The 115,343-nt window shown below is 56.7% G+C and carries 107 protein-coding genes, 1 tRNA gene, 3 pseudogenes and 1 riboswitch (1 of these 112 running past the window's edge); of the genes and pseudogenes, 68 read left to right on the top strand and 43 right to left on the bottom strand.

The window, feature by feature from the left end:
* A protein-coding gene (gene ygjG, locus M2433_RS17240) for a putrescine aminotransferase (protein WP_429055899.1) crosses the window boundary here: on the bottom strand, window positions 1-816 show its 5' portion. It extends 564 nt beyond the left edge of the window; only the first 816 of its 1,380 coding nucleotides appear in the window; its start codon is at window positions 814-816; the stop codon falls past the left edge of the window.
* 435 nt (window positions 817-1,251) lie between these two features.
* On the opposite strand from ygjG, the gene M2433_RS17235 reads away from it, so the two are divergent.
* Both M2433_RS17235 and M2433_RS17230 read left to right on the top strand, forming a co-directional pair.
* The gene (locus tag M2433_RS17235; protein ID WP_429055900.1) at window positions 1,252-2,772 is read left to right on the top strand and encodes a methyl-accepting chemotaxis protein; all 1,521 of its coding nucleotides are present in this window, start codon (window positions 1,252-1,254) and stop codon (window positions 2,770-2,772) included.
* A gap of 336 nt (window positions 2,773-3,108) precedes the next feature.
* Complete coding sequence (locus M2433_RS17230; RefSeq protein ID WP_429055902.1) at window positions 3,109-4,668, top strand: methyl-accepting chemotaxis protein; 1,560 nt, start codon at window positions 3,109-3,111, stop codon at window positions 4,666-4,668.
* Here M2433_RS17230 and M2433_RS17225 read toward each other — a convergent pair.
* On the bottom strand, window positions 4,665-5,159 hold the full coding sequence (locus M2433_RS17225) for a PadR family transcriptional regulator (protein WP_063432343.1): 495 nt from the start codon (window positions 5,157-5,159) through the stop codon (window positions 4,665-4,667). The two genes, M2433_RS17230 and M2433_RS17225, sit on opposite strands and share 4 nt — an antisense overlap.
* Window positions 5,160-5,306: 147 nt before the next feature.
* On the opposite strand from M2433_RS17225, the gene M2433_RS17220 reads away from it, so the two are divergent.
* Complete coding sequence (locus M2433_RS17220; RefSeq protein ID WP_429055904.1) at window positions 5,307-6,071, top strand: siderophore-interacting protein; 765 nt, start codon at window positions 5,307-5,309, stop codon at window positions 6,069-6,071.
* On the opposite strand, the gene M2433_RS17215 is transcribed toward M2433_RS17220, so the two are convergent.
* Window positions 6,072-7,241, bottom strand: coding sequence for a hypothetical protein (locus M2433_RS17215; RefSeq protein WP_059310539.1), 1,170 nt, complete (start codon window positions 7,239-7,241; stop codon window positions 6,072-6,074).
* A gap of 261 nt (window positions 7,242-7,502) precedes the next feature.
* Between M2433_RS17215 and M2433_RS17210 the strand changes: the two genes are divergently transcribed.
* From M2433_RS17210 to M2433_RS17200, 3 genes are read left to right on the top strand one after another with little or no spacing between them, the layout of a single operon-like run.
* Entirely contained in the window at window positions 7,503-9,179 is a 1,677-nt protein-coding gene (locus M2433_RS17210; protein ID WP_429055906.1) for a ShlB/FhaC/HecB family hemolysin secretion/activation protein, read from the top strand.
* A 12-nt stretch (window positions 9,180-9,191) separates the two neighbouring features.
* On the top strand, window positions 9,192-19,028 hold the full coding sequence (locus M2433_RS17205; protein WP_429056032.1) for a hemagglutinin repeat-containing protein: 9,837 nt from the start codon (window positions 9,192-9,194) through the stop codon (window positions 19,026-19,028).
* Window positions 19,025-19,384, top strand: coding sequence for an immunity 8 family protein (locus M2433_RS17200; protein ID WP_429055908.1), 360 nt, complete (start codon window positions 19,025-19,027; stop codon window positions 19,382-19,384). Before M2433_RS17205 ends, M2433_RS17200 begins: the two co-directional genes overlap by 4 nt.
* 45 nt (window positions 19,385-19,429) lie before the next feature.
* Here M2433_RS17200 and M2433_RS17195 read toward each other — a convergent pair.
* A pseudogene (locus M2433_RS17195) lies at window positions 19,430-19,657 on the bottom strand (SymE family type I addiction module toxin); the annotation flags it as partial.
* A 49-nt stretch (window positions 19,658-19,706) separates the two neighbouring features.
* Between M2433_RS17195 and M2433_RS17190 the strand changes: the two are divergent.
* From M2433_RS17190 to M2433_RS17165, 6 genes and pseudogenes are all read left to right on the top strand, one after another.
* Window positions 19,707-20,417, top strand: a pseudogene (locus M2433_RS17190) (VENN motif pre-toxin domain-containing protein); the annotation flags it as partial.
* A gap of 710 nt (window positions 20,418-21,127) precedes the next feature.
* The gene (locus M2433_RS17185; RefSeq protein ID WP_059310541.1) at window positions 21,128-21,493 is read left to right on the top strand and encodes a hypothetical protein; all 366 of its coding nucleotides are present in this window, start codon (window positions 21,128-21,130) and stop codon (window positions 21,491-21,493) included.
* A 607-nt stretch (window positions 21,494-22,100) separates the two neighbouring features.
* A pseudogene (locus M2433_RS17180) lies at window positions 22,101-22,321 on the top strand (hemagglutinin repeat-containing protein); the annotation flags it as partial.
* A 209-nt stretch (window positions 22,322-22,530) separates the two neighbouring features.
* Window positions 22,531-23,259 carry a hypothetical protein gene (locus M2433_RS17175; protein ID WP_429055909.1) on the top strand — a complete coding sequence of 243 codons (729 nt, stop codon included), beginning with the start codon at window positions 22,531-22,533 and terminating at the stop codon, window positions 23,257-23,259.
* Between the two features lie 321 nt (window positions 23,260-23,580).
* Window positions 23,581-23,940, top strand: coding sequence for a DUF6911 family protein (locus tag M2433_RS17170; protein ID WP_429055910.1), 360 nt, complete (start codon window positions 23,581-23,583; stop codon window positions 23,938-23,940).
* A 367-nt stretch (window positions 23,941-24,307) separates the two neighbouring features.
* On the top strand, window positions 24,308-24,991 hold the full coding sequence (locus tag M2433_RS17165) for an outer membrane protein (RefSeq protein ID WP_429055911.1): 684 nt from the start codon (window positions 24,308-24,310) through the stop codon (window positions 24,989-24,991).
* Window positions 24,992-25,092: 101 nt separating this feature from the next.
* On the opposite strand, the gene M2433_RS17160 is transcribed toward M2433_RS17165, so the two are convergent.
* The gene (locus M2433_RS17160; RefSeq protein ID WP_429055912.1) at window positions 25,093-25,668 is read right to left on the bottom strand and encodes a phage repressor protein CI; all 576 of its coding nucleotides are present in this window, start codon (window positions 25,666-25,668) and stop codon (window positions 25,093-25,095) included.
* Between the two features lie 227 nt (window positions 25,669-25,895).
* On the opposite strand from M2433_RS17160, the gene M2433_RS17155 reads away from it, so the two are divergent.
* The 25 genes from M2433_RS17155 to M2433_RS17035 all read left to right on the top strand — a co-directional run bounded on the left by M2433_RS17155 (window position 25,896) and on the right by M2433_RS17035 (window position 43,118).
* Entirely contained in the window at window positions 25,896-26,234 is a 339-nt protein-coding gene (locus M2433_RS17155) for a DUF5347 domain-containing protein (protein WP_059310548.1), read from the top strand.
* Window positions 26,235-26,302: 68 nt separating this feature from the next.
* Entirely contained in the window at window positions 26,303-26,530 is a 228-nt protein-coding gene (locus M2433_RS17150; RefSeq protein WP_063957154.1) for a DUF2732 family protein, read from the top strand.
* Complete coding sequence (locus M2433_RS17145) at window positions 26,530-26,751, top strand: TraR/DksA family transcriptional regulator (RefSeq protein ID WP_047347784.1); 222 nt, start codon at window positions 26,530-26,532, stop codon at window positions 26,749-26,751. The genes M2433_RS17150 and M2433_RS17145 overlap by 1 nt, the downstream gene beginning before the upstream one ends.
* 1 nt (window position 26,752) lies before the next feature.
* On the top strand, window positions 26,753-28,942 hold the full coding sequence (locus M2433_RS17140) for a replication endonuclease (RefSeq protein WP_429055915.1): 2,190 nt from the start codon (window positions 26,753-26,755) through the stop codon (window positions 28,940-28,942).
* Between the two features lie 109 nt (window positions 28,943-29,051).
* Window positions 29,052-29,492 (top strand): DinI-like family protein, encoded by a 441-nt coding sequence (locus M2433_RS17135; protein ID WP_059310551.1) that lies wholly within the window; start codon window positions 29,052-29,054, stop codon window positions 29,490-29,492.
* A 179-nt stretch (window positions 29,493-29,671) separates the two neighbouring features.
* Window positions 29,672-29,875, top strand: coding sequence for a tail protein X (locus M2433_RS17130; protein ID WP_042715252.1), 204 nt, complete (start codon window positions 29,672-29,674; stop codon window positions 29,873-29,875).
* Window positions 29,866-30,087 (top strand): primosomal protein, encoded by a 222-nt coding sequence (locus M2433_RS17125; RefSeq protein ID WP_429055918.1) that lies wholly within the window; start codon window positions 29,866-29,868, stop codon window positions 30,085-30,087. The genes M2433_RS17130 and M2433_RS17125 overlap by 10 nt, the downstream gene beginning before the upstream one ends.
* Window positions 30,071-30,580, top strand: coding sequence for a lysozyme (locus tag M2433_RS17120; RefSeq protein ID WP_429055920.1), 510 nt, complete (start codon window positions 30,071-30,073; stop codon window positions 30,578-30,580). Before M2433_RS17125 ends, M2433_RS17120 begins: the two co-directional genes overlap by 17 nt.
* Window positions 30,581-30,588: 8 nt before the next feature.
* Window positions 30,589-31,002 (top strand): Rz-like lysis system protein LysB, encoded by a 414-nt coding sequence (gene lysB / locus M2433_RS17115; protein WP_429055922.1) that lies wholly within the window; start codon window positions 30,589-30,591, stop codon window positions 31,000-31,002.
* Window positions 30,890-31,135, top strand: a complete 246-nt coding sequence (gene lysC / locus M2433_RS17110) for an Rz1-like lysis system protein LysC (protein WP_230122831.1) — start codon at window positions 30,890-30,892, stop codon at window positions 31,133-31,135. The genes lysB and lysC overlap by 113 nt, the downstream gene beginning before the upstream one ends.
* The gene (locus M2433_RS17105) at window positions 31,098-31,565 is read left to right on the top strand and encodes a phage tail protein (RefSeq protein ID WP_429055924.1); all 468 of its coding nucleotides are present in this window, start codon (window positions 31,098-31,100) and stop codon (window positions 31,563-31,565) included. The genes lysC and M2433_RS17105 overlap by 38 nt, the downstream gene beginning before the upstream one ends.
* 112 nt (window positions 31,566-31,677) lie before the next feature.
* Entirely contained in the window at window positions 31,678-32,319 is a 642-nt protein-coding gene (locus M2433_RS17100; protein WP_429055926.1) for a phage baseplate assembly protein V, read from the top strand.
* Window positions 32,316-32,666 (top strand): GPW/gp25 family protein, encoded by a 351-nt coding sequence (locus tag M2433_RS17095; RefSeq protein WP_429055927.1) that lies wholly within the window; start codon window positions 32,316-32,318, stop codon window positions 32,664-32,666. The genes M2433_RS17100 and M2433_RS17095 overlap by 4 nt, the downstream gene beginning before the upstream one ends.
* A gap of 5 nt (window positions 32,667-32,671) precedes the next feature.
* Window positions 32,672-33,580, top strand: a complete 909-nt coding sequence (locus tag M2433_RS17090; protein WP_047347792.1) for a baseplate assembly protein — start codon at window positions 32,672-32,674, stop codon at window positions 33,578-33,580.
* On the top strand, window positions 33,573-34,103 hold the full coding sequence (locus M2433_RS17085) for a phage tail protein I (RefSeq protein ID WP_047347793.1): 531 nt from the start codon (window positions 33,573-33,575) through the stop codon (window positions 34,101-34,103). The genes M2433_RS17090 and M2433_RS17085 overlap by 8 nt, the downstream gene beginning before the upstream one ends.
* A gap of 11 nt (window positions 34,104-34,114) precedes the next feature.
* Window positions 34,115-36,157 carry a phage tail protein gene (locus M2433_RS17080; RefSeq protein WP_429055929.1) on the top strand — a complete coding sequence of 681 codons (2,043 nt, stop codon included), beginning with the start codon at window positions 34,115-34,117 and terminating at the stop codon, window positions 36,155-36,157.
* A 1-nt stretch (window position 36,158) separates the two neighbouring features.
* Window positions 36,159-36,587, top strand: coding sequence for a tail fiber assembly protein (locus M2433_RS17075; RefSeq protein WP_429055930.1), 429 nt, complete (start codon window positions 36,159-36,161; stop codon window positions 36,585-36,587).
* Between the two features lie 123 nt (window positions 36,588-36,710).
* Window positions 36,711-37,904: a phage tail sheath protein gene (locus M2433_RS17070; protein WP_429055932.1), complete on the top strand. Its 1,194-nt coding sequence runs from the start codon at window positions 36,711-36,713 to the stop codon at window positions 37,902-37,904.
* Window positions 37,905-37,915: 11 nt separating this feature from the next.
* Window positions 37,916-38,434, top strand: coding sequence for a phage major tail tube protein (locus tag M2433_RS17065; protein WP_047347797.1), 519 nt, complete (start codon window positions 37,916-37,918; stop codon window positions 38,432-38,434).
* A 56-nt stretch (window positions 38,435-38,490) separates the two neighbouring features.
* Window positions 38,491-38,799, top strand: a complete 309-nt coding sequence (locus M2433_RS17060) for a phage tail assembly protein (protein ID WP_063432375.1) — start codon at window positions 38,491-38,493, stop codon at window positions 38,797-38,799.
* 32 nt (window positions 38,800-38,831) lie between these two features.
* Window positions 38,832-38,951: a GpE family phage tail protein gene (locus M2433_RS17055; protein WP_429055934.1), complete on the top strand. Its 120-nt coding sequence runs from the start codon at window positions 38,832-38,834 to the stop codon at window positions 38,949-38,951.
* A complete protein-coding gene (locus tag M2433_RS17050; protein ID WP_429055936.1) occupies window positions 38,944-41,223 on the top strand; it encodes a phage tail tape measure protein in 2,280 nt (759 codons plus the stop codon). The genes M2433_RS17055 and M2433_RS17050 overlap by 8 nt, the downstream gene beginning before the upstream one ends.
* A gap of 11 nt (window positions 41,224-41,234) precedes the next feature.
* Window positions 41,235-41,699 (top strand): phage tail protein, encoded by a 465-nt coding sequence (locus tag M2433_RS17045; RefSeq protein ID WP_429055938.1) that lies wholly within the window; start codon window positions 41,235-41,237, stop codon window positions 41,697-41,699.
* On the top strand, window positions 41,696-42,850 hold the full coding sequence (locus M2433_RS17040; RefSeq protein ID WP_429055939.1) for a phage late control D family protein: 1,155 nt from the start codon (window positions 41,696-41,698) through the stop codon (window positions 42,848-42,850). Before M2433_RS17045 ends, M2433_RS17040 begins: the two co-directional genes overlap by 4 nt.
* Window positions 42,851-42,917: 67 nt before the next feature.
* Window positions 42,918-43,118: an ogr/Delta-like zinc finger family protein gene (locus tag M2433_RS17035; RefSeq protein ID WP_429055941.1), complete on the top strand. Its 201-nt coding sequence runs from the start codon at window positions 42,918-42,920 to the stop codon at window positions 43,116-43,118.
* Window positions 43,119-43,178: 60 nt separating this feature from the next.
* On the opposite strand, the gene M2433_RS17030 is transcribed toward M2433_RS17035, so the two are convergent.
* A tRNA-Ile gene (locus M2433_RS17030) sits at window positions 43,179-43,254 on the bottom strand.
* Window positions 43,255-43,379: 125 nt separating this feature from the next.
* Between M2433_RS17030 and mug the strand changes: the two genes are divergently transcribed.
* Window positions 43,380-43,886: a G/U mismatch-specific DNA glycosylase gene (gene mug / locus M2433_RS17025; protein ID WP_059310567.1), complete on the top strand. Its 507-nt coding sequence runs from the start codon at window positions 43,380-43,382 to the stop codon at window positions 43,884-43,886.
* 163 nt (window positions 43,887-44,049) lie between these two features.
* Here mug and rpoD read toward each other — a convergent pair whose 3' ends face one another.
* The 3 genes from rpoD to rpsU form a co-directional block, all read right to left on the bottom strand.
* Window positions 44,050-45,897, bottom strand: a complete 1,848-nt coding sequence (gene rpoD, locus M2433_RS17020; RefSeq protein ID WP_023309228.1) for an RNA polymerase sigma factor RpoD — start codon at window positions 45,895-45,897, stop codon at window positions 44,050-44,052.
* 154 nt (window positions 45,898-46,051) lie between these two features.
* Window positions 46,052-47,797, bottom strand: coding sequence for a DNA primase (dnaG, locus tag M2433_RS17015; RefSeq protein ID WP_429055943.1), 1,746 nt, complete (start codon window positions 47,795-47,797; stop codon window positions 46,052-46,054).
* Between the two features lie 115 nt (window positions 47,798-47,912).
* Complete coding sequence (gene rpsU / locus M2433_RS17010; protein ID WP_001144069.1) at window positions 47,913-48,128, bottom strand: 30S ribosomal protein S21; 216 nt, start codon at window positions 48,126-48,128, stop codon at window positions 47,913-47,915.
* A 236-nt stretch (window positions 48,129-48,364) separates the two neighbouring features.
* Between rpsU and tsaD the strand changes: the two genes are divergently transcribed.
* Window positions 48,365-49,378: a tRNA (adenosine(37)-N6)-threonylcarbamoyltransferase complex transferase subunit TsaD gene (gene tsaD, locus M2433_RS17005; RefSeq protein ID WP_429055960.1), complete on the top strand. Its 1,014-nt coding sequence runs from the start codon at window positions 48,365-48,367 to the stop codon at window positions 49,376-49,378.
* A 43-nt stretch (window positions 49,379-49,421) separates the two neighbouring features.
* Here the strand turns inward: tsaD and ureG are convergent, their stop codons facing one another.
* From ureG to M2433_RS16960, 9 genes are all read right to left on the bottom strand, one after another.
* Entirely contained in the window at window positions 49,422-50,039 is a 618-nt protein-coding gene (ureG, locus tag M2433_RS17000) for an urease accessory protein UreG (RefSeq protein WP_014071813.1), read from the bottom strand.
* 9 nt (window positions 50,040-50,048) lie between these two features.
* The gene (locus M2433_RS16995; protein ID WP_429055962.1) at window positions 50,049-50,723 is read right to left on the bottom strand and encodes an urease accessory protein UreF; all 675 of its coding nucleotides are present in this window, start codon (window positions 50,721-50,723) and stop codon (window positions 50,049-50,051) included.
* Complete coding sequence (locus tag M2433_RS16990; protein WP_429055963.1) at window positions 50,723-51,262, bottom strand: HupE/UreJ family protein; 540 nt, start codon at window positions 51,260-51,262, stop codon at window positions 50,723-50,725. Before M2433_RS16990 ends, M2433_RS16995 begins: the two co-directional genes overlap by 1 nt.
* Window positions 51,263-51,271: 9 nt before the next feature.
* Complete coding sequence (gene ureE / locus M2433_RS16985) at window positions 51,272-51,736, bottom strand: urease accessory protein UreE (protein ID WP_429056033.1); 465 nt, start codon at window positions 51,734-51,736, stop codon at window positions 51,272-51,274.
* Between the two features lie 9 nt (window positions 51,737-51,745).
* Window positions 51,746-53,449 carry an urease subunit alpha gene (ureC, locus tag M2433_RS16980; protein ID WP_429055965.1) on the bottom strand — a complete coding sequence of 568 codons (1,704 nt, stop codon included), beginning with the start codon at window positions 53,447-53,449 and terminating at the stop codon, window positions 51,746-51,748.
* Entirely contained in the window at window positions 53,442-53,756 is a 315-nt protein-coding gene (locus M2433_RS16975; RefSeq protein ID WP_429055967.1) for an urease subunit beta, read from the bottom strand. Before M2433_RS16975 ends, ureC begins: the two co-directional genes overlap by 8 nt.
* 10 nt (window positions 53,757-53,766) lie before the next feature.
* A complete protein-coding gene (locus M2433_RS16970) occupies window positions 53,767-54,069 on the bottom strand; it encodes an urease subunit gamma (protein ID WP_429055968.1) in 303 nt (100 codons plus the stop codon).
* Window positions 54,070-54,079: 10 nt separating this feature from the next.
* A complete protein-coding gene (locus M2433_RS16965) occupies window positions 54,080-54,907 on the bottom strand; it encodes an urease accessory protein UreD (RefSeq protein WP_429055969.1) in 828 nt (275 codons plus the stop codon).
* Window positions 54,908-55,057: 150 nt separating this feature from the next.
* Complete coding sequence (locus M2433_RS16960; RefSeq protein WP_429055971.1) at window positions 55,058-56,071, bottom strand: alpha/beta hydrolase; 1,014 nt, start codon at window positions 56,069-56,071, stop codon at window positions 55,058-55,060.
* Window positions 56,072-56,220: 149 nt separating this feature from the next.
* Between M2433_RS16960 and M2433_RS16955 the strand changes: the two genes are divergently transcribed.
* On the top strand, window positions 56,221-56,643 hold the full coding sequence (locus tag M2433_RS16955) for a MarR family winged helix-turn-helix transcriptional regulator (protein WP_429055973.1): 423 nt from the start codon (window positions 56,221-56,223) through the stop codon (window positions 56,641-56,643).
* Between the two features lie 38 nt (window positions 56,644-56,681).
* On the opposite strand, the gene M2433_RS16950 is transcribed toward M2433_RS16955, so the two are convergent.
* Window positions 56,682-58,148, bottom strand: coding sequence for an MFS transporter (locus M2433_RS16950; protein WP_429055975.1), 1,467 nt, complete (start codon window positions 58,146-58,148; stop codon window positions 56,682-56,684).
* Window positions 58,149-58,232: 84 nt separating this feature from the next.
* Window positions 58,233-58,853, bottom strand: a complete 621-nt coding sequence (plsY, locus tag M2433_RS16945; protein ID WP_047347813.1) for a glycerol-3-phosphate 1-O-acyltransferase PlsY — start codon at window positions 58,851-58,853, stop codon at window positions 58,233-58,235.
* Window positions 58,854-58,960: 107 nt separating this feature from the next.
* Between plsY and folB the strand changes: the two genes are divergently transcribed.
* Entirely contained in the window at window positions 58,961-59,329 is a 369-nt protein-coding gene (gene folB, locus M2433_RS16940) for a bifunctional dihydroneopterin aldolase/7,8-dihydroneopterin epimerase (RefSeq protein ID WP_059310577.1), read from the top strand.
* 105 nt (window positions 59,330-59,434) lie between these two features.
* Window positions 59,435-60,256: an undecaprenyl-diphosphate phosphatase gene (bacA, locus tag M2433_RS16935; RefSeq protein WP_047347815.1), complete on the top strand. Its 822-nt coding sequence runs from the start codon at window positions 59,435-59,437 to the stop codon at window positions 60,254-60,256.
* 10 nt (window positions 60,257-60,266) lie between these two features.
* Here the strand turns inward: bacA and M2433_RS16930 are convergent, their stop codons facing one another.
* Window positions 60,267-61,508, bottom strand: coding sequence for a multifunctional CCA addition/repair protein (locus M2433_RS16930; RefSeq protein WP_429055977.1), 1,242 nt, complete (start codon window positions 61,506-61,508; stop codon window positions 60,267-60,269).
* 60 nt (window positions 61,509-61,568) lie between these two features.
* The gene (locus tag M2433_RS16925) at window positions 61,569-62,189 is read right to left on the bottom strand and encodes a TIGR04211 family SH3 domain-containing protein (RefSeq protein WP_429056034.1); all 621 of its coding nucleotides are present in this window, start codon (window positions 62,187-62,189) and stop codon (window positions 61,569-61,571) included.
* A 229-nt stretch (window positions 62,190-62,418) separates the two neighbouring features.
* Between M2433_RS16925 and M2433_RS16920 the strand changes: the two genes are divergently transcribed.
* The 3 genes from M2433_RS16920 to hldE are packed head-to-tail and all read left to right on the top strand — an operon-like array spanning window position 62,419 to window position 68,068.
* Window positions 62,419-63,720: an inorganic triphosphatase gene (locus tag M2433_RS16920; protein WP_429055979.1), complete on the top strand. Its 1,302-nt coding sequence runs from the start codon at window positions 62,419-62,421 to the stop codon at window positions 63,718-63,720.
* A gap of 18 nt (window positions 63,721-63,738) precedes the next feature.
* On the top strand, window positions 63,739-66,597 hold the full coding sequence (gene glnE / locus M2433_RS16915) for a bifunctional [glutamate--ammonia ligase]-adenylyl-L-tyrosine phosphorylase/[glutamate--ammonia-ligase] adenylyltransferase (RefSeq protein WP_429056036.1): 2,859 nt from the start codon (window positions 63,739-63,741) through the stop codon (window positions 66,595-66,597).
* A 40-nt stretch (window positions 66,598-66,637) separates the two neighbouring features.
* On the top strand, window positions 66,638-68,068 hold the full coding sequence (gene hldE / locus M2433_RS16910; protein WP_047347819.1) for a bifunctional D-glycero-beta-D-manno-heptose-7-phosphate kinase/D-glycero-beta-D-manno-heptose 1-phosphate adenylyltransferase HldE: 1,431 nt from the start codon (window positions 66,638-66,640) through the stop codon (window positions 68,066-68,068).
* Window positions 68,069-68,164: 96 nt separating this feature from the next.
* Here the strand turns inward: hldE and ubiK are convergent, their stop codons facing one another.
* Window positions 68,165-68,461 carry a ubiquinone biosynthesis accessory factor UbiK gene (gene ubiK / locus M2433_RS16905; protein ID WP_013098757.1) on the bottom strand — a complete coding sequence of 99 codons (297 nt, stop codon included), beginning with the start codon at window positions 68,459-68,461 and terminating at the stop codon, window positions 68,165-68,167.
* A 121-nt stretch (window positions 68,462-68,582) separates the two neighbouring features.
* Window positions 68,583-68,733, top strand: a riboswitch (FMN riboswitch).
* A gap of 106 nt (window positions 68,734-68,839) precedes the next feature.
* On the opposite strand from ubiK, the gene ribB reads away from it, so the two are divergent.
* The gene (gene ribB, locus M2433_RS16900) at window positions 68,840-69,493 is read left to right on the top strand and encodes a 3,4-dihydroxy-2-butanone-4-phosphate synthase (RefSeq protein ID WP_033146666.1); all 654 of its coding nucleotides are present in this window, start codon (window positions 68,840-68,842) and stop codon (window positions 69,491-69,493) included.
* 32 nt (window positions 69,494-69,525) lie between these two features.
* On the opposite strand, the gene zupT is transcribed toward ribB, so the two are convergent.
* Window positions 69,526-70,299 (bottom strand): zinc transporter ZupT, encoded by a 774-nt coding sequence (zupT, locus tag M2433_RS16895; protein WP_429055981.1) that lies wholly within the window; start codon window positions 70,297-70,299, stop codon window positions 69,526-69,528.
* Window positions 70,300-70,495: 196 nt separating this feature from the next.
* On the opposite strand from zupT, the gene ygiD reads away from it, so the two are divergent.
* Entirely contained in the window at window positions 70,496-71,284 is a 789-nt protein-coding gene (gene ygiD, locus M2433_RS16890) for a 4,5-DOPA dioxygenase extradiol (RefSeq protein ID WP_429055983.1), read from the top strand.
* A 90-nt stretch (window positions 71,285-71,374) separates the two neighbouring features.
* Here ygiD and M2433_RS16885 read toward each other — a convergent pair whose 3' ends face one another.
* From M2433_RS16885 to tolC, 3 genes are all read right to left on the bottom strand, one after another.
* Window positions 71,375-72,535, bottom strand: a complete 1,161-nt coding sequence (locus M2433_RS16885) for a glutathionylspermidine synthase family protein (protein ID WP_429055985.1) — start codon at window positions 72,533-72,535, stop codon at window positions 71,375-71,377.
* Window positions 72,536-72,537: 2 nt separating this feature from the next.
* Entirely contained in the window at window positions 72,538-73,206 is a 669-nt protein-coding gene (locus M2433_RS16880) for a DUF1190 family protein (protein WP_429055986.1), read from the bottom strand.
* Between the two features lie 161 nt (window positions 73,207-73,367).
* Window positions 73,368-74,846 (bottom strand): outer membrane channel protein TolC, encoded by a 1,479-nt coding sequence (gene tolC, locus M2433_RS16875; protein ID WP_429055988.1) that lies wholly within the window; start codon window positions 74,844-74,846, stop codon window positions 73,368-73,370.
* Window positions 74,847-75,050: 204 nt separating this feature from the next.
* Between tolC and nudF the strand changes: the two genes are divergently transcribed.
* From nudF to parE, 5 genes are read left to right on the top strand one after another with little or no spacing between them, the layout of a single operon-like run.
* A complete protein-coding gene (nudF, locus tag M2433_RS16870; protein ID WP_025758512.1) occupies window positions 75,051-75,683 on the top strand; it encodes an ADP-ribose diphosphatase in 633 nt (210 codons plus the stop codon).
* Entirely contained in the window at window positions 75,680-76,102 is a 423-nt protein-coding gene (locus M2433_RS16865) for a DUF1249 family protein (RefSeq protein ID WP_014833293.1), read from the top strand. Before nudF ends, M2433_RS16865 begins: the two co-directional genes overlap by 4 nt.
* 27 nt (window positions 76,103-76,129) lie before the next feature.
* On the top strand, window positions 76,130-76,957 hold the full coding sequence (gene cpdA, locus M2433_RS16860) for a 3',5'-cyclic-AMP phosphodiesterase (RefSeq protein ID WP_059310594.1): 828 nt from the start codon (window positions 76,130-76,132) through the stop codon (window positions 76,955-76,957).
* On the top strand, window positions 76,957-77,538 hold the full coding sequence (gene yqiA / locus M2433_RS16855) for an esterase YqiA (protein ID WP_429055991.1): 582 nt from the start codon (window positions 76,957-76,959) through the stop codon (window positions 77,536-77,538). The genes cpdA and yqiA overlap by 1 nt, the downstream gene beginning before the upstream one ends.
* A 28-nt stretch (window positions 77,539-77,566) precedes the next feature.
* A complete protein-coding gene (parE, locus tag M2433_RS16850) occupies window positions 77,567-79,459 on the top strand; it encodes a DNA topoisomerase IV subunit B (RefSeq protein ID WP_047347830.1) in 1,893 nt (630 codons plus the stop codon).
* A gap of 69 nt (window positions 79,460-79,528) precedes the next feature.
* Here the strand turns inward: parE and M2433_RS16845 are convergent, their stop codons facing one another.
* From M2433_RS16845 to M2433_RS16825, 5 genes are all read right to left on the bottom strand, one after another.
* The gene (locus M2433_RS16845; RefSeq protein ID WP_429056038.1) at window positions 79,529-81,625 is read right to left on the bottom strand and encodes a fimbria/pilus outer membrane usher protein; all 2,097 of its coding nucleotides are present in this window, start codon (window positions 81,623-81,625) and stop codon (window positions 79,529-79,531) included.
* Between the two features lie 80 nt (window positions 81,626-81,705).
* Window positions 81,706-82,140 (bottom strand): DUF1090 domain-containing protein, encoded by a 435-nt coding sequence (locus tag M2433_RS16840; RefSeq protein ID WP_429055992.1) that lies wholly within the window; start codon window positions 82,138-82,140, stop codon window positions 81,706-81,708.
* 126 nt (window positions 82,141-82,266) lie between these two features.
* The gene (locus M2433_RS16835; protein ID WP_429055993.1) at window positions 82,267-85,419 is read right to left on the bottom strand and encodes an ATP-binding protein; all 3,153 of its coding nucleotides are present in this window, start codon (window positions 85,417-85,419) and stop codon (window positions 82,267-82,269) included.
* On the bottom strand, window positions 85,406-86,071 hold the full coding sequence (locus M2433_RS16830; protein ID WP_429055994.1) for a response regulator: 666 nt from the start codon (window positions 86,069-86,071) through the stop codon (window positions 85,406-85,408). The genes M2433_RS16835 and M2433_RS16830 overlap by 14 nt, the downstream gene beginning before the upstream one ends.
* Window positions 86,072-86,307: 236 nt before the next feature.
* A complete protein-coding gene (locus tag M2433_RS16825; RefSeq protein ID WP_429055996.1) occupies window positions 86,308-88,449 on the bottom strand; it encodes a TonB-dependent siderophore receptor in 2,142 nt (713 codons plus the stop codon).
* Between the two features lie 384 nt (window positions 88,450-88,833).
* Here M2433_RS16825 and M2433_RS16820 point away from each other — a divergent pair, with 384 nt between their 5' ends.
* The 5 genes from M2433_RS16820 to M2433_RS16800 are packed head-to-tail and all read left to right on the top strand — an operon-like array spanning window position 88,834 to window position 93,507.
* Entirely contained in the window at window positions 88,834-89,643 is an 810-nt protein-coding gene (locus tag M2433_RS16820) for an ABC transporter ATP-binding protein (RefSeq protein ID WP_429055998.1), read from the top strand.
* The gene (locus M2433_RS16815) at window positions 89,643-90,626 is read left to right on the top strand and encodes a FecCD family ABC transporter permease (RefSeq protein WP_429056039.1); all 984 of its coding nucleotides are present in this window, start codon (window positions 89,643-89,645) and stop codon (window positions 90,624-90,626) included. The genes M2433_RS16820 and M2433_RS16815 overlap by 1 nt, the downstream gene beginning before the upstream one ends.
* On the top strand, window positions 90,623-91,663 hold the full coding sequence (locus tag M2433_RS16810; protein WP_429056000.1) for a FecCD family ABC transporter permease: 1,041 nt from the start codon (window positions 90,623-90,625) through the stop codon (window positions 91,661-91,663). The genes M2433_RS16815 and M2433_RS16810 overlap by 4 nt, the downstream gene beginning before the upstream one ends.
* A gap of 9 nt (window positions 91,664-91,672) precedes the next feature.
* Window positions 91,673-92,623: an iron-siderophore ABC transporter substrate-binding protein gene (locus M2433_RS16805; protein WP_429056041.1), complete on the top strand. Its 951-nt coding sequence runs from the start codon at window positions 91,673-91,675 to the stop codon at window positions 92,621-92,623.
* Window positions 92,620-93,507, top strand: a complete 888-nt coding sequence (locus tag M2433_RS16800) for a MurR/RpiR family transcriptional regulator (protein ID WP_063431012.1) — start codon at window positions 92,620-92,622, stop codon at window positions 93,505-93,507. The genes M2433_RS16805 and M2433_RS16800 overlap by 4 nt, the downstream gene beginning before the upstream one ends.
* A gap of 16 nt (window positions 93,508-93,523) precedes the next feature.
* On the opposite strand, the gene lysM is transcribed toward M2433_RS16800, so the two are convergent.
* The 5 genes from lysM to qseB form a co-directional block, all read right to left on the bottom strand.
* Window positions 93,524-93,964: a peptidoglycan-binding protein LysM gene (gene lysM, locus M2433_RS16795; protein WP_429056002.1), complete on the bottom strand. Its 441-nt coding sequence runs from the start codon at window positions 93,962-93,964 to the stop codon at window positions 93,524-93,526.
* Window positions 93,965-94,106: 142 nt separating this feature from the next.
* Window positions 94,107-94,421, bottom strand: a complete 315-nt coding sequence (locus tag M2433_RS16790) for a putative quinol monooxygenase (RefSeq protein ID WP_008502984.1) — start codon at window positions 94,419-94,421, stop codon at window positions 94,107-94,109.
* A gap of 31 nt (window positions 94,422-94,452) precedes the next feature.
* A complete protein-coding gene (locus tag M2433_RS16785; protein WP_047347835.1) occupies window positions 94,453-95,034 on the bottom strand; it encodes an NAD(P)H-dependent oxidoreductase in 582 nt (193 codons plus the stop codon).
* Window positions 95,035-95,139: 105 nt separating this feature from the next.
* Entirely contained in the window at window positions 95,140-96,477 is a 1,338-nt protein-coding gene (qseC, locus tag M2433_RS16780) for a quorum sensing histidine kinase QseC (RefSeq protein WP_429056005.1), read from the bottom strand.
* Window positions 96,474-97,133, bottom strand: coding sequence for a quorum sensing response regulator transcription factor QseB (qseB, locus tag M2433_RS16775; protein WP_429056006.1), 660 nt, complete (start codon window positions 97,131-97,133; stop codon window positions 96,474-96,476). The genes qseC and qseB overlap by 4 nt, the downstream gene beginning before the upstream one ends.
* Window positions 97,134-97,272: 139 nt before the next feature.
* On the opposite strand from qseB, the gene M2433_RS16770 reads away from it, so the two are divergent.
* The 5 genes from M2433_RS16770 to M2433_RS16750 all read left to right on the top strand — a co-directional run bounded on the left by M2433_RS16770 (window position 97,273) and on the right by M2433_RS16750 (window position 104,737).
* A complete protein-coding gene (locus tag M2433_RS16770; protein ID WP_029485199.1) occupies window positions 97,273-97,674 on the top strand; it encodes a YgiW/YdeI family stress tolerance OB fold protein in 402 nt (133 codons plus the stop codon).
* A 118-nt stretch (window positions 97,675-97,792) separates the two neighbouring features.
* Window positions 97,793-100,051, top strand: coding sequence for a DNA topoisomerase IV subunit A (gene parC, locus M2433_RS16765; RefSeq protein WP_429056007.1), 2,259 nt, complete (start codon window positions 97,793-97,795; stop codon window positions 100,049-100,051).
* Window positions 100,052-100,214: 163 nt separating this feature from the next.
* Window positions 100,215-100,952 carry a 1-acylglycerol-3-phosphate O-acyltransferase gene (plsC, locus tag M2433_RS16760; protein WP_029740707.1) on the top strand — a complete coding sequence of 246 codons (738 nt, stop codon included), beginning with the start codon at window positions 100,215-100,217 and terminating at the stop codon, window positions 100,950-100,952.
* Between the two features lie 58 nt (window positions 100,953-101,010).
* Entirely contained in the window at window positions 101,011-102,423 is a 1,413-nt protein-coding gene (gene ftsP / locus M2433_RS16755; protein WP_059310604.1) for a cell division protein FtsP, read from the top strand.
* Window positions 102,424-102,565: 142 nt separating this feature from the next.
* Window positions 102,566-104,737 (top strand): YgiQ family radical SAM protein, encoded by a 2,172-nt coding sequence (locus M2433_RS16750; protein ID WP_429056009.1) that lies wholly within the window; start codon window positions 102,566-102,568, stop codon window positions 104,735-104,737.
* Window positions 104,738-104,800: 63 nt separating this feature from the next.
* On the opposite strand, the gene dkgA is transcribed toward M2433_RS16750, so the two are convergent.
* Together dkgA and yqhD are read right to left on the bottom strand one after the other, a co-directional pair.
* The gene (gene dkgA, locus M2433_RS16745; RefSeq protein WP_429056010.1) at window positions 104,801-105,628 is read right to left on the bottom strand and encodes a 2,5-didehydrogluconate reductase DkgA; all 828 of its coding nucleotides are present in this window, start codon (window positions 105,626-105,628) and stop codon (window positions 104,801-104,803) included.
* 105 nt (window positions 105,629-105,733) lie between these two features.
* On the bottom strand, window positions 105,734-106,906 hold the full coding sequence (gene yqhD / locus M2433_RS16740; protein ID WP_429056012.1) for an alcohol dehydrogenase: 1,173 nt from the start codon (window positions 106,904-106,906) through the stop codon (window positions 105,734-105,736).
* Window positions 106,907-107,101: 195 nt separating this feature from the next.
* Between yqhD and M2433_RS16735 the strand changes: the two genes are divergently transcribed.
* Window positions 107,102-108,001: an AraC family transcriptional regulator gene (locus M2433_RS16735; RefSeq protein WP_429056014.1), complete on the top strand. Its 900-nt coding sequence runs from the start codon at window positions 107,102-107,104 to the stop codon at window positions 107,999-108,001.
* A gap of 44 nt (window positions 108,002-108,045) precedes the next feature.
* On the opposite strand, the gene yghB is transcribed toward M2433_RS16735, so the two are convergent.
* Together yghB and metC are read right to left on the bottom strand one after the other, a co-directional pair.
* Window positions 108,046-108,705 carry a DedA family general envelope maintenance protein YghB gene (yghB, locus tag M2433_RS16730; RefSeq protein ID WP_059312553.1) on the bottom strand — a complete coding sequence of 220 codons (660 nt, stop codon included), beginning with the start codon at window positions 108,703-108,705 and terminating at the stop codon, window positions 108,046-108,048.
* 143 nt (window positions 108,706-108,848) lie between these two features.
* The gene (metC, locus tag M2433_RS16725) at window positions 108,849-110,036 is read right to left on the bottom strand and encodes a cystathionine beta-lyase (RefSeq protein ID WP_429056016.1); all 1,188 of its coding nucleotides are present in this window, start codon (window positions 110,034-110,036) and stop codon (window positions 108,849-108,851) included.
* A 251-nt stretch (window positions 110,037-110,287) separates the two neighbouring features.
* Here metC and exbB point away from each other — a divergent pair, with 251 nt between their 5' ends.
* The 3 genes from exbB to M2433_RS16710 all read left to right on the top strand — a co-directional run bounded on the left by exbB (window position 110,288) and on the right by M2433_RS16710 (window position 113,182).
* Entirely contained in the window at window positions 110,288-111,019 is a 732-nt protein-coding gene (gene exbB, locus M2433_RS16720; RefSeq protein ID WP_429056018.1) for a tol-pal system-associated acyl-CoA thioesterase, read from the top strand.
* A gap of 4 nt (window positions 111,020-111,023) precedes the next feature.
* Window positions 111,024-111,449: a TonB system transport protein ExbD gene (exbD, locus tag M2433_RS16715; RefSeq protein ID WP_429056020.1), complete on the top strand. Its 426-nt coding sequence runs from the start codon at window positions 111,024-111,026 to the stop codon at window positions 111,447-111,449.
* Window positions 111,450-111,730: 281 nt separating this feature from the next.
* Window positions 111,731-113,182, top strand: a complete 1,452-nt coding sequence (locus M2433_RS16710; RefSeq protein WP_429056022.1) for a methyl-accepting chemotaxis protein — start codon at window positions 111,731-111,733, stop codon at window positions 113,180-113,182.
* Here the strand turns inward: M2433_RS16710 and M2433_RS16705 are convergent.
* Together M2433_RS16705 and M2433_RS16700 are read right to left on the bottom strand one after the other, a co-directional pair.
* Entirely contained in the window at window positions 113,179-113,625 is a 447-nt protein-coding gene (locus M2433_RS16705) for a cytoplasmic protein (RefSeq protein WP_429056023.1), read from the bottom strand. The two genes, M2433_RS16710 and M2433_RS16705, sit on opposite strands and share 4 nt — an antisense overlap.
* A 1-nt stretch (window position 113,626) precedes the next feature.
* Window positions 113,627-114,031, bottom strand: coding sequence for a hypothetical protein (locus M2433_RS16700; protein WP_429056025.1), 405 nt, complete (start codon window positions 114,029-114,031; stop codon window positions 113,627-113,629).
* Window positions 114,032-114,134: 103 nt separating this feature from the next.
* Here M2433_RS16700 and M2433_RS16695 point away from each other — a divergent pair, with 103 nt between their 5' ends.
* Both M2433_RS16695 and M2433_RS16690 read left to right on the top strand, forming a co-directional pair.
* Window positions 114,135-114,638: an ESA_00282 family adhesion-associated protein gene (locus tag M2433_RS16695; RefSeq protein ID WP_429056027.1), complete on the top strand. Its 504-nt coding sequence runs from the start codon at window positions 114,135-114,137 to the stop codon at window positions 114,636-114,638.
* Between the two features lie 81 nt (window positions 114,639-114,719).
* Entirely contained in the window at window positions 114,720-115,208 is a 489-nt protein-coding gene (locus tag M2433_RS16690) for a TIGR00645 family protein (protein ID WP_047347852.1), read from the top strand.
* The last annotated feature ends 135 nt before the right edge of the window (window positions 115,209-115,343 follow it).

Here is a 115,343-nt window from a genome sequence, read left to right as displayed (position 1 = left end):
TTCGTCGAGGATCAGCAGCGCGCCAAACTCATCGCACAGCTGACGCACGGCAGGCAGATAGCCCTGCGGGGGGAGGATCACGCCGCCTTCTCCCTGGATAGGTTCCAGGATCACCGCGGCCACGTCATCGCCGGTTTTACGGCATTCAGTCAGCACGGTGCGCATGGCGTTGATGTCGCCGAACGGCACGTGGCGGAAGCCCGGCAGCAGCGGCTTAAACGGTTTGCGGAAGGTGGATTTAGCGGTAGCGGACAGTGCGCCCAGGGACTTACCGTGGAACGCGCCGCTGGTGGCGATAAAGGTGAATTTCCCGCGCGGCGACTGGTACGCTTTGGCGAGCTTAATCGCCGCTTCGACCGATTCCGTGCCGCTGTTGCTAAAGAAGCTGTATTTCAGCTTGCCGGGCGTTAAGGCCGCCAGCGTTTTCGCGAGCATGGCGCGAAGCGGGTCGAGCAGCTCCTGGCTATGGAGAGGTTGTTTCGCAAGTTGATTCTGTACGGCGGAAACCACAACTGGATTACGGTGCCCCACGTTGAAAATGCCAAAACCACCCAGGCAATCGATAAACTCCTGTCCCTGGGTGTCGACAAGCGTGTTAAGACTCCCCGCTTGCCACTCTACGGCTCCGTAATCCCCGCCGGCGGTAACAGATTTGCGATACTCCAGAAAACCAGGATTGACGTGCTCTTTAAAGTAATCGATGACCTCTCGGTTAAGTTGTTTCATCTCCTCATGATCGAGCGTTCGCTTTTCAATGAGATTCAGTGCGTGCGCGGTACAGGCAAGAGCCGAGGCGCTGGAAGGTAACCTGTTCAAAATATGCTCCCGGGGATCGCGTATCACATGATACTGAGTTAAGTATTGCAGGGATTACGCCACTTCAGATGCCTTATCGAAAATCGGGATAAACGCCAGGTTAAAATAATGTTGCACAATATTTAATCATGCCGATACAACCGAAACGGGATTTAGCGGGACACGCCAGAGCGCATCAAGAAGGGATGAAAGGGGCGGCTGCACTAAAGCAGTGCATGTGCTGCGACTTTAGCGAGCATTAACTAATCCTACTTTGTGGGTAATTTCTTAGTGAAAGTATTTGAAATCAATGAATTATAAAATCGTACAAAAAGTATGGTTTAAGTCAAATCTGCGATCTTCATCAAGTTTAACAACTAAAGATAAATTGTTTACCGCCGAAATAACAATGACCCACAAAATTAACATTCAAATAACCTGCAAGGGATGCCCACGATGTCCTCTCCAACCTATGTCACCCAGAATGAATATCCTCTGGACGATGACACCACCTTAATGTCTACCACTGACGTCCACAGCTACATCACCCACGCCAACGACACCTTTGTGCAGGTGAGCGGCTACCCGCTCGATGAGCTGACGGGCCAGCCGCACAATATGGTGCGCCACCCCGATATGCCAAAAGCCGCGTTTGCCGATATGTGGTACACGCTGCAGCAGGGCGAGCCCTGGAGCGGGATCGTCAAAAACCGGCGTAAAAACGGCGACCACTACTGGGTGCGTGCTAACGCGGTGCCGATGGTGCGCCGCGGGCAGGTGACGGGCTATATGTCGATCCGCACGAAGGCCACAGCGGAAGAGATTGCCGCCGTGGAGCCGCTCTACCGGGCGCTGAATGCCGGGCGCTGTAAAAAACGTATTCACAAAGGTCTGGTGGTGGGAAAGGGCTGGCTGGGTAAACTGCCGGCCATGCCGCTGCGCTGGCGCGTGCGCGGCGTGATGGCGGCGCTCTTTGCCCTGCTCGCCGCCTCGCTGGTCGCGACCAATGCAGGCTGGACGCCGCTCGCCGCTGCCGCGGTGGTGATGTTGTTGGGGACGCTTCTGTTTGAGCAACAGATTGTCCGCCCTGTAGAGAATGTGGCGCGACAGGCGCTGAAGGTCGCAACCGGCGAGCGCAACAGCGTGCAGCATCTGAACCGCAGCGACGAGCTGGGGCTGACGCTGCGCGCGGTAGGGCAGCTGGGCCTGATGTGCCGCTGGTTGATCAATGACGTCTCGAGTCAGGTGGTGAGCGTGCGGGACGGCAGCGACAGGCTGGCGCAGGGCAATGAAGATCTCAACGATCGTACGCGTCAGACCGTGGCCAACGTGCAGCAGACCGTCGCGACAATGAACCAGATGGCCGCTTCCGTTCAGAGTAACTCTGAAACCGCCGCCGAGGTGGACAAACTCTCGGTCGCCGCCAGCGGCGCGGCGACGAAAGGGGGCAACGCGATGCAGACCGTCGTCAAGACCATGGATGACATCGCCGACAGCACGCAGCGAATTGGCTCGATTACGTCCCTGATTAACGATATCGCTTTCCAGACCAATATTCTGGCGCTGAATGCGGCCGTTGAGGCGGCAAGGGCAGGGGAGCAGGGGAAAGGTTTTGCCGTGGTCGCGGGCGAAGTTCGCCATCTCGCCAGCCGCAGCGCCAGCGCAGCGAATGATATTCGTAAACTGATTGATGCCAGCGCCAGCAAGGTACAGTCCGGCTCCGAGCAGGTTCACGCCGCAGGCCGCACGATGGATGATATTGTCGAGCAGGTGAAAAACGTGACGCAGCTGATCGCTCAGATCAGCCACGCGACGTCCGAGCAGGCAACCGGGCTGTCAGAGTTAACCCGCGCGGTGGCCGAGCTCGACAGCATCACGCAGAAAAACGCCGACCTGGTCGAGGAGAGCGCGCACATTTCTGCGATGGTGAAACACCGCGCCGGACGTCTCAAGGATGCCGTGACCGTGCTCCATTAAGCCGTCATGTTCCGGAAAAGCCGTTTATACCGTAAGGCATAAGCGGCTTTTCTATTCTCTAGATGTGACTATTAATGAGGTTTGTTGTTAACTTAATATTAAATAACTAAAAAAAGTGCCTCAGTTATTTATTCCCGCCTAAGTCAATTCTTCAGAATGCTATTTCGAAAAAACCCCGTCAGGTGGTCTGGTAACGATCGATGGAGCAATATTAATAGCCTCTACCTATCCATTGTGAGGGTTATGAAATAAAAAAACGATCAAAGTCATAAAGTTAGCGAATTCGTTACCGATAACAGCGATCGTCTGAGAAATAATCACATCGATGGAGAAAATATGTTCCTACATGACGTAAAGATCGGCACGAAATTATTTCTGGCGTTTGGGTTCTTTATTGTCCTGATGGCGATCAGCGCAAGCTTGTCTTTGCTGAGTCTGAACCGGGCAAATAATGGGATGCAGTCCATTATTACCAGTGACTATCCAACCACGGTAAAAGCGAACCAGTTAATCGATAACTTCCAGGAATTTATTAGCACTCAACAGCTGATGCTGCTGGACGAACAGGGCACCTACACCGGGCAATCTCAGCAGCACCTGAAAGCGATCAGCGAGCACATCACGGTGATCCTGGGCGAGCTGAACAACGCGCTGCAGGATCAAAAATCTCAGCAGGTGCTGGCGGAAATCCGCAGCGTGCGCCAGCAGTATCTGGACTCGCGCTACCGTATTTTGCAGGCGGTGCAGAACAACAATCGTGCCGGCGCCATTCAGGAGATGATGACCACGACCCTCGCCGTGCAGCAGGCTTACAAAGCGAAGGTGAAGGAGCTGATCGCCATTCAAAACAGCGAGATGCAGAGCGCAGGCGCGCAGGTGGAAGGGGATTTCAGGTCTAACCGCCTGCTGCTGATCCTGATCACCCTCTTTAGCGTCGCGGTCGGCAGCCTGATTGGCTGGTTCATCGTGCGTGCTATCACCCGCCCGCTCGGCGAGGCGGTGCATTTTGCTAAAGCGATTTCAGAGGGCGACCTGACCGGCAGCATCACGCCGCACGGCAAAGACGAAACGGGTCTGCTGCTGCATGCGCTCATGGAGATGAAGACGCGTCTGCTGGACATTGTGCAGCAGGTGCAAACCGGCTCGGAGAATATCTCCAGCGCAGCCGCGCAGATTGTCGCCGGGAACCAGGATCTGGCCGCGCGCACGGAAGAGCAGGCAAGCTCGGTTGAACAGACCGCCGCCTCGATGGAGCAGATCACCGCGACGGTGAAAAACACGGCCTCGCACACCGGGGAAGCGACCAACCTCTCGGCAGATGCCGCCACGGTGGTCAAAAACAACGGCGAGATGATGAAGCAGGTGACCAGCAAAATGCGCCTGATTAACGAGACGTCGAACCGGATGTCCGACATTATCGACCTGATCGACGCCATTGCTTTCCAGACCAACATTCTGGCGCTGAACGCGGCGGTGGAAGCGGCGCGCGCCGGAGAGCACGGTCGCGGCTTTGCGGTGGTGGCCGGTGAGGTGCGTCAGCTTGCCCAGAAGAGCGCGTCGTCTGCCAGCGAAATCCGCGAGCTGATTGAAAGCTCAACCAGCCAGACCCAGGACGGGATGAACCTGGTCGAGAAAGCGAGCGCGCTGATCAACGGGATGGTGGGCAACGTGGAGGAGATGGATGCGATCCTGCGCGAGATCCGCCAGGCCAGCCATGAACAGACGGAGGGGATCTCCCAGATCAACAGCGCGATTGGCCTGATTGATGCCACCACCCAGCAAAACTCCGCGCTGGTGGAGGAGTCCGTGGCGGCGGCGGCCTCGCTTAACGAACAGGCGATGCACCTGAAAGAGCTGGTACGCGTCTTCCGCGTGAGCGAGCACGCCCCGGCTTAATCCAGCTGGGAGATCTCCAGCGCCGCGCGGTCAATCACCCCGACGATTTGCCTGAGCTGCGCGTCGCTGAGCTCTCCCTGATTCACCTTCAGGTCTAACACCGCTTTGAAGTTATCCAGCGCCCGCTTCATCTGCGGGTTTTTGCGCAGCTGAAAGCCGACGGAACGCGCTTTGATACGTGCCCGTATGTTCTCAAGCTGCTCCTGGTTTTCATCCAGCCACTGCTGGCCCGCAGCGGTAATCGTAATTCGCTTACGCCCGCTCTCTTCTTCCGTAATAGCGATAAACGTCTGATCCTGAAGATAATCGAGGGTCGGATAGATCACCCCAGGACTGGGGGTGTAATTCCCCTGCGTCAGGTTCTCTATCTCTTTGATCAGCTCATAGCCGTGGCTCGCGCTGCGGGTCAGGATGTCCAGAATCACCAGCCGCAGGTCGCCGTGGCCAAAAAAGCGCGGTCGGCGCCCGCCGCCGTCGTGTTCATGTCGCATAATATGCCCTTCAATTTGATATATCTAAACTATATCTAAGATATATTCAGATGCAATCTAAAAGATCTTGCATTTTTTCTTATTAGTAATCATTATCATTTGAAAATTGATTTAGATATATCGTATTCACCAGAGAAGGGGCTAAAAATGGCATCTACCCGTTACCCACAGCGCGTTCGTAATGACCTGCGTTTTCGCGAGCTGACGGTGCTTCGCGTTGAGCGCGCCAGCGCGGGTTTCCAGCGCATTGTTTTAGGCGGCGAGGCGCTGGAGGGCTTTAGCTCCCGCGGGTTCGACGACCACACCAAAGTCTTTTTCCCGGCGTCCGGGGCAACGTTTGTTCCGCCGGTGGTTACCGATGAAGGCATCGAGTGGGGCGACGGCGTGCGTCCGCAGGCGCGCGACTATACGCCGCTGTACGATGAGGCCCGTCATGAGCTGGTGCTTGATTTCTTCGTTCATGACGGCGGCATCGCCAGCCGCTGGGCGGTTGAGGCGAAAGTGGGCGACAGGCTGACCATCGGCGGCCCGCGGGGTTCGCTGGTTGTGCCGGAGGATTACGCCTGGCAGCTGTACGTGTGCGATGAATCCGGCATGCCCGCCCTGCGTCGGCGCTTAGAGGGCATTGCTAAACTGCCGGTTCGCCCGGAGGTTCATGCGGTAGTGACGGTTGGAGACGCGTCTTATAAGGAGTATCTGGCGCACCTGAGCGCGTTCGACATCACCTGGGTGGTGGGCCACAGCGAGCAGGCGGTAGCCGACCATCTGGCGGCGCTGAGCGTCCCGGCGGATGACTACTTCATCTGGCTGACCGGGGAAGGAAAGGTGGTGAAAACGCTGAGCCGTCAGTTTGAAACCGACGCGATTGACCCTCAGCTGGTGCGTGCCAGCGCATACTGGCACGCCAAATAGTCACGCGGCGGAATCCAGCTGCGCTTCGTTCACCTGATGTTCGAGCGAGGCGCGGACCTCGTGCAGCGCTTTCTCCTGCTGAGCGAAGTACGCTTCCATATTGCTCAGCGACGAGACCAGAAGCCAGGACTCCTCTTTCTCAAGCTCCGCCAGCTCGTTCACTAAAATGTCGATCTGCTCGCGCACCTGCGCCATTTTTTTGCGGATACGTTCCAGATCGTTCAGCCTGTCGCTGGCCATCAGCGGCTCGAAGCCCTGCTGCAGTCGGGCCACCAGAGAGCGAATGGATTTAACGTCGCCGCGCTGCTTCGCCTGGTTGAGCTGCACCATCATCGCGTTAGCTTCTTCTTTCAGGTCGTCCGCCACCAGATCAGGGTGGCAGAGCTTGCTCGCCTGTCGCCAGAGACGCTTCAGCTCGTTCCGATCTTCTTCCGAGAGATCTTTGCCCTTGCGCAGCCGCACTTCGGCATCGTGATGCTGCTCGCGATACTTCTCGTACTCTTCGTTGGCCTCGTCGCGGGCCTGCCGCGCGGGCTCCTCCTCGCGCGTTAAGCCGCTCTCCAGCTCCAGCGCCTCGGCCAGCAGGTTGGCAATCAGATCGCTTTGCTGCTCCAGATGCTTGCGCGCCTCGGCGGCCTGTACGGAATCCGCAGGGAGATCGCGCCAGCGCTGGGTCAGCGTCGCCAGCACCTCGACCGCCTGCGCCATATAGCGCTGGCAGCGGCGATAATCTTCCTCGCGACGACGCGCCTCCGCCTGCTGACGGCGCAGGTTCAGCTCCGCCAGGGTTTTACGCAGGGCGAGGATCTGCTGCATCAGGGGACCCAGGCGGGAGAAATAAAGATCGTTGAATTCGTCAAGCTGCTGCACCCGCGCGTTGCGGCGGTCTATCAGATCGCGCAGGCGCTCTTCCAGCGCCTTCAGCTCCAGCTTGCTGGCAGCCACCTGCGGGTCGCGCCACGGGGTAACCGCGCGCTGGCCCTGCAGCCAGGCGACGATGGCCGCCATCGCCGCGGTGTAGTTCTTCTCCTCAAGCGCCACGACGATTGCCTGTAGCTCATCGTCAAACGCTTCATTTTTCAGGCGTGTCAGCTGGCTGTGGATGATGTCGTCATCTTCCAGCTCAATGGCATTTTTAATGATTTCTAGCCGTTTGATCGGTGTGCTCATGATGCCTTTCGCTTTGGCGCTTAAGTATTTGAGTTAAGGATAGTTGTGGTCAACGCTACAGGAAATAATACACACGGATGATGATCGGCGCGATGGGGGATTTCTTTAATATTGCTTCGTATTTATCCCTGCAAAAATCTGAAAATGCGCCAGAAATATCCTTATCTTCTTTATTGATATTTACACTATTTACTTTTTGAAATAAGTTGCTCGTTTTTTAACAGTCAAGTTTGAAAGCGGACTTTGAGCGGAGAGTAAATAGTGTTAGGGAAAACATCAGCACGCACGCTGCTGACAGCCATCGTGTTACTGGTGCCAGGCATCGCACTCGCCGCCCCGTTGTCGCCGGCCGACCGCAATACCATTCAGCAGCAACAGCAGCAGCTGCTGGATGAAAACCAGCGCCAGCGTGAAGAACTGGAGCGCAGCGTGGTGTTACCGCGTCCGGCTCAGCCCGACAGTACCGCGACCCCACAAGGCCCCTGTTTTGCTATCTCGCGCATCGAACTGACGGGTGCCAGCCTTCTCTCTCCGTTAGCTAAAGAACGGCTGGTTGCGCCGTGGCTGAATCAGTGCCTTGATATTGCCCGTTTAAATACCCTGACTAACGCCGTGTCTGACTGGTACATCAGCCGGGGCTATATCACCAGCCGTGCGTTTTTGACCGAACAGGATCTCTCCGGTGGTGTTCTCCAGCTCGCGGTTCTGGAAGGTAAGCTCCAGCAAATACGCCTTGAAGGCGTTCCGGCGCGCACCCTGAACATGACCTTCCCCGGGCTCGAAGGAAAAATTCTCAACCTGCGCGATATCGAACAGGGGATGGAGCAACTCAATCGCGTGCGCCAGACGCCGGTTGAAATAGAAATATTGCCCGGCGACAGGCAGGGCTACTCGATCGTTAATCTGACGGCTACGCCTGAATTCCCGCTCAGCGGAACAGTGAGTTTCGATAACAGCGGACAAAAGAGTACCGGGACCGGGCAGCTCAGTGGCGCGGTGTACGGCAATAACCTGCTGGGTCTGGCGGATAAGTGGTTTGTCAGCGGCGGGCGCAGCAGCGATTTTTCGAATAGCCATGATGCGCAGAATTTTGCCGCCGGGGTCAGCGTACCTTACGGCTATGGCTTGCTGGACTACAGCTACAGCTGGAGCAACTACCTCAGCACCATCGACAATAACGGTTATCTCTGGCGTTCGACGGGGGATACCGAGACGCACCGCCTGACGGGCTCCTGGGTGCTGTTCCGCAATGGCGATATCAAAACCGGCGTGTCGGCGGGCCTCACGCACCGTATCAACCATAACTATCTCGACGATGTTCTGCTGGCCACCAGCAGCCGCAAACTCTCCAGTTTCTCACTGGGCCTTAACCACACGCAAAAAATCGCTTCCGGCGTGGCGACCCTGAACCCGACCTTCACTCAGGGGGTACCGTGGTTTGGCGCAGAAGATGATAACGACAAGCATGGCGATGTGCCGAAAGCAGAGTTTCGCAAATGGAGCGTGAACGGAAGCTTTCAGCGCCCCGTTGCGGACAGACTGTGGTGGCTGACCAGCGTCTACTTTCAGTGGTCGCCGGACCGGCTGTACGGCAGCGAGCGGCTGACGCTGGGTGGCGAAGCCTCCGTGCGCGGCTTTAAGGAGCAGTACATCTCCGGCGATAACGGCGGCTACTGGCGAAATGAGCTGAATTATTCGCTCTTTACGCTGCCGTGGGTAGGGGATGTCGGCCTGCTGGCGGCAATCGATGGCGGCTGGCTGAAGAAGGACGGTTTCGACCGTTACGCCTCCGGCACGCTGTGGGGCGCTGCACTGGGTCTTACGACGGCTCATCGTAACTACTCAAGCCAGTTTACCGTTGGCACACCGATGGCGTACCCGGACTGGCTGGGGCCGGACCACCTCACGATTTATTACCGCGTATCAGTGGCTTTCTAAGGGACAGGGATGATGAAACAGGATCAGGTTCGTTTTTCGCAGCGCGCGCTGAGCGCGTTACTGAGCGTGCTGCTGACGACGCAGCCGCTGCTGCCCGCGATGGCAGCAACCCTCACCCCGTCCGGCAATACGCAGATGGACAAGGCGGCCAACGGCGTGCCGGTGGTGAATATCGCCACGCCGAATCAATCCGGTATTTCCCATAACAAGTACAACGATTACAACGTCGGGAAAGAGGGGCTGATCCTCAATAACGCGACCGGGCAGCTCAACCAGACCCAACTGGGCGGGATTATTCAGAACAACCCCAACCTGAAAGCCGGGCAGGAAGCCAAAGGCATCATCAACGAAGTCACCGGGACTAACCGCTCGAATTTGCAGGGCTATACCGAAGTCGCGGGCAAGGCGGCCAATGTCATTGTGGCGAACCCCTACGGCATCACCTGTAACGGCTGCGGGTTTATCAATACGCCGAATGTGACGCTCACCACGGGTAAACCGGTGCTCGATGCCAGCGGTAAGCTGCAGTCGCTTGATGTGACCAAAGGCGCCGTCACCATCGAGGGTGCGGGGCTGAATGGTAGCCAGAGCGATGCGGTGTCGATCATTTCCCGCGCGACCGAGATCAATGCGCAACTGCATGCGAAAGATTTACGTCTGGTAACCGGGGCGAACCGCGTCACGGCGGACGGTAGCGTCAGCGCGTTAAAAGGTGAAGGCGAAGCCCCGAAGGTGGCGGTAGACACCGGCGCGCTGGGTGGCATGTACGCCAACCGCATTCGTCTGGTCTCCAGTGAGGCGGGTGTGGGCGTAAACCTGGGCAACCTTAACGCGCGTCAGGGGGATATTGCGCTCAACAGCGCGGGAAAAGTGGTGCTGAAAAATTCCCTTGCCAGCGGCAGCACCACGGTCAGCGCGGCGGACGTGAGGTTACGCGGCGAACATAAAGCGGGTGGCAGTTTAACCGTCTCCGGTCAGAGTGCTCTGACGCTTGACCAGGCCCGCATCGCCGCCGATAAAAACCTGCAGTTAACAACCGGCGGCACGCTGACGCAGAACGGCGGTGCGTTCACGGCCGCAAACGACGCGACGCTTGCAGCAAAAAGCGTTATCCAGAGTGCAGATGCCCAGGCGAGTGCCGGTCGTCACCTTTCCGTGAACGGTGCGGAAAACGTGGTGCTTAACGGCGCTGTCGTCGCGGGCCAGCAGCTGTCGGTTCAGGGCGGCGAGCTGGTGCAGCGCGGAAATCTCAGCGCCTCAGAGATTGCGCTCAGCGGTCAGACGCTGACTCAGGAGAGCAGCAGCACAACCAATGCCAGCGGGAATATCACGCTCACCACGTCCGGCCACAGCCGGCTGAACGGCAGCAATGTCGCCGGACGATCCCTCGCCGTCAGCGCGGGCAGCCTCACTCACCAGGGCACGCTTGCAGCCGCTGCGGATACCCGGATTACCACCGGGACATTCAGCAATACCGGCACCGTTCAGGGCAACAGCCTGACCGTCTCGGGGACCGATATCACCAGCTCCGGCACGCTGAACAGTGCCTCCACGCTGGATATCCGCGCACGCAACGTCACCCTCTCCGGCGACACCGGCGCGAAAGGCAAAACCACCGTTATCGCGAGCGGTAACCTGAACAACAGCGGCAGTCTTATCAGCGATGACGCGCTGACGCTGAACGCGGCGCAGATCGTCAACAGCGGTACGCTTTCCGGTGCCCGGGGGCTCACGACCTCTGCGCAGACGTTCACCGCCAGCGAAAAGTCAGTCACCCACAGCGACGGGGATCTGCTGCTTAACAATACCGGGACCACGCTTGCCGGTGAAACCAGCGCGGGTGGCGCCATTACCCTGCAGGGAAACAGCCTCAACACTACGGCCACGGCACAGACGCAGGGCAACAGCATCAGCGTGGACGTGCTCAATGCAAAGCTTGAAGGAACGCAGGCTGCCAAAGGCAGCCTGATTCTGAAGGCGGATAACAGCCTCAACCACGCGGGAAAATCATCGGCTTCAGGGCTTAAGGTTGAAACCGGTCATCTCAGCAACAGCGGGACGCTGACGGCCTCCTCGCTCGCAATCGACAGCCCTGACGTCATTAACAGCGGCCTGATCCACGCTCAAACGACGCTTTCACTGGTCACCCGTCTGCTGGATAACCGCAGCAGCGGGGTGCTGTACAGTCCGGCCGTGCTGTCACTTTCACTCGCTGAACTGAAAAACGCTGGCATTATCACCAGCGATGCCGCGCTTTCCCTGTCTGGCTCAACCCTGACCAACAGCGGCGAGGTGAGCGGCACCTCACTTCTTGTTGATTACGACTCGCTGAATAACAGCGCGGGGGGACTGCTGCTGGCTCACGGGGCAAACCGCATCACGGCGCAGTCGGTGTCCAGCGCGGGCAGCATCGTGGGCAATACGCTGACGCTGAATGCAGATCGCCTCGAAAGTGCCGGTCTGTTACAGGGCGATATCGCACTGTCTCTGACCGCCGGAATGCTGTATTTACTGGCAGGCTCCCGCACGCTCACGGCTGGGGTGCTTAGCCTTTCAGGAACCTCGCTGACCACCGCAGGCCAGCTACAGGGAGAGAACGTCAGCCTCCGCGGGCGTGACTGGACTAACCGCGGAAGTTTACTCGCGACCGGCTCACTGGACGCCTCAACCAGCGGAACGCTCAGCAATACCGGCGAACTGATGAGTCAGGGCGACATCACGCTGAATGCCATCAATACCGTGAATAACGGCAGCCTGCTGTCGGCGGGCGATCTCTTGCTCACGGGAAATACGCTGCGCAACAACGGCACGGTTCAGGGGAACCGCGTCACCGCGCATCAGGACAGCATCACGAACAGCGGAACGCTGACCGGGATTGCCGCCCTGACGCTCGCTGCCCGCCTGGAGATGGCGGCGCCGTTACTGTCGCTGGTGAATGACGCGTCGGGATCGTTGCTGACGGCAGGCGAGTTGTCCGTGACGGGCGGCGATCTGCGAAATACAGGGCAATGGCAGGGGAAACGGGTACTTATTAATGCGCAGGCGCTTACGAACGGCGGTGCGATCCAGGCAGAAAATTTACTGGATGCGCAAATCGACAGCACCCTTACCGGCACTACGGGGAGCAAAATCACCTCAAATGGTGAGCTGGCGCTCTCAGCACTGACGCTGGCGAACAGCGGACAGTGGATTGCGAAGCACCTCACGCTGAAGGGGAAGACGCTGACCAACAGCGGTGAAATCACCGGCGTTGATGCACTGTCGGTTGCCATGAATCAGGAGCTGAACAATCTGGCCGGTGGAAAACTGCTGAGTGCAGGCGCGCTGTCGCTTGATACGGGCAATGCGACCAACGCCGGGCAAATCCAGGGGAAAACGACCTCGGTTACGACAGGGCAGCTTATCAACAGCGGACGGCTTCAGGGGGAAGGGCTGACGCTGAATGCGGCCGGGGCACTGAGCAATACCGCCAGCGGCGTGCTGCTGAGTGAGAACGCGCTGACGGTGTCGGCTGCCACGCTGAGTAATCAGGGAACGATACAGGGCGGTGGAGAATCTACGGTGAAAGCCACCACCCGCGTGCAGAACGACGGCAAAGTGCTCTCTGGCGGCAGCCTCACGCTGACCGCGCTGGAGCTGGAGAACAGCAGCAGCGGGCTGGTTCAGGCGGTGAGGTTGCTGCTGGATGCGGTGAACGCCCTGAATAATGGGCGGATACTGGCGACCGACAACGCCGAGCTACGGGGAACGACTCTCACCAACGACGGCACGCTGCAGGGTGCAGACCTGCTGATTAACTATCAAAAACTGAATAACCGCGGTACGGCACTCGGCACCATTTCGCTTACGGTGAAGGGCGATGAGATGACCAATGCCACCAGCGGCAGGTTGTTCAGCGCGGGTAACTTCACGCTTAACAGCGACACGCTGAACAACGCGGGTCAGATTGTGGCGCTGGGGGACGTCACGCTTCATCTGTTAAGTGCGCTGGAGTTCAGTGGAACGCTGGCCGCCAGCAAAACGCTTTCTCTCACCGCTGAAGGTGATATCACCAATAATGGCACCCTGCAGGGAAACAGCCTCGTTCTGAGCGCCGGTGGGGCGTTAACCAACAACGGCCAGTTCACCGCAGGTAAGGGTGACAGCACGTTCAGCGCGCAACGTATTTTGCTCAATGCAGCCGGTAGCCTCTCTGCAGGCGGCGACGTGGCGTTTAACAGCCTGAGCGACATTACCGTAAATGGCTTTACCGGTACGGCAGGCAGCCTGACGATGAATGCTGCGGGTACCTTGCTCAATACCGCACTGATTTATGCCGCGAATAATATGCAGCTTTTCGCTGACCGTATCCATAACGTCTACGGCGATATTCTGGCAGGGAATAGCCTGTGGATGCAGAAAAATGCGGCGGGGGCGGCGAACAGCGAAGTGGTGAATAAATCCGGGAATATTGAGACGCAGAAGGGTGATATTACGATCATTACAGCCCACTTATTAAATGAGCGTGATGGAAGCAATTCGAATACTCAGATAATTGATTTGGTTAACCCTTCCTGGGTTGGTGATTCATCCTTTTTTGTAAGCCTGGATGATATGGAGGAAGGAAGCTATTCAATAGTAAAAAATCGCACGGATGTCTGGGTTGGAAGCTGTATGAGTTATCCAACCTATCCAGGTGCGTGCAGCATGGATGAGCCTTTCTTTACCACCTCTTACCGGATTAATGATTCGGGTCAAACCAAGCGTTTTGCTATTAAACGAACTGAGGTTGATGTAAGCAGTGCTGGTCAGGCCGCGCGCATAGCATCAGCTAATAATCTAAATATCACTGCAAATTATCTCGACAATAGCGGTAGCAATATACTTGCTAATCGCGACATTAACCTAAAAGGTGCGCAACTCAACAACCAAAGCTATCAGGCCAGTTCTGAGACGGAGTATCTTGTCTACACGGCATCAACCATTAATGCCGGTGGTATAACTTATACTCTGACTGGGCGTGAGGTCGAATCAGAAAATACCGCTAATGTTGTTAGGGCAGTAATACAGGCAGGCGGCAATGTCTCCGCCACCTTCACTACCGACATCAGCAACACGCTCGTCACCGCGAACACGGACGGCTTTAGCAATACGATTGCTGCCCCAACGCTGACCCCACTCAGCAACCATTCCATCGCCAACGGCGAGCAGGCGCAGTCTCTTGTCGAAACCGATACGCAGGACATCGCCACGCCGCAATGGCGTGATGCGTTAAGCGACGCCCTGAAAGATATTTCCGGTGGTTCATCACTTTCCGACCAAAACGGCAGCAGTGGAAACTATCCACTGCCGTCCGGCAACAACGGCTATTTTGTCCCGTCAACCGATCCCGATAGCCCGTATCTGATTACGGTGAACCCGAAGCTTGATGACCTCGGCAATATGGACGACAGCCTGTTTGACGGACTGTATGACCTGCTCGGCATAAAACCCGGCAGTGCGCCGCGTGAAACCAACAGTGCGTATACCGATCGGAACCAGTTCCTCGGCTCGGCCTATTTCCTTGACCGTCTGGGCCTGAACCCGGACCGCGACTACCGGTTCCTCGGCGACGCGGCATTTGATACCCGTTACGTCAGCAACGCCATTCTCAACCAGACCGGCAGCCGCTATATCAACGGCATCGGTTCCGATCTTGATCAGATGCGCTACCTGATGGACAGCGCCGCAGAGCAGCAGAAAACGCTGGGGCTGAAATTCGGCGTGGCGCTCACGGCGGCTCAGGTTGCCGCGCTTGACCACAGCCTGCTGTGGTGGGAAGCAGCGACCCTCAACGGCCAGACGGTGATGATCCCGAAAGTCTACCTTTCACCGAAGGATGTCACCGTTCACAGCGGCAGCGTGATTAGCGGTAATAACGTCCAGCTGGCGGGCGGTAACGTCATCAACAGCGGCAGTACGATCGCGGCGCAGAATGGCCTGGCAATCGACAGCAGCAATAGCCTGAGTAACCTCAACGCCGGGCTGCTGAGTGCAGGTGGCGGGCTGAACCTGAGCGCGCTGGGGGACATCAACAACATCGGCTCCACCATCAGCGGTAAAACGGTAGGGCTGGAGAGCGTCACCGGCAGCGTTAACAACGTTACCCGCGCGCAGCAGTGGAATGTCGACGCGGGCAATGTGCATTTTAGCGGCACGGACGTGGGCGGGAGGGCCTCCATCACCGCCACCGACGGGCTGACGATGCGCGCCGGACAGGATATCAACGTGACCGGCGCCAACGTGTCGGCGGGCGGCAGCCTGGCCATGGCGGCGGGGAATGACATCAACATCACCGCCAACGAGATGGCAATGAGCGAGGGACGTGCCGGGCGCAACCGCGCGACCACGGAGACGGCATCGGTCACGCATCAGGGCAGTACCCTGAGTGCGGGCGGCGATCTCACCCTGCAGGCGGGTAACGACGTGAACGCCCGTGCGTCAGCGATGGCCGCAGAAGGGGATGTGGGGATTCAGGCCGGGCGGGATGTGAATCTGCTGGCGGAAGCCTCAACGGAACGCTCCAGCAGCCAGGCGAAGAAAAAAAACGCCATCGATGAATCTGTTCGTCAGCAGGGAACGGAGATTGCCAGCGGCGGCAATACGGCGATCGTCGCCGGGCGAGACGTGACCGCGCAGGCGGCAGAGGTCACTGCGCAGGGCGATATTGGCGTGGCGGCAGGGCGCGACGTGAACCTGACGACGGCAACGGAGAGCGATTACCGCTACCGCGAGAAAACCAAAACCAGCAGCGGGTTCCTCAGCAAAAAGACCACCCACACCATCGAGGAAGACAGCTCGACGCGGGAGAAAGGTTCGCTGTTGAGCGGCGACAACGTGACGGTGTCGGCAGGGAACAACCTGCTGGTGAAAGGTTCTGCGGTTGCCGGAGACGGCGACGTGGCCCTGTCCGCAGGCAACAACGTGGACATCGTGGCGGCGACCAACACCGACACCTCATGGCGCTTCAAGGAGACCAAAAAGTCCGGCCTGATGGGCACGGGCGGCATCGGCTTCACCATCGGCAGCAGCAAAACTACCCACGACCTTCGCGAGCAGGGCACGACCCAGAGCGAGAGCTTCAGTACCGTCGGCTCAACGGGCGGTAACGTCAGCATCACGGCGGGCAAACAGGCGCATATCGGCGGGGCGGATATCATCGCGCAGAAGGATATCAGCCTGACCGGCGACAGCGTGGTGGTTGAGCCGGGGCATGACAAACGCACCCGCGATGAGACGTTTGAGCAGAAGAGCAGCGGGCTGACGGTGGCATTGTCGGGGGCGGCGGGGAGCGCGGTGAACAATGCGGTCACCACCGCACGCGACGCGAAAGACGAGAGCGATGACCGCCTTGCGGCGCTGAAAGCCACCAAAGCGGCACTGTCAGGCGTACAGGCGTCGCAGGGCGCGGAAATGGCGCAGATTAACGGCGATCCCAACAGCGGTATAGGCGTAAGCGTTTCGCTCTCCTCGCAGAAATCGAAATCCGAGCAGCACATGCAGAGTGACACGGTTGCGGGCAGTACGCTGAATGCGGGGAATAATCTGTCCATCACCGCGACCGGGAAAGGGAAAGGCGATAACAGCGGCGACATTCTTATCGGTGGCAGCCAGCTGAAGGCGGGCGGAGACACCGCGCTTGTCGCAGCGAACGACATTGTGCTGGGCGGTGCGGCCAGCACGCAGCAGACGACAGGAAAGAACAGCAGCAGCGGTGGCGGCGCAGGCGTCAGCATTGGCGGTGGCAAGAGCGGTTACGGCATCGGCGTGTTTGCGAACGTGAATGCTTCGAAAGGCAGTGAAAAGGGCGACGGTACGGCGTGGACGGAAACAACGCTCGACAGCGGCGGGACGGTCTCCATGACCAGCGGTCGGGACGCCATTCTGAACGGCGCGCAGGTGAGTGGCGATAAAATCGTTGCGGATATCGGGCGTGACCTGTGGATGAGCAGCCAGCAGGACAGCAACGATTATAAATCGACGCAGAACAGCGCGGCGGCAGGCGGCAGCTTCTCTTTCGGCAGCATGACGGGATCCGGCTACATCAGCGCCAGCCAGGACAAAATGAAGAGCACGTATGACTCGGTGCAGGAGCAGACAGGGCTCTTCGCGGGTGAAGGCGGCTTTGATGTGACGGTGGGACGCCACACGCAGCTTGACGGTGCGGTGATTGCCTCGACGGCGACGGCGGACAAAAACAGTCTCGATACGGGAACGCTGGGCTTCCGGGATATCCACAACGAGGCGGATTATAAGGTCAGCCACAGCGGTATCAGCCTCAGCGGCGGCGGTGACTTTGGCGGAGACGCATTCAAGGGCAACCTGCCGGGCGGTGTGGTATCGGTAGCGGGCAGCAGCGGTCATGCGGAAGGCACGACGCAGGCGGCGGTGGGCGAGGGTAACATCACCATCCGTGATACCGCGAACCAGCAGCAGGATGTGTCCAGCCTGAGTAGGGACACGGAACACGCGAACGACAGCATCAGCCCGATATTTGACAAGGAGAAGGAGCAGCGGCGGCTTGCGCAGGTGAGCGCCATCAGTGATATCGGCGGGCAGGTGGCAGACATCGCCAGAACGCAGGGCGAGCTGAATGCGCTGAAGGAAGCGCGTAAGACGCACCCTGACCTGACGGTTGAGCAACTGAAAGAGACGCAGACGTACCGGGACGAACAGGCGAAGTTTGGTACGGGCAGCACCATTCAGCGTGGCATTCAGGCGGCAACGGCGGCGCTTCAGGGGCTGGCGGGCGGAGATATCGCCGGCGCGCTGGCGGGAGCGTCGGCGCCGGAACTGGCAAATTATATCGGCCACGGTATGGGCATCGACGACAACGCGGCGGCGAAAGCCATTGCTCACGCCATACTGGGTGGTACGGTTGCAGCGTTGCAGGGCAACAGTGCGGCGGCGGGTGCTGCGGGCGCGGCCACGGGGGAGCTTGCGGCGAACGCGATAATGGCGTCGCTGTATCCGGGCAAAGCGGTGAGTGACCTGAGCGAGGAGCAGAAGCAGACGGTCAGCACGCTGGCGACGATATCGGCGGGGATGGCCGGAGGAATAGCGGGAGACAGCACGTCATCGGCTGCTGCGGGGGCGCAGGCCGGGAAATCGGCGGCGGAGTCAAATTCGCTTGCACTGGTTGCCAGAGGCTGCGCGGTTGCAGCACCGTGCCGGACGAAGGTTGCAGAGCAGTTGCTAGAAATCGGTGTCAAGGCCGGTATTACCGGAGCCGTGGCGAAAACACTTGCCGACAAACTGACCGCTGATGAACTGGATCATCTTGTTACCTTGGAAATGATGGGCAATGATGAGATCACCAGTAAGTATCTCAGCTCGCTTCAGGATAAGTACGGTTCCGGGAGTGCTTCGAATCCGAATATTGGCAAGGATCTGACGGATGGTGAGAAAGCTGAACTGGGCGGTGCGGGGTCGGGGACTCCGGGAGGCTGGGAGCCGCAGGATGAGGATAATGCGCGGAGCGCTGAATCTCAGCCAAATAAATCCGATGTCGGTAATATATCTTCCCTACCTATCGAAGAACAGATAGGTATATTGAGGGATGCGGCAAAAGGGAATAAAGGTAATTTTGGTTTAGGTCAGGCGACAGCTAAGGACGCTAACGCATTGGGTGAAGCATGGGTAGGGCCAGGGTATCGAGTATCCAGTGATGGTACCGCATGGGTCAGTTCTGATGGATTGAGAGTTTATCGCCCGCCTTCTACTAAACCAAATAGCCCTCATGCCACGACGGGGGTTCAGGCCAATTTTGAACAAAAACTGACGCCAACGGGGAGACCTATCAGCAATGGACATCTGGATATAACTAAATGAATATTGAATTGAAAGGGCTGAGATCGCTGGAACTGGAGGATAGTTTAATCAACTATTGGCCAACCGATCCTGTCAACTTTGGTTGTTGGATCAGGCTAATGATCGGACCTAATGATCAAAACGGTGCTGAAGCTTTTGATATGTTGGTATGTACGCCAATTTGGCTTCAAAACGAGCTGGTATTAAATAAGGTTTTGTCTGGTAAAGGAATGATCATTGTCGAAGAATATGATTATGATGAGATCCTTTCTTATGTAGAGAAAAAGATCATTGCCTGCAATGATAGCGATTGGTCAAAAGCTGCCATCAAATTAAGTCGATTCAGTTACTGGGAATATGAAGATTATCAACCTTAAGTAGTAGAGATCCCGGCCACCGAGCCGGGATCTTACTTTTATCGGTCAGGAAAAATGCCCGTTACCTCGTTTGTACACCGGCAGATCGCCGGTATCGTTCAACGCTCCCGGAAACTCTTTGATCCACTGGTTCATCTTCTTCTTGTTGAAGTGGGCGACGCTTAAACCCTCGGCGCAGCCCCATAGTTCGCGGCTGTTCTGAGTAGTGATGACAATGCAGTTGGGCATCACCCGGATTTTGCTCGGCATCCCGTCAGTAAACCCGGCCTGTGAAACCCACTTGCCCTAGAGCGGGATGTAGTTGCGTTGTGCGCGATCGTAAAACTCGCAGCAGGATGTGGCCAGCCTGAGCCGGGACACAGAGCACGCAAACGACAGCATCAGCCCGATATTTGACAAGGAGAAGGAGCAGCAGCGTCTTTCGCAGGTGAGCGCCATCAGCGATATCGGCGGGCAGGTGGCAGACATCGCCAGAACGCAGGGCGAGCTGAATGCGCTGAAGGAAGCGCGTAAGACGCACCCTGACCTGACGGTTGAGCAACTGAAAGAGACGCAGACGTACCGGGACGAACAGGCGAAGTTTGGTACGGGCAGCACCATTCAGCGTGGCATTCAGGCGGCAACGGCGGCGCTTCAGGGGCTGGCGGGCGGAGATATCGCCGGCGCGCTGGCGGGAGCGTCGGCGCCGGAACTGGCAAATTATATCGGCCACGGTATGGGCATCGACGACAACGCGGCGGCGAAAGCCATTGCTCACGCCATACTGGGTGGTACGGTTGCAGCGTTGCAGGGCAACAGTGCGGCGGCGGGTGCTGCGGGCGCGGCCACGGGGGAGCTTGCGGCGAACGCGATAATGGCGTCGCTGTATCCGGGCAAAGCGGTGAGTGACCTGAGCGAGGAGCAGAAGCAGACGGTCAGCACGCTGGCGACGATATCGGCGGGGATGGCCGGAGGAATAGCGGGAGACAGCACGGCTTCAGCGGCTGCGGGGGCACAGGGTGGTAAGAATGCGGTTGAGAATAACTATCTGAGCAGTAAGCAGATAGACGCTTGGTCCGCTGAAATGAAGTCCTGTCAGGCCAGGGGCGGCGACTGTGGCAGCGTCATAAAGAAATACGAGGAATTGAGTACCGCCCAACAGCAGCAGTTGATCAGTGACTGTGCCGCCAGTCCGGCGACTTGTCAGCAGAAATATGGTGATGTGTTGGCCGACAGCATGGCGGTGAAACATGCGCTTGATAAAGCACTGGGTCAGGATATTCCGGCTAAGATGGCTTATGATCTTACTGCAACATGGATGCATCAGATCCAGGCCGATGGGGTTATTTCAACCAACAAAGTGTCGGAAGCTCTTCAGAAAGAATATGGACTGGATGCGATCCAGGCTGATATTGTAGCGAGTGTAGCGGCGGCAGCTTTCGGAGGAATTAGTAAATATCAGCCGAATAAAGGCGCGATTGGAAATATGGGCGAATTTTTCAAGCAACCCGGCTTTGGTAGCCAAATGAAAGATAATGCTCAGAAAACTAGTCAGATATTTCAGGGGCAGAGTGTTTATCAAGCCAAGAAACCTGTTGGGGATTATATCGCTAAAGGCGATAAGTACTATCTTGATGGGCTACATAAAGATCATATCGAAGTTTTTGATAGTAAAGGGAAAGTTAAAGCCGTCCTAAATATTGATGGTTCGTTTAATGATGCAAAAACTAAGGCAGCTAAAGCCGAAGGTCGGAGATTGCCAAAATGATTGATATCAGTAAGTTAGATAAATTTAAAGATGCCTATTTAGAGCTGCTAAAGCATGAGGCAGGGGAAGATCTCGATGAGGATGAGCTTTATTTGGCAGAGGATTATTCAATAGTTGAAAACTTTCAAAAGAATATGAAAAACCTTAACTTAACAATCGAGCTGTTTTTTACTGCAAAAGAAAATAAAGATGAATTAGCAATGCAGGCGGCATTATTGCGTATTTCAACTTTTTTATCTGGAATGGCTGGGCTTTTTGAACAAACGAGAGAAGACATTGATCGTTATGTCAAAATTCCCCACATAGCCGATTTTCCTGAGAATTATAAAATACCAGAGCATTATAATTATCCTATTAAGTAAGACAGATCCCGGCCATAGAGCCGGGATCATTTATCCGCCGCCAGTCTTACCCACAATGCCCGTTCCTGTGCTTAATTATTGGTAGACCGCCGGTTTTGTTAAGAGCCCCGGAAACCATCCTGCTACAGGTGTCACTGGTACACATAGTGATACACATGTATCACCAGAGCAGATGCTATGCCGTCAAAAAGGTAAGAGCAATATGATTACTGATGCTGAGCTTCATGAATTTGAACAATCCATATTTATCGGGGTAACGGTAGGGGTGGGATCTTTAGTTTTGCTGTTTTCATCAGGCGCTAGAGTAATGGTCCAGTGCCCATTTCAGTGTGGGGAAAAAGAGCATTTACTCATAGGGCATGGTGAGGACTTATCGACCAGTAATTTTTTATTCCCCTTGCTTAACCAGGTAGTCAGAAGATGTTCTGTTCTGGACGGTGAAATACTGAGCATATCCTTTGATAACGAAAGATATATACACATTTTTCCTGAAAATAACGGGTTTGAGTCTTACGTTATTACGACCAGGCACGGGGAATACCCCGTAGTTACTTACTGATAGAGATCCCGCCTCTTGCGCCGGGATCTTTCCCTCGACGCTTACTAAAGCGGTCGGGACGCCAGCCTGAACAGTGCGCAGGTGAGTGGCGATAAAATAGTTGCGGATATCGGACGCGGCCTGTGGATGAGCAGCCAGCATGACAGCAATGATTTTAAATCGACGCAGAACAGAACAGAACAGAACAGAACAGAACAGAACAGCACGGTGGCAGCTTCTCTTTCGGCAGCATGACGAGGTCCGGCTACATCAGTGACAGCCAGGACAAAACTGCCGGGCGGCGTGGTTTTGGCTGCGGGCAGCAGCGGCAGAAAAAGATTCTCCAAACTGAAGACTGAAGGGGTAATACAAAGGGATTATCAGTATTACTGAAAAAAGTAGTAATAGCGGTTCTGAGCACCTGCTCGGAATCCTTGTGGGATGAGGGCATTATGGTGCCTTCTAAATTTAGGATAAAATTTATTAAGGATATTTAAATATGTCAAAAAAAATAATATTAAGCATTGCTGTAGTGTCAATGCTACTAACCTCATGCTCTGCATTCAACGGCGGTAGTGAACTTTTGTCTGACAAGAAAAGCAGTGATTCTTTTATTAATTCAAAAGTAATAGACGGAGAAACAAAAGTCTCTTCTTTGTCCAGTATTATTGGGAAAAAAGATGAATTCCGGTCTACATTAAAGAAAACATTCCCTGATGGTAAGCTTTCGGTTGCTTCATATACAGGGTTTTTGAACGGTATGACCGGCACTTACGCACATAGAGTTCTTTCAGTTGTCTATGGTCCTGATAATGTTGTCATTAATCATGGTATCTTTGTAAAAGATTTGCACAATGCGAATAAATATAATCTTGATTATATCAGCGCTCGTAGTTTGGCGTTTACAGAATTAGAAAAGGGTAGTGATAAAACGAAAGTTATTAATTTATTAGGTAATCCTGATGGCATGACCTTCACAGATGAGGGTGACCTTTTGCTTATCTATTCTAAAACGGATATTTCAAGAGATGCCTCATCTTATATTCCGGTGGTTAACATGATAAGCGGGACAGAGTCTGGCGTATCAGAAAGGCTCTATATTGAGATGAGTAAAGATGAGAAAGTAAAAAACGTTATTTCAGCTACTGTGAAAATTGTTCAGGGAAGAGGTATAGGCAATGCAGATAGTTATATTGAAAAATACGAAAACATTAAAAGTAAGTTCTAGATGGTGAGTTAATATCAAGTCGCAATCATAGGCGCTAATAGAGAATGGAGAATTAACCTTTCTTTATGAATTGAAATGCCTTGTAGCCCAGTGAAGTATTGGCTGGGCTATAAGGCATCAGCCCGATGTGTGACAAGGAGAAGAGGTTGACGCGACAGCGATATCGGCGAGCAGATGGCAATCATCCCCAGAAATCAGGCTATAAAATTCCTAAAATTTGTAATTTGCCAGCAACATCACCCTATCTTTCTTTATCCTGCTCTTGCTTATTTATCTTCTATGTTAAAATACCGAGAAAACAACATTGTTAAAGGATAAACGATGAGTATGAAGCTTTTCCTGTTTTGCGAAGATACAGGTTTCAGTAAAAAGGATTTCCCTTTGTGGGCGGACGTCTGCGATGCGCTTCATAAGCTCAGAACTCATACTGGAAGCATAAATATTGAAGATGTTGATAATCATAAAACGCTCAGCATACATTCAGATGGTATGCATTTCTTGCTCTCATTAATTGAGTACGAGGACGATGAAACAAAAATAAACAGTATTCAAAAAGCCTGTTTTTCGAGAGGAGTGAGCCCTGTTTTGCCTGTTTCCTGGAGTCGCTCTCATGACGCGACAAGTGATTTCGATTTTGTCACTGAGGTGTCCAGAACTTTTTTCATTACGGGGCAGGTTTAGTTTTTTTGCATAGAATACTACCTGGATATATCAGGTTTTTTAAGCCTTCGCGTATTTCTTTAAGTCATTATGAATAATGCACATTAGGTGGTTGTCATGTATTTGTTGAGACTGTAATGCTGAATTATCCCATCATTCCCCATCCTCAAAATGCCGACAGGCCGGGTATTAAAGGCCACTTCCCTGCGCTCAGGGTGCTCGGCAATGTGCTTCCACAACCAATTCCTACGTAAAATTACCAGGTTAAACGCGTATTCATCCGAATAGTTTGCCCCTTCGGGACTGCTTATGCTTCGTCTCACTGACTTTTTCCTGCCAACGGCGGACGACTGTTCGACGTGCGGAATATTTTTTCAACGGAGTGGAGATGAATATGAAAGCTATTTTAGCCGCCCTGCCGATCGCAATGATTCCGGCCACTGTTCTGGCAGCAAATACCGAGGAAGGGTATTACGGTTCGGCAAAATATCTGCAGGTTGAACAGCGTGCGAAAGAGATGGATACCAGCGCGCGCCCGGGTGTCGGGCAGTTTGTGGGTGGTAAAGAGAAGGAGCACTTCGGCGGCGCGGCGATTGCAGGGGGCTACCAGTTTGGTAACGGCTGGCGTACCGAGGGTGAGTATACCTTTAAGCAGAAGGCCGAATATACCAGCGGCTCCAGCACATTCGCTAATAGTTATAACCACCTGAAAACAGAAAACGAGCGCCTGATGGTCAATGTTTATCGTGACTATGAGCTGGGTTATGGCGTTTCCCTGTACGGAACGGCAGGCCTTGGCGTAAGCAAGATTAAAGCCGGCGGCTGGCAGGGTAACTCGGGCCGTGAATATGCTTCGACCACGCAAAACAACCTGACCTGCGCCTTAGGCGGCGGTGTGAGTTACACGCCAGCTGAACGCCTGTATGTCGATCTGGGCTACCGTTATATCGATATGGGCAAGATCGAAAGCGGATATAACAACTTCACTAACGCGCGTGGTTTAAAAGACGAACAAATGAAAGCACACATCGTCTCTAATGAATTTACCCTTGGCATGCGTTATGTCTTTTAACCTGTTGTAAGCGTCACTGCCTTAAAAACAGGGCCAACGCCGCAGGAGTGCGGGGTTGGCTTTTTTATTGCGAGCATGCGGTTTTGATTACCCGCACGCCATCAGTTCACCTCGCTGTAAATCCCCACCACGCGACCCACCGTTTTGATCTCGTCGATACCGCATTCAAAGGGAACCTTGCCCCCCGCCACGTGGAGCTTTTTACCCGGCAGCAGCGTTAAGTCGCGGATGCTGGTGGTGCCTTCAATCTCAACCAGCCACAGACCGTCGGTTAACGACGCCTCTTTCTCAATAAAGTGCAGCTTGCCCTCCGCCCGGACGGCGATGCCGCGCGCCAGCGGTTTGCTAAAGACAGCAGAATCGATACTCAAAATAGTATTTTCTTCCAGTCTCCCATCACTTAGGGTGAATGCGGAAACCGAAACGGGATCGCCCGGCGCGGGGTTACCTTCAAACTGCGCGCCTTGTCCGGTCATCAGCCAGCGAAGGCTGGCGCCGGTGTCCAGCGCGCATTGAACCGCAAAGTCGTAAGAGATGGTACCGCGCGCGTAGCGGTTCTGAAGCGAGCTGGCGGCGATATTAAAGTGCCGGGCCAGCTGGATTTTCTGCGTGAAACCATATACCTGACAGATTCTATCGAGTAACTCTTCATTATTCACTTGAGAATCTAAAATCAAAATATGTTCCTTTGAGTGTTTACTAATACTCGTTTGGGTATTAATATCATTACAAATTCGGGCAATCAGCGGCAGACGTTGGCAAACAGAGGCTAATGATTGCAGACAGTATCAAAATGGGAATCATGCAGCATGGCTTCTGAAATCGCAATCCTCAAACGGCGGAAAAAGCCGTGCTGTGCCCGTTATCAGCGCATTAGCGTGCGTGGATTTACGCGAGGGGAGATATGGCGATAGAAGCTGCCCGTGCAAGGGTTCCACTTAGCGTGGGGGCTCGTCTTAGCGGGCTTAACCACGTCGCTGAACTGCGCGCCCGATACGGGAGCGATAGCGGAAAAGAGCTGGCGCGGTTTATGGCCGAGCTGCGCGATAAGCGCGATCCCTGTTTTGAGGAGAACAGCAGGGCGCTGGCCGCCATCTTTTTCCTGGCGAGATTGCCCGTCGCCCGTCACGAGTGCGATATCAGCGAACTGACGACCGAGGAGAAAAGGGCGCTGATTACCGCCATGAACCATTTTCGTGCTGTTGTGAGTCTATTTCCTGAACGGCTGACCATGCCGGTGTAACCCAACCAAAAAACGAATGGCGTAAACCCGCCGGGCATTCTATTGCCTGAAATTAAGGAGAACGCGTGATGCGAAACAGTGAAAACCGCCCTTATCCGATTGGAAGTGAAGAACTGAAACGCCTGCTGAGGGAGGCAAAAACAGAGGAACGATGCGCACGAGCCCGCGCGGTCTCCCTGCGCCTGGAGGCGCTGGCGAGCCATATCTTCAAAACCGGCATGAGCGGGGAAGACGTTGCCGAACTGCTGTGCCTCGAGGCGGCCCGCTACGAGCGCGAATCACAGGAGCTGCACTGATGGCTGATTTTATCGATCTTGCGCAGGCGCGCGAGCAGGAAGACAGAGAGCGGCACATAAATCACGCCCGCAGACGGCCCGCATCGCCTTCGCGTTTCCTCTGCGAGGACTGCGAGGCCCCGATACCTGAGGCGCGCCGCATGGCGGTGCCCGGCGTGGCCCTGTGCGTCACCTGCCAGGAGATCGCGGAGATGAAAAATAAACACGTCCGGGGAGGATGAGTTGGCTACGTCATTTGCTTATCCGTGGAACGCTCCGCGGTCGGCCATTGCCAGCCCCTACCTTACTCATGCCCAACTGCAGCGCCGCGATCGCCTTTTCGCGGCGCTGCAGCAGGCAAGAATTGCCCTCTCACAGCAGCCTGACTGCGTGCGCGTTGACGTCTGGCGCACGGTCGACGCCCTAGAACAGCGTCGGGGCAGCCCGCAGGCCAATGCCTTTTTGATCCGCTTCTGCAACAGGATGCTGCCCCGCCTGCGGCAGGTCTCTGAACGCTATGCCTGCGCGGGCCTGCACAGCGCGGTCTCCCGGGCCGTGTTTGACGGCCATTTCGACACCCGGCTTCTGCAATACCTTGCCTCGCGCATGGTCGAGCTGGTTGCCCGCTATAACCGACTTCCGGATATGTCCCGCGCGGATATCGACCTGCTGGCCGCCGATATCGCCAGCTTTATTCGCGGCGAGCTGGCGAATATTAACGATGCTGACATGGGTGAATACCAGACGCTGTTCGTCTGGTATCAGCGCGCCGGGCTGATCGCCCGTCAGTTCAACGTGTCGCCTCCGCACTGGGAGCGGGTGTCGAAGACGTTTTTTAACAAAGATGATGTTGCCGCGGCGGTGATCCGCCTGTTTTCCGAGGCGTGGTGGCGCGGGCGCCTGCGCCGGATCGCGGCTGCCTGGCGCGAGCATTTGCAGATTGCCCTCGGCAACGTCAGCAAAAAGAGAACGGCGTATGCGAGCAAGCGCTGTGTGACCGAGTGGCGCGAGCAGAAGCGCCGCACCCGCGAATTTCTCAAGGGCATGGAGCTGGAAGATGAAGAGGGCAACCGCATCAGCCTGATTGAAAAATACGATACCTCGGTGGCCAACCCGGCCATACGTCGCTGTGAACTGATGACCCGCATTCGCGGGTTTGAAAATATCTGCCAGGCGCTGGGCTATGTGGGCGAGTTCTATACCTTAACCGCCCCCGCGCGGTATCACGCGACCGTGAAATCGGGCTACCCCAACGCGAAGTGGAACGGTGCCAGCCCGGCGGAGACGCAAAGCTACTTTACCCGGCTGTGGGCGCGCATCCGCGCAAAGCTGCACCGGGAGGGGCGCCGTATTTTTGGTATCCGCGTTGCGGAACCCCATCACGACGGTACGCCCCACTGGCACATGCTGATGTTTATGCGGCCGGAAGAGGTCGAATGCGTTCGCCGGATTATAGGGGACTACGCGCGGGGGGAGGATGCCGCCGAGCTTCAGAGCGAAAGCGCCAGACAGGCGCGCTTTCACGCAGACGCCATCGATCCGCAGAAAGGCAGCGCTACCGGCTATATCGCCAAATACATCTCGAAGAATATCGACGGCTATGCGCTGGATGGCGAGGCCGATAGCGAAAGCGGCGGGCTGCTGAAGGAGACGGCGTCCGCCGTGTCGGCCTGGGCGGGGCGCTGGCACATTCGCCAGTTTCAGTTTATCGGCGGGGCGCCGGTAACGGTCTACCGCGAGCTGCGCCGTCTGGCGGATACCGAGGCCGCGCGAGGGCTGAGCGTCGAGTTTGCCGCCGTCCATGACGCTGCCGATGCCGGGGACTGGGCGGGTTACGTCACCGCGCAGGGCGGGCCGTTTGTGCGTCGCGATGATTTACAGGTGCGCACGCTGTATGCCCCGCGCGCCGGGTTCAACCAGTACGGCGAGGAAACCGTCCGTATCCGCGGCGTGTACGATTCAGCCGTCGGCGCGGGCAGCCCAATTTTAACCCGACTCACCGAGTGGAAAATTGTGCCGAAGCGGGCCGTGGATCCTAAGGATGCACCTGTGCCTCCTCGGAGTTCTGTCAATAACTGTACGGTGAGCGATCTCTCTCAACCCCTTAACCGGCGTGCGAGACGGGCGTTAACCGAGCGCATCAAACGCATCCGGCCCGGCGCAGCGGCGCCCTTTGTCTACGAGCGGGATCCGCAGAACGGGGTTCCGGAGAGGGTGATTGACGAGATCCGGCTCGCCACCGGAATCGCCATCAGCCGGGGAGAGGCCCTGCATCTTATGGCGGGCGGCGTCAGCCGCTTTAACGACAGATGGTGCAGAGGCGCAGCTGATGGATCGCTCTTTCCGGCGGCGCGTTCTTATCAGGAAAAGGCGCGAAAAATCCTTGAACGTATTGGGCATTTAACGGAACTGCTCACCCGGCGGGTACGCTAATCTCCATCGATATCATGTACATACCGTGAAGGGTTCTGATTTTTCGCTTCACTCTTTTTATGAATACGTGATACTGTATGTTTATACAGTATCTCGTGGTGGAGGTTGTGTGGACAGAGAGTTGAACGAGCAGGTCATGATTGAACGCGTCGAGATGATTGCGCGACTCACGACAGAAGGAACGTGTCAGGAAAGAGATCGTGAAATTGCCCTGAATTTGATTGCTGAGATTGCGCGGGGAAATTTAATCAAGAACAACGCGTTTACCGTTGTTTTCTCGGCATCGCCTGTTCCGGAACGCATTAAAAAAGAGGGTAACGTTCGGGTGAACATTACCCTCGATAAAGATCGGCAGATTGGCCATGCCGTCGTCGAGGCCTTCCAGTGCGAACTGACCCGCAGAATACGGTCCCTGTTTCCGTCATCCCGGGTAAACGTGAAGTTAGGCTCGGTGACGGGAGTCGAGCTCCAGGGGCTTGAAAGAGAGGCCGATCGCGAGGCGCTGGACGCTATTCTCCGGGAAGTCTGGGAAGACGAGAGCTGGCGCTAGCCCCGGCTCATTACCCGACCCCACGCCCTCATTCAGATTTTGCGCTTCCGTTGAACCACGCGTCGCTGCTCGCGGACGGTCTGTTGTGTCCGCGTTTGCCCATCTCTCAGCGATAGCGAAAAGACCGCCGGCCCGGGAAACTCTACGGTACCTGGAAAACCGGATGTTGGGAGCGTCTGATGAAAATCTATGCAATGCAGGGGGACACGCTTGATGCCGTTTGCGCTCGCTTTTATGGGCGCACGGCTGGCGTCGTTGAAGCCGTTCTGAAGGCCAATTCTGGCCTCGCGGAGTTAGGCGTTATCTTGCCTCACGGCACGCCGGTAGAGATGCCGGAGGTGGATAGCGCCCCCACAAAAGAATCCGTAAACCTATGGGACTGAGCCTGGAGAAGATCACCACGTTTATCGCCTACTGGCTGGCCGTGGCGCTGGCCTGGTTCGGGGCGATGTCTCCTGAAAAAGTCGCGCTGTACGTAGGGAGCCTTTGCGCCATTTTTACCGCGCTGACGAATTACTGGTTTAAGCGAAAAACCTGGCGCTATCTCCAGTCTCTGGGCCTCGACAAGAAGAGCATTCGTGAACTCAATAATTAAGCGTTGCAGCGTCGCCGGCGTGCTGGCCCTGGCGGTGCTGATGCCTGACTTTCGGCTGCTGAAAACGTCCCCGGAGGGGCTGGCGTTGATTGCCGATCTCGAAGGATGTCGCCTCTCGCCTTACCGGTGCAGCGCCGGGGTCTGGACGTCAGGCATTGGCCACACGGCAAACGTCGTGCCGACGCGGGACATTACCGAGCGTGAGGCCGCGGTAAACCTGGTCGCTGACGTGCTCAACGTTGAGCGGCGGCTGGCGGCGTGCGCGCCGGTGGAGATGCCGCCCCGGGTCTACGACGCGCTGGTGAGTTTTACCTTTAATGTCGGCACGGGCGCCGCCTGCCGTTCGACCCTGGTGTCGTTTATTAAGCGTAAACAGTGGCCGCAGGCATGCGGCGAGCTTACCCGCTGGGTGTACGTCAACGGCGTCAAAAATACCGGGCTGGAAAACCGCCGCGTTCGCGAGAAGGCCTGGTGCATGAAGGGGCTGCCGTGAGGGTCCTCATGCTGATATTGGCCGGGCTGCTGGCCGTCACGCTGTGGCTTCGTCATGACAATCAGACCTTGTCCCGCTCCTTGGCCACCGCTAACCGGGTCGCCAGTGAGCAAAAAAACGCTCTCGCCGCGCTTAATCAACAGCTTTCCCTGGCACAGCGGATGGCCAGATCCAACGAAAACGCACAGGTGAGGCTCCGTGAGGCGCTGCTCGCTGCGGGTGAGGAGCAGGCGAAACGGGAAGCGACTATCGGGAGATTGCTCAATGAAAATGAAGCGTTACGCCGCTGGTATACCGCTCAGCTGCCTGATGCTGTCCGCAGGCTGCACACCCGCACCGCCTGCGCCTCCGCAGCACATTGTTTACAACGCCTGCCCGAAGGTGAGCCGCTGCCCGATGCCGGGAAGCGAACCCGCCACTAACGGCGATCTCAGCGCAGATATTCGCAGGCTTGAGTACGCCCTTATCGCCTGCGCGCTGCAGGTGGAAACCATTAAAGACTGTCAGGATAAACTCGATGCACAAACTCAAGAGCCTGCGTCAGGCATTAATTGACGCGATCCCCCAGCTGAATGCTCACCCGGAGCGCCTGCAGATGTCGGTCGGCAGCGGCAATATTGACGCCCGCCTGGCCTCCTCGCTCTCCTATGAAAAGCGCTATGCGCTAAACGCGAAGGTCAGCGGTTTCACCGGCGACAGCGAGGGGTTTTTCGTCCCGGTGCTGGCCTGGCTTCGGGAAAACCAGCCGGACATATTTACCCTCGATGAAGGACACAAAAACGGATACACCTTCGCGATCGTCCTGAACGATGACGATACGATGGACATCAGCATCAGCGTGCAGGTGACCGAGCGCATTCTCGTGTCCCAGGAGCAGAGCGCTCTGCACGCGACGTACTCCCCCGAACCGCCGCTGCCGGAGCCCGTCACGCGTCCGAAAGAGTTGTACATTAACGGCGAGCTCGTCAGCCGGTGGGAGGACTAACTTCCCCGCGCTGAAGGCCGCCTGCGGCCTGCTGTCTGGAGAGCTTGTTGTTTCATCCCGCAGAAAACCCCGTCTCGTTGCTGCCGTTCGCCCTGAACGGCATTCTCTTCTCATGAATACATTAACTTCCATGAACGGCATCGCTCGCGCGATCCGCAATCTGATTCGTATCGGTGTTGTGACCGATGTTGACCTCAACAGAGGGCTTTGTCGCGTCCAGACCGGCGGGATGAAAACCACCTGGCTGAACTGGCTAACCTGCCGCGCGGGACGTTCGCGCGTGTGGTGGGCCCCTTCCGAGGGCGAGCAGGTGCTGCTGCTGGCCATCGGCGGGGAGCTTGATACCGCCTTCGTGCTGCCCGGCATTTTCTCGGACGATCATCCGGCGCCGTCCGGGTCGGCTGACGCGCTCCACGTCTCGTTTCCGGACGGCGCGGTCATCGAGTACGAACCCGGGCGCGGGGCGCTGACGGTTTCAGGCATTAAAACGGCCGACGTTACCGCCTCTGAATCGCTGACCGCCACCGTGCCGGAGGTGCGGGTGACGTCAACGTCACGCATCACGCTGGATACGCCTGAAGTGGTGTGCACTAACAAGTTAATTACCGCCTCTCTTGAAGTGCAGAAGGGCGGTGTGATGGCCGGAAATATCGAGCATTCCGGCGGCAAATTCACCTCCAACGGGGTGCAGGTGGACAACCATGCGCACGGCGGCGTGCAAAGCGGCGGAAGCTGGACTAAGGGGACACAATGACGGTGCGTTACAGGGGAATGAACAGGCAGACCGGGCTTAGCATTACAGAGGCTGACCACATCCGGCAAAGCGTGCGCGACATTCTGGTCACGCCGATTGGCTCGCGAGTCATGCGCCGGGATTACGGCTCGCTGCTGGCGGCGATGATCGACAGGCCGCAGAGTCCGGCGCTGCGCCTGCAAATCATGGCCGCCTGTTATTCCGCCATCCAGAAATGGGAGCCGCGGATAAGCCTGACGGCCATCACCTTCGAGCGTTCGGAGAACGACGGGACGTTGTATGTCGATATCACCGGCACGCGCCCGACCTCCGGACAATCCTTTTCTATCACCATTTCACTGAGTTAAACGCTATGGCTATTGTTGATCTGAGCCAACTCGCCGCGCCTGATGTCGTGGAGGAGGTGGATTATGAAACGCTGTTGGCAGAACGAAAGGCCACCTTTGTCTCGCTCTATCCGGAAGAGGAGCGAGAGGCGATTGCACGGACGCTGACGCTGGAGTCGGAGCCGATTGTGAAGCTCCTGCAGGAGAACGCCTACCGGGAAGTTATCTGGCGCCAGCGCGTTAACGAGGCCGCCCGTGCGGTCATGCTGGCCTATGCCGCAGGCAGCGATCTGGACCAGATTGGGGCAAACGCTAATCTTGAGCGTCTGGTGATTACCCCTGCCGACGACACTACGTTCCCGCCCACGCCTGCCGTGATGGAGTCCGATACCGATTTTCGTCTGCGCATTCAGCAGGCGCCGGAAGGGCTGAGCGTGGCCGGCTCAACAGGGGCGTATCAGTTCCATGGCCGCAGCGCGGATGGCCGGGTAGCGGATATTTCTGTGATCAGCCCACAGCCGGCGAACGTCACGGTCTCCGTGCTCTCCCGGGAGAATAACGGCGTGGCGTCTGAGGAACTGCTCGCCGTTGTTCGCAATGCGCTGAACGATGAGGACGTCAGGCCCGTCGCCGACCGCGTGACCGTCCAGTCGGCCAGGATTGTCGACTACAGCATTGCCGCCTCGCTATTTCTCTTCCCCGGCCCTGAAAGTGAACCCGTGCTTAGCGCGGCAAGGGCCCGGCTACAGGCCTACATCACGGCCCAGCATCGGCTTGGACGCGATATCCGCAAGTCAGCCATTTACGCCGCACTTCACGTGGAAGGGGTGCAGCGGGTGGAGCTGACGGCCCCCGCGGCGGACATCGTGCTTGATGAAACTCAGGCCTCATGGTGCAGCAACTACAGCGTAACCGTGGGGGGAAACGATGAGTAATACCCGCCTTTTACCGGTTGGCTCATCGGCGCTTGAGGTCGCCGCGGCGCGGGCCTGTGCGGACATCGAAAACACGCCTGTTCCGCTGCGCCAACTCTGGAATGCGGATACCTGCCCGGCGAATCTGCTGCCCTGGCTGGCGTGGGCGTTTTCGGTTGACCGCTGGGATGAGAACTGGCCGGAGGCCACCAAGCGGGAGGTGATCCGCGCCGCGTGGTTTATTCATGCCCACAAGGGAACGATTGGCGCCGTGCGTCGCGTGGTGGAGCCGCTTGGCTATCTGATTAACGTTACCGAGTGGTGGCAAACCAACGATCCGCCCGGCACCTTCCGCCTTGATATCGGCGTGTTAGACACGGGCATCACCGAGGAAATGTATTACGAAATGGAGAGGCTTATCGCCGATGCGAAGCCTGCCAGCCGCCACCTTATTGGCCTGAATATCATCCAGGACATACCGGGTTATCTCTATACCGGCGCCCTGAGCTATGACGGCGACATCATCACGGTTTATCCCGGATAAGTGAGAGCACAATGACAGTGAAATATAAAACGGTTATCACCAAAGCCGGTGCCGAAAAACTGGCTGCAGCAACCGTCCCGAACGGTAAGAAAGTCAATTTTACGGCGATGGCGGTTGGCGACGGTGGCGGCACGTTGCCAACGCCAAACGCAAACCAGACGAAACTCATCAATGAAGTCTGGCGCCATGCGCTGAATAAAATCAGCCAGGACAAAAAGAATAAAAACTATGTCGTGGCGGAGCTGCTGATCCCTCCAGAGGTTGGCGGTTTCTGGATGCGCGAGATGGGGCTGTATGACGATGCCGGAACGCTGATTGCGGTCGGGAATATGGCTGAAAGCTATAAACCCACGCTGGCGGAGGGCTCGGGTCGCGCGCAGACATTGCGAATGGTCATCATGGTCAGCGATATCGCATCCGTCGAGCTGACGATTGACACCTCAACGGTTATGGCGACGCAGGATTATGTTGACGAGAAGCTGACGGAGCATGAGCAGTCGCGCCGCCATCCGGATGCGACTCTTGCTGCCAAGGGCTTTACGCAGCTCAGCAGCGCCATTGACAGTGCATCTGAGGTGCTCGCTGCAACGCCTAAAGCGGTAAAGGCAGCGTACGATCTGGCGAAAGGGAAATACGCGGCTCAGGACGCCACCACGGCGCAAAAGGGGATTGTCCAGCTTAGCAGCGCGACTGACAGTGTGTCTGAGGTGCTGGCGGCGACGCCGAAGGCGGTGAAAGTGGTTAACGATGACCTAAATGCGGTTAAAAAAACGCTTGGTACTGCAGCCGCTTCTGATGCAGCAACATCAGACACCGATACCATGCCTAAACGTCTGGTTCCAGTGGGCTGGATGGGATTGGGGGCGGTGTCGGGCGTGAGTTTTACTGATGCGAATCAGCCAAACTATAACTGTTATTTCCGCATGAATGCGCAGGGTTTACATGGCCCGGTAGCGGGCGTACCTGCAAACATCCATCAATTTCAGTATGACGCTAATGCAGGCCAGCAAATCGGCTACCGTGCCGGTGTGGTCAATGCTGCAATGTATCACCGTTCAAAAGTTAATGCCGCGTGGGGAAACTGGTTACAAGTTTTTGATACTGAGCATCCGCCCACGCCTGAGCAGGTTGGGGCATTTCCAAACTCAGGCAGTCTTTTAAATAGTATTTTTGATATCACATCAAGCAATGTATATGCAGCGATGGGTACAGGTACGTCAGTGCCTACTTCCGGGATGCCTGAAAACTCGGGAAATACACGCTTCGCAGTATTTGCGACCATGGTTTATACAGGTCAGTATTGGGTTACGCTTATTTCACGTGACCAGAACTACACCGGTCTGGTTAATACCGCCTTAAAATCTGCTTCATGGACACAGGTCTTTAACACTGCAAATAAACCCACTGCGTCAGATGTGGATGCTGTTTCTGCGAGTAATGGTGGAACCTTTAAAAAAGAAGTTTCATTCCAGGCCGGTTTTAACGTCCGAAGTTCAACCGGTATTTACGGTGGTAATGACTCGGCAGGTTTTACCAGTAACAACCTTCTACTCAAATCATGGTATGGCATCGGATTTTACTGCACGCTGCCGGATAGCGAAGGGGTGACGGGGTATATTAACACCCGTATCGGTCAGCTCGAAATGAAAGGCCAGGTTATTCCTGGCAATTATTCGAATTTCGACGGACGTTACTATACCAAAACGTCTGCAGATGAAAGGTATCAGCTAAAAGGAAATTACACCCCCGCTGGTCAGGCTTATACCAAGGCAGAAAGCGATGGACGTTTCCAGAAAATAAATGCCGCCTCTAAATCAGCTAATGGCTGGTTTAAAGATACAAATACAGGATTGATTATTCAGTGGGGATCAGGTTCGTCTCTCAATATTGCATTCTCGTTACCCATTGCGTTTCCTAATGCGTGCCTCTCAACGCAGATAACGGATCGCGGGAACGGTAAAAAGGCTTTTTCTGGCATGGCATCGAAAACCTATTTAACTGTTTGGGGTGATGCCTCGAATCCAACCTATTCATGGCTTGCTGTAGGATATTGATATGAGCGATATTTATTTTTATAGTATTGAAAGTAACGCTTTTTATGCGGGTTCAATGCGGGAAGTTTACAAGTCCGCGGGTAGTTGGCCAGAGGATGCCATCGAAATCAATGAAACACTGTATCAGAACTTACTTAAGGGACAGGAAGAAGGGAGGGTTATTACTCCTGACGCATCAGGTCAACCACAACTTTCCGAGCCTCCTAAGCCATCCCCAGAAGAATTAATGGCGCAGAAAGAGAGAATTCGAGCAGAACTATTCAAAGAGGCTAACACCAGAATCACACCATTACAGGATGCTGATGAGCTTGGAATTGCCTCTGCGGATGAGAAGGAAATGCTCACCTGCTGGAAGCGTTATCGCGTAATGTTAAACAGACTGGATCTCAGCAAAGCGCCAGACATTCAATGGCCTGAAAAACCGCAATAACCCAAGCCCTCCTCGCGGAGGGTTTTTCGTTTGTTGTGTAATCCTTTCCCCAACCCCAATACGTCGCATCAATCACGCACTCCACAGACAATAGCCTCACCACTAAACGAAGGAGTTAACCGGATGGGCGACTATCACCACGGCGTGGAAGTCATCGAAATCAACGATGGCACGCGCACCATTTCCACCGTCTCGACGGCAATCATCGGCATGGTCTGTACGGCCAGCGATGCTGACGACAAGACATTTCCGCTAAACGAGCCTGTGCTCATTACCAACGTGCAAAACGCGATTGCGAAAGCCGGCAAGGCGGGAACGCTGTCTGCTTCTCTGCAGGCGATCGCTGACCAGTGCAAACCGGTAGTCGTGGTTGTGCGCGTTGCCGAAGGTATCGACGACCCGGAAGATCCGGAGGCGGCACAGAAAGGGACTCTCTCTAACATCATCGGTACCACCGACGAAAACGGCAAATACACCGGCCTGAAGGCGCTTCTGACCGCGAAAACGGTAACCGGCGTGAAGCCGCGCATTCTCGGCGTGCCGGGGCTGGATTCGCTGGAAGTGGCGACCGCGCTGGCAGCGACGTGCCAGAGTCTGCGCGCGTTTGGCTACGTCAGCGCATGGGGCTGTAAAACGATTCCTGAGGCAATCAACTACCGCAAAAACTTCAGCCAGCGCGAGCTGATGGTTATCCACCCTGATTTTCTGGCATGGGATACCACCACGAACGCAACGACAACGGCCTGGGCTACCGCCCGTGCGCTTGGCCTGCGCGCCAAAATCGACCAGACCATGGGCTGGCATAAAACCCTGTCAAACGTTGGCGTCAACGGCGTCACTGGAGTAAGCGCCTCTGTCTCATGGGATCTTCAGGAGCAGGCCACCGATGCGAACCTGCTTAACCAGGCTGGCGTCACCACGCTGATTCGCAACGACGGCTTCAAATTCTGGGGTAACCGTACCTGCTCAGACGACCCGTTATTCGTCTTTGAAAACTACACCCGTACCGCACAGGTGCTGGCCGATACCATGGCAGAAGCGCATGCGTGGGCGATGGATAAACCTATCACCCCAACGCTTATCCGCGACATCGTTTCCGGTATTAACGCCAAGTTCCGCGAGCTGAAAACCAACGGCTATATCGTCGACGGCACCTGCTGGTATGACCCTGAATCGAACGATGCATCCACCCTGAAAGCGGGGAAACTGTATATCGATTACGACTACACCCCTGTCCCGCCGCTGGAAAACCTGACCCTGCGCCAGCGCATCACCGATACCTATCTGGCAGATCTGTCAGATTCGGTTAATAGCTAAGGAGCTGAAGCATGGCGTTACCACGCAAACTTAAATACCTGAATATGTTCAACGATGGCCTGAGCTATATGGGCGTTGTTGAGTCTGTCACCTTACCGAAGCTCACCCGCAAGCTGGAGAAGTATCGCGGCGGCGGTATGCCTGGCTCGGTCTCTATCGACCTCGGCCTGGACGATGATGCCCTGGCGCTGGAGTGGACCATTGGCGGTCTGCCGGACGTGGCGCTGTGGGCGCAGTATGCCTCTCCGGGCGCGGACAGCGTGCCTCTGCGCTTTACCGGCTCTTTCCAGCGCGACGACACCGGCGAAATCTCCGCCGTCGAGATCGTGATGCGCGGCCGTCACAAAGAGTTTGATGGCGGTGAAAACAAGCAGGGCGAGAGCGGCACCACCAAAATGTCCACCGAGTGCGCTTACTACCAGCTGACCATCGATGGCAAAGAGATCGTCGAAATCGACATCATCAACATGGTGCTGAAAGTCGACGGCGTCGATCGTCTGGCGGAACACCGTAAGGCGATTGGCCTGTAACCCTTTAACCGGCCGGAACTGCCGGCCGGTAAGTTAACTTTCTGAAGAGTAACGAAATGGACAACATCAACGAGACTGCCATGAACGAAAGTGAAAACCCACATATCGTCACGCTGGATAGCCCCGTTCTGCGCGGCGAGCAAAAAATCGACAAGGTGACCGTCGCCAAACCCAATGCGGGAACCCTGCGCGGGGTATCGCTGGCGTCGCTGGCGCAATCTGACGTCGATGCGCTGATTAAGGTGCTGCCGCGAATGACCTCGCCGGCGCTGACCGAGCATGAGGTTGCGCGCCTGGATGCCTGCGATCTGCTCTCTTTTGCAGGTAAGGTGATCGGTTTTTTGTCACCGGCTTCGGCTCGCTGAAATTTCCCGAAAAACTGTCGGTCGACGATCTGATGGCGGATATCGCGGTGATCTTTCACTGGCCGCCGTCAGAGCTGTACTCCATGAGCGTGACCGAACTCCTCTTATGGCGCGAAAAAGCGCTGCAGCGAAGCGGAAACCACCATGAGTAATAATGTCAGTCTTCAGGAGCTGCTTAAGGCAGTCGACCGGGCAACCCGACCGCTTAACGCTCTCCATAACGCCAGCCTCACTCTCGCGAGCGATATCCGCGATTCTCAGACGGCGCTGGGGGCGCTCGATGAGCAGGCGGGGCGTATTGACGGCTTCAGGAAAGCAAATATCCAGCTCACCGTGACGGAGCAGTCGCTTGCCCTGGCGAAACAGCAGGCAGCGGCGCTGGCGGTGCAGTTTAAGAACACGCAAAACCCCACCCAGGCCCAGGCCGATGCGTTGTCCGCAGCCCGAAAATCGGCAGCCGACCTTAAGCTTGAGTACAACAGCCTGCGCTACGCGGTGCAGCGCCAGCGCGCTGAACTCGCCCAGGCGGGAATAAACACGCGCACGCTCTCGTCGGATGAGCGTCGTTTACGCACCCACATCAGCGATAAAACGCTGCAGCTTAACCGACAGCGTGATGCGCTGGCCCGCGTCAACCAGCAGCAGGAGCGGCTGAGTACCGTTCAGAATCGCTATGAGTCAGGCAAACGCGTTGCCGCACGGGTGCATCAGCTGGCTAATGCGGGCGTGGGCATGGCCAAAGCGGGCTTTGACCAGACGGCCCGGTTTATGGCCCCCGGCATCAGTTTTGAAAAGCAGATGTCGGCCATACAGGCAAGCCTTGGCCTGGAGAAGGGCGACGCCCGGCTTGAGGCCATTCGCCAGCAGGCGCGGGAGGTTAGCGTCAGTGCCGGCATCCCTGCGGATACGGTCGTTCGGGCTCAGAACGCGCTGGCCCGCTCAGGCTATGATGCCGATGGGCTGCTTGCGGCCACCGCGCCAGCGGTCAACCTCAGCCTGGCGGGGAACGTCGACGCGGCCAAAGCGGCCGATACGATCGCCAGCACGCAGGCCGCGTATCGCCTGGCGAATTCGGATGCGGGGCGCATCGCAGACGTGCTTACGCGCGGTTTTACCTCTTCAAATACCACCCTCGCTGAGATGGAGGCCGCCATCACCTCCGCCGCGCCCGCTGCGGATGCTTCCGGTCTGGGGCTTGAAGAGACCACCGCGCTGCTTGGCGTTCTGGCGGAAAAAGGGATGAAAGGTGCCGCCGCCGGGGACGCGCTCAGCGCGATGCTGCGCCATGTTCAGACTCCGGATGCCATAAAAGCCGCGGGGGTGCTGGCTTCCGCTTCGGGTGATGGATCGCTTGATGAAAAACGCCAGCAGCTGCAAGGAGCAAAGGGCAGTACCGCACTCGCGGCTTCCGTTCAGACCGATAATCTTGACGGCGACATCAGCCGGTTCCAGGCCGCGCTGAACGGGTTAAAGATTGATGTATTTGATAAATCGGATGGTGCTTTGCGCAATCTGACTACTACAGCAACGGGATGGGTCGGCACGCTTTCGCTTTGGGTAAACGCTAACCCTGAGCTGACGCAAACCCTGGTTAGCGTGATTATCGGCGCACAGGCATTTGCCGGCGTACTGGGCACCTTAGGGATGGTCGTCGCGCCGGTGTTGTCTGGCCTGAATCTGGTCATAGCCGCCGCAGGAATGTTGGGAACGGTATTCAGCGTGGTGGGCGGTGCCATCATGACGGTGCTGGGCGCCCTTAGCTGGCCGGTTATTGCCCTTGGCGCGGCAATTGCCGCCGGTGCTTTGCTGATTTTTAAATACTGGGAGCCCATCAGCGCCTTCTTTGGCGGAGTGATTGAGGGGCTTTCTGCGGCCTTCGCGCCGCTGGGCGAGCTATTCGCTCCGCTGTTACAGGCCTTTGGTTTCATTTCAGAAAAACTGGGCGGGATCTGGCAGTGGTTTACCGATCTGATTGCGCCGATTAAGGCAACGCAGGAAACGCTCGACAGCTGCAAAAATGTCGGCGTGGCGTTCGGTCAGGCGCTGGGCGATGCGCTAATGGCGCCGCTTAATCTCTTTAACAGCCTGAGCGGCAAGGCCAGCTGGCTGCTGGAGAAGCTCGGCGTCATAAAAAAAGAGTCGGGCAATATCGACTCGGCTGTGCCGAAAGAAGGCACATCCTCTGCTGACGCCGGCAGTGCCTGGGACCTGGAGCCACCTGTTTATAGCGGCTTCATGGGATACCAGCCCACGGCTGCCGCGGGAGGGCGTTCTTACGTCGATCAGAGTAAAAGCGAATACAACATCACGCTGCAGGGGAGCACGGCCTCCGGAATGGATCTGACTCGTCAGATCCGGGAGGCAATAGAGAGCAGTGAACAGGATAAAGCGAGACGGCAGCAATCCAGCTTTTTGTATGGTTGAGGAGAGAGAAAATGTTAATGGTGCTGGGTCTGTTTGTCTTTGAACGACGAACCTTACCGTATCAGTCAATGCAATTTTCAAAGGACTACCGCTGGGTGTCCAACGATCGCATCGGAAAAACCAAAGCCTGGCAGTATCTTGGCGAAGGTGAGACTTCTCATTTGCTCACAGGGACGCTCTATCCGGAAATCACCGGCGGGCGACTCTCCCTGAAGGCGATCGAGCTGATGGCGAATGAAGGACGGGCGTGGCCGTTGATAGACGGCACCGGCATCATTCACGGCATGTTTGTCATTGAGAAAGTCACGCATACGCACACGGATTTTTACAGCGATGGTGCCGCCCGAAAAATCGAGTTTACCCTGTCGCTAAAACGCGTGGACGAATCGCTGATGACGATGTTTGGCGACCTGAGAACGCAGGCCTCAGAGCTGGTGGAAAGCGCACGTAATAGCATTGGAGGGCTGGCGGGATGATCGCTGAAATGAATATCCGGGCGGGTGGGAAAATCGCCCCTGATTTTATGCTTAAGCTTAACGATCGCGATATCACGCAAAATTTCAGCCATCGTCTAATCAGTTTGACCATGACCGACAAGCGCGGGCTGGAGGCCGATCAGCTGGATATTCAACTGGATGATTCCGACGGGCTGTTAGACCTGCCTGCCCGGGGGGCAACGCTCTCCTTATGGCTGGGATGGGAGGGTACCCCGCTCGAGCAGAAAGGGAACTTTACGATCGATACCATTGAGTTTCGGGGCGCGCCGGACACGCTGACCATTCGGGGATGCAGCGCGGATTTTCGCGGAAAGCTAAACGTGCGGCGCGAGCAGTCGTGGCATGACACGACAATCGGCGCGATCGTGAATACCATTGCTCAGCGCAACCAGTTGACCGCCAGCGTCGCGGCAGAACTTTCATCCATTGCTATTTCGCATATCGATCAGTCTCAGGAGACTGACGCGGCGTTTCTCACCCGCCTGGCCGAACGCAACGGTGCCTTTGTTTCAATTAAAGCCGGCAAGGTTATTTTTATGAAAGCGGGCCAGGCCGTGACGGCTGGCGGCACCTCGATTCCCTTGATGATGATTGAACGTGGGGATGGCGATAAGCATCTTTTTTCCGTCGCGGACCGTGAAAATTACTCCGGCGTGACGGCCAAATGGCTGCAAACGCGCGACCCAAAAAAGCAAAATGCTCAATTGAGTATTAATCGTTTACCTGAGGGGCAGGCGACAGAGGGGCTGCAGCACCCGGATGCCGCCGCGCCGATTGCGGGAGCAGGGGGCAAGGAGCAGAAGCCGCAAGAGATGCTGGTGGGATCGGCGGAAAACGTATTTGAGCTCACCACGGTGTATGCCTCTGAAGAGCAGGCGCTGAGGGCTGCGGAGGCGAAGTGGCGTGCGCTTCAGCGCGGTACCGTGAATTTTTCCATCCAGCTGGCGCTGGGACGCGCCGATCTGTTCCCCGAAACGCCGGTGCTGGTAAACGGCTTTAAACGCGTCATTGACGAGCAGGGCTGGATCATCAGCGAGGTGGTCCATGCCCTCAGCGGGAGTGGATATACCACGAAGCTGAACCTTGAGCGTAACGTCACCGACGAAAAATTTGCTGTCGACAGTGAGTAATTCATTTGCCTTTACGTTGTTTTTGAGTATTATTAATTCACAAAATGTGAATTAAACGGAGGGGTACATGTTTCATTGTCCTAAGTGCAAGCATTCAGCGCATGCGCGTACCAGTCGCTACTTAAGTGAAAATACCAAAGAGCGGTATCACCAGTGCACCAATGTGGACTGCAGCTGTACGTTCGTGACGATGGAGTCCGTGGAGCGTCTGATTGCGATCCCTGGCGACGCTGGCAAAGCCCGAACGGCTTCGCGACCAGCTGTTTAAAAACCAATAAAAAAAGCCACTCAATGAGTGGCTTATTTATTTGATTCTACAGCTAAAATTTGGTGGCCCCTGCTGGACTTGAACCAGCGACCAAGCGATTATGAGTCGCCTGCTCTAACCACTGAGCTAAGGGGCCGTGGCGGTGAATTATAAAGTAACTCCCCGCAGCAATCCAGCCATTCACACCTGCCTGCTGTTTTTATAAACAACGCATAATCAATCCTTTATACTTCACTCACGATGTATCGATCGGGAGTAAAGATGATCAACGATATTCTGGCCCCTGGCTTGAGGGTGGTGTTCTGCGGAATTAACCCGGGCAAGTCCTCGGCGCACACCGGTTTTCACTTCGCCCATCCGGGCAATCGCTTCTGGAAGGTGATCTACCAGGCCGGGTTTACCGACAGGCTACTCAAGCCCGAAGAGGAGCAGCACCTGCTTGATACGCGCTGCGGGATCACCATGCTGGTCGAGCGGCCTACGGTGCAGGCGAGCGAGGTTAACCTGCATGAGCTGCGAAGCGGCGGGCGAGAGCTGGTCAAAAAGATAGAAGATTATCAGCCGGCCGCGCTGGCGATCCTCGGTAAGCAGGCCTACGAGCAGGCGTTCAGCCAGCGCGGGGCGCAGTGGGGCAAGCAGGCCATCACCATCGGTGTGACGCAGGTATGGGTGCTGCCGAATCCGAGCGGGCTCAACAGGGCGACGCTGGATAAGTTGGTGGAGGCGTATCGGGAACTGGATGAGGCGCTGATGGTGCGGGGGCTTTAGGGGCTTCTGTGGCCTGATGCCCTCCCCCTCACCCCAGCCCTCTCCCTCAAGGGAGAGGGGGACGTCTGTGCCGGCATTATTTTGTGGGGATCCCTCAGCCCACAGGGAGAGGGAATAGGCAAAAAAAAGCTCCCGATTGGGAGCTTTTTGCTGTTTACCTGGATTAATCGTCCAGGAAGCTACGCAGCACTTCAGACCGGCTTGGATGACGCAGCTTACGCAGCGCCTTCGCTTCGATCTGACGGATACGTTCGCGGGTCACGTCGAACTGTTTACCCACTTCTTCCAGCGTGTGGTCGGTGTTCATATCGATACCGAAACGCATACGCAGTACTTTCGCTTCACGGGCGGTCAGGCCAGCCAGAACGTCGTGCGTGGCGGCACGCAGGCTCTCGGTGGTGGCTGAGTCCAGCGGCAGCTCGAGGGTGGTATCCTCGATGAAATCACCCAGATGCGAATCTTCATCATCACCGATTGGTGTTTCCATGGAGATTGGCTCTTTGGCGATCTTCAGCACTTTACGGATCTTGTCTTCCGGCATCAGCATGCGCTCGGCCAGCTCTTCCGGCGTCGGCTCGCGGCCCATCTCCTGCAACATCTGGCGTGAAATACGGTTGAGCTTGTTGATGGTCTCAATCATATGCACCGGAATACGGATGGTGCGCGCCTGATCCGCGATAGAGCGGGTGATAGCCTGACGGATCCACCAGGTTGCGTAGGTGGAGAACTTGTAGCCACGACGGTATTCAAATTTGTCTACCGCTTTCATCAGACCGATGTTGCCTTCCTGAATAAGATCCAGGAACTGCAGACCACGGTTGGTGTATTTCTTGGCGATAGAGATAACCAGACGCAGGTTCGCTTCAACCATCTCTTTCTTCGCACGGCGGGCTTTCGCTTCACCGATGGACATACGACGGTTGATGTCTTTAACCTGCTCAATGGTCAGGCCGGTCTCTTCTTCAATCTGATGCAGCTTCTGCAGGCCGCGATGCACATCGTCCTTCACGTCGTGCAATTTTTCAGACCACGGCTTGTTCATCGCGATAGCGGCGTTGAACCAGGTTTCGCTGGTTTCGTTGCCGGTGAAGAGGGTGATGAAATTCTTCTTCGGCATTTTGCACTGCTCAACGCACAGCTTCATGATGATGCGTTCCTGGGTACGAACGCGATCCATCATCACGCGCATGCTGTTCACCAGGTAGTCGAACTGTTTTGGCACCAGGCGGAACTGTTTGAACACTTCAGACAGCTTCAGGATCTCTTCCTGAGCGGCGGCATGGCTGCGGCCTTTCGCTTTGATGGTGTCACGCGTCACTTCGTACTGGGTACGCAGCTCGGCAAACTTCTCACGCGCCAGCTCCGGGTCAATGCTGTTGTCATCATCCGCGGTGTCGTCGTCGCTCTCTTCCTCATCTTCGTCTTCGTCATCATCCATCTCTTCCTGAGACAGTTCAGAACCGACGTGAGTGGCGGTAGGGGCCATATCTTCTTCAGCGTTCGGGTCGACGAAACCGGTGATCAGGTCAGACAGGCGCGCTTCTTCCGCTTCAACGCGATCGTACTGCTCCAGCAGATAGGTGATCGCTTCCGGGTACTCGGCAACAGAGCACTGAACCTGGTTGATCCCGTCTTCGATGCGTTTTGCGATGTCAATTTCGCCTTCGCGGGTCAACAGTTCAACGGTACCCATTTCGCGCATATACATGCGGACCGGGTCAGTGGTACGCCCGATTTCAGATTCCACGCTGGACAGTACCTGTGCAGCAGCTTCTTCCGCATCTTCGTCAGTGTTGTTGGAGGTTTCAGCCAGCAACAGATCATCGGCATCCGGTGCTTCTTCCATCACCTGAATGCCCATGTCATTGATCATTTGGATGATGTCTTCGATTTGATCTGAATCGACGATATCTTCCGGCAGATGGTCATTGACCTCGGCATAGGTCAGATAGCCTTGCTCCTTACCACGTTGGACAAGAAGTTTCAGCTGTGACTGCGGGTTTTGCTCCATAAGACGGTATCCACACTTAATTCGTTTGATTGGTGTCGGCGATGGGGCTGCCAACCTTTAAAGCGAGGGCGTACTTATATTTTTGCCGCTGCCTCTCAGTGCGGCTGCCGGGGGCTTCCCGATCGATATTCGGCACTTAAGCCGTTAAATTCGTTTATTTCTTCGCCAGTTCCTGGTTTATCATCCAGAGCTCCCGGCGTTCTTCGCTGATCAAACCGTGCGTACGCTCGCGAGCAATCAACTCTTCCTGGCGCAGCTCAAGCATCGAATCAAACATATGGTTGAGTGAGTCGGTGAACGTTTTTTCTGCAATGTCCTTATCTGCTATATCGTCCCACATCGACAATTTTTCAAGGGTAGCGGCCTCTTTTGTGCCGCGATAATGCTCTAAAAGTTGTCCGGTGGTCAGACCTGGCTGAGACAAACAAGTGTTGACCAGTTCTGAAAATAAGCCAAGTCCGGGCAATTTTTCGTGGTTCAAACCCGCCAGCGACGGCACCTGCGGTGCAAGCTCGGGATTTTGTACCAGCAACCCTATCAGTATACGCATGGTTGTGCGTTTTAGCTGAGGCGCGGCGCGAACCGCACCGTTTTCAGCGTGTTTAGGCATTAAACGTTCAAGCTGGCTGTCATCCAGAATGCCGAGCTTGTTGCCTAACTCCTGACGCAAATAGATGCGCAGCGTTTCGCCGGGCACCTGGCTGATTAACGGCAGCGCCAGCGTACTGAGCTGCGCGCGCCCGTCAGGGGTACTCAAATCGACCTGCGGCATCAGGCTGTTAAACAAAAACGTGGAGAGCGGCTGAGCCTGCTCCATCCGCGCTTCAAACGCCGCTTTACCCTCTTTACGCACCAGCGTATCCGGGTCTTCACCGTCGGGCAGAAACATAAAGCGCAGCTGACGGCCGTCGGTCATGTAGGGGAGGGCGGTTTCCAGCGCGCGCCAGGCGGCGTCGCGTCCGGCGCGGTCTCCGTCGTAACAACAAATCACGTTGTTGGTCACGCGGAACAGCAGCTGGATGTGATCCGCCGTCGTGGACGTTCCTAACGACGCCACCGCGTAGTTAATGTCGTACTGCGCCAGCGCAACGACGTCCATATACCCTTCGACGACCAGAAGACGCGGAGGTTCCGCGTTGTTCTGTTGCGCCTCATAAAGGCCGTAGAGCTGGCGGCCCTTATGGAAAATATCGGTTTCCGGGGAGTTGAGGTACTTCGGCAGGGCATCACCCAGCACGCGACCACCAAAACCAATTACCCGGCCACGCTTGTCGCGGATTGGGAACATCACCCGTTCGCGGAAGCGGTCGTAGCTTCGTCCCTGGTCGTTGGTGACCAGCATGCCTGCATCGATGAGAGACTTACGATCTTCGCTATTGCCGCCAAAACGCTTTAACACGTTGTCCCAGCCGGGCGGGGCGTAACCAATAGCGAAACGCGCAATGACATCGTCGCTCAGTCCACGCTTGTTCAGATACTGACGCGCAGGCTCAGCCGCAGAGTGCTTAAGAGACTGTTGGTAAAACGAATTCAGGCCATCCATCAGTTGATACAGCGTTTGCCGTTGATGGCGCTCGATCTGACTTGGCCCACTGCCTGCTTCATACGGCACTTCAAGGTTATGCATTGCCGCCAGCTCTTCGACGGTTTCAACGAACTCGAGCTTGTCGTAGTTCATTAAAAAATCAACGGCATTACCGTGAGCACCACAGCCGAAGCAATGGTAAAACTGCTTTTCACCGTTTACGGTGAAGGAGGGGGTTTTTTCGTTATGGAACGGACAGCACGCATGGTAATTCTTGCCCTGCTTTTTCAGCTTTACCCGCGCGTCGATGAGATCGACGATGTCGGTTCTGGCGAGCAGGTCATTGATGAAAACGCGTGGGATTCTTCCGGCCATATGCCCCGTTATTTTTAGCGACTCATAAACGAAAACAAGCCGCGCATTCCTTCCGGAAGCACGGCCTTACGACTATTACTCTGTCTGTCAATTGAGGGCTGAGGCCCTCAACCAATTAGTACAGACGAGTACGGCGTGCGTTTTCGCGAGCCAGTTTCTTCGCGTGACGTTTCACAGCGGAAGCTTTAGCGCGCTTACGTTCGGTCGTTGGTTTTTCATAAAACTCACGACGACGAACTTCAGCCAGAACACCTGCTTTCTCGCATGAACGTTTGAAGCGACGCAGTGCTACGTCGAACGGCTCGTTTTCACGTACTTTAATTACCGGCATGTAACTCTCACCTTTAATAAATTCGGTTTGCCGCTGGCATCAACGCCAGCTTATTTCAAAATGGTGCGGAATTTTACTGCAAATGCTGCTGCTTTGTAAAGCACCGATGCGATTTTGAAAGGGACTTTAATAAGGGTGAGGAGTATACACGAGCCTTCTTCCTGGGGCGAACAAAGTTTTACATCAACCCGCCCAGGCTCTACACTGCGCGGTATTGAAACGAGGTAAAACAAGTCATGCGTGTACTGGGTATTGAAACATCCTGCGATGAAACCGGCATCGCTATTTACGACGACGAAAAAGGCCTTCTGGCCAACCAGCTGTATAGTCAGGTGAAATTGCACGCTGACTATGGCGGCGTCGTGCCTGAACTGGCCTCTCGTGACCACGTGCGTAAAACGGTTCCCCTGATTCAGGCGGCGCTGAAAGAGGCCGGGTTGAGTGCAAACGATATCGACGCCGTGGCCTATACCGCGGGCCCTGGCCTGGTCGGCGCGCTGCTGGTCGGCGCAACGGTTGGCCGTTCGCTGGCCTTCGCGTGGGATGTTCCGGCCATTCCGGTTCACCATATGGAAGGGCATTTGCTGGCGCCGATGCTGGAAGATAATCCGCCTGAGTTTCCGTTTGTGGCGCTGCTGGTTTCGGGTGGGCATACCCAGCTGATCAGCGTGACCGGCATTGGCAAGTATGAGCTGCTGGGCGAGTCGATCGACGACGCCGCCGGTGAAGCGTTCGACAAAACCGCCAAGCTGCTGGGGCTGGATTACCCGGGCGGCCCGATGCTATCCAAAATGGCGGCGCAGGGAACGGAAGGGCGCTTTGTCTTCCCGCGTCCGATGACCGATCGTCCAGGGCTGGATTTCAGCTTCTCTGGCCTGAAAACTTTCGCGGCCAATACTATCCGCAATAATGACGACAGCGAGCAGACCCGCGCCGATATCGCCCGTGCATTCGAAGATGCGGTAGTCGATACGCTGATGATCAAGTGCAAGCGCGCGCTGGATCAGACTGGCTTTAAGCGCCTGGTAATGGCCGGTGGCGTCAGCGCCAACCGTACGCTGCGCGCGAAGCTCGCCGAGATGATGCAAAAGCGTCGCGGGGAAGTGTTCTATGCGCGTCCGGAATTCTGTACCGATAACGGCGCGATGATCGCTTACGCGGGTATGGTGCGCTTGAATGCGGGCGCAACGTCTGACCTCAGCGTGTCCGTGCGTCCGCGCTGGCCGCTGGCGGAACTGCCGGAGGCGTAACCCTCACCCTAACCCTCTCCCACAGGGAGAGGGGATCATAGGACTACACCCGCAGCATCCCTTTCTCTTCCAGAAACGCAATAATCGTCGCTAAACCGTCACCCGCCTTCAGGTTGGTAAACGTCCACGGACGCTCGCCGCGCATGCGGTTGGTGTCGCGCTCCATCACCTCCAGCGACGCCCCAACGTATGGCGCAAGATCGGTTTTGTTGATCACCAGAAAATCGGATTTGGTGATCCCCGGCCCGCCCTTGCGCGGGATTTTTTCCCCTTCGGCAACGTCGATGACGTAGATGGTGAGATCCGCCAGCTCCGGGCTGAAGGTCGCGCTCAGGTTATCGCCGCCGCTTTCAACGAAGATCAGATCCAGATTGCCGAACTTCTCGCTGAGCGCTTCTACCGCCGCCAGGTTCATCGAGGCATCTTCGCGAATGGCGGTATGCGGGCAGCCGCCGGTCTCCACGCCGACGATGCGCTCCGGCTCCAGTGCGCCCGCTTCGGTCAGGATGCGCTGATCCTCTTTGGTGTAGATATCATTCGTCACCACCGCCAGGTGGTACGTGTCGCGCATCGCTTTGCAGAGCGCTTCCAGCAGCGCGGTTTTACCCGACCCCACCGGGCCACCCACGCCCACGCGCAGGGGATGTTTGTAATCAGCCATGTTGCTTCCTCAGGAACGGAATAGTCGTGAATATTGGGTTTCGTGCCGCGCAGAGGCGATGGCGGACAGCGGCGTCGCCGCGCCTATCTCGTCGTCACTGCATAAAAATGCCTGTTCAAACCGGGCGGCAAAATGGTCGCTCAGTTCGATAATCAGTTGCTGCGCCGCCTGCTGCCCAAACGGCACCAGCTTGACGCCTGCCATCACCGCGCTCTCCATCCAGCTGTAGCCGAGGCTCAGCGCCAGCTCGCGCACGCCAATACCCCAGCGCACGCCGAGCCATGCCATGCCGCAGAGCTGGCTTTGCATAAACAGCGGCAGCCATTCGGGCGGACAATCCGGCTCCCAGCTCTTAATCAGTCGCGTAAAGGCCGCCCCGCGGTTTCGCTCTTCTTCTCGCAGCTCGCGCGTTTCCCGGCAGGCGAGAAGGTATGCCGTCCAGCGTTTTGCGTGTGTAAGATCGCGTTGCTCACAGGCCTGATAAAGACGGAGAAACAGCGGCAGATCGACGCAGAAAAAGCTCTGCTCCATCTGCTGGATTTGCCAGCGCTTAAAGGCCCCGGCGTCGGCAACCCAGCCGGCTTCAACGGCCCACTCCAGCCCCTGCGACCAGGTAAACGACCCGACCGGCAGGCTGCTGCTGGAGAGCTGCATCAGGCGCAGCCGCTGGCGGGAAAGGTCCATTAGCTCATCAACGCCAGCAGGGCAGAGACGATCAGCCCGCCGCCGAAGGTTTTACGCAGGCCGTCGTGACGGCGCAGCAAAAAGCCTGCGGCGAAACTGGCGCACAGCACGGTGGCGCTGGCGAACATAAAGCCGCTGGTGAAGAGCCAGAAGCTGTGGCCGGACATCTCCACCCCGTGCGCCCAGCCGTGGAACATCGCCAGAGCCGGTACCGCCAGCAGCAGGCGGTTTTCGGTTTTAAACATCATCACGCCGCAGACCGCCAGCGAGGCGATAATTAGCATCTCCATGCCGCTAAAGCCGCCGAGCAGGCTGCCCGCAATGGCGCCGACAAGCATCATCCCGAGGGTGGCAAACGGCAGCAGGAGCTTGCGGCCGCTCAGCGCCGAGAGCACGCCTGCGCCGGTCAGCATCAGCAGGTGATCGAGCCCGGTCAGAGGGTGGAGAAAACCGGCCTGAAAGCTGTCGGTGCCGTGGCCGGGGTGGGCGAGCGCGGGTACGGAAACGGCCAGCAGTAACAGCGGTAAATACTTACGCATGATGGATCCTTAATGTGAATGGGCGTGAGAATGGCTATGGCTGTGGGCATCGCTGGCATACGCGCCCGCTTCCGGTTCAAACGGCAGGCTGGCGTAGGTCACCTCCAGCCCGAACTGGCGCAGCATATCGTCGAGAACGTGATCGTGGTGATAGCGCAGCTCGCCGGGCATGACCTGCAGCGGCACGTGGCGGTTGCCCAGGTGGTAGCAGGCGCGGGCGAGCAGGAACGGATCGGCGCAGCGCACCACGGAGACGGACTCCGGCGCGGCGATCACTTCGATCACCTCGCTGCCGTCGTCGGTGGTCAGCAGGTCGCCCCCGCGCAGCAGCAGGCCGCGCGGCAGCATCAGCCCGGCTTCGCGACCGTCGTTCAGCGCCACGCGGGCGCGGCTTTTCACCCGCACGTCAATCGGCAGCGTGACGCTGGCGGTAATCGGGTGTGCATGGTCAAGGCGTTGGGTTAAATAGATCATCATTACTCCTCAAAACAGGAAATAGCGTTGCGCCATCGGCAGAACGTCAGCCGGTTCGCTGGTAATCAGTTCGCCGTCGACGCGCACCTCGTAGGTTTGCGAATCGACGGTGATATTCGGCTGCAGTCCGTTGTGGATCATGTCCGCCTTTTTCACCGTCCGGCAGCCTTTCACTACCGCCGTGGCGCTTTGCAGGTTGAGCCGTTGTGGTATGCCGTTGGCGCTGGCGGCCTGCGAGACAAACGTCAGCCGTGTGGCGTGGCGAGCGGCGCCCAGCGCGCCAAACATTGGGCGGTAGTGCACCGGCTGCGGCGTAGGAATAGAGGCGTTGATATCGCCCATCGGCGCGCAGGCGATCATCCCGCCCTTGACGATGGTGGCAGGCTTCACGCCGAAGAACGCCGGGGACCAGACCACCAGATCCGCCAGCTTGCCCGCCTCGATGGAGCCCACTTCATGGGCGATGCCGTGGGTCAGCGCCGGGTTAATGGTGTATTTAGCGACGTAGCGTTTTACGCGGAAGTTGTCGTTTTCGCCGGTCTCTTCCGGCAGGGCGCCGCGCTGGACCTTCATGCGGTGCGCCACCTGCCAGGTGCGGATAATCACTTCCCCTACGCGGCCCATTGCCTGCGAATCTGACGAGGTGAGCGAGAACGCGCCGATGTCGTGCAGCACGTCTTCAGCGGCGATGGTTTCACGGCGAATGCGCGATTCGGCAAACGCCACGTCCTCGGCGATATCCGGATCGAGGTGGTGGCAGACCATCAGCATGTCGAGATGCTCGTCGATGGTATTGACCGTGTAGGGCAGCGTCGGGTTGGTGGAAGAGGGCAGAATATTCGGGTGCGCGCAGGCGGTGATAATATCCGGCGCGTGGCCGCCGCCCGCCCCTTCGGTGTGGAAGGTGTGAATAGTGCGCCCGCCAATGGCGGCCAGCGTGTCTTCCACAAATCCGGACTCGTTCAGCGTGTCGCTGTGCAGCGCCACCTGAATATCCATTTCTTCGGCCACCTCCAGCGAGCAGTTGATGGCCGCAGGCGTCGCGCCCCAGTCTTCGTGGATCTTCAGCCCGATGGCACCAGCGGCGATTTGCTCGCGCAGAGCGTTCGGGTTGGAACCGTTGCCCTTGCCGAGCAGGCCGATATTCACCGGCAGGGTATCGGCAGCCTGCAGCATGCGGGCGATATACCACGGCCCCGGCGTGCAGGTGGTGGCGTTGGTGCCCGCCGCCGGTCCGGTACCGCCGCCGATCATCGTCGTGACGCCGGAGACCAGCGCCTCTTCCGCCTGCTGCGGGCAGATCCAGTGGATGTGGGTGTCGATCCCGCCGGCGGTAACGATCTTCCCTTCGGCGGCGATCACTTCCGTCGCGGCACCAATCGGGATCGTTACGGCGGGCTGAATATCCGGGTTGCCGGCTTTGCCGACGGCAAAGATCCGCCCGTTCTTCACGCCGATATCGGCCTTCACGATCCCCCAGTGATCGACGATCAGCGCGTTGGTGAGCACCAGATCCACGCAGTCGTCTGCGGTCATCTGTCCCTGACCCATGCCATCGCGGATCACCTTCCCGCCGCCGAACTTGACCTCTTCGCCGTAGGTGGTGAGATCGTCTTCCACTTCTATCCACAGCTCGCTGTCGGCCAGCCGCACCTTATCGCCGGTGGTAGGGCCGAACATATCGGCGTAAGCCCGGCGCGAAATCTCAGCCATGTTTCACCTCTCCCATCACCTCGCCGCGAAAACCGACTATGCGCTGTGCGCCCGTAACCTCAACCAGCGTCACTTCGCGCTTCTGGCCGGGTTCAAAACGCACGGCGGTGCCCGCCGGAATATTCAGCCGGTAGCCTTTGGTGGTTTCCCGGTCAAACTTCAGCGCCGGGTTGACCTCGTAAAAGTGGTAGTGCGATCCGACCTGGATCGGCCGGTCACCGTGGTTTTCGACGATGACGCGCCGGGTTTCACGCTCGACGTTGAGGGCGATATTGCCGGGCTGGATCTGATATTCACCTGGGACCATCACGCGCTCCTTAGGCGATCGGATTGTGGACGGTGACGAGCTTGGAGCCGTCCGGGAAGGTCGCTTCCACCTGAATATCCGGGATCATCTCCGGGACGCCTTCCATTACCTGGTCGCGCGTCAGAACGTGGCGGCCCGCCTCCATCAGCGAGGCGACGGTTTCGCCATCGCGCGCGCCTTCCATAATGAAGGCGCTGATCAGCGCGACCGATTCCGGGTAATTGAGCTTAACCCCGCGCGCAAGGCGGCGTTCGGCAACCAGCGCGGCGGTGAACAGCAACAGCTTGTCTTTTTCTCTGGGGGTCAGTTCCATAACGTTTCTCTTATGTCTGCCAGATACGCGGCGAACAGGCGGTTTTGGTGGTGAGAAGCGGGCGAAGCGACTGCCAGACGTCGCGCATCACCCGCTGACAAATCAGGTTATCGTGGGAGAGAAAACGCACCGACAGCAGATCGTCAGTGAGCGTTGCGCCAGCAAAATTTTCCAGCGATGCGAGCCGCTCGCGCACCGTGTCGAGATGCGTTTCCCCGGCCGGATAGAACAGCAGCGTGCCGAGCCACGGATGCCCGGCAACGGGCGTAAGATCGCCATGGCTGAGATGCTGACGCTCAATCAGGCGCGGCACGTCGTCGACCCAGACCTCAAGGCGGCTCTCCAGCGTGCCGTGGCTGAAGGTTTCACCGATCACCGGTCGTCCCAGGCAGTACAGCTCCCACGCCAGCAGCGTGCTGGAGGCCTTCAGGTGGAAGACGGAGCGCAGCGCGGCATTCGCGCCGGGAAAGACAATGGTGTCCTGCGGCAGCCACTCGAGCGTGGATCCATCATCAAGATAAAAGTGCTGATTGAGGCAGGCCTGCGGGCCGCTGCTGCGATAAAACTTGCTGGCGCCGGGCATGGTGATGAGCGCGTGGCTGTTGGCGTCCAGCCGGACAGAAATATCCAGCGTATCGCCGCCCACAACGCCACCGGGTGGATGCAGCAGATAGAGGTGGCAGGTTTCGCCTTCAGGATAAAACGGCCGCTGAACGGTAAGCGGCCCGAGGTGATGAGCGGAGTGCAGGAGGGTTTTCTCAGGGGTGTGACAAAACTGCAGGGCAAGCGACGCCTGCCAGCCTTTATACGTATTATCAGTGACCTGAGCTGCTAACATGCTGCATCCATCTGCTCATCATCGGGGTCGTTTCAGTATGCCCTGGCAGAATTGAAGGCTGTCATATGAGTCGCTTATGGATGGCGGTTAAGACGAAACAAAAAAGCACGCCCCGGGGGGGCGTGCTGTCTGACAAACATCGCGATGCTGTTATTTCAGGTGTTCATGCAGCGCTGCGCCAGCCTGCTCCAGAGCAACCTTGACCGTAGGCTCTTCGCTCAGTGGATTGAGCAGGCCGTAATCGTGGATCATGCCGTTATAGCGCGTGACGGTCACCGGGACGCCAGCCGCATCCAGTTTACGCCCGAATGCTTCACCTTCATCCCGCAGAACGTCCAGCTCTGCTGTCTGAATCAGCGTCTCCGGGAAGCCTTTCAGCTGCGCGGCGCTGGCGCGAAGCGGAGAGGCAAGGATATTGTTGCGATCGGCTGCGTTGGTGGTGTAGTTATCCCAGAACCATTTCATCATGTTTTTCGACAGGAAATAGCCGTTCTCGAACTGGTTATACGAGGCAGTATCAAAATTCGCATCGGTAACAGGCCAGAGCATGACGTTGTAGCGAATTTTTGGCCCATTGAACTGTTTTGCCTGCAGCGCCACGGAAGCCACCATATTACCGCCCACGCTGTTACCGACCAGACCCAGACGGCTACCGTCCACGCCAATTTCCTGACCGTGCCCGGCTACCCATTTAGTCGCTTCATAGGCCTGATGAATGGCTACCGGGAAATGGGCCTCAGGTGACGGCGTGTAATCAACGTAAACCGCTGCGGCACCTGAGGCGCGAACGAGATCGCGGATTAAGCGTTCGTGGGTTGGGAAATCACCCAGCACCCAGCCGCCGCCGTGGAAGAACATAAATGCCGGGAGCGTGCCGCTGGCGTTTTCAGGTTTTACTATTTTCAGTTTGATCGCCTGGCCATTAACCTGGATCGTTTTTTCAGAAACCTGAGCGGGCGGCAGTTTTGCGCCTTGCTGCGCGCCGATAAGTACCTGGCGGGCCTCCTGCGGAGTCATCTGCTCCATTGGCTTACCCTTGCCTGAATTGAGAACATTAAGAAATGCCTGTACGCCTGCGGTCGGGGTAGGGGTATTGGGGGTGTGAGCGGACGCTGCGGCAGACGCGAATACGGAAGAAACCAGGATGGCGGTTAATGTTTTCATGGTAGTACCTCTTTAAGCGAGTGTTAAACGGTGACGTTCTTTAAGTATCGCGCTATTTAGTTGTTGATGTAATACTTGCGCGCAAGATACTTTTAGTCAAACTTTATTTATAATTTTTTTTATAAGACTGACTCAGGGTGGATAGAGAAATGAAAGAAAACAAGACATTAGATGATTTGCTTTGCTTCTCACTGTACTCGGTCACCAACGCGTTCGTACGGCAATATCGTCCCTTATTGCAGGAAATGGATCTGACCTATCCGCAATTTGTTGTTTTGATGGCGCTTTATGAGAAAGACAACATTCCACTTCGCGATCTCAGCGATAAGACGTTTTTTGATTCGGGCACATTGACCCCGCTGGTACAAAAGCTTGAGGCAAAGGGGTTTCTCAACCGTGTCGCGGTTGTGGGTGACGAAAGAATGAAAAATGTCGTTCTGACGGAGAAGGCTAACGCACTGAAAAAGCAGGTGATGGCGCTGCCGGACCAGATTCGCTGCAGCATGCGGATGAATGATGAAGAGCTTGAGATGTTGAAAAAACTTTCCCGAACGCTGCTGGATGATTTGTAAGAACCCTTCGGTGGGGTTAACCCACCGAAGCGAGATCATTAGCGGTAATCCTCCGCATCTACGTCGTACCCGGACGGTTCCCAGCGGATCGCCAGCAGGGAGGCCAGGCCGATAAACGGCGCCAGCGCAATCACCCAGAACACGGCGGTATCGAGGGAGGCGACCAGCAGCGGGAACAGGAACAGCGACAGCGTGGAACTGCTGCGCATCAGCGTCTGGTTGAGACCCACGCCGACGCCTCGCAGCGAGGTCGGGTAGCTCAGCGAGGCAAACGTCATGGTATGCGCACCCGGGCCGAAGCCCTGACCGAACAGGAACAGTGCCAGCATGCCGACGGCAACCACACCTTCCGCTGCGCCTTCAGGCCGTCCCACCAGCGCCAGCCCGAGCAGCGCGACCAGCTGGCAGGCGTAGCCCGCAAGCGACATCCGCCAGGCACCGAAGCGCGGCACGTAGCGTACCGCCAGCAGTCCGCCGACGAAGGCAAACAGCAGGTTAAGCACCAGAGAAATCAGAATGGTGGTGAGCATCGACTGGACAAAGAAGCTGGAGATGATCACCGGCAGGCCAAACGCCACGGCGTTATAGGCAAACGACGAGACGACGGACAGCAGCGTGGCGAGCGTCGTGCGGCGTAAATAGATGCCGCGAAACAGGTTCAGGTAGTTAGACCATTTCGCTTTATTGACGACGGGGGCGGGCTGGCTGAGCGCGTCCTGCGGCACGTGGGCGTTGATGTTATAGGACTGGCGCAGGATCGAGGCTGCCTCTTTCAGGTTGCCCTGATTCGCCGCCCAGACCGGCGACTCGCTCATATAGCGGCTACGGATGGCGATAATCACCAGCGCCGGCACCGCGCCGAAGCCCAGAATCAAACGCCACAGCCAGTCGCTGTGGCTTTCCGGCAGCACGGCGTAGAAGAAGAGCACCAGGAGATACGAGATGCTGATGGCGGCATACCAGGTGGGGCACCACATCGCGACGCTGGAGGCCTTATTCCCCGGGCCTTTGAGTCTGGCAAACTCGCTTAAAAATGCCATCGCCACGGGAAGGTCGATCCCCACGCCGAGCCCCATCACAAAGCGGGCGCCCGCCAGCACGTATTCGTTAGGTGCCAGCGCACAGGCGATGGCGGCCACCACGAAGAAGAGCATGTCGGCCATAAAGACCCGGTAGCGGCCAATCTTGTCCGTGAGGTATCCGCCGAGCAGCGCCCCGACAATGGCCCCAAAGGTAATGGCCGAGGCCACCATGCCGGTGCCTGCCGGCGTAAGGTTAAATTCTCGGGTGATGTCTTTTATGCCGAACGCCAGCGCGCCGAGGTCGTAGGCATCGAGGAAAATCCCGCCCAGCGCGATACCGATGACGATGCGCGCATTTGCCCGTCCCTGAGAACCGTCATTGACCAGCCGCGAGACGTCAGCGGCGCTGCGCACCCACTGGATGTCGCCATTTGCTGAATGTTGTGGTGTTGAAAGGGGAGTGGTGTCTGTAATGTCTGCCATTTTCTTCTAACGTGGTTGTGTTGTGTCTCTAACAGTTACCACAGGCAGAAGGTGGCCAAAATCACATTTGGCTATAAGGCATAACTAACCCTTTGGAGCGTCTTTTTTCTTTCTCTTGAGCTTCGTCCAGATTTTGGTCTCCTGGCGACGCCACAGGCGCTGAATATTATCGTGATGCCGCAGCAGGATAAGGCAGGAGAGCATCGACACCGGGAAGGTAAACTGGGGTTTGAACCACCAGACGTAGAACGGGGCAATCAGCGCGCTGACAATGGCGCCCAGGGACGAATAGCCGCTCAAAAGAATGGTCAGCAGCCAGGTGCCGGCCATGACGCCGGTTAAATCCCAGCCGATGGGCGCAATGGCGCCAAAAGCTGTCGCAACGCCTTTGCCGCCTTTGAAGCCGAAGAAGACGGGCCAGATATGACCAACGCAGGCTGCAATGGCAATGAGCCCCAGCCAGAACGGCGTAACGCCCAGCGCATACGCGCCCCAGACGGGTAGCATCCCTTTCAGAACATCAAAAATCAAAACCGCTACGGCTGCTCCCTTGCCGCCAATTCGTAGTACGTTGGTCGCTCCCGGGTTCCCGGAACCACTTTCACGCGGGTCAGGTAACCCGGCGATGCGGCAGACCAGAATGGCGCTGGAGATTGAGCCGCAAAGGTAGGCGAGGAGGATCATTCCAGGCGCGATTGCACTCATAACGCTGTTCCGTTTTGAAAATGTATCTGTATTCTCAGCATCTGTGGATAATACGCATAATTCGCCGGAAGTGGTATCCGGTTTAGCCAAAAAGCAGGCAGGTCGTGATGGATATTGTATTTATAGAGCAACTTTCGGTAATCACCACGATTGGTGTTTACGACTGGGAACAGACCATCGAGCAGAAGCTGGTGTTCGATATCGAAATGGGCTGGGATAACCGCAAATCGGCAAAAAGCGATGACGTGAACGATTGTCTGAGCTATGCCGACATCAGTGAAACGGTCATCGGCCACGTTGAAGGGCAACGCTTTGCGCTGGTCGAGCGGGTGGCGGAGGAAGTGGCGGAACTGCTGCTGACCAAATTCAATTCGCCGTGGGTGCGCATCAAGCTGAGCAAGCCGGGCGCGGTGGCGCGAGCCGCTAATGTCGGCGTCATCATCGAGCGTGGCACAAATCTGAAAGGACAGATTTAACGTCATAATAGCTAAACCATTTTAGGTTATACCGGTCTTAAAGCTGTATCTTTCACGGTAGCCGTTGGGGCGACCGTTTTTTTATTTCTTTTTAGGGGTTTATAGATGAGCGATATGCACTCGCTGCTGGTGGCGGCAATACTGGGTGTGGTCGAAGGATTGACGGAATTTTTACCCGTTTCCAGTACGGGCCATATGATTATCGTTGGCCATCTGCTGGGCTTTGAAGGCGATACCGCAAAGACGTTCGAAGTGGTCATTCAGCTGGGTTCGATTCTGGCGGTGGTGGTGATGTTCTGGCGTCGTCTGTTTGGTCTGATCGGCATCCACTTTGGTCGTCTTCCTCAGCGCGAAGGTGAAGGCACCGGTCGTCTGACGCTCATCCATATCCTGCTCGGGATGGTCCCTGCGGTGGTGCTGGGCCTGGTTTTCCATGACGCCATCAAGTCTCTGTTTAACCCGATTAACGTGATGTACGCGCTGGTGGTGGGGGGGTTCCTGCTGATCGCCGCGGAAGTGCTGAAGCCAAAGACGCCGCGCGCGGAAGGCCTGGACGATATGACGTATCGTCAGGCGTTTATCATTGGCTGTTTCCAGTGTCTGGCGCTGTGGCCGGGTTTCTCGCGTTCAGGCGCAACGATTTCTGGCGGGATGCTGATGGGCGTGAGCCGTTATGCCGCGTCGGAGTTTTCGTTCCTGCTGGCGGTGCCGATGATGATGGGGGCCACCGTACTCGACGTCTATAAGAGCTATCACTTCCTGACGGCTGGCGACATTCCAATGTTCGCCGTTGGCTTCATCACCGCGTTTATCGTGGCGCTGATTGCCATCAAAACCTTCCTGCAGCTGATTAAGCGTATCTCGTTTATTCCGTTCGCGATCTATCGCTTTATCGTGGCGGCTGCGGTGTACGTGGTCTTCTTCTGACCGATGGCCCTCAGTCTTTCGGCTGAGGGCAATGCTTTTCCTTCCAGTCCGATACCGCCTGAATTCGCCGTTTCGTCAACTCTTCCCGAATCTCCGGTCCTTTGAATCCCGCGTCGACGACGTCTTTCGTCGGCACCGCTTTTGCCACGTCCCAGGCGTTACGCAGCAAACGACCCTGCGGGTAATCGCACGCTTCAAACCCGGTACGACCGCGCACGTCCGCTTCGCTGGTGAGCGCGATTTGCTCCACGCGCTGGGGTTTGCGCCAGGCGTCGATGTTATCGAAAAGCTTAACGATGGTGGCCGGCTTCAGGATCGGGAAGGTGTGGATCAGGTCGTGGAACTCGGCGACCAGTTTCGCCAGATCGCGGATCTCGTTCGGGACGCGCAGACGCTGGCACAGCCCCTCGACCAGCTTCACCCCAGCCGGGCCGTGCCCGTGGTGGCGAGGCCAGAATTCTTTTGGCGTTAAGCCTTTGCCGAGATCGTGGCACAGGGTGGAAAAGCGCACGTCCACGTCCGGGCTGAGCATGGCCGCCATGCTGAGCGTCATCAGCGTATGCACGCCGGTATCAATTTCCGGATGCCATTTCGCCGGGGCGGGAACGCCAAACAGCGCGTCTATTTCCGGGAACAGCACCTTCAGCGCGCCGCAGTCGCGCAGGACCTGGAAAAAGACCTGCGGGTTGCGCGTGGTGAGAGCATTTTCCGTCTCTTTCCAGACGCGTTCTGGCGTCAGGTGTGCAAGCTCGCCCGCCTCGGTCATGGCGGTCATCAGCGCCATTGTCTCATCGGCAATACGGAAGCTGAGATGCGCGTAACGCGCGGCAAAGCGCGCCACGCGCAGCACGCGGAGCGGATCTTCAGAAAACGCGGGGGAAACGTGACGTAAAAGACGGTTGCGCAGATCGTTCTGGCCGCCATAAGCGTCAACGATCTGGCCGTTCTCGTCCTGCGCCAGCGCGTTGATGGTGAGATCGCGGCGCAGGAGATCTTGCTCCAGCGTGACGTCCGGCGCGGCATAGCAGGTGAAGCCGGTATAACCCGAGCCCGATTTCCGCTCGGTACGCGCCAGGGCGTACTCTTCGCGGCTTTTCGGGTGCAAAAACACGGGAAAATCGCGGCCTACCTGCTGGTAGCCCGCGTTGAGCATCTCTTCAGGGGTGGCGCCAACCACCACCCAGTCTTTATCTTTGACCGGCAGACCTAACAACGCATCACGTACCGCACCACCGACCAGATAACTCTTCACGCCTTACACTCCCGTTTTCTCTTTTCCAGAATGATACGTAAGTCTGGCAGAGAAGACGAATTAGTTCATCCAGCGGTCTTTACGCTTACGGCTTGGGATCAGATGCGGCAGAACCAGACCCAGTACCAGACCAACGCCCAGCACGCCGCCGCCATACATGAACCACTGCATGATGATGGTGCGCTGTTTGTCATCGAGCTGCAGATTAGCGGCATTCACTTTCTTCTGCGCGACAATCAGCTCATTTTTCAGTTTCTGGTTTTCTTCTTTCAGGCCGTTAATCACGCCGTCGCTTTGCGCGACCTTCTGCTGCATTTCAGCGGTGCGCTGGTTCCAGGTTCCGTCGATATTGTTCAGCTTGTCGGTCAGGGTTTTCACCTGGTTTTCCAGATCCGGGACGCGGGTGCGCAGGCTTGGCACGGTGCTCAGCTGTTTCAGCGGGATCCATGAGGTACGACCGGTACTGTCGCGCACCTGACCGTAGTTGGTGTCCGCGTTGGTCTGTAACAGAGTGACTTCCTCGCCGGCATTTACCGTACCCACGAGGCGATAATTGTCTCCAGGGCCACTGCGTACCCAGGTGTTCAGTTCGTCAGAAACGTAACGCTTCTCTTCAGCGTGCACGGCGGTTGCGGCGCTAAAAGCGAGTAAAGTTAGTCCAATCAGGCGTAATTTAAGCATCATTAGTCGTTATTTTCATAAATAGTGGAACGATAGTAGTGGCAACAGTGTCTCTACGCAAAGCATTCATCAGCAATCAGAATCATCTGTGTCACGACTCTACACATTTACGCCCGTCAAATTGCTCATTGCATGGCAATTTGGCGCAAAATACTATGTACTGACAAACAAATGGCGAGGAAGTTCGCCCTCATTGACGCGTCTGTGACGCCCGCAAAAGTACAAGGCTATGGCTCAGGAAATCGAATTAAAATTTATCGTCGAAAAAGACAGCGTTGACGCACTCCGCCAGCATCTGCATACGCTTTCCGGCGAACACCATGCACCGGTACAACTGCTTAATATCTATTACGAAACGCCGGACAACTGGCTGCGCCGCCACGATATGGGGCTGCGCATCCGCGGTGCGAGCGGTCGCTACGAGATGACGATGAAAATTGCCGGCCGCGTGGTCGGCGGTTTGCATCAGCGTCCGGAATACAATATCGACATCAGTAAGCCAGAACTTGAGCTGGAACGTTTCCCGACCGAAGTCTGGCCGGAAGGCGAGCTGCCTTCCACGCTGGCGGAGCAGGTGCAACCGCTGTTCAGCACCGATTTCTGGCGTGAAAAATGGCTGGTGACGGAAGGCAAAAGCCGCATCGAAATTGCCCTGGATTTGGGTGACGTGAAGGCGGGAGAGTGTCAGGAGCCGATTTGCGAACTGGAGCTTGAGCTGCTGGAAGGGGACGCGAATGACGTGCTGAAGCTGGCGCGCAGGCTGGTGAACCAGTCCGGATTACGTCAGGGGAGCCTGAGCAAAGCCGCTCGGGGTTACCATCTGGCCGCCGGGAATGCGCCGCGCGTGCTGAAAGAGACGACCATCTTGCACGTTGCGCCGAAAGCCAGCGTTGAACAGGGCCTGGAAGCCGCGCTGGAGCTGGCGCTTTCTCAGTGGCAGTATCACGAAGAGCTGTGGGTGCGAAACGTGAAAAACGCCAAATCCCACGTGCTGGCGGCGATTGCCCTGGTGCGCCATACCCTGACGCTCTTTGGCGGTATCGTTCCTCGAAAAGCGAGCGCTCACTTACGCGATCTGCTGACGCAGACCGAAACGCTGATGCTTTCCGACGTCTCTGCGCAAACGGCAATCTACAGCCCGCAAACCGCGACGGCAAAACTGGCGCTGACCGAGTTCCTGGTGACGCGCGGCTGGCGCCCGTTCCTGGATGCGAAGGCAGAGGCCAAAATTGCGGAAAACTTCAAACGCTTCGCGGATATTCATCTTTCCCGCCATGCCGCTGAGCTGAAGACCACGTTTGCCTATCCGCTGGGCGACCAGTATGGCGATCAGCTTCCCCGCCTTTCGCGCAACGTCGACAGCATGCTGCTGCTTTCCGGCGCTTATGACGGCGCAAAGGCCCAGGCCTGGCTGGAAAACTGGCAGGGACTGAAGCATGCCATTGAAACCCGTCAGCATATTGAGATTGAGCATTTCCGTAACGAGGCCATTTCGCAGGAGCCGTTCTGGCTGCACAGCGGAAAACGTTAACTCTGGCAAGGAACCCCAATAATGCCGCTTTCTTCGCAGTTACAGCAGCAGTGGCAGACCGTTTGCGAACGTCTGCCTGAGTCATTACCGGCGTCATCGTTTAGCGAGCAGGCAAAGCGCGTGCTCGTATTCAGTGATTTTGTGCAGGAAAGTATCGCCGCCAACCCGGACTGGCTGGCGGAGCTTGAGAACGCACCGCCGCAGGCAGACGAGTGGCGGCACTATGCTGGCTGGCTGCAGGCTGCACTCGAAGACGTGGCGGATGAGGCCACGCTGATGCGCGTCCTGCGCCAGTTCCGTCGTCGGGTGATGGTGCGCATTGCCTGGGCGCAGGCGCTGGAGCAGGTGAGTGAAGAGAGCACGCTGCAGCAGTTAAGCGAGCTGGCGCAGACGTTGATCGTCGCCGCGCGAGACTGGCTCTACGCCGCCTGCTGTAAAGAGTGGGGCACGCCGTGCAGCGAGGAGGGGGTTCCTCAGCCGCTGTTGATTCTGGGGATGGGCAAGCTGGGCGGCTGCGAGCTGAACTTCTCCTCCGATATTGACCTGATTTTTGCCTGGCCGGAGAACGGCTCCACGCGCGGTGGGCGTCGCGAGCTGGACAATGCGCAGTTCTTTACCCGTCTCGGCCAGCGCCTGATAAAGGCGCTGGATCAGCCCACGCAGGATGGTTTTGTCTACCGCGTGGACATGCGTCTGCGTCCGTTTGGCGACAGCGGGCCGCTGGTGCTGAGCTTTGCCGCGCTGGAAGATTACTACCAGGAGCAGGGGCGCGACTGGGAGCGCTACGCGATGGTCAAAGCGCGGATCATGGGCGACAGCGACGACGCTTACGCCAACGAGCTGCGCGCCATGCTGCGCCCGTTCGTGTTCCGTCGCTATATCGACTTCAGCGTGATCCAGTCCCTGCGAAATATGAAAGGGATGATTGCCCGCGAGGTGCGCCGCCGTGGTCTGAAGGACAATATCAAGCTCGGCGCGGGCGGCATCCGCGAAATCGAATTTATCGTCCAGGTCTTCCAGCTTATTCGCGGCGGTCGCGAGCCGTCGCTGCAGTCCCGTTCGCTATTGCCGACGCTGAGCGCCATTGCGCAGCTGCATCTCCTGCCGGACGGCGACGCGCAAACCCTGCGCGAAGCCTATCTTTTCCTGCGTCGTCTGGAAAACCTGCTGCAAAGCATCAATGATGAACAAACCCAGACCCTGCCGGGCGACGACCTGAACCGGGCGCGTCTGGCCTGGGGAATGCGCGTGGAAGAGTGGGCAACGCTGACCGAACGGCTCGATGCTCATATGGCAGGCGTGCGCCGCATCTTTAACGAGCTGATCGGCGATGACGAAAGTGAGTCGCAGGACGATGCGCTTTCCGAACACTGGCGCGAGCTGTGGCAGGATGCGCTTCAGGAAGATGACACGACCCCCGTGCTGGCACACCTGAGTGATGATGCCCGTCATCGCGTGGTGGCGCTAATAGCGGATTTCCGCCTTGAACTGAACAAACGCGCCATTGGCCCGCGCGGTCGTCAGGTGCTGGATCACCTGATGCCGCACCTGCTGAGCGAGGTCTGCTCGCGGGCGGATGCGCCGGTGCCGCTGTCGCGGATGATGCCGCTGCTGAGCGGGATTATCACGCGTACCACCTATCTGGAGCTCCTGAGCGAGTTTCCGGGAGCGCTCAAGCACCTGATTTCCCTCTGCGCCGCATCGCCGATGGTGGCCAACAAGCTGGCGCGTTACCCGCTGCTGCTGGATGAGCTGCTCGATCCGAATACCCTTTATCAGCCGACGGCGACCGACGCCTACCGTGACGAGCTGCGTCAGTATCTGCTGCGCGTCCCGGAAGAGGACGAAGAGCAACAGCTGGAGGCGCTGCGTCAGTTTAAGCAGGCCCAGATGCTGCGCGTGGCGGCCGCGGATATCGCCGGAACGCTGCCGGTAATGAAAGTGAGCGATCACTTAACCTGGCTGGCGGAAGCGATTATCGACGCGGTGGTGCATCAGGCCTGGGTGCAGATGGTGGCGCGCTACGGCCAGCCGAAACACCTGGCCGACCGTGACGGTCGCGGCTTCGCGGTGGTGGGCTACGGTAAGCTCGGCGGCTGGGAGCTGGGGTATAGCTCCGATCTGGATTTAATCTTCCTCCACGACTGCCCGGTTGACGTGATGACCGACGGCGAGCGCGAGATTGACGGGCGGCAGTTCTACCTGCGCCTGGCGCAGCGCATCATGCACCTGTTCAGCACCCGCACCTCGTCGGGCATTTTGTATGAAGTGGATGCCCGTCTGCGCCCGTCCGGCGCGGCGGGTATGCTGGTTACTTCGACGGAGTCCTTTGCCGATTACCAGAAGAACGAAGCCTGGACGTGGGAGCATCAGGCGCTGGTGCGTGCCCGCGTGGTGTATGGCGATCCGCAGCTAAAAACGCAGTTTGACGTCATCCGCAAGGAGGTCATGACCACCCCGCGTGACGGCAGTACGTTGCAGACCGAAGTGCGCGAAATGCGCGAGAAAATGCGTGCGCACTTAGGCAATAAACATCGCGATCGCTTTGATATTAAAGCCGATGAGGGCGGGATTACCGATATTGAGTTTATTACCCAGTATCTGGTACTGCTGCACGCCCATGACAAGCCGAAGCTGACGCGCTGGTCGGATAACGTGCGCATTCTGGAACTGTTGGCGCAAAACGACATTATGGACGAGCAGGAGGCGCAGGCCTTAACCCGCGCCTACACCACGCTGCGCGACGAGCTGCATCACCTGGCCTTGCAGGAGCAGCCGGGGCACGTGGCGCTGGATTGTTTCACCGCTGAACGCGCTCAGGTAACGACCAGCTGGCAGAAGTGGCTGGTGGAACCGTGCGTAACAAATCAAGTGTGATATTATCGCGCGCAAATTGTGAATCTTTCTGGAGTCAGGAATGAAAGTAACACTGCCAGAGTTTGAACGTGCTGGGGTAATGGTTGTTGGGGATGTGATGCTGGATCGCTACTGGTATGGGCCGACCAGCCGCATCTCTCCGGAAGCACCGGTACCGGTGGTTAAGGTCGACACCATTGAAGAGCGTCCCGGCGGCGCGGCAAACGTGGCGATGAACATTGCCTCTCTGGGCGCGCATTCGCGTCTGGTGGGTCTTACCGGCATCGACGATGCGGCCCGCGCGCTGAGCAAGTCGCTGGCGGACGTGAACGTGAAGTGCGACTTCGTTTCTGTTCCGACCCACCCGACGATCACGAAACTGCGCGTGCTGTCGCGTAACCAGCAGCTGATCCGCCTCGACTTTGAAGAAGGGTTCGAAGGCGTTGATCCTGAGCCGCTGCACGAGCGTATCAACCAGGCGCTGGGCAATATTGGCGCGCTGGTGCTCTCTGATTATGCGAAGGGTGCCCTGGCCAGCGTGCAGACGATGATCCAACTGGCGCGTAAAGCCAGCGTGCCGGTGCTGATCGACCCGAAAGGGACCGATTTTGAGCGCTATCGCGGCGCGACGCTGCTGACGCCAAACCTGTCAGAGTTTGAAGCGGTGGCGGGCAAGTGCAAAACCGAAGAAGAGCTGGTTGAGCGCGGCATGAAGATCATCGCTGATTTTGAGCTGTCCGCGCTGCTGGTGACCCGCTCCGAGCAGGGGATGACGCTGCTGCAGCCGGGCAAAGCTCCGCTGCATATGCCAACCCAGGCGCAGGAAGTGTACGACGTAACCGGTGCCGGTGATACGGTGATTGGCGTGCTGGCGGCGACGCTGGCAGCGGGTAACTCCCTGGAAGAAGCGTGCTACTTTGCGAATGCGGCGGCGGGCGTGGTGGTCGGTAAACTTGGTACGTCTACCGTTTCGCCTATCGAACTGGAAAACGCCGTGCGCGGTCGTGCCGATACCGGTTTTGGCGTCATGAGCGAAGACGAGCTGAAGGTGGCCGTTGCCGCGGCGCGCAAGCGCGGTGAGAAAGTGGTGATGACCAACGGCGTGTTCGACATCCTGCACGCAGGCCACGTTTCGTATCTGGCGAATGCGCGCAAGCTCGGCGATCGCCTGATTGTGGCGGTCAACAGCGATGCGTCGACGAAACGCCTGAAGGGTGAAACGCGTCCGGTGAACCCGCTGGAGCAGCGTATGATCGTGCTCGGCGCGCTGGAAGCCGTGGATTGGGTGGTGTCGTTTGAAGAAGATACGCCGCAGCGCCTGATTGCCGGTATTCTGCCGGATCTGCTGGTAAAAGGCGGGGATTACAAACCGGAGCAAATCGCGGGGAGCGAAGAGGTCTGGGCCAACGGCGGTGAAGTGATGGTGCTCAACTTTGAGGACGGGTGTTCAACCACCAACATCATTAAGAAGATCCAGAAAGACAGTCAGTAGTCCGTGCGGGCTGATGCCCTCACCCCAACCCTCTCCCACAGGGAGAGGGCGCAAACCAAAAAAAACGGCAACCGAGGTTGCCGTTTTGCATTGATTTTAGGCCTGGTCGTCCACCGGCGGAATCGCCGGTGCCGGCTTCACTTCTTCCGGGGTATTGCGGTTTTCCAGCTCGGTCAAACGCTGTTCCAGCAGCGCCAGCTTTTCGCGGGTGCGCAGTAGTACCTGCGTCTGCACGTCAAACTCTTCGCGGCTCACTAAATCAAGGCGAACTAACTGCGCCTGCAGCGTCTGGCGGATTTTCTTCTCAACGTCATCACCAAATTCACGAATGCCTTTTGGCATGGACTCGTGAACCTGACGCGCAATTTGCTCAATTTTCTTCGGGTCAATCATAGTGGCTTCCCTTGATAAGACGGTGTTGATGAACATTGTAGCGCGTCATGCTCCAGGATAAAGCAGATTTGTTTGAAGCTTATGCATTGCCCAGATTAATCAATAGCGTTATAGTTATCTCGCTTATTCTCAGGGCGGGGCGAAATTCCCCACCGGCGGTAAATCAGCTTAACGCTGAAAGCCCGCGAGCGCTTTGGGTGAATACTCAAAGGTCAGCAGATCCGGTGTAATTCCGGGGCCGACGGTTAGAGTCCGGATGGGAGAGAGTAACGATCCAGTCGGGCATGGGCCCGCTCACGTTATCTTTTTGCCGCTTGTACGGCGCTCCTAAGACTGCCCTGATTCTGGTAACCATAATGTTAATGAGGTTTTTTTACCATGAATCAGACGCTACTTTCCTCTTTTGGCACTTCAACTCAACGTGTTGAACATGCACTGGATGCACTGCGCGAAGGCCGCGGTGTGATGGTGCTTGACGATGAAAACCGTGAAAACGAAGGCGATATGATTTTCGCCGCCGAAAACATGACCGTTGAACAGATGGCGCTGACCATCCGTCATGGCAGCGGCATCGTATGCCTGTGTATCACCGAAGACCGTCGTAAGCAGCTCGACCTGCCGATGATGGTCGAAAACAACACCAGCGCGTTTGGTACCGGTTTTACCGTCACCATCGAAGCGGCGCACGGCGTGACTACCGGTGTGTCTGCCGCTGACCGTCTGACCACCGTTCGTGCAGCGATTGCCGATGGTGCTAAGCCGTCCGACCTGCACCGTCCAGGCCATGTCTTCCCACTGCGCGCGCAGGCGGGCGGCGTGCTGACCCGTGGCGGTCACACCGAAGCGACTATCGACCTGGTGACGCTGGCAGGCTTCAAACCTGCGGGTGTGCTGTGCGAGCTGACCAACGATGATGGCACCATGGCGCGCGCGCCGGAGTGCATCACCTTTGCGCGCCTGCACAACATGCCGGTAGTGACCATTGAAGATCTGGTGGAGTATCGCCAGGCGCACGAGCGCAAAGCCAGCTGATAATAAAAACGCCGGGATGTCCCGGCGTTTTTTTACCCGATTCCTGCGGTCTGCAGCAGAACCAGACTTAATCCCATCACTGACATACCGCACAGCACGCCATAGCTGGGGTTGTTATTGGGGTCGATCTCTTTTGCCAGCGGCATCAGCTCATCTACCGAAAGCGCAACCATAATCCCGGCGACAGCTGCCATGATAGCCGCCATCACAACCGGGGAGACCAGGCTACCCAGAATCAGCCAGGCCAGCACGCCGCCGAGAATTTCCGCCATGCCTGATATTCCTGCCCAGAACACGGCGGTGCGCTTTGAGCTGGTGGCGGCATAAACCGGCCCGGCGACGGCCAGTCCTTCAGGAATATTGTGTAAGGCGACCGCCAGCGCGATGCCAAAGCCCATTTCCAGATTGCTGCTCGCCGTCACGTAGGTGGCGACCCCTTCCGGGAAGTTATGCAGGCTGATGCCAAGCGTCAGCAGAACCGCCGTTCGCTTAATATTCCGCGGCGTGGGCGTTACGTTTTTCTGCATTAAATCCTGCGGGTGCGCGTGCGGCAGCATACGGTCGAGAGCAAAGTACCCCAGCAGGCCAAAGACAAACATGCCGTAACCCAGCAGCGGAGACATGCCGTCTGTGCCCAGTGCGGCAGGGAGCATCTCCATCAGGGAGATGAGCAGCATGATCCCGGCAGCAAAGCCCAGTGAAAAGGCCAGTACGCGGTTAGATGGCTTTTGGCCAAGCACGCCGAGGATCGCGCCGATGAAGGTCGCGGCGCCCGCCAGTATGGTCAGGATCAAGGGGACTGACATGCATTGCTCCTTATGATAATGATTCTCATTAATGGTAATGATTCATCGTGCGCAAAGCGAGAGAGAAGGCTCTGTTTTACACATTCCTTACATTCAAATTTCCTGATGATGATCTTCACGCTTATCTGCGTTCATCTTTGCCCTATTGGGCGTAATGTAGCACCATTAAATTGACACCTTCTGTAAGGATATCACCATGACTTCTTCCCGTATGCCAGCCCTGTTTTTAGGCCACGGTAGCCCAATGAACGTTCTGGAAGACAACGTCTATACCCGCGCATGGCATCATCTGGGCGAGACGCTGCCGCGTCCAAAAGCAATCGTGGTGGTGTCTGCGCACTGGTTTACCCGTGGGACGGGTGTGACCGCCATGGAAGCGCCAAAAACCATTCATGATTTCGGTGGTTTCCCACAGGCGCTGTATGACACGCATTATCCGGCCCCCGGCTCGCCCGAGCTGGCGCAGAAGCTGGTCGATTTACTGGCACCTGTTCCGGTCGCGCTGGATAAAGAAGCCTGGGGCTTTGACCATGGCTCCTGGGGCGTGCTGATTAAAATGTATCCTGAAGCAGATATCCCGATGGTGCAGTTAAGTATTGATAGCACCAAACCCGCCGCATGGCACATGGAGATAGGCCGTAAGCTGGCTTCACTTCGTGATGAAGGCATCATGCTGGTGGCGAGCGGCAACGTGGTGCATAACCTCCGCACGGCACGCTGGCATGGTGAAAATACTCCGTACCCGTGGGCAAGTTCTTTTAACGACTACGTAAAAGCGAACCTGACCTGGCAGGGCCCGGTCGAAGAGCATCCGCTGGCGAACTATCTGGATCATGAAGGCGGTTCGCTCTCTAACCCGACGCCGGAGCATTTCCTGCCGCTGCTTTACGTTCTTGGCGCGTGGGATGGTCAGGAACCGGTGACGATCCCGGTCGACGGTATTGAGATGGGAAGTCTGAGTATGCTGTCGGTGCAGGTGGGATAATAAAAGCAAAACGGCAACTTCAGGTTGCCGTTTTAGTGTTTGCACCCTCTCCCACGGGAGAGGGGCGGGGTGAGGGCATCAGGCTGCACTCTACTCCACGAAAATATGCGGATAGAAGCGTGACAGATCCTGAGTGATCAGCGCGCGATCTTCGCGGATGCCAATCCCGGCAGGTTGATCGTTGATGAGCCAGCTGCCAATCAGCGTATAGCTGTCGCCAAATTTCGGCAGTTGATAAAATTCCTGGACGATCATGCCTTCCTCGCCGTAAGGTCCTTCAACCGCTTCCAGCGTCTTACCGTTTTCGATAATCGACACGTTTGCCCCTTCGCGGGAGAAGATCGGCTTAACGACGTACTTTTCCATTTGCGGGAAATCGTCTTCCGCAAAGTAGGCTGGCAGCAGGTTCGGGTGGTTCGGGAACATCTTCCACAGCATCGGCAGCAGGGCTTTGTTGGAGATAATGCTCTTCCAGGCTGGTTCCAGCCAGCGCACGCCAGCATCTTCCAGCTTGGTGGAGAACATCTCACGCAGCATGTATTCCCACGGGTAGAGCTTGAACAGGTTGCTGATGACCTGATCCTGCATATCCGTAAACTGGCCTTTTTCACCCAGGCCGATATCCTCGATATAGAGGAACTCGGTTGCCACCTCCGCTTCGGCGGCGCAGTCCTGCAGATATTGAACCGTGCCGCGGTCTTCTTCCGTATCGCGGCAGCAGGCGAGATGCAGCAGGTTGAAGCCATGCTGTTCGCGCAGCTCGGCAAAACGCTCAATCAGCTTTTCCTGCAGGCTGTTGAACTGGTCGCTGCCTTCCGGCAGGTTTCCGGCATTGGCCTGATCTTCCAGCCAGATCCACTGGAAGAACGCCGCTTCGTACAGGGATGTCGGCGTATCGGCATTGTTTTCCAGAAGCTTAGGTTCACCCACGCCGTCCCACGCCAGGTCGAGGCGAGAATAGAGCGACGGCTGGCTGGTTTTCCACGACTGGCGCACAAAACCCCAGGTGTGCTTAGGAATGCGGAACTTTGCCATCAGCTCGTCGCTGTCGATAACCTTTTCCACGACCTTGAGGCACATCTGGTGCAGCTCTGCCGTCACTTCTTCCAGTTTTTCAACCTGGGCCAGCGTGAGCTTGTAATAGGCGTCTTCACACCAGTACGGCTCGCCGTACATGGTGTGAAAGTTAAAACCGTATTCGGTGGCTTTTTCGCGCCAGTCCGGGCGCTCGGTAATACTGACTCGCTCCATGATCAGCCGCCCATTGAGCGAGTAGAGGAGGAGCCTGTCGCGCTGCGCTGCATGCTGGTCTGTTTCGCCACAGACTCACCGAACCCGCCGCGGGTGATGGTGCTGGTGGTGGCCGGTTTCGGTGCCATTGCCGTTTTCGGTACCGTCACGGTGCGGCCAGGCGTAGCTGCGCCGTAGCCTTTGCCGCTGGCATCGGTATATTGACCGTAAGCCGGGCTGGCCGGGTTTTTCGAGCTAAACAGCGGCTGCTGCTGGTAGCCCGCGCCGCCGCCCATCAGACGACCCATCATGTAACCTGCCATCAGTGGCATCCAGAAGCTGCCGCTGGACTGCGCCTGCGCCTGGTTTTCCGGTGCTGTGCCCGCCTGAGCCGGCGCCTGCTGGCACTGGCCTTCACCGAACTCTGCCACGCAGTCTTCGCGTGATGCATACTTCGGCGCGGTGCGTTCTGCTTCTTTCAGTGCGCTTGTGTAGGCCGTCTTACATTCGGCGGCTTTACCGGTTGCGGCAGAGCAGTCGTCGGCGTTTTGATACAGCGATACCGTTTCGTCGTTTTTCTCACAGCCTGCCAGCATGAAGACAGCCGTGACCGCCAGCGCAACAGGAGTGAGGTGACGCGCGTTCCAGCTTTTGCGGAACGACGCGTGATTGATGGATTTTGTCCGTTTCATATTTGTCTTCCAGGACCCAGTGGTAATAACGCTCAGGATAGAGGATGAGTGGTTGAAAATGAAGCGAAGAGGGGCGGAATCAGGGGGATCTTTACGTTGGCTTACGTTCGGGTGTGATTCAGATGCGCCCTCTCCCTGTGGGAGAGGGCCTGATAACACTTTTAGTTACGGAACGGATTACTGCCTTTGCTGGCAGGCGTAGTGGTACGCGCAGCAGCTGGCTGTGCAGCAGGGGTGGTGCTGTCACCGTTGAAGTTATCAACTGCGGCAACCTGCTCCGGGTTCTCCGGTGCAACGCTGTCCGGAGAGGTGGAGACCGGTTTACCCAGCGCGCTGTTCAGCATCTGCAGGTCTTGCTCGTTCAGCGTACCCAGAGCCTGTTTGATGTTCAGCTGGTTAATCAGGTACTGGTAACGCGCGCTGGAGAGCTGCTGTTTCGCGTTGTAAAGCGTGGTGGTCGCGTCCAGCACGTCAACGATGGTACGTGTACCGACGGAGTAGCCCGCTTCCATCGCATCCAGGGAACTCTGTGCAGACACAACGGCCTGTTTATAGGCGTTGATGCTGCTGATCGAAGCGTTTACGTTGTTGAAGGAAGAACGCACGGTCTGCACCACGTTGCGGTGGGCGCTTTCCAGCTGCTCGCTCGCGCCAACAAAGTTGTACTGCGCCTGTTTTACCTGGGAGTTGACCTGACCGCCCTGATACAGCGGCAGGGAGAAGCTCAGGCCCACTTTGTTCTGGCCCTGGTTGCTGTCGTCATACTGGGCTGTGTTGGTTTTAGATCCGCTATAAGTCGTATCAGAAACACCGGTAGACGCGCTCAGGCTCAGGGTTGGCAGATGGCCGTCCTGCGCCTGACGAATTTGCTCGCGGGCCAGGTCCTGGCTCAGACGCGCCTGCAGCAAGGTCAGGTTGCGGTTTTCCGCTTCTTTCAGCAGGGCGTTTACCGCCTGCGGTTTATCCGTTTTGAAGCTGTCGACGTTCAGGGACGCCAGTTCAGGATAGTAATTCCCGGTGACCTGGCGCAGAGATTCCAGCGCGTTATCGAGGTTGTTACGCGCGGTCACTTCGTTGGCCAGCACGGTGTCGTACTGTGAACGGGCGTTCTGCACGTCGGTGATTGCCACCAGACCCACGTTGAAACGCTGGGTGGTTTGATCTAACTGACGGTAAATAGCCTGTTTCTGCGCTTCGGTGTAGGACAGCGCGTCAATCGCGCTCAGCACGTTGAAGTAAGCCGTGGCAGTGTTCAGGATCAGCGTTTGCTGGTCGGTCTGATAGGTCACATCCTGGATACCCGCGCTCTTTTCCTGCAGGGTCAGGGCGCGCCATTTGGACATATCAAACAGCGTCTGTGTTAATTGCAGTGAGGCGCTGGTAGCATTGGAGTTAACGCCGTTAGCGTCGCGGAAACCGTTGCTGTAGGTATAATCCGCACCTAAACCTAACTGTGGCAGCAATGGGCTACGCGCTTCGTTAATCTTTTCAAACGCAGCATCACGATCGGCCGCTGATTTCCGTAAATCAGGGTTGCCCAGACGTGCCTGCTGGTAGACCTGTAACAGGTTTTCCGCCTGGCTCATTGCACTGAAGCCCGTCAGGCTCAGGCCGATAAGGATGGGGAGCAATTTCTTCATTTGCATTCCTTGTTGTGAAGCAGTATTAGCGCTGATCTAATTAAAAAATAATTGCCGATTCTAACAGAATCATCCACACCAAAAGGTTGGCGTTACGTGCCATCTGGCGGTAATTTGCACCAATCTATCATATAGCCTTACAAACGGCAGCCAAACAGCCTTGAAATTCACAATTTCATCACCATTGCTACCAGGACTCGACTCATGCAAAAACCAGAAAAGTTGCCCGTGACATTCGCCAAAAACGATGTAGAAATTATTGCACGAGAAACGCTTTATAGCGGTTTTTTTTCAATGGAACTTTACCGTTTCAGGCATCGCCTGTTTAACGGTGAAATGAGCGGTGAGATCAGACGCGAAATTTTTGAGCGCGGGCATGCGGCAGTCTTGCTACCCTTTGACCCAGTGCGCGATGAAGTTGTGCTGGTGGAGCAGATCCGCATAGCCGCTTATGACGTGAGCGAGAGTCCGTGGCTGCTGGAGATGGTGGCCGGGATGATTGAAGAAGGCGAATCGGTTGAAGACGTCGCCCGGCGCGAGGCGCTGGAAGAGGCGGGGCTGGTGGTGGGCCGCACAAAACCGGTGCTGAGCTATCTGGCAAGCCCGGGAGGCACCAGCGAGCGCTTGTCCATTATGGTGGGCGAAGTGGACGCCACGACCGCGGAAGGGATCCACGGTCTGGCTGATGAAAACGAAGATATTCGGGTTCATGTGGTAAGCCGGGAACAGGCTTATCAGTGGGTAGAAGAGGGGAAAATCGACAACGCAGCGTCTGTCATCGCCCTGCAATGGCTACAGCTGCATTATCAGACATTACGAAACGAGTGGAAAAAATGAAGCGCTATACGCCTGACTTCCCAGAAATGATGCGCCTGTGCGAAACCAATTTCGCACAATTGCGCCGCCTGCTGCCGAAAAACGACGCACCCGGCGAAACGGTAAGCTATCAGGTGAGCAACGCGCAGTATCGGTTAACTATAACAGAATCAACGCGCTACACTACGCTGGTGGAGATTGAGCAAACGGCACCCAGCATTAGCTACTGGAGCCTGCCGTCGATGACGGTCCGCCTCTATCACGACGCGATGGTCGCTGAAGTGTGTTCAAGCCAGCAGATCTTTCGCTTCAAGGCGCGGTATGATTACCCGAATAAAAAGTTGCATCAACGCGACGAAAAGCATCAAATTAACCAGTTTTTAGCCGACTGGCTAAGATATTGTTTAGCACATGGAGCAATGGCGATTCCGGTTTGTTAGCGTCATAAACCTACCTAAGGACACCATTTGGAAAGCCTGTTGAACCTGACTGTTGCTGGTGGGGCGCCAGTCAGGATATTACAAATCACCGATACCCACCTTTTTGCCGAAAAGCATGAGACGCTACTGGGGGTCAACACCTGGGAGAGTTATCAGGCGGTACTTAGCGCCATTCACGCTGAAAATCGTGTATGCGATCTGATTGTCGCAACCGGCGATCTGGCGCAGGATCAATCCTCCGCGGCCTACCAGCATTTTGCTGAAGGCATCGCGAGCTTTAGCGTACCTTGCGTCTGGCTGCCCGGAAACCATGATTTTCAGCCAGCTATGTACAGTTCCCTCCAGGATGCGGGGATCTCTCCGGCGAAATGCGTTTTTGCGGGCGAACAGTGGCAGATCCTGCTGCTGGACAGCCAGGTGTTTGGCGTCCCGCACGGTGAGTTAAGCGAGTTTCAACTCGACTGGCTGGAGACCAAACTGGCTGCTGAACCTGAACGACATACGCTGTTGCTGCTTCATCATCATCCTCTGCCAGCCGGGTGCAGCTGGCTCGATCAACACAGCCTGCGCAACTCCGCGGCGCTGGATCGCGTGCTGGCGAAGTTCCCGCGGGTGAAAAATCTGCTGTGTGGACATATTCATCAGGAACAGGATCTCGACTGGAACGGACGTCGGATGCTGGCGACGCCGTCGACCTGCGTTCAGTTTAAGCCGCACTGCGCCAACTTTACGCTGGATACCATCGCGCCAGGCTGGCGCTGGCTGGAACTGCATGCCGATGGCACGCTGACCACGGAAGTCTGTCGTTTAACCGGCGCGCAATTCCGCCCGGACACCGCTTCAGAAGGCTATTGATGTCTACGCTCCTTTATCTGCACGGATTCAACAGCTCGCCGCGCTCCGCAAAAGCGACACAGTTTCGCCAGTGGCTGAGCGAGCATCACCCCGACGTTGAGATGATCATCCCGCAACTGCCGCCTTACCCGGCAGAGGCCGCGGAGATGCTGGAATCTATCGTGCTCGGGCACGGCGGAGAATCATTCGGTGTGGTCGGCTCATCGCTGGGCGGGTACTACGCCACCTGGCTCTCGCAATGCTTTATGCTGCCCGCCGTTGTGGTTAATCCGGCGGTACGGCCGTTTGAGCTGCTGCGGGACTTTCTTGGCGAAAACGAGAACCCCTACACCGGCCAGCAATATGTGCTAGAGTCACGCCATATTTACGATCTCAAAGTTATGCAGGTCGACCCGCTTGAGGCACCGGATCTCATCTGGCTGCTGCAACAGACGGGAGATGAAGTGCTGGATTACCGCCAGGCAGTGGCGTATTACGCATCCTGCCGCCAGACTATAGAAGAGGGCGGAAACCATGCTTTCACGGGCTTTGAGAATCATTTCACCCAGATTGTCGATTTTCTTGGACTGCACAGCCACTGACAATCAATGCGAATTGCTAGTTTAAATCATGACGCAAACCTATAACGCTGATGCCATTGAGGTCCTCACCGGGCTTGAGCCGGTTCGCCGCCGCCCGGGGATGTACACCGATACGACGCGCCCAAACCATCTGGGCCAGGAAGTTATTGATAACAGTGTGGACGAAGCGCTGGCTGGCCATGCCAAACGCGTTGACGTTATCCTGCATGCCGATCAGTCGCTGGAGGTCATCGACGACGGGCGCGGCATGCCGGTGGATATCCACCCGGAAGAGGGCGTCCCTGCCGTTGAGCTGATCCTCTGTCGCCTGCATGCGGGCGGTAAGTTCTCCAACAAGAACTACCAGTTCTCCGGTGGTCTGCACGGCGTGGGCATTTCCGTCGTCAACGCCCTGTCTAAACGCGTGGAAGTTAACGTCCGTCGCGACGGCCAGGTCTATAACATCGCGTTTGAAAATGGCGATAAGGTGCAGGATCTGCAGGTTGTGGGCACGTGCGGTAAACGCAACACCGGCACCAGCGTCCACTTCTGGCCTGACGAAAGCTTCTTCGACAGCCCACGTTTTTCCGTTTCTCGCCTGACGCACCTGCTGAAAGCGAAAGCGGTGCTGTGTCCGGGCGTAGAAATCACCTTTACCGATCACGTTAACAATACCGCACAAACCTGGTGCTATGCCGATGGTCTGAACGACTACCTGTGCGAAGCGGTAAACGGCCTGCCAACGCTGCCGGAAAAACCGTTTGTCGGTAACTTTAGCGGCGATACTGAAGCCGTGGACTGGGCGCTGCTGTGGCTGCCGGAAGGCGGCGAGCTGCTGACCGAAAGCTACGTTAACCTGATCCCAACCATGCTCGGCGGTACGCACGTCAACGGCCTGCGTCAGGGGCTGCTGGACGCGATGCGTGAGTTCTGCGAATACCGCAATATCCTGCCGCGCGGCGTGAAGCTGTCGGCGGAAGATATCTGGGACCGCTGTGCCTACGTGCTCTCCGTGAAGATGCAGGATCCGCAGTTTGCCGGTCAGACCAAAGAGCGCCTCTCTTCACGTCAGTGCGCGGCGTTTGTCTCCGGCGTGGTGAAAGATGCGTTTACCCTGTGGCTGAACCAGAACGTTCAGGCGGCAGAGATGCTGGCTGAAATGGCCATTTCCAGCGCCCAGCGTCGTCTGCGCGCCGCGAAGAAAGTGGTGCGTAAAAAGCTCACCAGCGGCCCCGCGCTGCCGGGCAAGCTGGCAGACTGTACCGCACAGGATCTCAACCGTACCGAACTCTTCCTCGTCGAAGGGGACTCGGCAGGCGGATCGGCCAAGCAGGCGCGCGATCGCGAATATCAGGCGATCATGCCGCTCAAGGGTAAGATCCTGAACACCTGGGAGGTCTCTTCAGATGAAGTGCTGGCCTCGCAGGAAGTTCACGATATTTCGGTGGCGATCGGCATCGATCCTGACAGCGACGATCTGAGCCAGCTGCGCTACGGCAAGATCTGTATTCTCGCGGATGCCGACTCCGATGGTCTGCACATCGCCACGCTGCTGTGCGCGCTGTTTGTGAAGCACTTCCGCACGCTGGTGAAAAATGGTCACGTCCACGTGGCGCTGCCGCCGCTGTACCGTATCGACCTTGGCAAAGAGGTTTATTACGCGCTGACGGAAGAAGAGAAAGCGGGCGTGCTGGAGCAGCTCAAGCGTAAGAAGGGCAAGCCTAACGTTCAGCGCTTTAAAGGGCTGGGCGAGATGAACCCGATGCAGCTGCGCGAAACGACGCTGGATCCGAACACCCGCCGCCTGGTGCAGCTAACGATCAGCGACGAAGACGAACAGCAAACCAACGCCATGATGGATATGCTCCTTGCCAAGAAACGTTCGGAAGACCGACGTAACTGGCTGCAGGAGAAAGGCGATATGGCGGATATTGAAGCCTGATGCACCGGCCCTCAGCCTCCCAGGGGGCTGAGGGAACGCCGGGCGCGTGGGCGTTGCGCCATAATCCCGTCAGCGAAACGCTGTTTTTTCCGGTTTCAAAAAACGCAGATTAACAATTGCACCGTCGGTGGGCACGGTCTCCAGCTCATTCACATCCATATCGGTCCCTTCAGGCAGGCTTAAGCTGTCAACCGTGATGCGGTTTACTCGCCAGGGGGTGAGGTAACTCACCAGCAGATCGCCATCTGCGTTGGTGGTCGAACCGAACTGGTTATAAAACCCAATCTTCGCCGAACCTGGCACCTGAACCAGTGCCGCAGTACTTCCCAGCGTCTGGCCCAGGACAACCCCCTTCTCATATAACAGCACGCTGCCGCTGACGTCGCCATGGTAATCACGTTGCGTGCCGCTGCGGGTCATACTGACGTTCAGCTCTCCGCTGTTGTACTGATAGCCGATACTGCTTTTCAGGGCATCGTTCCCGTGTTCGATATGCTCCGCCGTCACGTCATAGCGCAGGCTATAATCATCCAGTAGCGAGCCATTGACGTTGATTCCATGGGTATTCTTGTTTCGGCTGGCGAGGTCGGAAACCAATGCCACATTGGTAAAATGGCTTCCAATGCTGAAGGGAATGCTGATGTTAAACCCCAGCGTTGATTCCGGGGCATAGTCACCATAGCGGTCATAGCTGCCATAAAGTGAAAAATCGACGTCCTCCCAGCTGGCGTCCAGGCTCAGGGTCAGACTGTTACTGGCCGCCTCGCGAGCGCGTGATTTCAGCCAGCGCCACGAGAGGTTTAGGCTTGAGTTTTCGTCGAAGTTTTGTGTCAGCTCAATCTGGCCCTCAAGGGCGCGCTGGGTGGTGTCATCATCTAAACCCAAGGCAAGCACTGAGGCGCGGTTTAACCGCTCCTCAAGCGAACGGTACTGGCTACCGCGCGGGTACCACTGAAGCTGGGCGTTAAGGCTGGTTTCGGTTTGAAAAAATGTTTTTGCATAACGCACTCGCCCGACGCTGCCGCTGAGCGCTTTGCCCTGCTGGCTGTAACGGGCATTACGTACATCCGCGGACAACGCTCCCCATTTGCCCATATTGCCGCCCAATCCCACAACATGACTGAAGTAATTTTCGCCCTGCTGTATGCCTCCAAATACGGTGGCGCGCGGGGCGACGCCCCAGGAGAGCGTGCTCTGCCAGAAACGATCTTTTTCCAGCTCTACGCCGTGAAAGGGTTTATAACGCCCGGCGACCAGTTCGTAACTGAACATTTGATACTGCACCAGATTGGGCATAATCGAGTACGGAATGGACCGGGTACGCTCGCTCCCGTCGCTCTCCTGAATCGTCAGCTCAAGGTTGCCCTGTAAATCTGGTGGATAAAAATCACGGATAACAAAGGGCCCCGGCGGGACGTGAATGCGATAGACGCGCTCGCCGTTCTGACGAAGGGTGACTTCCGCTTCGCTGCGCGCATAGCCGTTAATTAGCGGCGAATAGGGCCGCCAGCTATCCGGGAACATCGCCTCATCGCTGGCAAGGGAAATCCCCCGATAGGACATACTGTCGAACAGGTTCGATGAGGTGTAACCGTCGCCAAGGTTAAGCCGGGATCGCATAGACATGATACTGCGCCAGACAGAGGCTGAATTGCTGTAAGAGCCGTGCTGGCGGTCCGCCTCTCGCCAGAAGGTATTCTGATAGCGCATGCGCCACGGCCCGACGTTAAGGCCATTTTCCAGCACGAGCGTTGCATCGGTGCCCGGCGTATCCCAACGGTACTGCGCACGTTGGTTATTGACGTCCAGCCGGTAGTTAACAAACAGGGCATTAATACCATCATCCCAGCGGCTGGTGCTGACCCCGTTTTGGTGCGGATTAAACGCCTCCTGAGGAAATAAAAGCGTGAGCAGGTTGGCATCCGGACGATACCAGAACTGGAGAGCGAAGGCGTTCGCCGAGTCGGCGCTCAGACATGCCCAGGTATCCCAGTGAAGCCTGTCAAGTACGGAGGATTTTACGCCCCACTCTTCGAGAAGAGGACGCGTCAGGCAGGGTTTATCGGAGTGAAAATCAAGAAAGATTGAGCCTTTATAGTCGTTATTAAGAATAACCCATGTCTTTTCATTTGCAGCCGCAGCGTTTGCTGTCAGTAACAGTACCATCACTCGAACAGCATGACGAATCTGCATATGCGTTAACATCGTGGGCAGCTTTTGCTGCCCACGATTAAGCTCGCTATGGCTTATTTACTGAGGGCTGCCAGCTCAGCACGAGCCTGATTCAGCTCTTGCTGAATTTCACGCAGATCCGCCTGTTTTTCTGCCAGTTTTTTCTGGTACTTGGCAATCTTCTTAGCATCACCCTTCGCTTTAGCTTCTGCCAGATCGGCCTGAACTTCTGCAACGTCGCCACGTTTTTCAGCCAGTTTTTTCTCCAGCTTACGCACGTCTTTCTGGGCATCAGCCAGAACGCTTGCGTTAGTACAGTGGGCTTTGACTTCTGCCAGGGCTTTTTTCAGGCCATTCACTTTGTAGGTATTGCCATACTGCTGGGCAATTTTGATCTCTTTTTCCAGCGCAGCGCTTTTAGCAGCACAGCTTTCAGCGGCGTGTGCTGATGCTGTAGCGAACATACCAACAGCTGCAACGACAGACAGAACGGAAACTAATTTCTTCATAGTCTTTCTCCTTTGTTGATGTATTGCCTGAACAAATGCTCCGGCAATCTCCTGTGAACAAAAGAGTACTGCAACGCGGATAGCCAAAACGATGCAGACGCGTCCTCAACGCATGTAGGACGTGGATTAAGGTTGTCGTCCTGAATCGTACCAACGCTGTAACGTGGCGCGTAGCTGCTCAAGTTCAGCTAACAGCAGCTGGATCCCGTCGTGGTCCGGGTTGGATTCCTGTGCTTCACAGCGGGCTATCAACGCGGGCACGCCCAGTAACGCCAGTCCGCCGCGCAGCTTGTGCAGCGTCTCACGCAGCGCGGTTTCCGGCGTCACGAGCCAGGCGCGCAGGTGGGTAAGGGATTCATCAATGACCGAAATCTGGAGCGACAGGAACAGGGGCAGGTTATTCCCTTCCAGCAATTCGGGCGGCAGGTTGCACGCTATTGACCCTTGCGGACTCTCGGCAATCGGGGCCGATCCCTTCAGGGGGGCCAGCAGTTCCGCAAGCATAGTGAGGGTGATCGGCTTAAACAGACAGTGCCGCATACCTGCTTCTCTTGCCATCTCCCGGACAATTTCCCGGGCGTCAGCGGTCGCGCCAAAGACTACAATGTCGGGGTAGTTCGTATGAATTATCTTTGCCAGCTCAAACCCACTTATGCCGGGCATATTGCAATCGGCGATCACCGCATCCGGTTGCGCATGCTGTAGTGCTTCCAGCGCAGAGGCTGAGCTGTCGGCGCCGATCGCGTGGTGGCCAAGCCAGCTTAGCTGCTGGCTGAGTACCATTCTGCCGACGGGATTATCATCGACAATCAAAACGCGCAGGGAGGGGCGAGAAAGCGAGGTCGCGGGCGATATATCAGGAACATCCTGGCGTTCTGCCATCATCGGCAGCTTAAGGGAGACTGTGACCGTCGTTCCCTGTCCAGGTTCGCTGTGGATCGCTAAACTGCCGCCCATCATCATGGTTAACGTGCGGCAGATATAAAGCCCCAGCCCGCTCCCCTGTGCAACGTTAGGGGTGTTTCCCTGAGCGAAGGGTTGGAACAATCGCTGTTGAGTGGCCTCGTCGATACCTACGCCGGTATCGACGACCGTTATACGCAACAGCAGATAGCCCTCGTCACGTCCGTCGAGTTGCACGCTCAGCGTTATCTGTCCGCGTTCGGTGAATTTGATCGCGTTTCCGACGATGTTAACCAGAATCTGCCTGAAACGGCTGCGATCGACCAAGACGTCCTCCCGCAGTTCGGCATCACGCTCCAGTACGAAGGCCAGCCCTTTTTGCGCCGCCATGCCTTCGAACAACATGGCGGGCTCCTCAATCAGCTTGCGCAGCGAGGAACGCTCGGGACGAAGCACCAGGCGGCCAGATTCGATACGCGACACATCGAGTATGTTGCCTATCAAATGCAGCAAGGCCTGGGCGGCATCCCACGCCACCTGCACGGACTGGCGGTTTTGCTGGGTATCGCCAGGGCGTTTCATGACGAGCTCCAGCATCCCCATGATAGCGCCGATCGGTGTGCGTATCTCGTGGCTCATGGTTGTCAGAAACACGCTCTTCGCGCGGCTGGCGCGAAGCGCAAGTTTTCTGGATTGTCGCTGGGCCGAAATGATTTTCAGCATTCGCTGTTGATAGCGCAGATGGCGGCGGTACCCCCAGGCGGCGGCGAGGCAGAGAAGAAATGCGATTGCCAGTCCGACGCTCAATACCGTGCTCAGCGCGACCTGTTTTGGTCCTGTCGACGTAAAGCTGTTACCCGCATTTCCGCCCCGGGTCAGGGCATGGAGATCCTCCGGCGGAATATTAATGAGCGCTTTATTGAGAATGGTGATTAAAGGCCAGGACTGGCGGGACGCCCCGAATGAGAATCGCATTGGATCGATGTCGATGCTTCCCAGAATACGGAGCGAGGCATACTCTTTATTCGCCAGAAGCGTATTGGCGACGATCAGCGGCATGGCCATCATCTTGTCGTTACTGTGAACAATGCGGTTGAGCCCCTGTCGCCAGGTGTCGACCTTTTCCGTTTGGCCCCCGCTCTGCTTACGTAACCACTCTTCGGGCGACTGCCCGTCCAGGCTGAGTACGCCTGGACTCACCGCTCCCGCAACCGAATGCGCTTGTCCGACCATCACCCAAGAGTTATAGAGCCAGGTACGGGTGGTCAGTAAATCGGTGCGCCAGATATCCCCCTGCGTCACGCCTGCAACCAAATCCGATTTTCCCGCTTTCACCGACGCCAGGGCCGCCTTTTGGGTAGGAAAACGCTGAATAACAAAGCTAAACCCGGTGCGAAGCTGTAACGCGGTCAGGACATCGGCAATGATGCCACGCATCTTGCCGCCTTTATCAAAAAAGGCTATCGGTGGGTTATCCTCGGCCACTGCCACCCGTATACGTTTGTGCTCCTCAATCCATTTATTCTCCAGCGATGTGAAGACCGGTTTCTGCTCGCTAAGTGAAAGCGGAATGCCGCCATTCCACCGACGATGTATCTCTACGCTCGCACTTTCCGGTAACGCGGCCAGAAAGTTATTCAGCACCGTGATCCAGATTTGCATCTTTGGCATTGCCGCAAAGGAAAATCCTGAAACGGGAAAGGGGGTGTCGAGAGGACGTATGAGTAAGTTGCTAATGTTGGACTGGTTCACCAGATAGCGGGCGGTGACGCCATCGCAAAAGAAAAGGTCTATTTTTCGAAACGCGAGTGCTTCCAGCGCGTGGCGTGGTGAATAGAAGGGGACGATCTCCGCGTTCGGGTAGCGCGGTATGACACGTTGAGGATCGTAGCCCGGCGCGATGGCGATCTTTCTGACCGCATCATCCTGGGTGGCTTCGTTGTTTACTACTTCAACGGCAGCATTGGGGCTGTATGGGTGGCTTAGCACCAGCCCCTGATTATGCTGGTTATCGCTGGCCTGCGCGATGAAATCGGCTTTCCCTGCGCGTAACGCTTCCAGTGCAGCGTGATAGTTTGGGTAGCGAATCACCTCTATTTCGACGCCAAGATTATCCGCCGCCAGACCGATGAAATCGGCATTGATGCCACCGTAATCATTCAGGCCGGTAGTGATGTCATAGGGCGGCGACATCGGCAGCCAGACGGCCAGGCGGATCTTGCGGTGTTCACGCAGCCAGCGCCATTCGCTTGCACTGAGCCCCGGGTCGGCAATCGTCTCCATGCTTCGGGAGAGAAGCTTAAGGGGTTCTTGCGCCGTCGCACCTTGTGCCATAAACGCGACGAGCAACAGCAGCAGCCCGCTAAGTATTCTCATTATCAGACTCTCTGAAGATCAGCGAAATTAGCTGGTTGAGATCGTCGCAGCCACATTTTTGCAGCATCCGGGTTTTATAGGTACTAATGGTTTTATTGCTGAGCATCAGGAGATCGGCAATCTCTTTGTTACTTTTGCCCTGTTTCAGGTAATTGAGAACGGCCATTTCGCGATCCGAAAAGCGGCTTGATAGTGATTCTGGCGCATCGCTTTTTTCATTGACGCTGGCGGCTTTGAACAGCGTCCCTTCGGGAAAACATTGATAACCCGTCATAATAAGCCGGCACAGTGGCTCAACGTTTTCCAGCGGCATATTTTTATTGATAAATCCCTGCGCCCCGGCCTGGAGCGTTCTCAGCGCATATAAACCTGCTGACTGGCTGGTAAAGATCAGGATTTTAAGTTCCGGGAAGTGTTGTTTAATTCGGGGCAACAGGTCGAGGCCATCGGCGTGCTTAAGTTCGAGATCCAGAATTAATAAGTCCGGACGCTGCTGGTGCAGCTGGGACAGCAGTTTTTCACCTGTAGAGGTACTGACGACCATATCTCCGTGCTTCTCGAGCAGTACCTTTAAAGCAAAGCAAATTGCTGGATGATCGTCTGCAAGCAAAATCGAAATCATACTACCGCATGTCCTTATTGGTGGCTTCACTGACTCCTTCTACCTGAGGGACAATATAGTAATCAACAGCGCATAAGAACGATATAGTAAAAGGCTGGATTTAAGAATTTTGAGTTAGGATTAAGGAAGTTTTTACTATTTCAGCGCGGTTTATTCCTGATAAAAAATTAATTGAAATGCTGATGTTGTTCGCTATCGGGGAAATTAAGATTTTTTCTGTTAAAATTCCAGGCCCGGTAGAGGGTATCGCCACCGGGCCGTTTTAATTAAAACGCCATCGTCACCGTAAACTGCACTTCACGCGGGTCGCCAATCTGATTGCCCAGGTTGTTGGTCGCGATAGATGAGGTGTAGTAGGTCTTATCAAACAGGTTTTTCACGTTCACCTGTAGCGTCACCGGATATTGAAGCTTCATTTTATACGCCGCAAACGCATCCGCCACGAAATAGCCCGGCAGATAGTAATCCGCACCGTTGGTCGCTGAACGACGGCTCACGCCGTGCCCGCCGCCGCCGAGCGTCAGGGTGTTTCCGGCAAACGCATTGTGAATATCGTAGGTCAGGAACAGGGAGCCGGTATGGCGCGGCACGTTCGGCAGCGGTTTGCCGGCATAGTCCGGGTCTTCCAGCACCTTCGCGTCGGTATAGCCATAGCTGGCGATGATATTGGTGTTTTCGGTCAATGACCCGGCCAGATCCACCTCCACGCCCTGGGAGCGCACGCGGCCCGCGGTTTTGGCGACGGTTTCACCCCCCACGCTTTCGTTGTACAGCACGTTGCGCTTGTGGATATCAAACAGCGCGATATTGGCGGTAATGCCGTTGAACAGGTCAAACTTGGCGCCCACTTCGTAAGCATTCGACGTTTCCGGCGGCAGGTCGCCAATGTAGCTCGCAATGGACGACTGCGGCATAAACGTTTGCGAGTAGTTGGCAAACAGCGAGACGGATGGCGTGAGCTTGTAAACCAGCCCCAGCTTCGGGGTCCACTGCTCGTCGCGGCTGTCGGTGTTCACGTTAAACGGACGGCCTTTGCCCGCGTACTGGGTGTAATACTGGTAGCGCATGCCTGCCACGGCGATCCACTTATCGGTCAGGTACAGGGCATCCTGCGCGTAAGCGGAATAGCTCTCCTGCTTGAGCGTCTGGTCGCTGTCGGACGCCGACACGGTGGTGCACTTGCCGAGGTTGCCATACGTCGGGTGATAGATATTGAAATCCTTCACGTTCTTACAGCGCATCATGTCCGTGCGCAGCAGATCGTAATTCTCATACGACACGCCGGTGAGGATCTCATTGTAAAAGCCTGCGATATCCACGTTCCCCTGCAGATCCGCGCGGGTGCTGTGCATGCGCTGGGTCGACCCCTGGGTCGCATCCACGCGGCGGGTCAGGTTGCCGGTTTTTGCATCGTAGGCCATCACGCGGGCCTGGTTATCGCTGTATTTATCCTGGCTGAAGCTGTAGTCGAACTTTGCGGTCCACTGGCTGTTAAGGCGATATTCCGCGTTGAGCTGGGCGAGGTCAGACTGCCCGTCGGTGACGTTAAATGGCTCGTCAAAGCGGGTTTTACGATCCACGTTCACCGGCTGTTTGGTGTTGAGATCGAAGATTGTTCCGCGATCGAACGGCGTCTTATAGTCGCGATGCGAATAGAGTACGGTCACGGTGGCATCGTCGCCAAACCAGGTGAGCGACGGGGCGATAAAGGTGCTGCGTTCGTTGCCAAAGTTACGCCAGTAATCCTCGTCCTGATATTCGCCCGTGAGGCGATATGCCAGACGCGTGCCGTCAATCGGCCCGGTCACGTCAACCTGTCCTGTGCCGCCGCCAAAGCTGGAAGAGGTGGCGGAAATCGAACCGCCGAAGGTCTTCTCCGGGCGTTTGGTGACGACGTTAATCAGGCCGCCGGGATCGAGAATGCCATAAAGCGTTGAGGCCGGGCCTTTCAGCACCTCTACGCGCTCGGTTGCGGCATTAAAGCTGCGCGGCAGTACGGTGCGCAGGCCGTTGGTCATGATCGAGCCGTCGCGGTTCGCGCCAAACCCGCGGCGCACAAAGGCATCCTGCGTGCCGCCCAGGGTGTTGGTCTGCACCACGTTGCTGACGTTATAGAGCGCTTCATCCAGCGTGGTGGCGTGCTGATCTTCCAGCACTTTATCGCTGACGGTATTCACCACCTGCGGGATATCCAGCATCGGCATGTTGGTTAGCGTGGCGGTGGAGGTATTTAGCGGCTGATAGCCATTCGTGGCCTCCACCACGGTATTTGGATCGGCGGTGACGGTAAGCGTTTCGCCGTCTTTAGCCGCGGTGGCGTCTGCCGCCTGCACCAGCGGCGTCATAAACAGCAGTGAAAAGAGCGCGCGCCCTTTTACCCCAGAGAGGGAAGGTGTGAACGTAGCCATTACATCTGTTATCCCGAAATATCCCGCGAAGACGTTTCGCGGAAAAATGTGTGAGTCATTGCCCTTTACGCTCTGCCCGTTAGCCAGATTTGGCATCGGACATGTAATTGAGAATCATTCAATCATGTGCGGGTGTAGTAGTAAATGGAAAAAAGCAAAAATCGGCTACGGCCATAAGTGGTGCGTAAAAGTGCAAAGGGATAATGTTTAAAGCATTGAAAATAAAGGTTTTATTGATTTTATGTTTTATATAATGCTTAGCGTTTATCCCTTGTGTTTTCAGGGTGTTTCTTCTCTTGACTACTACATGGCGCGGCGTCAAACTCTCAAAAGAGAATGAGTTTTATTTTTATTTGTTATTTTTTTCATTACGTTGGCATTCACGTGGCTCACAACACAAACAAACCGGGACTGGTTCTTGAAAACCTTTCCGCGGGCTATCAGAAAAAAATCATCATTGATGAGATCTCCCTTGCGATCCCCCAGCAGAAAATGACGGTGCTGGTAGGGGCGAACGGCTGCGGGAAATCCACGTTGTTGAGCACTATCGCGCGGTTGCTGCAGCCGCTTGGGGGAACCGCGCTGCTGGACGGCAAAGCCATTCATGAGCAGCCAACCAAAGCGATTGCCCGTCAGCTTGGCATTCTGCCCCAGTCTCCGCTGCTGCCGGAAGGGTTAACCGTCTTCGATCTGGTCTCGCGCGGGCGGTTTCCCTGGCAAAATTTTATGCGTCAGTGGAGCGACGAAGACGAGCTGGCGGTGGAAGAGGCCCTGCGCCTGACCGGCACGGCAGACTTTGCGCACCTGCCGGTCGAAAGCTTGTCCGGCGGCCAGCGCCAGCGCTGCTGGATTGCCATGGCGCTGGCGCAGCAAACGCCGTATATCCTGCTGGACGAGCCCACAACGTTTCTCGACCTCCGCTATCAGGTGGAGATCCTGGAGCTGCTGCACGCCCTGACCCGCCAGCACGGACGTACCGTAGTGGTGGTGCTGCACGATCTCAACTTCGCGGTGAACTACGGCGATTCGCTGGTCTTTTTACGCCAGGGAAAAGTGGAGGGTGTATTGCATGAAGGCGACGTCTGCACGCCGGCGCTGATCAAAGCGGTGTTCGATGTTGACGTGCATATGTCCATTAACCCGCTGACCGGCAAGCCGTTCTTTATGCCCTTTCGCCAGGTCGCGGAAAAATGATGATGCGCGCGTCTCTGGCATTTATCCTTTTTGCGCTACTGCTGGTAGCGAGCGCGATTGCACACCTCGGGATCGGCGCGCGCGTTTTTCCTCCCTGGACGGTGGCCCAGGCTTTTTTGGCTTTCGACCCGCATAATTTCGACCATAACGTCATCGTCAGGCTGCGCCTGTTACGCCTCATTGCAGCTACGGTTACCGGTGCGGCGCTTGGCGTGGCGGGGGTATTATTGCAGTCGGTTATCCGCAACCCGCTGGGCGAGCCGCATATTCTGGGGCTCAATGCCGGGGCGGCGCTGGCGGTGGTGCTGACGAGCGCGCTGGGCCTGACCCTGCCGATCGGCCAGCCGCTTATTGCCGCCGCCGGTGCTGCCACGCTGTTTTTGCTGGTGCTGATATTCTCCTCTTCCGGTCGCACCGGGCTCACGCCGATGAAAATCACCCTGTGCGGCGTCGCGATGTCGGCATTTGCCTCGTCAGTCACCGCCGCCGTGCTGATTCTGGACGAACAGACGCTGCTCTCCCTGCGTACCTGGCTGGCGGGGGATTTAGCCGGGGTTAACGTACAGACGCTGCAGAGCGCCCTGTGGGCTACGGCAGCCGGCTTGGTTCTCGCTATCGGACTGTCGCCTTCGCTCAACATGCTGGCGCTGGGCGACAGAATGGCCCAGGGGCTTGGCGTGTCGCTGCTGAAAACCCGCCTGCTTGCCCTGCTGGCGATTGCGCTGCTCTGCGGCGCGGCCGTCTCCATCGCCGGGCCGATTGGCTTTGTCGGCCTGGTGGTGCCGCAGCTCATTCGCCGTCTGGTGTCGGTCGACCTGCGTGCGATGGTGCCGCTGTCCGCCCTTTGCGGCGCGCTGGTTCTGCTGCTGGCAGATATCGCGGCCCGCACGCTGTTTACGCCCTGGGAGCTGGCAACCGGCATCATGACCGCGCTGGTTGGCGCCCCCGTCTTTATCTTCATGGCCTCGAGGATGTTTAAATGAATCGCGCCGGGCTGTGCGCGCTGCGCGTTGGTGCCTTCTCGGCGCTGGTTCGTCCAAAGGCGCTGGCGTGTCTGGTTATCCTGGCGCTGGCCGCCTGCCTGCTGACAGGTTTTGGCCTGACGCACGGCTCCCTGCCCATTCCCACTTCCGCCATCGGGCGCGCGCTGTTTTACCCAGAAAGCCTGACGGCGGAGACGCGCTACATCGTGATGGACATCCGCCTGCCGCGCCTGATGATGGCGATACTGTGCGGCGCCATGCTCGGCATGGCTGGGGCGGCAATGCAGTCAATTACCCGCAATGGCCTGGCTGACCCGGGGCTTATCGGCGTGAAAGAGGGCTGTAGCGCGGCGGTACTGCTGCTGATTTTTCAGTTTCCGGCGCTGGGCCTGGCCTGGCGCCCGCTGGTCGGGATGGCTGGCGGGCTGCTCACCGCGCTGCTGGTTATCGCCCTGGCGCGCGATATCTCGCGCCCGCGATTCATCCTGACAGGCATTGGCGTGTCGTGGGCGTTTGCCGCGGCAATGGGCGTCTTTATTACCACCGCTGACGTGCGCGACGTGCAGACGGCGATGCTCTGGCTGGCGGGAAGCCTGCACGCGGCCAGCTGGACGCTGGTGGGGCTGGCCGCATTTTGGGCGGCTCCCGCGTTTGCGCTGCTGCTGTTTACCGCGCGAGCCGCGGACGTGGCGTTGCTCGGCAATCAGGCCGCTACGGGCCTTGGCGTTCGCACAACCCGGCTGGCGCTGCTGCGGGTTCTCGCCCCGGTAGTGCTGACGGCGGCCAGCGTCTCCTGCGTGGGCAGTATTGGTTTCGTGGGGCTGATTGCCCCGCATATGGCACGCCTGCTGCTGCGCGGTGGGCAAACCGCGCTCCTGGCGGGAAGCGCCGTGCTGGGCGCGCTGCTGGTGCTGCTTGCGGATAACGTTGGCCGTCTGGCATTCCTCCCGCTGCAGCTGCCGGCGGGAATTGTGATTTCACTGATTGGCGGACCGTTTTTCCTGCTGCTGCTTTGGCAGCGTCGGGACAGATTTTAGGGGACTATGATGCGCGTAGTATTTTCGATGCTGTTGCTGGTGGGGTTTGCGGTGAGCGCGGCGGAGCCGACTCAGGTGTTTACCGACGATTTGGGACGCAAGGTCGTTGTGCCGGTTCATCCGAAGCGGATTGTCTCATTACACGATCTGGATATCACTATTCCGCTGATTGAGCTAGGCGTGCCGCCGGTGGCGAGCCACGGCCGTACGCGGCCGGACGGCAGCCATTTTCTGCGCTCCAGCGGGATGTTAACGGGCGTAGACTTCGATAATTCCGACATCAAATTTATCGGCACGGCGGATATCGATATTGAAGCCATCGCCGCGGCAAAGCCCGATCTGATCGTGACCGAGCCGACCCGTAACACGCCGGTGGATCAGCTGGCGAAAATTGCCCCGACGGTAAGCATCGATCATCTCGACGGCGGCGCGCCGGAGATCTACCGCAAGCTGGCGCAGCTCACGGGCACGCAGGCGCGGCTGGCGATCCTTGAGCGCCGCTATCAGGAGCAGATCGGGGCGCTGAAAGCGACGGTGGATACCCGAAAAATTAGCGTGTCCGTGATTCAGGCAAATCAGGGGAAGATTAACGCCATGCATAGCTATCACTCGCTGGGCCGCGTGCTGCGTGATGCCGGGTTCACCTTCCCGCCGCTGATTGAGTCCATCCCGGAAGGTGGGCGGATTGACGTCAGCGCCGAGCGCCTGCCGGAGCTGGATGCCGATTTTGTGTTTGCCACCTGGCGTGGGGATACCGGCGGTAAACCGCAGGACGAGCTGGCGGCGATGGATGCGGTGATGCCGGGCTGGTGTCAGTTCCTGAATGCCTGCCGGACCGGGCATTATGTGCTGATCTCGCGCGAAGAGGCGATCTCAAATTCGTTTGCCTCGTTAGGGCTGATGGCCGCGCAGGTGCAGTCGCAGATTGCCGGGCGTCCGCTGCCGGAGGCGTCACGGTGATCCGCAAAGAGAAAGGGCGCGTGGATGTCTATGGCGACCGCTTTCGCGCCCGCGCGCATCAGCTGTCGCCGCGCCTGCTGCAGGTCGCACGCTATATCCATGACAACCGCGAAGCGGTGATGGAGCAGACGGCAATGGAGATTGCTGCGGGACTGAAAACCTCGGACGCCACGGTAGTTCGCGCCATTCAGGCGCTGGGTTTCGCCGGGCTGCGCGATCTGAAGCAGACCCTGGAGCAGTGGTTTGGTCCGGTGGTGACGTCCAGCGAAAAGATCTCCACCACGGTGAATACGCTTGCCAGCGACGTCAACGCGAGCATCGATTTTGTGCTGGAGGGGCATCAACACACCTGCAACGTGCTATCCGAGCCGCACAACCGCTACGCGATGGCGCAGGCGGTTTCCCTGCTGGCGCAGGCGAGGCAGGTTGCCATATTTGGCATTGGCGCCTCCGGTATTCTGGCCGAGTACACCGCCAGGCTGTTCAGCCGCATGGGGTTACCCGCCACGCCGCTTAACCGCACCGGAATAGGGCTTGCGGAACAGCTGATTGCGCTTCAGCGCGGCGACGTGCTGGTGATGATGGCGCAGAAGTCCGCGCACCGGGAGGGGCAAACGACGCTGCGTGAAGCTAAACGTCTGGGTATTCCAACGATCCTGCTGACCAACGCCCTTGACTCGCGCTTCAGTAAGGAAGCCAGCGTGGTGATCCACGTTCCGCGCGGCGGGGAAAAGGGCAAAATCCCGCTCCACGGCACGGTGCTGCTGTGTCTGGAGATGATTATTTTATCCGTCGCCTCCACCGAGCCGCAGCGCACCATCAAGTCCATGAAGCGCATCAACGAGCTACACCGTGGGTTAAAACCGGGGAAGAAAAGCAGCTGATTCCCCGGCTTGCGGGTCACGCTTTAGGAATACGCAGCGTCTGGCCAGGAAAGATTTTATCCGGGCTGGAGAGCATCGGGCGGTTAGCCTCAAAAATCTTATTGTACTGGTTGGCATCGCCGTACACGGTTTTGGAGATAGCGCTCAGCGTATCGCCGGATTTCACCGTGTAGTAGGTGGCTTCATCTTTGGCATCGGTCGCGGTGATGTTGTTCTCCACCTCGCTCACGCCCGCGATGTTCCCGACGGCAACCTGGATTTTTTCTTTCTGCTCCTGGGTCAGCCCGTCGCCCGTCACGCTGGCTTTGCCGTCGGTGACGTTAACCTGAACCTTATCTGAACCGGGAATATTGAGTTTTTTGAGATGCTCGGTGATTTTGTCGCTCTGGCCTTTATGATCGGTCAGGTTATCCCATAGCTTTTCGCCTGCTTCTTTCACGAAGTTAAAAAGACCCATTCCATCCTCCTGTTAATCATGAAGTCAGAATAAGCATAGCAGTTGAGTTTTAAGCCGATAAAAAAAAGCCCGGTAGCGCTGACGCACACCGGGCCTGGTATGTTCTCCCTCTCCCCGTGGGAGAGGACTGGGTGAGGGGAACTTAAACCCCTTGCTCCAGAATGCGGATGTGGGTTTCCAGCACGTCACCCTTCACTGCGTCGCTCCACGCTTTCATGTGCGCGGTCTGCAGGTGCGCTTCAAGATGCGCGACGGTTTCCCACTGCTCAACCATGATGATTGAGTCTGGTGCGGTCGCCTGGAAGCTGGCGTCAGTGGCGGCATCCACCATCGGCGCGTAGCCGTGGCAGCCTTCTTCTTTCAGTACGGTCGGGATAATTTTCGCGAACTGATCCAGCACCGCCTGGCGGTGATGTTGACCTGGACGAGTACGGATTTCTGCAATAACGGTAAGCATTGTGACTACTCCTTTAATTCCAGGGTACCAGTTAAGCAAAAATTTCCGCGAGATGCTTGCGATATTCTGCGATATAGCTCGGGACATCAGGCATTTTAATCACGTCATTGACGATAAAGGTCGGCAGCGGATCCATGCCCAGGAACTGGTTAGCCTTGTGGAACGGCAGGTACGCGCCGTCAACGCCCACGCCTTCAAAGAACTGATCTTTCTCGGTGAACGCTTCCATCGGCGCGTTCCAGGTCAGGGAGAGCATATATTTTTTGCCCTGAATCAGACCGCCGGAGCCATATTTTTTAGAGGCATCGGAGCGGGTACGGCCATCGCTGGCATACAGCGAGCCGTGGCCTTCGGTGAAGACGTCGTCCATGTATTTCTTCACGGTCCACGGCGCGCCCATCCACCAGCCCGGCATCTGCCAGATCACCACGTCGGCCCACAGGAAGTTCTGCACTTCTGCCTTCACGTCGTAATTGCTGTCCGCGCGCACGACCTTAACATCATGCCCGGCGTCGCGCAGGAAACCGTCCGCGACCTCGGTCAGGGTGTCATTCAGCTGGCCTTTAGAGTGCGCGAATTCTTTTGCGCCATTGATAATCAGAATGTTGCTCATTATTTGTCCTCGGTGATGAGAGTATGGCGAGTATTCTACGCGCGAGGACGGTGCGGTAAAATAAGCAAAATGTGCAAAGTCTTTTGCGTTAAATGCAATAATTCCTTACCAGCTGACCTTCACTTCAAAACCGCCTTCAGGCGCATTGTTCAGCGAGACGTGCATCCCATGCAGGGCGGCAATGCGCCTGACGATAGATATCCCCAGCCCGCTGCCGGTGGCATCCTGGCCCGGCGGACGATAAAAGCGTTCGCCGATGCGCGCCAGCGCATCAGGTGAAATACCGGGGCCGTTGTCGCGAACGGTAAAGCTGCGCGGGTCTAGCGTCACGTCCACCACGCTGCCGCGCGGGCTGTAGCGAATCGCGTTATCCAGCAGGTTGCGCGCCAGCAGGCTCAGGAGCAGCTGCTGGCCCGTGCGCGTAACCTCTGGCGCATGGATGTTCAGGCGAATATCAATGCCCGCCTGCCGGGCCGGATGCCAGATATCCAGCACGGCCGACTGCAGTAAATCGGCCAGGGTAATCGGTTCGACATCGTCGAGATTATCCAGCGAGTCCAGACGCGACAGCGTGAGGAGCTGATCCACCAGTCGGGAGGCGCGGTCGATACCCGCATGCAGCTGCATCAGCGCTTTTTCCCGCGCCTGCGGATCGTCCTGAGAAAGCTGCGCCACGTCGGTTTGCACCTTCAGGGCCGCCAGCGGGCTGCGCAATTCGTGGGCGGCATCGGAGGTAAAGCGGCGCTCGCGGGTCATCATCTCCTGAGTGCGCGCGAAGAGATGATTCAGCGCGTCGAGCAGGGGGCGCACTTCGGTTGGTACGCCCTCCGTAGGCAGTTTATCGGTGGCATCCGGTGAGCGAGAACGCAACGTCTGTGCCAGCTTTTTCAGCGGCTTCAGCTCGCGGCTTAGCAGGACGATTAGCAACAGCAGCATCACGGGCAGCGCCACCAGCCACGGCGTAAGCTGCGAGCTGACCACGTCCAGCGCCATATCCTGCCGATACTCCCACTCCTGGCCGACCACCACGCGGTATTTACCGTCTGGCGACGTCAGCCATAAGAATCGCCATTCGTCGTTGTCATCCTGAAGCCGCCCGTCAGTAAACCCGTCGCGGCGGTAGTGATACGGAATATCGTGCCCGTTTTCACCGTCGTTGAGGATCATGCTGCCGTCGGCGCTGAAAATGGCAAAGGCCAGCGCGTCATCGTCCAGATGCCCGTGTTTGGCTTTTTTGGGCACCTCGCGCATGCGCTCCGGCGCGCGGATCTCGTCCAGGTCCATCGTCAGCAGACGTTTGGCAAACAGCATCTGCTGGGTATCAAAGAGCTTGTCGAGCTTATGCGTCGTTTGCTGCCACGCGACAAGACTGGCGGCAAACCAGGCCGTCAGGGAGAGCAGCAGGAAGAGCAGCGTCAGGCGGAGTTTCAGGCTCAGTTTCATGCGTCACCCAGGGTGTAGCCGATGCCGTGCACGGTGCGGATAAACGCGCTGCCGAGCTTGCGGCGAAGATGATGGACGTGGACCTCTACGGCGTTACTGGAGACATCGTCATCCCAGTTATAGAGCTTTTCTTCAATTGCTTTGCGGGGGAGCACACGGCCTGCATTGCGCATCAGCAGCTCCAGCAGGGCGAACTCTTTTGGTTTGAGGGTCAGCGTTTCGCCCTCCAGCGTGGCGACAAGGCTCGTCGGGTCGAGCGTGACCTTACCGTGACGCAGCTCGCTGCGGGTCTGACCGTGGCTGCGCCGCCCCAGCGCTTCAAGGCGCGCGGCCACTTCGATCAGGGCAAACGGCTTGCAAAGGTAATCGTCCGCGCCCAGGCGCAACCCCTCGACGCGCTGGTTCAGCGCATCCCGCGCCGTCAGAATCAGTACCGGCTCGCTGCGCCCGCTTTCGCGCCAGGCGCGCAGGATCGCCAGTCCGTCGATCTCCGGCAGCGTCAGATCCAGCACTACGGCATCATAGGGCGCGCTATACAGCGCAGCCTGACCGGTTTTCCCGTCGGTAAACCAGTCCACGTTAAACCCCATTTTGCTCAGGCCCGCTTTGATGCCATCGCCGATGAGCCTGTCGTCTTCTACCAGTAAAATGCGCATGTTCCCTCCTTGATGCCGTCAGTAAACCCTCTGAATCAACATGCTGTACAGTAAAAATAAATAAATTTTCCCCTTAAGAAGTTGTTAAGGATTACCCTGTTTAATGGACTGCGAAACCACATTAAAGGGAGAGATTAAGATGAAAAAATTCGCTGCACTTGCTGCCATCATGATGATGACCACTGCCCCTGTTTTTGCCGCGCAGGGCGGATTTAACGGCCCGTCCGCAACCGCAACCCAGACGCAAACCCAGCAGGGCGGTTTTGTGGATAACAACGCCAACCTGACGACGGCGGCAAAAGTGAAGGATCTGAAGGACGATGCCTGGGTGAAGCTGCGCGGGAACATCACCGAGCGCCTGTCCGATGACCGCTATACCTTCCGCGATGAAACCGGCACGGTGGTGGTTGAGATTGACCACAAGCGCTGGAACGGCGTGACCGTCAGCCCGCAGGATAAGGTCGAACTCCAGGGTAAAGTCGATAAAGACTGGAACGAGTTTGAAATCGACGTGAAGCAGGTTATTAAGCTGAACAAATAACCCGGAAAGGGCCGCACAAGCGGCCCTTTTTCTTTGTGACTCAATTCGTCAGATGAGGTAGTATCTGCGGCAATATTGCCTGAAACCCTTCGGTTTCTGAGTTGAGGAATCACACGTAATGAGCGATATGGCAGAGCGCCTCGCGCTACATGAATTCACGGAAAACGCCTACCTGAACTACTCCATGTACGTCATCATGGACAGGGCGTTGCCGTTTATCGGGGATGGCCTGAAGCCCGTTCAGCGCCGCATCGTCTATGCGATGTCCGAGCTGGGGCTGAACGCCACCGCCAAGTTCAAGAAATCCGCCCGTACCGTCGGTGACGTGCTGGGTAAATACCATCCGCACGGCGACAGCGCCTGTTATGAAGCGATGGTGCTGATGGCGCAGCCGTTCTCTTACCGCTACCCGCTGGTGGACGGGCAGGGGAACTGGGGTGCGCCGGACGATCCTAAATCCTTCGCGGCGATGCGTTATACCGAATCCCGCCTGTCTAAATATGCCGAAGTGCTGCTGGGCGAGCTGGGTCAGGGAACCGTTGACTGGGTGCCAAACTTCGACGGTACGATGCAGGAGCCGAAAATGCTGCCTGCGCGTCTGCCGAACATTCTGCTGAACGGCACCACCGGTATCGCGGTCGGTATGGCGACGGACATTCCGCCGCACAACCTGCGTGAAGTGGCGAAAGCCGCCATCACTCTGATTGAGCAGCCGAAAACCTCGCTGGACGAGCTGCTGGATATCGTGCAGGGGCCGGATTACCCGACCGAAGCCGAAATCATCACCTCGCGTGCGGAAATCCGCAAAATCTACCAGAACGGTCGCGGCTCCGTGCGCATGCGCGCGGTGTGGAATAAAGAAGACGGCGCCGTGGTGATCACCGCGCTGCCGCATCAGGTCTCCGGCGCGAAAGTGCTGGAGCAGATCGCCTCCCAGATGCGCAATAAAAAGCTGCCGATGGTGGACGACCTGCGCGATGAATCCGACCACGAGAACCCGACCCGTCTGGTGATCGTCCCGCGTTCTAACCGCGTGGACATGGAACAGGTGATGAACCACCTGTTCGCCACCACCGACCTGGAAAAAAGCTACCGTATCAACCTGAACATGATTGGCCTTGACGGTCGTCCGGCGGTGAAAAACCTGCTGGAGATCCTCACTGAATGGCTGACGTTCCGCCGCGATACGGTACGCCGCCGTCTGAACCACCGTCTGGAAAAAGTGCTTAAGCGCCTGCATATCCTCGAAGGTTTGCTGGTGGCGTTCCTCAATATCGACGAAGTGATTGAGATCATCCGCACCGAGGACGAACCGAAGCCCGCGCTGATGTCGCGCTTTGGCATCAGCGAAACCCAGGCCGAAGCGATCCTCGAACTGAAGCTGCGTCATCTCGCCAAACTGGAAGAGATGAAGATCCGCGGCGAGCAGATCGAGCTGGAAAAAGAGCGCGATCAGCTGCAGGCGATCCTCGCGTCCGAACGCAAGATGAACAACCTGCTGAAGAAAGAGCTGCAGGCCGATGCTGAGGCTTTTGGCGATGACCGTCGTTCTCCGCTGCACGAGCGCGAAGAAGCGAAGGCGATGAACGAGCACGACATGCAGCCATCCGAGCCGGTCACCATTGTGCTGTCGCAGAGCGGCTGGGTGCGTAGCGCCAAAGGCCACGATATTGACGCGCCGGGCCTGAGCTATAAAGCGGGTGACAGCTTCAAAGCGGCGGTGAAAGGCAAGAGCAACCAGCCGGTGGCGTTTATCGATTCCACAGGTCGCAGCTACGCCATCGACCCGATCACGCTGCCTTCCGCGCGCGGGCAGGGTGAACCGCTGACCGGCAAGCTGACGCTGCCGCCGGGCGCGACGGTTGACCATATGCTGATGGAAGCGGATGACCAAAAACTGCTGATGGCCTCCGATGCGGGCTACGGCTTTATCTGTACCTTTAACGATCTCGTGTCGCGTAACCGCGCCGGTAAAGCGCTGATTAGCCTGCCGGACAACGCCCACGTGATGACGCCGCTGGTGATTGAGAACGAGAGCGACATGCTGCTGGCGATCACCTCTGCCGGGCGTATGCTGATGTTCCCGGTCAGCGATTTGCCGGAGCTGTCAAAAGGCAAGGGCAACAAGATCATTAACATCCCGTCGGCGGAAGCCGCGAAAGGCGAAGATGGCCTGGCGCACCTCTTCCTTCTGCCGCCGCAGAGCACGCTGACCATTCATGTCGGCAAGCGTAAAATCAAACTTCGCCCGGAAGAGTTGCAGAAGGTGGTGGGTGAGCGCGGTCGCCGTGGCTCGCTGATGCGCGGTCTGCAGCGTATTGACCGCGTGGAGATTGACTCTCCTGCACGCAGCACCGCGGGTGACAGCGAAGAGTAATGTCGTGATACCCCCCTCCGTCCGGAGGGGGAATTTCAGTAAAATTTCCCGTAAAATCGTTGTTAATTCGTGCGTTGCGATTAACAATACGCGCTCGTAATAAAGTCCTTACCTGGCCACAGGTGAAGTATAATTGTCAGCTGTTGGGGCTTCAGAGGTCGCTATGCTATACATTGTTCGTCTCATTCTTACCGTTATCTACTGCATTCTGGTCTGTATCTTCGGCTGCATCTATTGCCTGTTCAGTCCGCGTAATCCGAAGCATGTTGCCACCTTTGGCCATATGTTCGGTCGCCTGGCACCGCTGTTTGGTCTGAAGGTTGAAAAACGTCTGCCTGAAGGGGCTGAGAATTTCGGTAACGCCATCTATATCGCTAACCATCAGAACAACTACGATATGGTGACCGCCGCAAACATCGTTTTACCTCCGACCGTGACGGTGGGGAAAAAGAGCCTGCTGTGGATCCCGTTTTTCGGTCAGCTGTACTGGTTGACTGGTAACCTGCTGATTGACCGCAATAATCGTGCGAAAGCGCACAGCACCATCGCCGAAGTGGTGAATCATTTTAAGAAGCGCAAAATCTCTATCTGGATGTTTCCGGAAGGGACGCGCAGCCGTGGTCGTGGCCTGCTGCCTTTTAAAACCGGTGCGTTTCATGCCGCAATTGCGGCAGGCGTTCCAATTATTCCCGTGTGCGTTTCCAATACATCGAATAAGATTAATCTTAACCGCCTGAATAACGGGCTGGTGATTGTCGAAATGCTGCCACCCGTCGATACCAGCAAATACGGTAAAGATCAGGTGCGCGAGCTGGCAGCACACTGCCGTGAGCTGATGGCTCAGCATATTGCGCAACTCGATAAAGAAGTCGCAGAGAGAGAAGCCGCCGGTAAGATTTAATCCGGCGTTGAAGGGAAAACGAATTCCCGCGTTGTTAGTCGTTTCAGATGGAGCTTATATGTCACTCAGTCGGCGTCAGTTTATTCAGGCTTCGGGGATCGCCCTTTGTGCGGGTGCGATGCCGCTGACAGCCAGCGCCGCCGGGCAGCAGCAGCCGCTGCCCATTCCGCCGTTGATTGAATCCCGTCGCGGGCAGCCGTTATTCCTGACCCTGCAGCGTAGCCACTGGTCCTTTACTCAGGGGACGCGCGCGCAGATATGGGGAATCAATGGGCGCTACCTTGGCCCAACCATTCGCGTGTGGAACGGCGATGACGTTAAGCTGATTTACAGTAACCGGACGACTGAAAATGTCGCGATGACCGTCAGCGGCTTACAGGTCCCGGGCCCGTTGATGGGTGGTGCCCCGCGCATGATGTCACCCAATGCCGACTGGGCGCCCGTGCTGCCAATCCGCCAGAGTGCGGCAACGCTGTGGTATCACGCTAACACCCCTAACCGCACCGCTCAGCAGGTCTATAACGGCCTTGCCGGAATGTGGCTTATTGAGGATGAGGTCAGTAAAGCTCTGCCGATCCCGAACCACTACGGCGTGGACGACTTCCCGATTATTATCCAGGACAAACGTCTGGATAATTTCGGTACGCCGGAATACAGCGAGCCGGGCAGCGGTGGCTTTGTTGGCGATACGCTGCTGGTCAACGGCGCACAAAGCCCCTACGTTGAGGTCTCGCGTGGTTGGGTGCGTCTGCGCCTGCTCAACGCCTCTAACTCGCGCCGCTATCAGCTCCAGATGAGCGATGGCCGACCGCTACACGTGATCTCCGGCGACCAGGGTTTTTTACCGGCGCCGGTGTCCGTTAAACAGCTGGCGCTCTCGCCGGGTGAACGTCGCGAAATTCTCATTGATATGACCAATGGGGATGAAGTGTCGTTGACCTGCGGTGAAGCGGCCAGCATTGTGGATCGCATCCGCGGGTTCTTTGAACCGTCGAGCATTCTTGTTTCCACGCTGGTGCTAACCCTGCGCCCAACCGGCCTGCTGCCGTTGGTAACCGATAGCCTGCCTATGCGCCTGCTGCCGCAGGAGATCATGAGCGGCTCGCCGGCGCGCAGCCGTGATATCAGCCTGGGCGACGATCCGGGTATCAACGGGGCGCTGTGGGACGTTAACCGTATCGACATTACCGCCCAGCAGGGGACGTGGGAACGCTGGACCGTTCGCTCGGATATGCCGCAGTCGTTCCATATTGAAGGTGTAAGCTTCCTGATCCGTAACGTGAATGGCGCGATGCCGTTCCCGGAAGACCGCGGCTGGAAGGATACCGTCTGGGTGGATGGCCAGGTCGAACTGCTCGTCTACTATGGTCAGCCTTCGTGGCCGCACTTCCCGTTCCTGTTCCACAGCCAGACGCTGGAGATGATGGACAGGGGTTCCGTGGGGCAGATGCTGGTGAATCCAGCACCGTGAATTTTACCCCTCACCCCGGCCCTCTTCCCTTTGGGAGAGGGTTAGGGTGAGGGGGCAACAGCCCGCATAATACCCCTTCATTTCCCGCAGTGATCCAGCGTATAATCCCCGCCCTTTTGTCTATTTTTTCTTCGGAAGCATTATGAGCGCAATTTCCCTGATCCAGCCGGATCGTGACCTCTTCTCCTGGCCCCAGTACTGGGCGGCCTGCTTTGGACCGGCGCCGTTCCTGCCGATGTCCAGGGAAGAGATGGACCAACTGGGCTGGGATAGCTGCGACATCATTCTGGTCACGGGCGATGCCTACGTTGACCATCCGAGCTTCGGAATGGCCATCTGTGGCCGTATGCTTGAAGCGCAGGGCTTCCGCGTGGGGATCATCTCCCAGCCTGACTGGAACAGCAAAGACGACTTTATGCGTCTGGGTAAACCGAACCTGTTCTTCGGCGTCACCGCGGGCAACATGGACTCGATGATCAACCGCTATACCGCCGACCGTAAGCTGCGCCATGACGATGCCTACACGGCGGATAACGTGGCGGGAAAACGCCCGGACCGCGCCACCCTGGTCTATACCCAGCGCTGTAAAGAAGCCTGGAAAGACGTGCCGGTGATCCTGGGCGGCATCGAGGCGAGCCTGCGCCGCACCGCGCACTACGACTACTGGTCAGATACCGTTCGCCGCTCGGTGCTGGTGGATTCCAAAGCCGACATGCTGATTTACGGTAACGGCGAGCGTCCGCTGGTGGAAGTGGCGCACCGTCTGTCGCAGGGTGAGCCGGTGAGCAGCATCCGCGACGTGCGCAATACCGCCATCATGGTGAAAGAGGCGCTGCCGGGCTGGAGCGGGGTGGATTCCCGCATCATCGACATGCCGGGCAAAATCGACCCGATCCCGCACCCGTACGGCGAAGATCTGCCGTGTGCCGATAACAAACCGGTTGAACCGAAAAAAGCGGAAGCGAAGGCTATTGTTGTGCAGCCGCCGCGCCCGAAACCGTGGGAAAAGACCTACGTGCTGCTGCCGTCCTACGAGAAGGTGAAAGCCGACAAGGTGCTCTACGCGCATGCGTCCCGTATTCTGCACCATGAAACCAACCCGGGCTGCGCCCGCGCGCTGATGCAGAAGCACGGCGAGCGCTTTATCTGGATCAACCCGCCGGCGATCCCGCTTTCCACCGAAGAGATGGACAGCGTCTTTGCGCTGCCGTACAAGCGCGTGCCGCACCCGGCGTACGGCAACGCCCGTATCCCGGCGTATGAGATGATCCGCTTCTCGATCAACATCATGCGCGGCTGCTTCGGCGGGTGCTCTTTCTGCTCCATTACTGAACACGAAGGGCGCATTATCCAGAGCCGCTCTGAAGATTCGATCATCAACGAGATCGAAGCGATTCGCGACTCGGTGCCGGGCTTTACCGGCGTGATTTCCGACCTTGGCGGTCCAACCGCGAACATGTACATGCTGCGCTGTAAGTCGCCTCGCGCGGAGCAAACCTGCCGCCGTCTGTCCTGCGTCTATCCGAGCATTTGCGAGCATATGGACACCAACCACGAGCCGACGATCAACCTCTATCGCCGCGCGCGTGACCTGAAGGGCATCAAGAAGATCCTGATCGCCTCCGGGGTACGTTACGACATCGCCGTGGAAGATCCGCGCTACATCAAAGAGCTGGCCACGCACCACGTCGGCGGCTATCTGAAGATTGCCCCGGAGCACACCGAAGAAGGCCCGCTGTCGAAAATGATGAAGCCGGGCATGGGCAGCTACGATCGCTTTAAAGAGCTGTTCGACACCTACTCGAAGCAGGCGGGCAAAGAGCAGTATCTGATCCCGTACTTCATCTCCGCGCACCCGGGCACGCGCGACGAGGACATGGTGAACCTGGCGCTGTGGCTGAAGCAGCGTCGCTTCCGTCTCGATCAGGTGCAGAACTTCTATCCTTCACCGCTCGCCAACTCGACGACCATGTATTACACCGGCAAGAACCCGCTGAGTAAGATTGGCTATAAGAGTGAAGAGGTGGTGGTGCCGAAAGGGGATAAACAGCGTCGTCTGCATAAGGCGCTGCTGCGTTACCACGATCCAAAAAACTGGCCGCTGATCCGTCAGGCGCTGGAAGAGATGGGTAAAAAACACCTGATCGGCTCGCGTCGCGACTGCCTGGTTCCGGCCCCGACGCTGGATGAGATGCGCGAAGCGCGTCGCCAGAATCGTAATACGCGTCCGGCGCTGACCAAGCACACGCCGATTGTGCATCAGCGTTCGAACGGTAATTCCAGTGTGAAGAAACCTGTGAAGCGCAAAGCGTAAAAGAAAACCCCGGCAAGCCGGGGTTTTTTGTAGGCCGGGTAAGGCGAAGCCGCCACCCGGCAGCTAGCCGCCAAACTGATCCGGATCGGGCCCTAAACGCTTGCCCTTATCCAGCTTTGCAATTTCGCCCAGCTCGTCTTTATCGAGACGGAAATCCCAGACGTCGAAGTTCTCGGCGATGCGCGACGGCGTGACCGATTTCGGGATCACCACCAGGCCGTTGTCCAGGTGCCAGCGAATGACAATTTGCGCTGGCGTCTTGCCGTATTTATCCGCCAGGTCGCGGATAATTTTCTGATCGAACACCCCTTCGCCGCCCTGGGCCAGCGGGCTCCAGGATTCGGTCTGGATTTTGTGCGTGGCATTCCAGGCGTGAAGTTGGCGCTGCTGCATCAGTGGGTGCAGTTCAATCTGGTTAATCACGGGCGCGACGCCCGTCTCGTCGATCAGGCGCTGCAGGTGATGCACCTGGAAGTTACAGACGCCGATGCTTTTCACCAGCCCCTGTTTCTGCAGGTCAATCATCCCTTTCCAGGCATCAACATAATGGTCGATAGCCGGAACCGGCCAGTGCATCAGATACAGGTCAACGAAATCGAGCTGGAGTTTCTCCAGACTCTCCTGCAGGGCTTCGCGGGGACGCTTTTGATCGTCGTTCCACAGTTTCGTCGTGATGAATAACTCATCGCGGGAAACGCCAGCGCTGGCCAGGGCATTGCCTACGCCGTCCTCGTTTTTGTACGCGGCGGCGGTATCAATCGACCGATAGCCGACTTCCAGGGCTTTATGAATGGCGGAGACGACCTCGTCGTTACCGGCTTTCCATACACCTAGCCCCAGCTGGGGCATCACGTTGCCGTCCTGCAGCTTGATTACGGTTTGGTTTGCCATTTTTCCTCCTTCAGGTGCGCATCGCCGGAGGGGGACTCCGGCGATGGGGTGTGCATTAAGTCTGGACGAAATGCCAAAAAACGAAAGTCGGAAGGACAAAAACGCTTAGCGCGCCGCTTCGTAAATGCGACGGCTGACGTCCAGCGTGATGTCCCCGTGCTCGCCCAGCTGGGTCATGCCGTGCTCTTCGAGTTTCGCCAGCAGGGCAGGGATGGAGCTGCCGTCCAGACCGTAGCCGGACAGACGCGTTGGCACGCCCAGACCTTCGAAGAAGTTGCGGGTCGCTTCGATTGCCGCGTCAATACGCGCATCGTCAGAACCCTCGGTGATGTTCCACACGCGCTCGGCGTACTGCAGCAGTTTGGCACGTTTGGTGTCACGCTTTTCGTTCCACAGCGCAGGCAGAACAACGGCCAGCGTCTGCGCGTGATCCAGACCGTGCATTGCCGTCAGCTCGTGGCCCAGCATGTGGGTCGCCCAGTCCTGCGGCACGCCAGCCCCGATCAGGCCGTTCAGCGCCTGCGTTGCGGCCCACATCACGTTGGCGCGAACGTCATAGTTTTCCGGCTCTTTTAGCGCTTTCGGGCCGTCTTCGACCAGCGTCAGCAGAATGCCTTCCGCGAAGCGATCCTGAATTTTGGCATCAACCGGGTAGGTGACGTATTGCTCAACGGTATGCACAAAGGCGTCCACCACGCCGTTCGCTACCTGACGCGCAGGCAGGGTGTAGGTGTAAACCGGGTCCAGGATGGCGAACACGGGCTGAACGTGCTCGTTCATAAAGGCCTGCTTATCACCGGTGGTTTTGCGGGAGATAACGGCACCCTTGTTGGATTCAGAACCGGTGGCCGGGAGGGTCAATACGGAGCCCATCGGGATTGCGCTTTTAATGTCGCTGCCGCGGGTTTCCAGAATGTGCCATGGGTCAACGCCATCCGGGTAATGTGCCGCCGCCGCGATGAATTTGGTGCCGTCCAGCACGGAACCGCCACCGACGGCGAGCAGGAAGGTGATCTTCTCTTCGCGGGCGATTTTCACCGCGTTCATCAGCGTTTCGTAAGACGGGTTTGGCTCGATGCCGCCAAACTCACGCACGTCCAGACCGTCCAGACCGTCCAGGGCGCTGTAAACCTGATCCAGCACGCCGGTTTTTTTCACGCTGCCGCCACCGTAGGTGACGAGGACGCGGGCGTCAGCAGGGATCTGCGCGCGCAGGTCAGCGATAGCGTCTTTACCAAACAGAATGCGGGTTGGGGTGTGAAGGTTAAAGTTATTCATTGCTCGTTCCCTTTCGTGGGTGAAAAACCGTGGTGGCGCAGAGGGCAACCTGATGCTGCACATTGTGGCCGTCCGGGGATATCCTCTCAATGCACATTTCTGCCGATGTCTTGCCCATTTCTACAGAGCACTGGAGAAAGCGCGGAAAACGACGCACACTGTCAGCGTCGGAAACCGTACCCGGAGTAACGTAAAATGAATCGTGACGCGATCTGTCATCAGCTCACTTTGCAGATTAAAGAACTGATAGATAACGAAAAGGGTGTCAGCGAACTGCTGCCGGATATTCGCCTGCTGTACGGCACGCAGCCCGGGACGCGCACGCCGGTGATGTACCAGCCGGGCATCGTTTTTCTCTTTTCAGGCCATAAAATTGGCTATATCAATGAGCGCGTCTTTCGGTACGACACCAATGAATATCTGCTCCTGACAGTACCTTTACCCTTTGAATGTGAAACTTTCGCGACAGAGGCGGTTCCGCTGGCGGGGATCCGCGTCAATGTTGATATCCTTCAGCTGCAGGAGCTGCTGATGGAGATTGGCGAAGACGAGCTCTTCCAGCCGTCAATGGCGTCGAGCGGGATTAACTCCGCAACGTTATCGGAAGAGATCCTCTGCGCCGTTGAGCGTCTGCTGGACGTTATGGAAAGGCCGCTGGATGCGCGCATTCTGGGCAAGCAGATTATCCGCGAAATTCTCTACCACGTGCTGCTGGGGCCCGGCGGTGGGGCGTTACTCGCCCTGGTGAGCCGACAGACCCACTTTAGCCTGATAAGCCGCGTGCTCAAGCGTATTGAAAGCCAGTACACCGAAAACCTCAGCGTCGACCAGCTGGCGGCGGAAGCGAACATGAGCGTCTCGGCGTTTCACCATAACTTCAAATCGGTGACCAGCACCTCGCCGCTGCAGTACCTTAAAACCTACCGGCTGCATAAGGCGCGGATGCTGATGATCCACGACGGCATGAAGGCCAGCGCGGCGGCAATGCGGGTGGGTTATGAAAGTGCGTCGCAGTTTAGTCGGGAGTTTAAGCGCTACTTCGGCGTCACGCCGGGGGAAGATGCGTCACGCATCCGAACCATGCAGGGAGTTTAGGCTTTTTCCCCTCTCCCTGCGGGGAGAGGGTCAGGGTGAGGGGGTCACGCGCTGCAGTACTTCTTCTTAATCACTACCGCAATAGTCCCTACCAGTCCCGCGACCAGCAGGAACATCGGCAGCACCATCAGGAAGGTCATCACCTGGTCTTCATGGTGTTTCACAAAGGGGATCATATTCAGCGCGTAGCCGAGCGTGGTGACCACGCCCACCCACAGCAGAGCGCTCAGCCAATTGAAGAACTGGAAGCGACGGTTAGAGAGACCGGAAATGCCCGCCATGGTGGGCAGAAGTGTGCGAACAAACGCCAGGAAACGCCCCGCCAGCAGCGCCAGCAGGCCGTGGCGATCGAACATGCAGGTCGCACGCTGATGATATTTATGCGGTAGCTGCGCCAGCCAGCCTTTTACGATGCGCGTATTCCCCAGCCAGCGGCCCTGCAGATAGCTCAGCCAGCAGCCCAGGCTGGCGGCGGAGGTGAGGATAACCATTGTTGGCGTAAAGTCCATGACGCCTTTGCCGATTAACGCCCCGGCAAGTAAAAGCAGGCTGTCACCGGGTAAAAACGAGGCTGGCAGTAATCCGTTTTCCAGAAACAGGGTTGCGAACATCACGAAATAGACGATACCGACGACGTGAGGATCCGCCAGCGCGGCAAAGTCGTGTTGCCAGAGCGCCGCGATAATATCTTGAATTACAGCCATGGACTTTCCTGTGGAACAGCAGATATAGAACTATTGTACTCCCTTATTCGCCCGTCGGGTTTGATCCCGGGCGCAACTCATGCAGACTTTTCTGCTTGCAGTGTCCACAAATGCGTCCAGGGAGTACATTTTCAGCCAGCACTCTACACGATACGCTCAAACCCTGCTGCTAAATCCGCAATTAAATCGTCCACATTTTCTAAACCAATATGCAGCCGGATCAGGGTGCCGCTGAAGTCCACTTCACCGCCGGGGCGCAGGGCCGCGACCTGTTCCGGCTGGTTAGGCAGGATCAGGGATTCAAAACCGCCCCAGGAGTAGGCCATGCTGAAGAGGGTAAAGTTATCCAGATAGCTTGCCAGCTCGTCGTTATTCAGCCGTTTTTTCAGCACGAACGAGAACAGACCGCTGCTGCCTGTAAAGTCACGCTGCCAGAATTCATGACCTTTACTGCCGGGCAGCGCGGGATGATTAACGCGCTCCACCAGCGGGTGCTGCGCCAGCCATTCGGCCACCTTCAGGCTGCTTTCATGGTGCTGACGCAGGCGAACTCCCAGCGTGCGAAGTCCGCGGCTGGTCATGTACGCCGTATCTGCATCCACCATCTGGCCCATCAGGTAAGCATTTTCACGCAGCTGGTCCCAGCAGCGCGCGTTGGAGACTGCGGTTCCAATCATGCCGTCAGAGTGGCCAATCAGGTATTTCGTCGCCGCCTGAATGGAGATATCGATGTCAAACTCCAGCGCTTTAAACAGCACGCCTGCCGCCCAGGTGTTGTCGATCATGACGATTGCCTCTGGCGCTTTGCTGCGCACGGCCTTCACGATAGCCGGCACGTCGTGGACTTCCATGGTGAGCGATCCCGGCGATTCCAGGAACACAATGCGCGTGTTTGGCTGAATAAGTTCGGCAATGCCTTCGCCAATCAGCGGGTCGAACCAGCCGGTCGTGACGCCGAGCTTGCTGAGGATTTTGGTGCAGAAGTCCTGGCTGGGTTCATAGGCGGTGTTGGTCATCAGGATATGGTCGCCCTGTTCAACAAACGCCAGAATGGTGTTGGCCACCGCAGCCGCCCCGCACGGGAACAGCGCGCAGCCTGCTCCGCCCTCCAGCTCGCACATCGCTTCCTGCAGGGAAAAATGGGTTAGCGTGCCGCGACGGCCATAAAACAGCCCGCCTTTTGCACGATTGCGCGTGGCGTTTCTTTTCTCCTCAACAGTCTCAAACACCAGTGAGGAGGCGCGCTGAATCACGCTGTTGACCGATCCCTGAGTGTATTTTTTGCTGCGTCCAGCCTGTACCAGCGTGGTATCAAGATGCTTCTTTGTCATGTTCGCTAACCCTGTTTTTATACGTCTGGACGTCCAGACTACCACGATTGGAAAAAACTGCACCCGCAGGCTTATCGAATAAGCAGAAAATTTCAGCAAAAAAACGCATAAGAAATTTTTACTGCGTAAGCGCAAGGAAAGTGAACGAAAATTGCGGCACCATGTAAATACTAATGAGAACGACTATCAATTCGACGACGTTTTGATATTATTACGGTCAGATTTTGTGATTTGCGTCCTGGAGATACAGAGTGGGTAATAATTTGATGCAGACGGATCTCTCCGTTTGGGGCATGTATCAGCATGCTGACATCGTGGTTAAGATTGTGATGATCGGCCTGATTCTGGCGTCCGTTGTCACCTGGGCTATTTTCTTCAGCAAGAGCGCCGAGCTGCTTTCGCAGAAGCGTCGCCTCAAGCGGGAACAATTACAGCTGGCTGAAGCCCGCTCTCTGGATCAGGCCTCGGACATAACCTCATCCTTCCACGCGAAAAGCCTGACCACCCTGTTAGTGAATGAAGCACAGAACGAGCTGGAACTCTCTGCAGGCAGTGAAGATAACGAAGGCATCAAAGAACGTACCGGTTTCCGCCTGGAGCGTCGCGTTGCGGCCGTTGGCCGACACATGGGGCGCGGCAATGGTTATCTGGCGACGATCGGTGCAATCTCGCCGTTTATCGGTCTTTTCGGTACGGTCTGGGGCATCATGAACAGCTTTATCGGTATCGCGCAGACCCAAACCACCAACCTGGCTGTTGTGGCACCGGGCATCGCAGAAGCGCTGCTGGCAACGGCAATCGGTCTGGTTGCCGCTATTCCCGCGGTGGTTATCTACAACATCTTCGCACGCATGATTGGCAGCTACAAAGCCACCCTCGGTGACGTTGCCGCGCAGGTCCTGCTGCTGCAAAGCCGCGATCTCGACCTGAATGCCAGCTCGGTTAAGCCGGTGCATGCGGCGTCTAAACTGCGCGCAGGTTGATACGATGGCGATGCGTCTAAACGAAAATCTGGACGATAACGGCGAAATGCATGAAATCAACGTGACGCCGTTTATCGACGTCATGCTGGTTCTGCTGATTATCTTTATGGTGGCTGCGCCGCTGGCGACGGTCGACGTGAAGGTAAACCTGCCGGCCTCTTCCAGCCAGCCACAGCCGCGCCCGGAGAAGCCTGTCTACCTGTCAGTGAAGGCGGATAAATCCATGTTCCTGGGTAACGACCCGGTAACGGATGCGTCAGTCATTCCGGCGCTGGATCAACTGACCGGCGGCAAGAAAGACACCACCGTCTTCTTCCGTGCAGATAAGACCGTCGACTATGAAACCATGATGAGGGTAATGGACACGCTGCATCAGGCGGGGTACCTGAAGATTGGTCTGGTCGGCGAAGAAAAAGCGGCCGCGAAGTGATGAAGTGATAAGGAAGCTGGCGAAAGCCAGCTTTTTTGTTTGTTGCTATGTTAAATCGTTATTATTTTCTGCTGCATATCCCCATTCTTCATATTTATTTATTAATAAAGCCATAATTAATAATCTATTGATAGTTAAGTAAATATCAGTATTCGGCTGCGCTTTTAAAATATATCTTTTGCTGAAATGGCGTCGCGGAATATCCCCACTACGCTTAAAAAAGATAATAAAAACAGACCTTCTTCGAAGGATCTTTTCATCTGCACAGCAAGAGACTCCCTATGGCTACGATGACATGGCTGTATCCGCACGCGCCTCAAAACGACCAGTTCTCGCTTTCTGCAATTCGACGACGCGCCGACAGACTAATACTGGGGCTTATCTGGTCGATGTGGGGCATCTCGCTGGGCGTAGGTTATATGAACGAGAATAGTGTGCAGGGTGCGGTCGTTGGCACCTCTCTGGCCTGCTTATCGACGCTGCTAACGCTGCTGCTTCCCGGCACGCTGCTGCTCCGCCTGAGCTCTGCGTTTGTGCTAATGGCATTTTCCGCGTTGCTCATTCATCTGGGCGAGGGTGAAACCGAATACCATTTTTCTGTTTTCGTCCTGCTTTCCGCGCTGCTTGCCTGGCGAGACTGGCGGCCCCTGGTGATGGGGGCCGCGGTCATCGCGTTACATCATCTGGTGTTTAACTATCTACAGGAAAACGACCTTTACGGTGTCGTGGTGTTTATGCACACCGGCTTTCATATGGTGGTTTTTCATGGCCTTTTTGTGGTGGTTCAGACCGCAATCCTGGTTCTGCTGGCGATACGAATGGAGCAGGACGCCCGTTCAGCGAGCGAGGTGGCAAGGCTCGCGGGCGTGATCAACCGGGAGCCGGGGTACCTCACGCTTGCCGTCGATGCGGTGCCGGCAGAGTCTCCTTTTGCCCGCACCTTTAGCCTGACGCTTGGCACCATGCGTGCCACGCTTGAGCAGGTCAGCGTCAATATCGGACAACTGCTGGAAGCATCCCGCGCGCTAGGACAGCGCAACAGCGCGCTGTCGGAACGTACCGATCATCAGGCAAGTTCGCTGGCGACGGCGGCCAGCGCGATGGAACAGTTAAGGGCAGTCGCAACCCTGACCAGTGAAAAAGCCAGCCAGGTCAGGGAGGTGGCGTTCAATACCAGTAGCGTGGCGGAACAGGGGGGCCATAACGTACGACAGGCGATTGCGGCGATGGAACACATTCGCGAGGAGTCGCAGCGTATTTACGCCATTCTGGAGCTGATTGACGGGATTGCGTTTCAGACAAATATCCTGTCGCTCAACGCCTCGGTCGAGGCTGCAAGAGCGGGCGAACATGGTAAAGGCTTTGCTGTGGTTGCCTCGGAAGTGCGTGTACTGGCCCAGCGCAGCGAGGGGGCTGCAAAAGAGATCCGCCAGCTTCTGACCGCATCGCAGGCGACCACGCAGCAGGGCGTCGAGCAGGTTGAGCATGCCGGTATGACAATGAAGTCGATCATTGAGAGTATCGAAGGGCTTCGCTCTCTACTTGAAGAGCTGTCTCAGATGAGCGAGCAGCAGCGGGCAAGTATTGCGCAGATGAACGACAGTATTGCCAGTATCGATGCCAGCGTGCAGGAAAATGTGCGACACGTTGCGCAAACATTGCAGGTGGCCGACGCGCAGCGGCAGCAGACGGGTCAGTTAAAAGAGGCGATTGCCGTCTTCAGATTTAACTAACTTTGCTTTTCAGAAGGGGGGCTGGTCACAGACGCCAGCGCGTCCTCATCCAGCGCAACGCAGGTGACGTTTGAGGTACGGTACTCACCGTCTGACAGTTTACGCGTCAGGCGCAGGGTGGCGATTTCGCGGGCAAGCAGATACTGGTAATTGGCCTCGAGGCGTCCAAGAAGCTTCTCTTTCAGCTCGGGACGCTGTTCAATGATGGCGTTCATCACGGCACCGTAAATTTCTTCTTTTACCTGCAGAGGATAAATCTCGCGGCGATTCTGCCATTTCAGACGGACCAGCGTCGCCGGGATCGATACCAGGTCCTGTGTAATACGCGTCATCTCGGCATTTTTTGTTTTTCGCAGCGCGTCGAGATTTTGCTTTAAGATAAATTCATCACTTTTTTTATCATCTAAAGTCAAATAAACGTCGTTGTTTTTAACTTCTGTCACGTTAATCTTCCCCCAGGCTATAAAAAATTGGGTTATTTTTTTCTCGTGTAATTAAATTAAGCCAAATTTCATTGCCCGCTTCATTAATTTCTTTGGTTTTCTCGGCCATTATTTGACTTAGTTTCTGGGCATCTATTTCACCTTCGGCCTGCAGGTCGTTCAGCAGGTGGACAAAGGCTTCAATTTTTATGGCGCGAAATAAGCGTTCTTTTATATGACGATCGTGCTCTTCCAGCAACATATTACGGGATTTGCCGGTGCGGGAAACACCAATTAATATATCAGGCTCGAAATCAGAGAGCTTTCTTTTCCCCTGAGTGAAACTGACCTCTTTTTCTGCTTCCGTCGGTTGCTGTTCCACAGGCGTAATATGGTACTTAGCCGGGACGAGATAGTCGGGCAGCATTTTTAATTTCCTTTAATTTCAACAGGGTGGGGTTGGTAAAGGCGTGAGATTCGTTGACAATATCATGAGGCAAATTTAAAATCAAAAAAAATGGAGCCTACCCATGAACAGCATCTTTTTTACGGTCATCACATTACTATTACTGACCGCTGGTGTTCTTTTATTGATGCAGGAGTTCAATAAAACGAAAGTGTCGGAAGACACCAGTGAACCCCCACAACCGGAGCTCATGACAAAAGAGGAAGGTGAAGACCATTTCTCTGTATTGATGAACTCCGTTACGCCTGTTTGGTACTGGCGGGTGAACCACGAATATATCGACTTTTTACATGCAACAATTAAACGTATGAAAATGTCGGAAATTAATGACACGCCTGGACTGTTTGAGGCGCAGCGTCGTTGTAGCGACCTGAATTCAGCCGTGTATAAATATTATGACAATATCAAAAAGCGCTGCCTTAACGGCGAGAAGGTATCTTATTCCGACCTGGACGTATTAAATTTGCGTCAGTGTTTTCGTGAGTTCAGCCTGGAAGCTTACCCGGAGCTGGTGGTATTGGTCTGGCCGGAGTATGCCCGTCCGGAGGTTAACCCAGACAACGTCTGAGTGACGTACTGGTTAGCTATTGTAAACAGTCAGCGCCGTTGAGATATACTGGGCGCTGGTTTCTTTTGCAAACAGGACTTTATGGAACGCTTTTTTGAAAATGCCATGTACGCCTCCCGCTGGATACTGGCCCCCGTCTATTTTGGCCTTTCGCTGGCACTTGTCGCGCTGACGATTAAGTTCTTTCAGGAAATCTGGCATGTGCTGCCGAACATTTTTTCCATTGCCGAAGCAGATTTAATTCTGGTTCTGCTGTCGCTGGTGGATATGACCCTGGTGGGCGGGCTGCTGGTGATGGTGATGTTCTCCGGCTACGAGAATTTTGTCTCCCAGCTTGATATCGACGAGCGTAAAGAGAAGCTCAGCTGGCTGGGAAAAATGGATGCCTCGTCGCTGAAGAATAAAGTGGCCGCGTCGATTGTGGCGATCTCCTCCATTCACCTGCTGCGCGTGTTCATGGACGCGAAGAACGTGCCGGATAACAAACTGATGTGGTACGTCATCATCCATCTGACGTTTGTGCTGTCGGCATTTGTGATGGGATATCTGGATAAGATCAGTAAGAAGTAGAGTACACCTTGCCCTTCCCCCTCACCCTAACCCTCTCCCCTGTACGGTCCGGGGACATGGTAGACAGGTGTTCGGGGACATGGTGAACACTTTTTAACATCCTTTACCCATGGTGATCGACTTTTTCTTCAGGTC

This window comes from Enterobacter sp. AC1, from assembly GCF_050434705.1.
Lineage (GTDB): Bacteria > Pseudomonadota > Gammaproteobacteria > Enterobacterales > Enterobacteriaceae > Enterobacter > Enterobacter cloacae_L.
The sequence above is the reverse complement of the archived record's forward strand: the minus strand, read 5'-3'. Positions and strand labels throughout refer to the sequence as shown.

Coding starts and splice junctions, on each gene's coding strand:
- M2433_RS17235 (WP_429055900.1), top strand. CDS start 1,252: ATGTCCTCTCCAACCTATGTCACCCAGAATGAATATCCTCTGGACGAT.
- M2433_RS17230 (WP_429055902.1), top strand. CDS start 3,109: ATGTTCCTACATGACGTAAAGATCGGCACGAAATTATTTCTGGCGTTT.
- M2433_RS17225 (WP_063432343.1), bottom strand. CDS start 5,159: ATGCGACATGAACACGACGGCGGCGGGCGCCGACCGCGCTTTTTTGGC.
- M2433_RS17220 (WP_429055904.1), top strand. CDS start 5,307: ATGGCATCTACCCGTTACCCACAGCGCGTTCGTAATGACCTGCGTTTT.
- M2433_RS17215 (WP_059310539.1), bottom strand. CDS start 7,241: ATGAGCACACCGATCAAACGGCTAGAAATCATTAAAAATGCCATTGAG.
- M2433_RS17205 (WP_429056032.1), top strand. CDS start 9,192: ATGAAACAGGATCAGGTTCGTTTTTCGCAGCGCGCGCTGAGCGCGTTA.
- M2433_RS17200 (WP_429055908.1), top strand. CDS start 19,025: ATGAATATTGAATTGAAAGGGCTGAGATCGCTGGAACTGGAGGATAGT.
- M2433_RS17185 (WP_059310541.1), top strand. CDS start 21,128: ATGATTGATATCAGTAAGTTAGATAAATTTAAAGATGCCTATTTAGAG.
- M2433_RS17175 (WP_429055909.1), top strand. CDS start 22,531: ATGTCAAAAAAAATAATATTAAGCATTGCTGTAGTGTCAATGCTACTA.
- M2433_RS17170 (WP_429055910.1), top strand. CDS start 23,581: ATGAGTATGAAGCTTTTCCTGTTTTGCGAAGATACAGGTTTCAGTAAA.
- M2433_RS17165 (WP_429055911.1), top strand. CDS start 24,308: ATGAATATGAAAGCTATTTTAGCCGCCCTGCCGATCGCAATGATTCCG.
- M2433_RS17155 (WP_059310548.1), top strand. CDS start 25,896: ATGGCGATAGAAGCTGCCCGTGCAAGGGTTCCACTTAGCGTGGGGGCT.
- M2433_RS17150 (WP_063957154.1), top strand. CDS start 26,303: ATGCGAAACAGTGAAAACCGCCCTTATCCGATTGGAAGTGAAGAACTG.
- M2433_RS17145 (WP_047347784.1), top strand. CDS start 26,530: ATGGCTGATTTTATCGATCTTGCGCAGGCGCGCGAGCAGGAAGACAGA.
- M2433_RS17130 (WP_042715252.1), top strand. CDS start 29,672: ATGAAAATCTATGCAATGCAGGGGGACACGCTTGATGCCGTTTGCGCT.
- M2433_RS17125 (WP_429055918.1), top strand. CDS start 29,866: ATGGGACTGAGCCTGGAGAAGATCACCACGTTTATCGCCTACTGGCTG.
- lysB (WP_429055922.1), top strand. CDS start 30,589: ATGCTGATATTGGCCGGGCTGCTGGCCGTCACGCTGTGGCTTCGTCAT.
- lysC (WP_230122831.1), top strand. CDS start 30,890: ATGCTGTCCGCAGGCTGCACACCCGCACCGCCTGCGCCTCCGCAGCAC.
- M2433_RS17105 (WP_429055924.1), top strand. CDS start 31,098: ATGCACAAACTCAAGAGCCTGCGTCAGGCATTAATTGACGCGATCCCC.
- M2433_RS17100 (WP_429055926.1), top strand. CDS start 31,678: ATGAATACATTAACTTCCATGAACGGCATCGCTCGCGCGATCCGCAAT.
- M2433_RS17095 (WP_429055927.1), top strand. CDS start 32,316: ATGACGGTGCGTTACAGGGGAATGAACAGGCAGACCGGGCTTAGCATT.
- M2433_RS17090 (WP_047347792.1), top strand. CDS start 32,672: ATGGCTATTGTTGATCTGAGCCAACTCGCCGCGCCTGATGTCGTGGAG.
- M2433_RS17085 (WP_047347793.1), top strand. CDS start 33,573: ATGAGTAATACCCGCCTTTTACCGGTTGGCTCATCGGCGCTTGAGGTC.
- M2433_RS17080 (WP_429055929.1), top strand. CDS start 34,115: ATGACAGTGAAATATAAAACGGTTATCACCAAAGCCGGTGCCGAAAAA.
- M2433_RS17075 (WP_429055930.1), top strand. CDS start 36,159: ATGAGCGATATTTATTTTTATAGTATTGAAAGTAACGCTTTTTATGCG.
- M2433_RS17070 (WP_429055932.1), top strand. CDS start 36,711: ATGGGCGACTATCACCACGGCGTGGAAGTCATCGAAATCAACGATGGC.
- M2433_RS17065 (WP_047347797.1), top strand. CDS start 37,916: ATGGCGTTACCACGCAAACTTAAATACCTGAATATGTTCAACGATGGC.
- M2433_RS17060 (WP_063432375.1), top strand. CDS start 38,491: ATGGACAACATCAACGAGACTGCCATGAACGAAAGTGAAAACCCACAT.
- M2433_RS17055 (WP_429055934.1), top strand. CDS start 38,832: ATGGCGGATATCGCGGTGATCTTTCACTGGCCGCCGTCAGAGCTGTAC.
- M2433_RS17050 (WP_429055936.1), top strand. CDS start 38,944: ATGAGTAATAATGTCAGTCTTCAGGAGCTGCTTAAGGCAGTCGACCGG.
- M2433_RS17045 (WP_429055938.1), top strand. CDS start 41,235: ATGTTAATGGTGCTGGGTCTGTTTGTCTTTGAACGACGAACCTTACCG.
- M2433_RS17040 (WP_429055939.1), top strand. CDS start 41,696: ATGATCGCTGAAATGAATATCCGGGCGGGTGGGAAAATCGCCCCTGAT.
- M2433_RS17035 (WP_429055941.1), top strand. CDS start 42,918: ATGTTTCATTGTCCTAAGTGCAAGCATTCAGCGCATGCGCGTACCAGT.
- mug (WP_059310567.1), top strand. CDS start 43,380: ATGATCAACGATATTCTGGCCCCTGGCTTGAGGGTGGTGTTCTGCGGA.
- rpoD (WP_023309228.1), bottom strand. CDS start 45,897: ATGGAGCAAAACCCGCAGTCACAGCTGAAACTTCTTGTCCAACGTGGT.
- dnaG (WP_429055943.1), bottom strand. CDS start 47,797: ATGGCCGGAAGAATCCCACGCGTTTTCATCAATGACCTGCTCGCCAGA.
- rpsU (WP_001144069.1), bottom strand. CDS start 48,128: ATGCCGGTAATTAAAGTACGTGAAAACGAGCCGTTCGACGTAGCACTG.
- tsaD (WP_429055960.1), top strand. CDS start 48,365: ATGCGTGTACTGGGTATTGAAACATCCTGCGATGAAACCGGCATCGCT.
- ureG (WP_014071813.1), bottom strand. CDS start 50,039: ATGGCTGATTACAAACATCCCCTGCGCGTGGGCGTGGGTGGCCCGGTG.
- M2433_RS16995 (WP_429055962.1), bottom strand. CDS start 50,723: ATGGACCTTTCCCGCCAGCGGCTGCGCCTGATGCAGCTCTCCAGCAGC.
- M2433_RS16990 (WP_429055963.1), bottom strand. CDS start 51,262: ATGCGTAAGTATTTACCGCTGTTACTGCTGGCCGTTTCCGTACCCGCG.
- ureE (WP_429056033.1), bottom strand. CDS start 51,736: ATGATCTATTTAACCCAACGCCTTGACCATGCACACCCGATTACCGCC.
- ureC (WP_429055965.1), bottom strand. CDS start 53,449: ATGGCTGAGATTTCGCGCCGGGCTTACGCCGATATGTTCGGCCCTACC.
- M2433_RS16975 (WP_429055967.1), bottom strand. CDS start 53,756: ATGGTCCCAGGTGAATATCAGATCCAGCCCGGCAATATCGCCCTCAAC.
- M2433_RS16970 (WP_429055968.1), bottom strand. CDS start 54,069: ATGGAACTGACCCCCAGAGAAAAAGACAAGCTGTTGCTGTTCACCGCC.
- M2433_RS16965 (WP_429055969.1), bottom strand. CDS start 54,907: ATGTTAGCAGCTCAGGTCACTGATAATACGTATAAAGGCTGGCAGGCG.
- M2433_RS16960 (WP_429055971.1), bottom strand. CDS start 56,071: ATGAAAACATTAACCGCCATCCTGGTTTCTTCCGTATTCGCGTCTGCC.
- M2433_RS16955 (WP_429055973.1), top strand. CDS start 56,221: ATGAAAGAAAACAAGACATTAGATGATTTGCTTTGCTTCTCACTGTAC.
- M2433_RS16950 (WP_429055975.1), bottom strand. CDS start 58,148: ATGGCAGACATTACAGACACCACTCCCCTTTCAACACCACAACATTCA.
- plsY (WP_047347813.1), bottom strand. CDS start 58,853: ATGAGTGCAATCGCGCCTGGAATGATCCTCCTCGCCTACCTTTGCGGC.
- folB (WP_059310577.1), top strand. CDS start 58,961: ATGGATATTGTATTTATAGAGCAACTTTCGGTAATCACCACGATTGGT.
- bacA (WP_047347815.1), top strand. CDS start 59,435: ATGAGCGATATGCACTCGCTGCTGGTGGCGGCAATACTGGGTGTGGTC.
- M2433_RS16925 (WP_429056034.1), bottom strand. CDS start 62,189: ATGCTTAAATTACGCCTGATTGGACTAACTTTACTCGCTTTTAGCGCC.
- M2433_RS16920 (WP_429055979.1), top strand. CDS start 62,419: ATGGCTCAGGAAATCGAATTAAAATTTATCGTCGAAAAAGACAGCGTT.
- hldE (WP_047347819.1), top strand. CDS start 66,638: ATGAAAGTAACACTGCCAGAGTTTGAACGTGCTGGGGTAATGGTTGTT.
- ubiK (WP_013098757.1), bottom strand. CDS start 68,461: ATGATTGACCCGAAGAAAATTGAGCAAATTGCGCGTCAGGTTCACGAG.
- ribB (WP_033146666.1), top strand. CDS start 68,840: ATGAATCAGACGCTACTTTCCTCTTTTGGCACTTCAACTCAACGTGTT.
- zupT (WP_429055981.1), bottom strand. CDS start 70,299: ATGTCAGTCCCCTTGATCCTGACCATACTGGCGGGCGCCGCGACCTTC.
- ygiD (WP_429055983.1), top strand. CDS start 70,496: ATGACTTCTTCCCGTATGCCAGCCCTGTTTTTAGGCCACGGTAGCCCA.
- M2433_RS16885 (WP_429055985.1), bottom strand. CDS start 72,535: ATGGAGCGAGTCAGTATTACCGAGCGCCCGGACTGGCGCGAAAAAGCC.
- M2433_RS16880 (WP_429055986.1), bottom strand. CDS start 73,206: ATGAAACGGACAAAATCCATCAATCACGCGTCGTTCCGCAAAAGCTGG.
- tolC (WP_429055988.1), bottom strand. CDS start 74,846: ATGAAGAAATTGCTCCCCATCCTTATCGGCCTGAGCCTGACGGGCTTC.
- nudF (WP_025758512.1), top strand. CDS start 75,051: ATGCAAAAACCAGAAAAGTTGCCCGTGACATTCGCCAAAAACGATGTA.
- M2433_RS16865 (WP_014833293.1), top strand. CDS start 75,680: ATGAAGCGCTATACGCCTGACTTCCCAGAAATGATGCGCCTGTGCGAA.
- yqiA (WP_429055991.1), top strand. CDS start 76,957: ATGTCTACGCTCCTTTATCTGCACGGATTCAACAGCTCGCCGCGCTCC.
- parE (WP_047347830.1), top strand. CDS start 77,567: ATGACGCAAACCTATAACGCTGATGCCATTGAGGTCCTCACCGGGCTT.
- M2433_RS16845 (WP_429056038.1), bottom strand. CDS start 81,625: ATGGTACTGTTACTGACAGCAAACGCTGCGGCTGCAAATGAAAAGACA.
- M2433_RS16840 (WP_429055992.1), bottom strand. CDS start 82,140: ATGAAGAAATTAGTTTCCGTTCTGTCTGTCGTTGCAGCTGTTGGTATG.
- M2433_RS16835 (WP_429055993.1), bottom strand. CDS start 85,419: ATGAGAATACTTAGCGGGCTGCTGCTGTTGCTCGTCGCGTTTATGGCA.
- M2433_RS16825 (WP_429055996.1), bottom strand. CDS start 88,449: ATGGCTACGTTCACACCTTCCCTCTCTGGGGTAAAAGGGCGCGCGCTC.
- M2433_RS16815 (WP_429056039.1), top strand. CDS start 89,643: ATGATGCGCGCGTCTCTGGCATTTATCCTTTTTGCGCTACTGCTGGTA.
- M2433_RS16810 (WP_429056000.1), top strand. CDS start 90,623: ATGAATCGCGCCGGGCTGTGCGCGCTGCGCGTTGGTGCCTTCTCGGCG.
- M2433_RS16805 (WP_429056041.1), top strand. CDS start 91,673: ATGCGCGTAGTATTTTCGATGCTGTTGCTGGTGGGGTTTGCGGTGAGC.
- lysM (WP_429056002.1), bottom strand. CDS start 93,964: ATGGGTCTTTTTAACTTCGTGAAAGAAGCAGGCGAAAAGCTATGGGAT.
- M2433_RS16790 (WP_008502984.1), bottom strand. CDS start 94,421: ATGCTTACCGTTATTGCAGAAATCCGTACTCGTCCAGGTCAACATCAC.
- M2433_RS16785 (WP_047347835.1), bottom strand. CDS start 95,034: ATGAGCAACATTCTGATTATCAATGGCGCAAAAGAATTCGCGCACTCT.
- qseC (WP_429056005.1), bottom strand. CDS start 96,477: ATGAAACTGAGCCTGAAACTCCGCCTGACGCTGCTCTTCCTGCTGCTC.
- qseB (WP_429056006.1), bottom strand. CDS start 97,133: ATGCGCATTTTACTGGTAGAAGACGACAGGCTCATCGGCGATGGCATC.
- M2433_RS16770 (WP_029485199.1), top strand. CDS start 97,273: ATGAAAAAATTCGCTGCACTTGCTGCCATCATGATGATGACCACTGCC.
- parC (WP_429056007.1), top strand. CDS start 97,793: ATGAGCGATATGGCAGAGCGCCTCGCGCTACATGAATTCACGGAAAAC.
- plsC (WP_029740707.1), top strand. CDS start 100,215: ATGCTATACATTGTTCGTCTCATTCTTACCGTTATCTACTGCATTCTG.
- ftsP (WP_059310604.1), top strand. CDS start 101,011: ATGTCACTCAGTCGGCGTCAGTTTATTCAGGCTTCGGGGATCGCCCTT.
- M2433_RS16750 (WP_429056009.1), top strand. CDS start 102,566: ATGAGCGCAATTTCCCTGATCCAGCCGGATCGTGACCTCTTCTCCTGG.
- dkgA (WP_429056010.1), bottom strand. CDS start 105,628: ATGGCAAACCAAACCGTAATCAAGCTGCAGGACGGCAACGTGATGCCC.
- yqhD (WP_429056012.1), bottom strand. CDS start 106,906: ATGAATAACTTTAACCTTCACACCCCAACCCGCATTCTGTTTGGTAAA.
- M2433_RS16735 (WP_429056014.1), top strand. CDS start 107,102: ATGAATCGTGACGCGATCTGTCATCAGCTCACTTTGCAGATTAAAGAA.
- yghB (WP_059312553.1), bottom strand. CDS start 108,705: ATGGCTGTAATTCAAGATATTATCGCGGCGCTCTGGCAACACGACTTT.
- metC (WP_429056016.1), bottom strand. CDS start 110,036: ATGACAAAGAAGCATCTTGATACCACGCTGGTACAGGCTGGACGCAGC.
- exbD (WP_429056020.1), top strand. CDS start 111,024: ATGGCGATGCGTCTAAACGAAAATCTGGACGATAACGGCGAAATGCAT.
- M2433_RS16710 (WP_429056022.1), top strand. CDS start 111,731: ATGGCTACGATGACATGGCTGTATCCGCACGCGCCTCAAAACGACCAG.
- M2433_RS16700 (WP_429056025.1), bottom strand. CDS start 114,031: ATGCTGCCCGACTATCTCGTCCCGGCTAAGTACCATATTACGCCTGTG.
- M2433_RS16695 (WP_429056027.1), top strand. CDS start 114,135: ATGAACAGCATCTTTTTTACGGTCATCACATTACTATTACTGACCGCT.
- M2433_RS16690 (WP_047347852.1), top strand. CDS start 114,720: ATGGAACGCTTTTTTGAAAATGCCATGTACGCCTCCCGCTGGATACTG.